Source organism: Oceanobacillus manasiensis, assembly GCF_000724085.1.
GTDB lineage: Bacteria > Bacillota > Bacilli > Bacillales > Amphibacillaceae > Oceanobacillus_B > Oceanobacillus_B manasiensis.
In genome coordinates this window covers 1-113,977 of the sequence record NZ_CCDL010000001.1, presented here as the reverse complement: position 1 = coordinate 113,977, position 113,977 = coordinate 1, and the positions used below count along the sequence as shown (strand labels likewise).

122 protein-coding genes, 12 tRNA genes, 1 rRNA gene, 1 pseudogene and 1 other annotated feature (1 of these 137 cut by a window edge) are annotated in these 113,977 nt (G+C 39.2%); of the genes and pseudogenes, 95 read left to right on the top strand and 41 right to left on the bottom strand.

The window, feature by feature from the left end:
- From abc-f to rsgA, 5 genes are all read left to right on the top strand, one after another.
- Positions 1-1,505 carry the 3' portion of a ribosomal protection-like ABC-F family protein gene (gene abc-f / locus BN985_RS00685; protein ID WP_042220489.1) on the top strand. 133 nt of this gene lie to the left of the window's left edge, so the window shows 1,505 of its 1,638 coding nt (coding positions 134-1,638); its start codon lies beyond the left edge, outside the window; it ends in the stop codon at positions 1,503-1,505.
- 129 nt (positions 1,506-1,634) lie between these two features.
- Complete coding sequence (locus BN985_RS00680; RefSeq protein WP_042220487.1) at positions 1,635-1,829, top strand: helix-turn-helix transcriptional regulator; 195 nt, start codon at positions 1,635-1,637, stop codon at positions 1,827-1,829.
- Between the two features lies 1 nt (position 1,830).
- On the top strand, positions 1,831-2,304 hold the full coding sequence (locus BN985_RS00675; protein WP_042220486.1) for a hypothetical protein: 474 nt from the start codon (positions 1,831-1,833) through the stop codon (positions 2,302-2,304).
- Between the two features lie 85 nt (positions 2,305-2,389).
- Entirely contained in the window at positions 2,390-3,214 is an 825-nt protein-coding gene (locus tag BN985_RS00670) for an aldo/keto reductase (protein ID WP_042220485.1), read from the top strand.
- 292 nt (positions 3,215-3,506) lie between these two features.
- Complete coding sequence (gene rsgA, locus BN985_RS00665; protein ID WP_042222804.1) at positions 3,507-4,544, top strand: ribosome small subunit-dependent GTPase A; 1,038 nt, start codon at positions 3,507-3,509, stop codon at positions 4,542-4,544.
- Positions 4,545-4,590: 46 nt separating this feature from the next.
- Here rsgA and BN985_RS00660 read toward each other — a convergent pair whose 3' ends face one another.
- Positions 4,591-5,139 carry an HD domain-containing protein gene (locus tag BN985_RS00660; protein WP_198029956.1) on the bottom strand — a complete coding sequence of 183 codons (549 nt, stop codon included), beginning with the start codon at positions 5,137-5,139 and terminating at the stop codon, positions 4,591-4,593.
- Between the two features lie 188 nt (positions 5,140-5,327).
- On the opposite strand from BN985_RS00660, the gene fni reads away from it, so the two are divergent.
- From fni to BN985_RS00610, 10 genes are all read left to right on the top strand, one after another.
- Positions 5,328-6,392 (top strand): type 2 isopentenyl-diphosphate Delta-isomerase, encoded by a 1,065-nt coding sequence (gene fni / locus BN985_RS00655; protein ID WP_042220484.1) that lies wholly within the window; start codon positions 5,328-5,330, stop codon positions 6,390-6,392.
- 949 nt (positions 6,393-7,341) lie between these two features.
- Positions 7,342-7,803, top strand: coding sequence for a DUF2188 domain-containing protein (locus BN985_RS00650; protein ID WP_042220483.1), 462 nt, complete (start codon positions 7,342-7,344; stop codon positions 7,801-7,803).
- 117 nt (positions 7,804-7,920) lie between these two features.
- Entirely contained in the window at positions 7,921-8,736 is an 816-nt protein-coding gene (locus tag BN985_RS00645) for an MBL fold metallo-hydrolase (RefSeq protein ID WP_042222800.1), read from the top strand.
- Positions 8,737-8,844: 108 nt separating this feature from the next.
- The gene (locus tag BN985_RS00640) at positions 8,845-9,561 is read left to right on the top strand and encodes a DsbA family oxidoreductase (protein WP_042220481.1); all 717 of its coding nucleotides are present in this window, start codon (positions 8,845-8,847) and stop codon (positions 9,559-9,561) included.
- A 335-nt stretch (positions 9,562-9,896) separates the two neighbouring features.
- Positions 9,897-10,850, top strand: coding sequence for an ABC transporter permease (locus BN985_RS00635; RefSeq protein WP_042220479.1), 954 nt, complete (start codon positions 9,897-9,899; stop codon positions 10,848-10,850).
- The gene (locus BN985_RS00630) at positions 10,840-11,790 is read left to right on the top strand and encodes an iron chelate uptake ABC transporter family permease subunit (protein ID WP_042220478.1); all 951 of its coding nucleotides are present in this window, start codon (positions 10,840-10,842) and stop codon (positions 11,788-11,790) included. Before BN985_RS00635 ends, BN985_RS00630 begins: the two co-directional genes overlap by 11 nt.
- Positions 11,784-12,539: an iron ABC transporter ATP-binding protein gene (locus tag BN985_RS00625; protein ID WP_042220477.1), complete on the top strand. Its 756-nt coding sequence runs from the start codon at positions 11,784-11,786 to the stop codon at positions 12,537-12,539. Before BN985_RS00630 ends, BN985_RS00625 begins: the two co-directional genes overlap by 7 nt.
- A gap of 206 nt (positions 12,540-12,745) precedes the next feature.
- A complete protein-coding gene (locus tag BN985_RS00620; protein WP_042220475.1) occupies positions 12,746-13,690 on the top strand; it encodes a siderophore ABC transporter substrate-binding protein in 945 nt (314 codons plus the stop codon).
- A 200-nt stretch (positions 13,691-13,890) separates the two neighbouring features.
- A complete protein-coding gene (locus tag BN985_RS00615; protein WP_042220473.1) occupies positions 13,891-14,328 on the top strand; it encodes a VOC family protein in 438 nt (145 codons plus the stop codon).
- Between the two features lie 325 nt (positions 14,329-14,653).
- Positions 14,654-15,400: a SurA N-terminal domain-containing protein gene (locus BN985_RS00610; protein ID WP_042220472.1), complete on the top strand. Its 747-nt coding sequence runs from the start codon at positions 14,654-14,656 to the stop codon at positions 15,398-15,400.
- Positions 15,401-15,459: 59 nt separating this feature from the next.
- Here the strand turns inward: BN985_RS00610 and hisC are convergent, their stop codons facing one another.
- Genes hisC through hisZ form a run of 9 tightly spaced genes read right to left on the bottom strand, consistent with a single transcriptional unit; the run spans position 15,460 to position 23,026 of the window.
- Positions 15,460-16,536 (bottom strand): histidinol-phosphate transaminase, encoded by a 1,077-nt coding sequence (gene hisC / locus BN985_RS00605; RefSeq protein WP_042220471.1) that lies wholly within the window; start codon positions 16,534-16,536, stop codon positions 15,460-15,462.
- Positions 16,529-17,170: a bifunctional phosphoribosyl-AMP cyclohydrolase/phosphoribosyl-ATP diphosphatase HisIE gene (gene hisIE, locus BN985_RS00600; protein ID WP_042220470.1), complete on the bottom strand. Its 642-nt coding sequence runs from the start codon at positions 17,168-17,170 to the stop codon at positions 16,529-16,531. Before hisIE ends, hisC begins: the two co-directional genes overlap by 8 nt.
- Positions 17,161-17,934, bottom strand: a complete 774-nt coding sequence (gene hisF, locus BN985_RS00595; RefSeq protein ID WP_042222799.1) for an imidazole glycerol phosphate synthase subunit HisF — start codon at positions 17,932-17,934, stop codon at positions 17,161-17,163. The genes hisIE and hisF overlap by 10 nt, the downstream gene beginning before the upstream one ends.
- Positions 17,924-18,646, bottom strand: coding sequence for a 1-(5-phosphoribosyl)-5-[(5-phosphoribosylamino)methylideneamino]imidazole-4-carboxamide isomerase (hisA, locus tag BN985_RS00590; RefSeq protein ID WP_042220468.1), 723 nt, complete (start codon positions 18,644-18,646; stop codon positions 17,924-17,926). Before hisA ends, hisF begins: the two co-directional genes overlap by 11 nt.
- A complete protein-coding gene (gene hisH, locus BN985_RS00585; RefSeq protein ID WP_042220466.1) occupies positions 18,643-19,248 on the bottom strand; it encodes an imidazole glycerol phosphate synthase subunit HisH in 606 nt (201 codons plus the stop codon). The genes hisA and hisH overlap by 4 nt, the downstream gene beginning before the upstream one ends.
- A gap of 43 nt (positions 19,249-19,291) precedes the next feature.
- Positions 19,292-19,876, bottom strand: a complete 585-nt coding sequence (gene hisB / locus BN985_RS00580) for an imidazoleglycerol-phosphate dehydratase HisB (RefSeq protein WP_042222796.1) — start codon at positions 19,874-19,876, stop codon at positions 19,292-19,294.
- Positions 19,869-21,155, bottom strand: coding sequence for a histidinol dehydrogenase (gene hisD / locus BN985_RS00575; RefSeq protein WP_042220465.1), 1,287 nt, complete (start codon positions 21,153-21,155; stop codon positions 19,869-19,871). Before hisD ends, hisB begins: the two co-directional genes overlap by 8 nt.
- Complete coding sequence (gene hisG, locus BN985_RS00570) at positions 21,136-21,786, bottom strand: ATP phosphoribosyltransferase (RefSeq protein ID WP_042220464.1); 651 nt, start codon at positions 21,784-21,786, stop codon at positions 21,136-21,138. Before hisG ends, hisD begins: the two co-directional genes overlap by 20 nt.
- 1 nt (position 21,787) lies before the next feature.
- Positions 21,788-23,026, bottom strand: coding sequence for an ATP phosphoribosyltransferase regulatory subunit (hisZ, locus tag BN985_RS00565; protein ID WP_042220462.1), 1,239 nt, complete (start codon positions 23,024-23,026; stop codon positions 21,788-21,790).
- A 116-nt stretch (positions 23,027-23,142) separates the two neighbouring features.
- Between hisZ and BN985_RS00560 the strand changes: the two genes are divergently transcribed.
- From BN985_RS00560 to murB, 3 genes are all read left to right on the top strand, one after another.
- Positions 23,143-23,940 carry a histidinol-phosphatase HisJ family protein gene (locus tag BN985_RS00560; RefSeq protein ID WP_042220461.1) on the top strand — a complete coding sequence of 266 codons (798 nt, stop codon included), beginning with the start codon at positions 23,143-23,145 and terminating at the stop codon, positions 23,938-23,940.
- Positions 23,941-24,030: 90 nt separating this feature from the next.
- Complete coding sequence (locus BN985_RS00555) at positions 24,031-24,843, top strand: alpha/beta fold hydrolase (protein ID WP_042220460.1); 813 nt, start codon at positions 24,031-24,033, stop codon at positions 24,841-24,843.
- Between the two features lie 25 nt (positions 24,844-24,868).
- Complete coding sequence (gene murB, locus BN985_RS00550; protein WP_232225510.1) at positions 24,869-25,813, top strand: UDP-N-acetylmuramate dehydrogenase; 945 nt, start codon at positions 24,869-24,871, stop codon at positions 25,811-25,813.
- Positions 25,814-25,889: 76 nt separating this feature from the next.
- Here murB and ehuA read toward each other — a convergent pair whose 3' ends face one another.
- The 4 genes from ehuA to ehuB form a co-directional block, all read right to left on the bottom strand.
- Positions 25,890-26,660: an ectoine/hydroxyectoine ABC transporter ATP-binding protein EhuA gene (gene ehuA / locus BN985_RS00545; protein WP_042220458.1), complete on the bottom strand. Its 771-nt coding sequence runs from the start codon at positions 26,658-26,660 to the stop codon at positions 25,890-25,892.
- Positions 26,660-27,370, bottom strand: a complete 711-nt coding sequence (gene ehuD / locus BN985_RS00540) for an ectoine/hydroxyectoine ABC transporter permease subunit EhuD (protein WP_042220457.1) — start codon at positions 27,368-27,370, stop codon at positions 26,660-26,662. The genes ehuA and ehuD overlap by 1 nt, the downstream gene beginning before the upstream one ends.
- Complete coding sequence (locus BN985_RS00535) at positions 27,370-27,996, bottom strand: amino acid ABC transporter permease (protein WP_042222792.1); 627 nt, start codon at positions 27,994-27,996, stop codon at positions 27,370-27,372. Before BN985_RS00535 ends, ehuD begins: the two co-directional genes overlap by 1 nt.
- Before the next feature lie 192 nt (positions 27,997-28,188).
- Complete coding sequence (ehuB, locus tag BN985_RS00530; protein WP_042220455.1) at positions 28,189-29,091, bottom strand: ectoine/hydroxyectoine ABC transporter substrate-binding protein EhuB; 903 nt, start codon at positions 29,089-29,091, stop codon at positions 28,189-28,191.
- A 429-nt stretch (positions 29,092-29,520) separates the two neighbouring features.
- Between ehuB and BN985_RS00525 the strand changes: the two genes are divergently transcribed.
- Genes BN985_RS00525 through BN985_RS00515 form a run of 3 tightly spaced genes read left to right on the top strand, consistent with a single transcriptional unit; the run spans position 29,521 to position 31,613 of the window.
- The gene (locus BN985_RS00525) at positions 29,521-30,435 is read left to right on the top strand and encodes a ketopantoate reductase family protein (RefSeq protein WP_042220454.1); all 915 of its coding nucleotides are present in this window, start codon (positions 29,521-29,523) and stop codon (positions 30,433-30,435) included.
- 15 nt (positions 30,436-30,450) lie between these two features.
- The gene (gene ytzI, locus BN985_RS00520; RefSeq protein WP_084157422.1) at positions 30,451-30,627 is read left to right on the top strand and encodes a YtzI protein; all 177 of its coding nucleotides are present in this window, start codon (positions 30,451-30,453) and stop codon (positions 30,625-30,627) included.
- Between the two features lie 5 nt (positions 30,628-30,632).
- Complete coding sequence (locus tag BN985_RS00515; RefSeq protein ID WP_042222791.1) at positions 30,633-31,613, top strand: Gfo/Idh/MocA family protein; 981 nt, start codon at positions 30,633-30,635, stop codon at positions 31,611-31,613.
- A 74-nt stretch (positions 31,614-31,687) separates the two neighbouring features.
- Here the strand turns inward: BN985_RS00515 and BN985_RS00510 are convergent, their stop codons facing one another.
- Together BN985_RS00510 and BN985_RS00505 are read right to left on the bottom strand one after the other, a co-directional pair.
- Positions 31,688-32,662 carry a ring-cleaving dioxygenase gene (locus BN985_RS00510; protein WP_042220452.1) on the bottom strand — a complete coding sequence of 325 codons (975 nt, stop codon included), beginning with the start codon at positions 32,660-32,662 and terminating at the stop codon, positions 31,688-31,690.
- Between the two features lie 77 nt (positions 32,663-32,739).
- On the bottom strand, positions 32,740-33,321 hold the full coding sequence (locus BN985_RS00505; protein ID WP_042220451.1) for a M15 family metallopeptidase: 582 nt from the start codon (positions 33,319-33,321) through the stop codon (positions 32,740-32,742).
- Between the two features lie 148 nt (positions 33,322-33,469).
- On the opposite strand from BN985_RS00505, the gene BN985_RS00500 reads away from it, so the two are divergent.
- From BN985_RS00500 to proS, 6 genes are all read left to right on the top strand, one after another.
- On the top strand, positions 33,470-34,087 hold the full coding sequence (locus BN985_RS00500; protein ID WP_042220450.1) for a glycerol-3-phosphate acyltransferase: 618 nt from the start codon (positions 33,470-33,472) through the stop codon (positions 34,085-34,087).
- Between the two features lie 15 nt (positions 34,088-34,102).
- The gene (locus BN985_RS00495) at positions 34,103-34,588 is read left to right on the top strand and encodes a DUF456 domain-containing protein (protein ID WP_042220449.1); all 486 of its coding nucleotides are present in this window, start codon (positions 34,103-34,105) and stop codon (positions 34,586-34,588) included.
- 35 nt (positions 34,589-34,623) lie between these two features.
- Positions 34,624-35,469, top strand: a complete 846-nt coding sequence (gene thiD / locus BN985_RS00490; RefSeq protein WP_042220448.1) for a bifunctional hydroxymethylpyrimidine kinase/phosphomethylpyrimidine kinase — start codon at positions 34,624-34,626, stop codon at positions 35,467-35,469.
- Positions 35,469-36,020, top strand: a complete 552-nt coding sequence (locus BN985_RS00485) for a cysteine hydrolase family protein (RefSeq protein WP_042220447.1) — start codon at positions 35,469-35,471, stop codon at positions 36,018-36,020. The genes thiD and BN985_RS00485 overlap by 1 nt, the downstream gene beginning before the upstream one ends.
- Positions 36,021-36,049: 29 nt before the next feature.
- The gene (locus BN985_RS00480; RefSeq protein WP_042220446.1) at positions 36,050-36,583 is read left to right on the top strand and encodes a GNAT family N-acetyltransferase; all 534 of its coding nucleotides are present in this window, start codon (positions 36,050-36,052) and stop codon (positions 36,581-36,583) included.
- An 80-nt stretch (positions 36,584-36,663) separates the two neighbouring features.
- Positions 36,664-36,883, top strand: a binding site (T-box leader).
- A gap of 248 nt (positions 36,884-37,131) precedes the next feature.
- Positions 37,132-38,571, top strand: coding sequence for a proline--tRNA ligase (gene proS, locus BN985_RS00475; RefSeq protein WP_042220445.1), 1,440 nt, complete (start codon positions 37,132-37,134; stop codon positions 38,569-38,571).
- Positions 38,572-38,650: 79 nt separating this feature from the next.
- Here the strand turns inward: proS and BN985_RS00470 are convergent, their stop codons facing one another.
- Complete coding sequence (locus tag BN985_RS00470; protein ID WP_232225509.1) at positions 38,651-39,097, bottom strand: HIT family protein; 447 nt, start codon at positions 39,095-39,097, stop codon at positions 38,651-38,653.
- 308 nt (positions 39,098-39,405) lie between these two features.
- Between BN985_RS00470 and BN985_RS00465 the strand changes: the two genes are divergently transcribed.
- From BN985_RS00465 to BN985_RS00450, 4 genes are read left to right on the top strand one after another with little or no spacing between them, the layout of a single operon-like run.
- The gene (locus BN985_RS00465; protein ID WP_042220444.1) at positions 39,406-40,563 is read left to right on the top strand and encodes a M20 family metallopeptidase; all 1,158 of its coding nucleotides are present in this window, start codon (positions 39,406-39,408) and stop codon (positions 40,561-40,563) included.
- A 12-nt stretch (positions 40,564-40,575) separates the two neighbouring features.
- Entirely contained in the window at positions 40,576-41,349 is a 774-nt protein-coding gene (locus BN985_RS00460) for an ABC transporter substrate-binding protein (RefSeq protein ID WP_042220442.1), read from the top strand.
- Between the two features lie 31 nt (positions 41,350-41,380).
- The gene (locus BN985_RS00455; protein ID WP_042220441.1) at positions 41,381-42,040 is read left to right on the top strand and encodes an amino acid ABC transporter permease; all 660 of its coding nucleotides are present in this window, start codon (positions 41,381-41,383) and stop codon (positions 42,038-42,040) included.
- On the top strand, positions 42,033-42,755 hold the full coding sequence (locus tag BN985_RS00450; protein WP_042220440.1) for an amino acid ABC transporter ATP-binding protein: 723 nt from the start codon (positions 42,033-42,035) through the stop codon (positions 42,753-42,755). The genes BN985_RS00455 and BN985_RS00450 overlap by 8 nt, the downstream gene beginning before the upstream one ends.
- Before the next feature lie 131 nt (positions 42,756-42,886).
- Here BN985_RS00450 and BN985_RS00445 read toward each other — a convergent pair whose 3' ends face one another.
- Entirely contained in the window at positions 42,887-43,366 is a 480-nt protein-coding gene (locus tag BN985_RS00445; RefSeq protein ID WP_156960049.1) for a glutathione peroxidase, read from the bottom strand.
- Positions 43,367-43,546: 180 nt separating this feature from the next.
- Complete coding sequence (trhO, locus tag BN985_RS00440) at positions 43,547-44,515, bottom strand: oxygen-dependent tRNA uridine(34) hydroxylase TrhO (RefSeq protein WP_042220439.1); 969 nt, start codon at positions 44,513-44,515, stop codon at positions 43,547-43,549.
- A 248-nt stretch (positions 44,516-44,763) separates the two neighbouring features.
- On the opposite strand from trhO, the gene BN985_RS00435 reads away from it, so the two are divergent.
- From BN985_RS00435 to BN985_RS00415, 5 genes are all read left to right on the top strand, one after another.
- A complete protein-coding gene (locus BN985_RS00435) occupies positions 44,764-45,939 on the top strand; it encodes a hypothetical protein (protein WP_042220438.1) in 1,176 nt (391 codons plus the stop codon).
- Positions 45,936-47,054 (top strand): hypothetical protein, encoded by a 1,119-nt coding sequence (locus tag BN985_RS00430; RefSeq protein WP_042220437.1) that lies wholly within the window; start codon positions 45,936-45,938, stop codon positions 47,052-47,054. The genes BN985_RS00435 and BN985_RS00430 overlap by 4 nt, the downstream gene beginning before the upstream one ends.
- 222 nt (positions 47,055-47,276) lie before the next feature.
- Positions 47,277-47,474 carry a cold shock domain-containing protein gene (locus BN985_RS00425; RefSeq protein ID WP_036577114.1) on the top strand — a complete coding sequence of 66 codons (198 nt, stop codon included), beginning with the start codon at positions 47,277-47,279 and terminating at the stop codon, positions 47,472-47,474.
- Positions 47,475-47,600: 126 nt separating this feature from the next.
- On the top strand, positions 47,601-48,281 hold the full coding sequence (locus BN985_RS00420) for a class I SAM-dependent methyltransferase (protein WP_042220436.1): 681 nt from the start codon (positions 47,601-47,603) through the stop codon (positions 48,279-48,281).
- 48 nt (positions 48,282-48,329) lie between these two features.
- Positions 48,330-48,641 (top strand): hypothetical protein, encoded by a 312-nt coding sequence (locus BN985_RS00415; RefSeq protein ID WP_042220435.1) that lies wholly within the window; start codon positions 48,330-48,332, stop codon positions 48,639-48,641.
- A gap of 157 nt (positions 48,642-48,798) precedes the next feature.
- Here the strand turns inward: BN985_RS00415 and BN985_RS00410 are convergent, their stop codons facing one another.
- Together BN985_RS00410 and BN985_RS00405 are read right to left on the bottom strand one after the other, a co-directional pair.
- Entirely contained in the window at positions 48,799-49,719 is a 921-nt protein-coding gene (locus BN985_RS00410; RefSeq protein WP_084157489.1) for an NAD(P)-dependent oxidoreductase, read from the bottom strand.
- A gap of 75 nt (positions 49,720-49,794) precedes the next feature.
- Positions 49,795-50,730, bottom strand: coding sequence for an aldo/keto reductase (locus tag BN985_RS00405; protein ID WP_042220432.1), 936 nt, complete (start codon positions 50,728-50,730; stop codon positions 49,795-49,797).
- A gap of 95 nt (positions 50,731-50,825) precedes the next feature.
- On the opposite strand from BN985_RS00405, the gene BN985_RS00400 reads away from it, so the two are divergent.
- The 3 genes from BN985_RS00400 to BN985_RS00390 all read left to right on the top strand — a co-directional run bounded on the left by BN985_RS00400 (position 50,826) and on the right by BN985_RS00390 (position 52,290).
- Positions 50,826-51,272: a GNAT family N-acetyltransferase gene (locus BN985_RS00400; protein ID WP_042220430.1), complete on the top strand. Its 447-nt coding sequence runs from the start codon at positions 50,826-50,828 to the stop codon at positions 51,270-51,272.
- Between the two features lie 67 nt (positions 51,273-51,339).
- Positions 51,340-52,044, top strand: a complete 705-nt coding sequence (locus BN985_RS00395; protein WP_052360569.1) for a TraR/DksA C4-type zinc finger protein — start codon at positions 51,340-51,342, stop codon at positions 52,042-52,044.
- Positions 52,045-52,083: 39 nt separating this feature from the next.
- Positions 52,084-52,290 carry a zinc ribbon domain-containing protein gene (locus BN985_RS00390; RefSeq protein WP_042220427.1) on the top strand — a complete coding sequence of 69 codons (207 nt, stop codon included), beginning with the start codon at positions 52,084-52,086 and terminating at the stop codon, positions 52,288-52,290.
- A gap of 57 nt (positions 52,291-52,347) precedes the next feature.
- Here BN985_RS00390 and BN985_RS00385 read toward each other — a convergent pair whose 3' ends face one another.
- The gene (locus BN985_RS00385; protein ID WP_042220426.1) at positions 52,348-53,151 is read right to left on the bottom strand and encodes a zinc ribbon domain-containing protein; all 804 of its coding nucleotides are present in this window, start codon (positions 53,149-53,151) and stop codon (positions 52,348-52,350) included.
- A gap of 214 nt (positions 53,152-53,365) precedes the next feature.
- Positions 53,366-54,715, bottom strand: a complete 1,350-nt coding sequence (locus tag BN985_RS00380; protein WP_084157421.1) for a S1C family serine protease — start codon at positions 54,713-54,715, stop codon at positions 53,366-53,368.
- A 168-nt stretch (positions 54,716-54,883) separates the two neighbouring features.
- Between BN985_RS00380 and BN985_RS00375 the strand changes: the two genes are divergently transcribed.
- From BN985_RS00375 to BN985_RS00340, 7 genes and pseudogenes are all read left to right on the top strand, one after another.
- Positions 54,884-55,576, top strand: a complete 693-nt coding sequence (locus tag BN985_RS00375) for a response regulator transcription factor (RefSeq protein ID WP_042220425.1) — start codon at positions 54,884-54,886, stop codon at positions 55,574-55,576.
- Positions 55,573-56,898 carry a sensor histidine kinase gene (locus BN985_RS00370; RefSeq protein WP_042220424.1) on the top strand — a complete coding sequence of 442 codons (1,326 nt, stop codon included), beginning with the start codon at positions 55,573-55,575 and terminating at the stop codon, positions 56,896-56,898. The genes BN985_RS00375 and BN985_RS00370 overlap by 4 nt, the downstream gene beginning before the upstream one ends.
- Before the next feature lie 139 nt (positions 56,899-57,037).
- Entirely contained in the window at positions 57,038-58,867 is a 1,830-nt protein-coding gene (gene typA / locus BN985_RS00365; RefSeq protein WP_042220423.1) for a translational GTPase TypA, read from the top strand.
- A gap of 211 nt (positions 58,868-59,078) precedes the next feature.
- Positions 59,079-60,209, top strand: a complete 1,131-nt coding sequence (locus tag BN985_RS00360) for a PQQ-dependent sugar dehydrogenase (RefSeq protein WP_052360568.1) — start codon at positions 59,079-59,081, stop codon at positions 60,207-60,209.
- 393 nt (positions 60,210-60,602) lie between these two features.
- Positions 60,603-60,823: pseudogene (locus BN985_RS00350) on the top strand (transposase).
- A 358-nt stretch (positions 60,824-61,181) separates the two neighbouring features.
- A complete protein-coding gene (locus tag BN985_RS00345) occupies positions 61,182-62,294 on the top strand; it encodes an RNA-guided endonuclease TnpB family protein (RefSeq protein ID WP_042220421.1) in 1,113 nt (370 codons plus the stop codon).
- Between the two features lie 136 nt (positions 62,295-62,430).
- Positions 62,431-62,652, top strand: coding sequence for a YkvA family protein (locus BN985_RS00340; protein ID WP_084157488.1), 222 nt, complete (start codon positions 62,431-62,433; stop codon positions 62,650-62,652).
- Between the two features lie 57 nt (positions 62,653-62,709).
- On the opposite strand, the gene BN985_RS00335 is transcribed toward BN985_RS00340, so the two are convergent.
- From BN985_RS00335 to BN985_RS00315, 5 genes are all read right to left on the bottom strand, one after another.
- Entirely contained in the window at positions 62,710-63,570 is an 861-nt protein-coding gene (locus BN985_RS00335) for a dimethylarginine dimethylaminohydrolase family protein (RefSeq protein ID WP_042220420.1), read from the bottom strand.
- 135 nt (positions 63,571-63,705) lie between these two features.
- The gene (locus tag BN985_RS00330) at positions 63,706-63,885 is read right to left on the bottom strand and encodes a hypothetical protein (protein WP_042220419.1); all 180 of its coding nucleotides are present in this window, start codon (positions 63,883-63,885) and stop codon (positions 63,706-63,708) included.
- Positions 63,886-63,978: 93 nt separating this feature from the next.
- Complete coding sequence (locus BN985_RS00325; RefSeq protein ID WP_042220418.1) at positions 63,979-64,941, bottom strand: ABC transporter permease; 963 nt, start codon at positions 64,939-64,941, stop codon at positions 63,979-63,981.
- Positions 64,934-65,860 (bottom strand): ABC transporter ATP-binding protein, encoded by a 927-nt coding sequence (locus BN985_RS00320; RefSeq protein WP_042220417.1) that lies wholly within the window; start codon positions 65,858-65,860, stop codon positions 64,934-64,936. The genes BN985_RS00325 and BN985_RS00320 overlap by 8 nt, the downstream gene beginning before the upstream one ends.
- 151 nt (positions 65,861-66,011) lie before the next feature.
- The gene (locus tag BN985_RS00315; protein WP_084157419.1) at positions 66,012-66,170 is read right to left on the bottom strand and encodes a YfhE family protein; all 159 of its coding nucleotides are present in this window, start codon (positions 66,168-66,170) and stop codon (positions 66,012-66,014) included.
- Positions 66,171-66,354: 184 nt separating this feature from the next.
- Between BN985_RS00315 and BN985_RS00310 the strand changes: the two genes are divergently transcribed.
- The 4 genes from BN985_RS00310 (at position 66,355) to BN985_RS00295 (ending at position 69,959) form a co-directional block, all read left to right on the top strand.
- Positions 66,355-66,921: an RNA polymerase sigma factor gene (locus tag BN985_RS00310; RefSeq protein WP_042220416.1), complete on the top strand. Its 567-nt coding sequence runs from the start codon at positions 66,355-66,357 to the stop codon at positions 66,919-66,921.
- On the top strand, positions 66,914-67,702 hold the full coding sequence (locus BN985_RS00305) for an anti-sigma factor (protein ID WP_042220415.1): 789 nt from the start codon (positions 66,914-66,916) through the stop codon (positions 67,700-67,702). The genes BN985_RS00310 and BN985_RS00305 overlap by 8 nt, the downstream gene beginning before the upstream one ends.
- Before the next feature lie 226 nt (positions 67,703-67,928).
- Entirely contained in the window at positions 67,929-69,278 is a 1,350-nt protein-coding gene (locus BN985_RS00300; protein WP_042220414.1) for a hypothetical protein, read from the top strand.
- A gap of 30 nt (positions 69,279-69,308) precedes the next feature.
- Complete coding sequence (locus BN985_RS00295) at positions 69,309-69,959, top strand: class F sortase (protein ID WP_042220413.1); 651 nt, start codon at positions 69,309-69,311, stop codon at positions 69,957-69,959.
- Between the two features lie 139 nt (positions 69,960-70,098).
- Here BN985_RS00295 and BN985_RS00290 read toward each other — a convergent pair whose 3' ends face one another.
- Positions 70,099-70,821 carry a 3-ketoacyl-ACP reductase gene (locus BN985_RS00290; protein WP_042220411.1) on the bottom strand — a complete coding sequence of 241 codons (723 nt, stop codon included), beginning with the start codon at positions 70,819-70,821 and terminating at the stop codon, positions 70,099-70,101.
- 158 nt (positions 70,822-70,979) lie between these two features.
- Between BN985_RS00290 and BN985_RS00285 the strand changes: the two genes are divergently transcribed.
- Together BN985_RS00285 and BN985_RS00280 are read left to right on the top strand one after the other, a co-directional pair.
- Positions 70,980-72,128, top strand: a complete 1,149-nt coding sequence (locus BN985_RS00285) for a thiolase family protein (RefSeq protein WP_042222784.1) — start codon at positions 70,980-70,982, stop codon at positions 72,126-72,128.
- A gap of 120 nt (positions 72,129-72,248) precedes the next feature.
- Positions 72,249-73,415, top strand: a complete 1,167-nt coding sequence (locus tag BN985_RS00280; RefSeq protein WP_042220409.1) for a CapA family protein — start codon at positions 72,249-72,251, stop codon at positions 73,413-73,415.
- A gap of 127 nt (positions 73,416-73,542) precedes the next feature.
- On the opposite strand, the gene BN985_RS00275 is transcribed toward BN985_RS00280, so the two are convergent.
- Both BN985_RS00275 and BN985_RS00270 read right to left on the bottom strand, forming a co-directional pair.
- Positions 73,543-74,229: a DUF1129 family protein gene (locus tag BN985_RS00275; protein ID WP_042220408.1), complete on the bottom strand. Its 687-nt coding sequence runs from the start codon at positions 74,227-74,229 to the stop codon at positions 73,543-73,545.
- Positions 74,216-74,560, bottom strand: coding sequence for a PadR family transcriptional regulator (locus tag BN985_RS00270; protein ID WP_042220407.1), 345 nt, complete (start codon positions 74,558-74,560; stop codon positions 74,216-74,218). The genes BN985_RS00275 and BN985_RS00270 overlap by 14 nt, the downstream gene beginning before the upstream one ends.
- Before the next feature lie 162 nt (positions 74,561-74,722).
- Between BN985_RS00270 and BN985_RS00265 the strand changes: the two genes are divergently transcribed.
- Positions 74,723-75,538, top strand: a complete 816-nt coding sequence (locus tag BN985_RS00265; RefSeq protein WP_042220406.1) for a DUF368 domain-containing protein — start codon at positions 74,723-74,725, stop codon at positions 75,536-75,538.
- Between the two features lie 70 nt (positions 75,539-75,608).
- On the top strand, positions 75,609-75,929 hold the full coding sequence (locus BN985_RS00260; RefSeq protein WP_042220405.1) for a thioredoxin family protein: 321 nt from the start codon (positions 75,609-75,611) through the stop codon (positions 75,927-75,929).
- Positions 75,930-76,018: 89 nt separating this feature from the next.
- Here the strand turns inward: BN985_RS00260 and BN985_RS00255 are convergent, their stop codons facing one another.
- Complete coding sequence (locus BN985_RS00255) at positions 76,019-76,645, bottom strand: VOC family protein (RefSeq protein ID WP_052360567.1); 627 nt, start codon at positions 76,643-76,645, stop codon at positions 76,019-76,021.
- 83 nt (positions 76,646-76,728) lie between these two features.
- On the opposite strand from BN985_RS00255, the gene BN985_RS00250 reads away from it, so the two are divergent.
- The 5 genes from BN985_RS00250 (at position 76,729) to BN985_RS00230 (ending at position 80,818) form a co-directional block, all read left to right on the top strand.
- Entirely contained in the window at positions 76,729-77,295 is a 567-nt protein-coding gene (locus BN985_RS00250; RefSeq protein ID WP_042220403.1) for a GNAT family N-acetyltransferase, read from the top strand.
- 65 nt (positions 77,296-77,360) lie between these two features.
- Complete coding sequence (locus BN985_RS00245; RefSeq protein ID WP_042220402.1) at positions 77,361-78,053, top strand: response regulator transcription factor; 693 nt, start codon at positions 77,361-77,363, stop codon at positions 78,051-78,053.
- Complete coding sequence (locus tag BN985_RS00240; protein WP_042220401.1) at positions 78,050-79,402, top strand: sensor histidine kinase; 1,353 nt, start codon at positions 78,050-78,052, stop codon at positions 79,400-79,402. Before BN985_RS00245 ends, BN985_RS00240 begins: the two co-directional genes overlap by 4 nt.
- Before the next feature lie 70 nt (positions 79,403-79,472).
- Complete coding sequence (locus BN985_RS00235) at positions 79,473-80,105, top strand: PepSY domain-containing protein (RefSeq protein WP_042220400.1); 633 nt, start codon at positions 79,473-79,475, stop codon at positions 80,103-80,105.
- A 161-nt stretch (positions 80,106-80,266) separates the two neighbouring features.
- The gene (locus BN985_RS00230) at positions 80,267-80,818 is read left to right on the top strand and encodes a PepSY domain-containing protein (RefSeq protein ID WP_052360566.1); all 552 of its coding nucleotides are present in this window, start codon (positions 80,267-80,269) and stop codon (positions 80,816-80,818) included.
- A gap of 72 nt (positions 80,819-80,890) precedes the next feature.
- On the opposite strand, the gene BN985_RS00225 is transcribed toward BN985_RS00230, so the two are convergent.
- From BN985_RS00225 to BN985_RS00205, 5 genes are all read right to left on the bottom strand, one after another.
- Positions 80,891-82,468: a bifunctional metallophosphatase/5'-nucleotidase gene (locus BN985_RS00225; RefSeq protein WP_042220399.1), complete on the bottom strand. Its 1,578-nt coding sequence runs from the start codon at positions 82,466-82,468 to the stop codon at positions 80,891-80,893.
- 110 nt (positions 82,469-82,578) lie between these two features.
- On the bottom strand, positions 82,579-83,379 hold the full coding sequence (gene phnE / locus BN985_RS00220) for a phosphonate ABC transporter, permease protein PhnE (RefSeq protein ID WP_042220397.1): 801 nt from the start codon (positions 83,377-83,379) through the stop codon (positions 82,579-82,581).
- Entirely contained in the window at positions 83,379-84,197 is an 819-nt protein-coding gene (gene phnE, locus BN985_RS00215; RefSeq protein ID WP_408634669.1) for a phosphonate ABC transporter, permease protein PhnE, read from the bottom strand. The genes phnE (BN985_RS00220) and phnE (BN985_RS00215) overlap by 1 nt, the downstream gene beginning before the upstream one ends.
- Positions 84,191-84,967, bottom strand: coding sequence for a phosphonate ABC transporter ATP-binding protein (gene phnC, locus BN985_RS00210; RefSeq protein WP_042220395.1), 777 nt, complete (start codon positions 84,965-84,967; stop codon positions 84,191-84,193). Before phnC ends, phnE (BN985_RS00215) begins: the two co-directional genes overlap by 7 nt.
- A gap of 100 nt (positions 84,968-85,067) precedes the next feature.
- Positions 85,068-86,030: a phosphate/phosphite/phosphonate ABC transporter substrate-binding protein gene (locus BN985_RS00205; RefSeq protein WP_042220394.1), complete on the bottom strand. Its 963-nt coding sequence runs from the start codon at positions 86,028-86,030 to the stop codon at positions 85,068-85,070.
- Positions 86,031-86,251: 221 nt separating this feature from the next.
- Here BN985_RS00205 and BN985_RS00200 point away from each other — a divergent pair, with 221 nt between their 5' ends.
- From BN985_RS00200 to BN985_RS00180, 5 genes are all read left to right on the top strand, one after another.
- On the top strand, positions 86,252-87,148 hold the full coding sequence (locus BN985_RS00200) for a YegS/Rv2252/BmrU family lipid kinase (protein ID WP_042220392.1): 897 nt from the start codon (positions 86,252-86,254) through the stop codon (positions 87,146-87,148).
- A gap of 171 nt (positions 87,149-87,319) precedes the next feature.
- Positions 87,320-87,946, top strand: coding sequence for an SDR family oxidoreductase (locus tag BN985_RS00195; RefSeq protein ID WP_042220391.1), 627 nt, complete (start codon positions 87,320-87,322; stop codon positions 87,944-87,946).
- A gap of 276 nt (positions 87,947-88,222) precedes the next feature.
- The gene (locus tag BN985_RS00190; RefSeq protein WP_042220389.1) at positions 88,223-88,510 is read left to right on the top strand and encodes a glutaredoxin family protein; all 288 of its coding nucleotides are present in this window, start codon (positions 88,223-88,225) and stop codon (positions 88,508-88,510) included.
- A gap of 36 nt (positions 88,511-88,546) precedes the next feature.
- Positions 88,547-88,936, top strand: a complete 390-nt coding sequence (locus tag BN985_RS00185) for a YppG family protein (protein WP_042220388.1) — start codon at positions 88,547-88,549, stop codon at positions 88,934-88,936.
- A gap of 151 nt (positions 88,937-89,087) precedes the next feature.
- On the top strand, positions 89,088-89,774 hold the full coding sequence (locus BN985_RS00180; RefSeq protein ID WP_042220387.1) for an alpha/beta hydrolase: 687 nt from the start codon (positions 89,088-89,090) through the stop codon (positions 89,772-89,774).
- Between the two features lie 110 nt (positions 89,775-89,884).
- On the opposite strand, the gene BN985_RS00175 is transcribed toward BN985_RS00180, so the two are convergent.
- Both BN985_RS00175 and BN985_RS00170 read right to left on the bottom strand, forming a co-directional pair.
- Positions 89,885-90,742, bottom strand: coding sequence for a DegV family protein (locus BN985_RS00175; RefSeq protein WP_042220386.1), 858 nt, complete (start codon positions 90,740-90,742; stop codon positions 89,885-89,887).
- A 78-nt stretch (positions 90,743-90,820) separates the two neighbouring features.
- Entirely contained in the window at positions 90,821-91,732 is a 912-nt protein-coding gene (locus BN985_RS00170) for a DMT family transporter (RefSeq protein ID WP_042220384.1), read from the bottom strand.
- 395 nt (positions 91,733-92,127) lie between these two features.
- On the opposite strand from BN985_RS00170, the gene BN985_RS00165 reads away from it, so the two are divergent.
- Complete coding sequence (locus BN985_RS00165; RefSeq protein WP_042220383.1) at positions 92,128-93,591, top strand: DEAD/DEAH box helicase; 1,464 nt, start codon at positions 92,128-92,130, stop codon at positions 93,589-93,591.
- A gap of 435 nt (positions 93,592-94,026) precedes the next feature.
- Here the strand turns inward: BN985_RS00165 and BN985_RS00160 are convergent, their stop codons facing one another.
- Entirely contained in the window at positions 94,027-94,782 is a 756-nt protein-coding gene (locus BN985_RS00160; RefSeq protein WP_042220381.1) for a rhomboid family intramembrane serine protease, read from the bottom strand.
- A 163-nt stretch (positions 94,783-94,945) separates the two neighbouring features.
- On the opposite strand from BN985_RS00160, the gene acpS reads away from it, so the two are divergent.
- The 16 genes from acpS to BN985_RS00080 all read left to right on the top strand — a co-directional run bounded on the left by acpS (position 94,946) and on the right by BN985_RS00080 (position 108,399).
- On the top strand, positions 94,946-95,320 hold the full coding sequence (gene acpS / locus BN985_RS00155) for a holo-ACP synthase (RefSeq protein WP_042220380.1): 375 nt from the start codon (positions 94,946-94,948) through the stop codon (positions 95,318-95,320).
- Positions 95,321-95,364: 44 nt separating this feature from the next.
- A complete protein-coding gene (locus BN985_RS00150; protein ID WP_042220379.1) occupies positions 95,365-96,882 on the top strand; it encodes a bifunctional ADP-dependent NAD(P)H-hydrate dehydratase/NAD(P)H-hydrate epimerase in 1,518 nt (505 codons plus the stop codon).
- A gap of 56 nt (positions 96,883-96,938) precedes the next feature.
- Complete coding sequence (locus tag BN985_RS00145; protein ID WP_042220378.1) at positions 96,939-97,955, top strand: LolA family protein; 1,017 nt, start codon at positions 96,939-96,941, stop codon at positions 97,953-97,955.
- Positions 97,956-98,558: 603 nt separating this feature from the next.
- Positions 98,559-98,750: a hypothetical protein gene (locus BN985_RS00140; RefSeq protein WP_042220377.1), complete on the top strand. Its 192-nt coding sequence runs from the start codon at positions 98,559-98,561 to the stop codon at positions 98,748-98,750.
- A gap of 63 nt (positions 98,751-98,813) precedes the next feature.
- Entirely contained in the window at positions 98,814-99,941 is a 1,128-nt protein-coding gene (alr, locus tag BN985_RS00135; protein ID WP_042220376.1) for an alanine racemase, read from the top strand.
- Positions 99,942-100,107: 166 nt separating this feature from the next.
- Complete coding sequence (locus BN985_RS00130; protein ID WP_081779446.1) at positions 100,108-100,392, top strand: CopG family ribbon-helix-helix protein; 285 nt, start codon at positions 100,108-100,110, stop codon at positions 100,390-100,392.
- A 3-nt stretch (positions 100,393-100,395) separates the two neighbouring features.
- Positions 100,396-100,755: a type II toxin-antitoxin system PemK/MazF family toxin gene (locus BN985_RS00125; RefSeq protein WP_036577165.1), complete on the top strand. Its 360-nt coding sequence runs from the start codon at positions 100,396-100,398 to the stop codon at positions 100,753-100,755.
- A 291-nt stretch (positions 100,756-101,046) separates the two neighbouring features.
- Positions 101,047-101,916 carry an RsbT co-antagonist protein RsbRA gene (locus BN985_RS00120; RefSeq protein WP_042220374.1) on the top strand — a complete coding sequence of 290 codons (870 nt, stop codon included), beginning with the start codon at positions 101,047-101,049 and terminating at the stop codon, positions 101,914-101,916.
- Between the two features lie 4 nt (positions 101,917-101,920).
- Entirely contained in the window at positions 101,921-102,277 is a 357-nt protein-coding gene (locus BN985_RS00115) for an STAS domain-containing protein (RefSeq protein WP_036577167.1), read from the top strand.
- A gap of 3 nt (positions 102,278-102,280) precedes the next feature.
- Complete coding sequence (locus BN985_RS00110; RefSeq protein ID WP_042220372.1) at positions 102,281-102,682, top strand: anti-sigma regulatory factor; 402 nt, start codon at positions 102,281-102,283, stop codon at positions 102,680-102,682.
- 126 nt (positions 102,683-102,808) lie between these two features.
- Positions 102,809-103,822 (top strand): PP2C family protein-serine/threonine phosphatase, encoded by a 1,014-nt coding sequence (locus BN985_RS00105; RefSeq protein ID WP_042220371.1) that lies wholly within the window; start codon positions 102,809-102,811, stop codon positions 103,820-103,822.
- A 111-nt stretch (positions 103,823-103,933) separates the two neighbouring features.
- Positions 103,934-104,266 (top strand): STAS domain-containing protein, encoded by a 333-nt coding sequence (locus tag BN985_RS00100; protein ID WP_042220370.1) that lies wholly within the window; start codon positions 103,934-103,936, stop codon positions 104,264-104,266.
- Complete coding sequence (gene rsbW, locus BN985_RS00095) at positions 104,266-104,742, top strand: anti-sigma B factor RsbW (RefSeq protein WP_042220368.1); 477 nt, start codon at positions 104,266-104,268, stop codon at positions 104,740-104,742. Before BN985_RS00100 ends, rsbW begins: the two co-directional genes overlap by 1 nt.
- Positions 104,714-105,505, top strand: coding sequence for an RNA polymerase sigma factor SigB (gene sigB / locus BN985_RS00090; RefSeq protein ID WP_042220367.1), 792 nt, complete (start codon positions 104,714-104,716; stop codon positions 105,503-105,505). Before rsbW ends, sigB begins: the two co-directional genes overlap by 29 nt.
- A complete protein-coding gene (locus BN985_RS00085; RefSeq protein WP_042220366.1) occupies positions 105,502-106,116 on the top strand; it encodes a protein phosphatase 2C domain-containing protein in 615 nt (204 codons plus the stop codon). The genes sigB and BN985_RS00085 overlap by 4 nt, the downstream gene beginning before the upstream one ends.
- Before the next feature lie 117 nt (positions 106,117-106,233).
- On the top strand, positions 106,234-108,399 hold the full coding sequence (locus BN985_RS00080) for a Tex family protein (protein WP_042220365.1): 2,166 nt from the start codon (positions 106,234-106,236) through the stop codon (positions 108,397-108,399).
- Positions 108,400-108,489: 90 nt separating this feature from the next.
- On the opposite strand, the gene BN985_RS00075 is transcribed toward BN985_RS00080, so the two are convergent.
- Positions 108,490-109,953 carry a catalase gene (locus tag BN985_RS00075; RefSeq protein ID WP_042220364.1) on the bottom strand — a complete coding sequence of 488 codons (1,464 nt, stop codon included), beginning with the start codon at positions 109,951-109,953 and terminating at the stop codon, positions 108,490-108,492.
- Positions 109,954-110,135: 182 nt separating this feature from the next.
- Between BN985_RS00075 and BN985_RS00070 the strand changes: the two genes are divergently transcribed.
- The 14 genes from BN985_RS00070 (at position 110,136) to BN985_RS00005 (ending at position 113,879) form a co-directional block, all read left to right on the top strand.
- Positions 110,136-110,600, top strand: a complete 465-nt coding sequence (locus tag BN985_RS00070) for a SprT family protein (protein ID WP_042220362.1) — start codon at positions 110,136-110,138, stop codon at positions 110,598-110,600.
- Positions 110,601-110,786: 186 nt separating this feature from the next.
- Positions 110,787-110,861: transfer RNA gene (locus tag BN985_RS00065), tRNA-Asn, on the top strand.
- Between the two features lie 3 nt (positions 110,862-110,864).
- A tRNA-Ser gene (locus BN985_RS00060) sits at positions 110,865-110,955 on the top strand.
- Between the two features lie 9 nt (positions 110,956-110,964).
- Positions 110,965-111,036 (top strand) — tRNA-Glu (locus tag BN985_RS00055).
- Positions 111,037-111,068: 32 nt separating this feature from the next.
- Positions 111,069-111,145 (top strand) — tRNA-Asp (locus tag BN985_RS00050).
- Between the two features lie 5 nt (positions 111,146-111,150).
- Positions 111,151-111,225 (top strand) — tRNA-Gln (locus tag BN985_RS00045).
- 173 nt (positions 111,226-111,398) lie between these two features.
- A tRNA-Lys gene (locus BN985_RS00040) sits at positions 111,399-111,474 on the top strand.
- Between the two features lie 15 nt (positions 111,475-111,489).
- Positions 111,490-111,571, top strand: a tRNA-Leu gene (locus tag BN985_RS00035).
- Positions 111,572-111,615: 44 nt separating this feature from the next.
- Positions 111,616-111,699 (top strand) — tRNA-Leu (locus BN985_RS00030).
- Positions 111,700-111,718: 19 nt separating this feature from the next.
- Positions 111,719-111,795 (top strand) — tRNA-Arg (locus BN985_RS00025).
- 5 nt (positions 111,796-111,800) lie between these two features.
- A tRNA-Pro gene (locus BN985_RS00020) sits at positions 111,801-111,877 on the top strand.
- A gap of 52 nt (positions 111,878-111,929) precedes the next feature.
- Positions 111,930-112,003: transfer RNA gene (locus BN985_RS00015), tRNA-Gly, on the top strand.
- 17 nt (positions 112,004-112,020) lie between these two features.
- Positions 112,021-112,094: transfer RNA gene (locus tag BN985_RS00010), tRNA-Ile, on the top strand.
- Positions 112,095-112,315: 221 nt separating this feature from the next.
- A 16S ribosomal RNA gene (locus BN985_RS00005) occupies positions 112,316-113,879 on the top strand.
- Positions 113,880-113,977: the final 98 nt, after the last annotated feature.

Below are 113,977 nucleotides of genomic sequence, written 5' to 3'. Positions count from 1 at the left end.
TCCTAAATCTGATCGCAAAGGAATCAGATCAGGAAAGTGGCATGATTTCTTGGAAGAAGGGTCTTCGAACAGGGCTTTTAAAACAAATTGCCATGCCGGATGATAAAAAGACTGTAAACACGTTAATGTATGAGGTATTTGAAGAGTTAAATAAAATAAAAGATAAAATGACGACCTTAGAGCATCACATGGCAAATGAAAGAGATTCTAATAAGCTTGATCGATATATGGAAAGGTATGGGTCTTTATTAGACCAGTTTCAGCAGGACGGCGGGTACGAAATGGATGCCCAGGTGCATCACGTTTTGAATGGTTTGCAAATGACCGATTTGGAAAATAAAAAATGGCACCAGCTCAGTGGGGGAGAAAAGACGAAAGTAGGTTTGGCACAAATATTGTTGAAAGCGCCTGATCTCCTGTTGCTTGACGAACCTACGAACCATCTAGATTTTTTAGCAATAGAATGGCTCACTACTTTTATTCGACAATACAATGGCACAGTGGTAATTGTCTCCCATGACCGTTATTTTTTAGATGAAACAATATCATCCATTTTGGAAATGGATCAGGGGGAAATTATAAAGTATCACACGAACTATACGGGTTTCGTGAAAGAAAGAGAAACGAGACTTCTAAAAGAGTTTCAGCAATACGAAGACCAGCAGAAAAAAATTCATAAAATGAAGGAAACAATTAAACGTCTTAAAGAGTGGGCTAACCAGGCCAATCCCCCTAATGATGGTCTACACAGACGGGCAAAAAGCATGCAAAAGGCACTTGATCGACTTACTGTATTAAAGAGACCGATTATTGATCAGAAGAAAATTGATCTCGATTTTGAAATGGGTAAACGTAGTGGGAAAGAAGTTTTAAAGCTTGATCATGTTTCAAAGCAGTATGGGAACCAATCTCTGTTTGAGGATTTATCCTTACTAGTCCGTTTCCGGGAACGCATTGCATTAATAGGCGAAAACGGAGCAGGAAAAACAACGTTGCTCCACCTGATGCTCGGGTTAGAGATTCCTGATCAAGGTTGGGTAAAACAAGGGAGTAACCTCTCCATTGGCTACCTTTCCCAGCATATGCTGGAGATGGATGCGAACAGAACCGTCCTAGAGGAGTTTCGGGAGCATGTTGCCGTTACAGAAGGGGAAGCAAGAGGAATCCTGGCAACCTTCCTTTTTTATGGTCCAAGTGTTTTTAAAAAGGTAAAGCAGCTTAGTGGTGGAGAGAGAATGCGGCTACGTTTAGCAGAGCTTGTTTATCAAAAACACAATCTACTATTATTAGATGAGCCGACCAATCATTTAGATATAGAATCAAAAGAGGTGCTGGAAGAAGCACTGGAACAATTTGAGGGAACGATTATAACCGTCTCCCATGACCGCTATTTTCTTGATCGCTTATTTCCTGTTACCTACCTACTTGCAGATCAGAAGCTTACAAGGTTCGAAGGTAATTACACCTTTGCAAGAAAGAAATGGTTGGAGAGGAACGAAGGATAAAGTAAATACGAGGGCTTGTCAGTATCTCGACTGGCAAGCCTTTTTTAGAAAATGAATTGCAATATATATATGTCTAATGTAATATATAAATAACAAATGTAATGTATATATAACAAAGTGGAGGTCTCCATGGTAAATAGAATAAAGTTAGCGAGAATGGAAAAGGGATGGACTCAAGAACAGCTTGCAAGCAGGGTAAAGGCAACGAGGCAGACAATTGGCCTAATAGAAAAAGGTGAATATAATCCAAGTCTTAATCTTTGTATTGCCATTTGTAAAGAACTTGGGAAGACATTGGATGAACTATTTTGGGAGGGATTTTAATATGAAATCATTTTTAAATTATTTACTACCTGATGACGAGTATAAGAGAACTCGTATACTGTATTTTCTCGGAGAGAGTGCAGTGATTTTGGCTCTAGGGGCGTTTATATTTGCAGCGCTAGAAATTTTTTTGTTTGATCTAGGAGAGTTTGATATAGCAATTACACTATTTATCGTTTTTGGTTTTATTGGCACTTATACATACATGCGTTATATCTTCTCGGGTATTGAATTTACAAATGTCTATAATCAGAAACAGTACAAGAAAGAGCGAAAGTTCAGGTTTATTGCTGCAATTTCTTCAGGATTTGTTTTTTTTATAGTTATTTTTCTGTTTAATGGTAAGCCATCTAATACAGAAGATTGGTTTGACATCATTGGACCTTCCGTTTTCTTTATTATTTTCCTATTCTTATTTGATTACATTTCTCTTAAACGTTCTTATCGAAAGAATAAAGAATTAACGGATGATTAGTAGAGGTCTTTCAAGCATAAGAATACATGTTTTCTAAATCAGTGTGATAAAATAAGGACATTTCATATGGAAGGGAAGTTGAACGATGCAGTATGTAACGCTTAATAATGGATTAGAAATGCCACAGTTAGGTTTTGGCGTTTGGCAGGTACCTGATGAGGAAGCAACTCCTGCTGTAGAAAAAGCAATAGAAGTTGGCTATCGTTCTATTGATACCGCAAAAGTTTATGCGAATGAAGAGGGCGTTGGTAAAGCGATTGCTAACAAAAACGTCCCACGTGAAGAGCTGTTTATTACAACAAAGGTTTGGAACAGTGATCAAGGTTATGAAAATACATTAAAAGCGTTTGATGCAAGCTTAGATAGACTTGGATTAGATTATGTGGATCTGTATTTAATTCATTGGCCAACACCAGAATTTGATGACTATGTGGAAACATATAAAGCGCTAGAAAAATTGTACAAGGATGGTCGTGTTAAAGCTATTGGAGTATGTAACTTTAATATCGAACATTTGCAACGTCTATTGGACGAGTGTGAGGTCGTACCTGCTGTTAATCAGGTTGAATGCCATCCATACCTACAACAAGCTGAGTTGAAGGCTTTCTGTGATAAGCACAACATTTACCTGGAAGCTTGGAGCCCATTAATGCAAGGTGGAGAAGTATTAAATAATAGTGTTGTAACAAATATTGCTGATAAATATAGCAAAACACCTGCACAAGTTATTTTACGTTGGCACTTACAGTATAATAACATTGTTATTCCTAAGTCGGTTACACCTTCACGGATTGAAGAAAACTTTGATGTATTCGATTTCGAATTAAGTGAAGAAGATATGAAAGAAATTAAAGGATTGGACCGTAACGAAAGAAAAGGTCCAGAACCAAGTGAAATGAACAAACGTTAATACAGACATTAGAGGAACCAGATGCAGTGCATCTGGTTCTTATTTTTTATAAGCAGGATTTTTTACTGTTAAGTCGAAATAATAACATGTGAGATATTTTTTCACACTAACATTAAAAATCGATAAGATGTAAAGACGCGTTTTATCCATTTTGGAAGGAGTGGTGGTTTATGAGTGTAAATAAAATAAGAGAACAAATCAGAGCCAAAAACTACAAAATGGAGGAACGTTCAAATTAATTAAACGGTTCCTCCTAAAAACTGGAGGAAATGAATTGACCAATTTAGAAAAAATGGGATGGACCCAACCTATAGAAAAAGAAGAACACGACAAACTTGCTAGAGTGCTGACAGTTCAAAAAAACAGCTACCGCCTTTCGGACGGCGATAGGGAATTTTTGGGGCAGGTAAGCGGAAAGTATTTGCATACTGCTAACGGGACACTTGATTTTCCGGCTGTTGGTGACTGGGTTGTGGTAGAGAAGCTATATGATGAAGAAAAGGCAGTGATAAAAGAGCTTCTCCCTAGGACTAGTCAGTTCATTCGGCAAGCAGCTGGTGATCGAACCGAGGCACAAATCGTTGCAGCGAATATAGATACAGTATTTATTGTGAATGCTTTGGACCATGATTTTAATAGTAGGCGGATAGAGCGCTATATTTTATCTACCTATGAAAGTGGAGCTTCCCCTGTTATCGTTCTAACAAAGAAAGATTCATGTACTTTGGAAAGAATAGAAGAGGTTATTTCTGATACAGAAGAAATTGCAATAGGAGTGCCCATTATCTCTGTTAGCGGCCAAACAGGGGAGGGGTTAGATCAATTATTATCTTATCTACCCCCAGGCAAAACGGGGGCTCTGCTAGGTTCGTCAGGAGTAGGGAAGTCGACATTAATAAATACACTGCTTGGAAAAGAAGTCCAAGAAACAAAAGAGATTAGAGAAGATGATAGTAAGGGAAGGCATACGACGACGCACAGGGAGATGTTTCGTTTGCCAAACGGAGCGCTTCTAATTGACACTCCTGGTATGAGAGAGTTGCAATTGTGGGATGGCCAAGAGGCAATAGGTACAACTTTTCAAGACGTGGAAGCATTGGTGGAAGCGTGCCGTTTTACAGATTGCAAACATGACACGGAACCTGGTTGTCGGGTGAAAGAAGCGATAGATAACGGAGAATTATCTACTGATCGATTTCAAAGTTATTTGAAATTGCAACGAGAATTGGCGTATGAAAAAAGAAAGCAGGACCAAAAAGCTTTAATTGAAGAAAAGAATAAATGGAAGCAGGTTAGTAAAGATCAGAAAAAGAAATATCGAGCAAGATAAGGCAACCCCTCTTACAGTTCTTGGGCTGTAAGAGGGGTTGTGAAATTCAAGAAAAATCAAACACACGTTTGATCAAATTTTCATATTCTCTAAAATAGGTTGGAATATCTTTTTCCTCCAACCCAACATACATGGCTTTACAAATGGATTCGTTGTACCATCTTTGTTTATCTACACCTGCGTTGAAGTTTTTCCAAGCTGCTTCTGATCCTAATTGTTTAATATCTTGTTCTTGACCGAGTAAGTTATCTAATTTATCAGCCACAATCAAATATTTTACTTCCTTTGACCCACTTCGGATAGTATCGATAGTATGCTGTTTTCTTTCCTCCCAAGATTTTGACTTATCTTCCGTATGGGCTGCAACAAGTTCGGCTACTTTGCTTCCAAAATGATCCTCCATGTCCTGTATTTCATAGGGTGTATCTTCCACAACATCATGCAAATATGCTGCGCAAATAAGCTCCTCGCTGCATCCTTCTTTCTCTAATCTTCCTGCTACTCTAATCGGGTGTGTTACATATGGTGCATTGGAGTTTTTTCTGGTTTGTCCCTCGTGCGCCATTTCGGCAAATTTTTTTGCTCTTTCCCTCAATATCGTCGCCTCCTTTATATAGAGATTATTATGCCGTCTATTTCGCTTATCGTTATTGTATAGGTTTGTTCCCAAACTGTGCAATAATAAATCAGCGAGTGGGTCTTCTCTTTCATTTCGGAATAGAAACAAGTAAACTGGTGCTATAATAAAATTTGGTTTAGTTCTAGTTGAGGAGGCTATACATAGTGGAAGAAGGTATAAATAGAAGAAAAACAGAACACATCCGCCTTTGTCTTGACGATAATGTGGAGGGTGTAAATAAATCAACAGGGCTAGAAGGGATATCCTTTATACATAACGCTTTACCTGAAATAAACTTTGCAGATATAGACTTGCAGACTTCATTTTTAAACAAAGCGCTAAAGGCGCCATTTTTGGTGAGTTCTATGACTGGTGGTAGTGAGCTGGCTGCAAAAATCAATCAGAATCTTGCTATTGCTGCAGAAGAGAAGGGTTGGGCTGTTGCGTTAGGTTCAACGCGAGCATTGCTTGAAAGTGACGCCCATAAAGAGTCGTTTCTCATTAGGAAACAGGCACCGACTGTACCACTTATAGCAAATTTAGGAGCAGTCCAGTTGAATTATGGATACGGAGCGGACGAGGCACAGCGGATTGTAGAGCTAACAGAATCAGATGCGCTTGTCCTTCATTTGAATAGCTTGCAGGAAGCAGTCCAAGATGGTGGGGATTTAAATTTTGAGAATCTCCTACCTAAGATCGAAGCTGTTTGTAAGCAACTTCAAGTACCTGTTGGAGCCAAGGAAGTCGGCTTTGGCATCGATGGCACAGTAGCAGAAAAACTTTATAATGCAGGAATATCCTTTATTGATGTTGCAGGAGCTGGTGGAACTTCTTGGAGCCAGGTGGAAAAATTGCGATCTCAAGACCCATTAAGGAGAGCAGCTGCTGAGGCATTTAATAATTGGGGGTTACCGACGAAGGACTGTATTGTTTCAGTTAAAAGTAGCAAGGCTGCAGTGCCTGTGGTGGCAAGTGGCGGAATGAAAACAGGAGTCGATGCTGCAAAAGCTATTACACTAGGAGCAGATGTAATCGGCTTTGCCAGACAACTACTACAAGCAGCAACCGAGTCTGCAGAATCTGTTTTAAGAACAATGGATCAAATTGAACTAGAACTGAAAATGACGATGTTTGGAATTGGAACAAAAACCTTAAACGAATTAAAAAATACAAATCGTGTTTCGGTGATGGGAAAATCATTACTAAATAATAAGACAGCTGAGGAATAATCTCAGCTGTCTTTCTCTTTACCAGAATAACTCTCACACGTGCAAAATGGAGATCGAAGAGAGATCTGAGCAGAATGCCCGTCATCGAGGTAATGAAGTGCAAGAGGAAGAAGAAATCCAAGCAAAATGCACGTGATCGAGGTGATGAAGTGCAAAAGGAAGAAGAGATCCGAATAAAATGCCCGTCATTGAGGTAATGAAGTGCAAAAGGAAGAAGAGATCCGAATAAAATGCCCGTCATCGAGGTGATGAAGTGCAAAAGGAAGAAGAGATCCGAATAAAATGCCCGTCATCGAGGTGATGAAGTGCAAAAGGAAGAAGAGATCCGAATAAACTGCCCGTCATCGAGTTTATGAAGTGCAAAAGGAAGAAGAAATCCGAATAAAATGCACGTCATCGAGTTTATGAAGTGCAAAAGGAAGAAGAGATCCGAATAAAATGCCCGTCATCGAGGTGATGAAGTGCAAAATCAAGAAGAGATCCGAATAAAATGCCCGTCATCGAGGTAATGAAGTGCAAAAGCAAGAAGAGATCCGAATAAAATGCCCGTCATCGAGTTTATGAAGTGCAAAAGGAAGAAGAGATCCGAATAAAATGCCCGTCATCGAGTTTATGAAGTGCAAAAGGAAGAAGAGATCCGAATAAAATGTACGTCATTGAGGTAATGAAGTGCAAAAGGAAGAAGAAATCCGAATAAAATGCCCGTCATCGAGTTTATGAAGTGCAAAAGGAAGAAGAGATCCGAATAAAATGCCCGTCATCGAGGTAATGAAGTGCAAAAGGAAGAGACTTATGAAGGCAATAACATTAGAACCTGGCGAAAAAACGGAGGTGGATCAATACTACACTTCAGATGAAACACCATCTAGATTTCAGTACGTGTTTGAATGATGTTTGGAAGGCAATGCGAAAAGGGTATGATACTTAAAAAGTAGCTAGGAGGAAAAATATGCCCTGGACCATGAATGATTACCCGTCTTCAATGAAAAACTTACCGGATATAACAAAAAAGAAAGCAATAGATATTGCCAATTCTATGCTTGATGAAGGATATGAGGAAGGTAGGGCTATTCCGATTGCTATCGATCAAGCCAAGGAGTGGCGAGACAACGCAAGTAAAAAAGAAGTAAGAGAATATGAAGAGGGTGGTAAGCCAACGAAAAGATCTGAAGAGGGTAAGCGATATGATGATAACCCGGAACGTTTAGAAGAGGGTGAACATGTCTTATCCCACGAAGATGGATGGGCAGTTTCATCAAGTAACGCTGAGAAACCAAGCGATGTATTCAATAATAAAGAAGATGCAATCAAGCGTGGTCGCGAAATTGCTAAAAATAAAGGAACATCTTTAACCATTCATAAAGAGAATGGAGACGTCCAAGAAAAACAAAACTATACAGATCAATCGTAATCACTTCCCTTAGGAAGTGATTATTTTTTTCCTCCTTACCAATACTAAGGAAAATGGCGAAGGAGGAATATCGTGGAGAAGAATGAAAGACCAACAGAGCATGATCAATTTATCCCTATGACTTCCATTACAAGTGGTGGAGGAATTCAGGTGAAAGAAGATGTATATTATTATACAGACCAAATAGTGAATATCGGATTTATTGGGCATCCAAATAGTGATACGTGGGTGCTAGTTGATGCTGGCTTACCTAATGCGGCACCGGAAATTAAATCAGTGGTGGTAGACAGGTTTGGACGAAATAGTAAGCCTGCAGCAATTATTCTGACACATGCTCATTTTGATCATGTAGGTGGCTTGTATGATCTTATACAAGAATGGGATGTCCCTGTTTATGCCCATGAGTTAGAGCTACCTTATCTTCAAGGTGAAAAAGATTATCCAAAACCAGATACGAACGTGGAAGGTGGGATGCTCGCAAAAATGTCTTTCCTGTACCCAAACGAGGCAATTGATTTAGGAGCCTCCGTACAGCCTTTACCCACAGATCAGCAGGTGCCTTTTTTAGATGACTGGAAATGGATCCATACTCCAGGACACTCTCCTGGCCATGTATCCTTCTACCGGGAAAGTGATGGGCTACTATTTTCTGGGGATGCTGTGATTACAGTGAGGCAAGATTCTCTTCATAAGGTTCTCCTGCAACAGGCAGAGGTAAATGGTCCACCACGCTATTTCACAACAGATTGGCAAGCTGCATGGGATTCTGTCCGTAAATTGGCAGAACTTAAACCAGAAACCATAATCTCTGGCCACGGTTCTGCCATGAATGGAGAGAAGCTTTCGAAAGGATTAGAAAGGCTTGTAAATGATTTTGAAAAACTAGCCGTTCCAAAACACGGAAAATATGTGAACAAAAATAATTTACACTAAACTACAGATGGATATTATGATACTAAAATCCTTTTTCTATCATAGGCACAATACTTCATATGAAACAAGGAGCTGTGCTACAATGATGACAGAAATGAGGTGGAATAAATGCAAATTGAAATATGGTCAGACTTTGTATGCCCATTTTGTTATATAGGAAAACGCAGATTGGAAAAAGCACTAGAAGCATTTCTTCATAAAGAAGAAGTAAGTGTCATATACAAGAGCTATGAGCTTGATCCCAATGCAGAAGTAAACCCTAATAAAACGATTCATGAGCTACTTGCCGGGAAGTATAAAATGCCGGTAGAAAGAGCGAAACAAATGAATGAGGACATGGGGAAACAGGCAGCGGAATTAGGACTACAATATAACTTTGATGAAATGAAGCATACAAATACGTTTGATGCACATCGTGTTGCTAAATATGCAGCAGAACAAGGCAATGGTAAAGAAATGACTGAACGACTATTATACGCCTATTTCACTGAATCCAAGTTAATTAGCGACCATGCTACATTAGTTAACTTGGCATCAGAAATAGGGCTTAATGAAGATGAGGTAAAGACTTTATTAAAAGTAGATAATTATGCCGATCATGTCCGGGAAGATGAAGAGCAAGCACGTCAAATAGGCGTAGAAGGTGTTCCTTTCTTCGTATTTAATGAGAAGTATGCTGTTTCTGGCGCTCAACCGCCTAAGGTATTCACTGAGGTCTTAGAAACAGTTTGGCAGGAAGAACAAGAAAAGCCAAAACTGACATCTCTAAATCCTAAACAGTCTAAGACAACATACTGTACGGATGAAGGCTGTGAATCGGAGTAACAAGGGTGAAAGTCTGTGGAGGTTCTCCACAGACTTTTTTTACATGTCAAAGATGTATAAAATTTTAGCCAGGAAGCAGTGACGTTGTAGTTAAAATGTTGAAGTACCAATTATAAGATATACACATTCGCTAGTAGACGAGCGAATGGGAGTTTTTTTATTACAAGCAAGAAGGATTAACTAAAAGACTGAAATATTGAAAACCTCACATAATATATTGACGGACTTTTATAATCTGTTATAATTAAAATCGAGCTAATTGATAATGAATATCATTATTGATTTCGATAGGGGAACAAGAAATACTGCTTAAGACATAGAAAGAGAAGGTCATTATGAAAATACGTTATTACATCCTGATCCTTGGTGTGCTCTCCATAACCTCTGTGTTTATCGGAGTATCAGATGTATCACCTTTGGATTTATTTCACTTAACACCAGAGCAGGCTAACATACTATTGATCAGTCGACTACCAAGGTTAATTAGTATTCTCATTGCCGGAATGAGCATGAGTATATGTGGGTTAATCATGCAACAGCTCAGCAGGAATAAATTTGTTTCCCCTACCACAGCGGGTACGTTGGATTCTGCAAGGCTAGGCGTACTTGTGTCGATGATGGTATTTGCTTCAGCAAGCCCATTACAAAAAATGCTAGTATCCTTTGTTTTTGCGCTTTTGGGCACCTTTATATTTATGAAAATATTGGAGAAAATCAAATTTAAGGATACCATTTTCATTCCTTTAGTGGGTCTCATGTTTGGGAATATTATTAGTTCCGCGTCAACGTTTTTCGCTTATCGTCATGATCTTATTCAGAATATGTCCAGTTGGATGCAGGGTGACTTTTCAATGATTATGTCAGGGAATTATGAACTGATGTTTGTAAGTATCCCAATCCTAATTTTGGCTTTCTTATATGCGAATAAGTTTACGATAGCTGGAATGGGTGAAGACTTTTCGCGTAATCTTGGACTAAATTATCGGCAGGTTGTAAATCTCGGCTTAATAATTGTAGCGCTTGTTACAGCATCGGTGGTATTATCGGTCGGACTCATTCCGTTTCTTGGATTGATTGTCCCGAATATTGTTACCATTTATCAAGGTGACCACCTAAAAAAAAGCTTGGTACACACAGCATTGCTTGGGGCGGTATTTGTTCTAATGTGTGATATTATCGGCAGAATCATTATTTATCCATATGAAATTCCAATTAGCCTGACGGTTGGTGTGATTGGCAGTGCGATCTTTATTTACATGCTGCTAAGGAGAAGAAAATATGGGTTATAAGAAGAAAACAATCATACTTGCCGTTATCGCATTAGCTCTTGCCTGTTTGTATATTTTCTACAATCTAACTGGAAATATAGGCTATATTTTACCGAGAAGAATCATTAAAGTAGTTACTATTATTATGACGGGTGGAGCAATTGCATTTGCCACGACCCTATTTATGACAATAACCAATAATCGTATTTTAACTCCAAGTGTTTTGGGGCTTGACTCTCTTTATATGTTAATCCAAACAGTTATAATCTTCGTTCTTGGCTCAAGGTCCCTGGTGATGTTGAATGGTGAAATCAACTATCTCGTTTCAATTGGTATGATGGTTATCTTTTCTCTTATTCTTTATCAATGGTTGTTTAAGAGTGAAGGAAACAATATCTACTTCTTACTCTTGATTGGGATGATTCTCGGTACCTTCTTTGGAAGCCTGACATCCTTTATGCAGGTACTTATTGATCCTAATGAGTTTTCTTTAGTACAGGACAGAATGTTTGCTAGTGTTAATAATGTTAATACAGATCTTGTTTACCTCTCTATTGGAATCTTGGCACTGGTCGCCCTTTACTTTACCAGGTTCTACAAGTATTTGGATGTACTAGCGTTAGGTAAGGAGGATGCTATTAACCTTGGAGTACCATATAACTATGTAGTAAAACGACTGTTAATAATTGTTGCTATATTGATCTCTGTAGCTACAGCGCTTATTGGACCAATTACGTTCCTTGGATTACTTGTAGTTAATGTTGCATATGAATTCTTAAAAACGTATAGACACTTCTATATTATTATCGGATCTATGTTAATCAGTATTATTGCGTTGCTTGGTGGGCAGTTTCTTGTTGAGAAAGTGTTTGTGTTTGAAACTACGATAAGTGTCATCATTAATTTTATTGGTGGAATTTACTTCATCTATCTTTTGTTAAAGGAGAATAAATCATGGTAAATATAAAAAATGTCTTCAAATCATATAACGAGAAAAAAGTAATCGAAGATGTCTCTTTACATATCGAAAAAGGAAAGATTACATCGTTTATCGGTCCTAACGGTGCTGGAAAGAGTACGCTTATTTCCATGATCAGTCGCTTGATTGCACGAGATAATGGGGATATAACCATTGATGGAAAAGACATACTAAAAGTAAAGAACAATGAGCTGGCCAAAAAGATCTCGATTTTAAAACAGTCCAATGGAATTAATTTAAAATTAACAGTGCGAGAACTCGTTTCGTTCGGTCGTTTTCCATATTCACAGGGAAAGCTTTCAAACGAAGATTGGGTAAAGGTAGAAGAAGCGATAGATTACATGGAGTTACGTGATATGCAGCATAAGTTTCTCGATGAACTTAGTGGTGGACAAAGGCAGCGGGCTCACATTGCGATGGTAATTGCCCAGGATACTGATTACATTCTGCTGGATGAACCATTAAATAATCTGGATATGCGACATTCTGTTCAGATAATGAAAACATTGCGACGCCTTGTGGATGAATGGGGTAAAACGATCGTAATTGTAATTCACGATATCAATTTTGCTTCTTGTTATTCTGATAATATTGTAGCGTTAAAGGATGGGAAGATTGCCAAAACTGGCCGCACGTGCGATGTGATTGATGAATGTGTACTGAAAGAAATTTATGATATGGACATCGACATTAAAAATATTGATGACCGTAGAATATGTGTCTATTTTTAGGTGATTACAGCACTGTTTGAAAAAAGATAAAAAAAACCCTTATAAAGGCAAACTGCACTGGAATGCAATGCCAATATAAAGGAATCAACGTTATTTATATTTTATATGAAACAGAAAAAATGGTAAATAAATATGCCTACAAATAGTAGCCGGCAATTTTAAGAATTAGAATTGAATAAAAAACCAAATATTAAGGGGAATTTAATATGAAAAAAATTACGCTTATATTTATAATGGGACTTTTAGCTCTTGTTATGGCAGCATGTGGAGATAATGCTAGTGGAGAAGGAAATAGTGATAAGGAAGCAAGTTCTGAGAAGATAACCATTTCTCACGAGCATGGAGATACGGAAGTAGCCAAGAATCCAGAGAAGGTTGTAGTGTTTGATTATGGAATTCTCGATACACTGGATAAGCTAGACATTGACGTTGCTGGTGTAGCAAAAGGAAGTATACCTTCTTATCTTGAGAAGTATAATAGTGATGAATATGAAAATATTGGGAGCCTAAAAGAGCCTGATTTTGAAAAGATTTCGCAGATTGACCCAGACGTTATTTTAATTTCAGGGCGTCAGGCAGCAGTATATGACCAACTTGAAGAGATTGCTCCAACAATTTACTTAGGTGTAGATACTACTAACTATATGGAATCGTTTAAAGAGAACATGAACAAGGTTGGCGAACTTTTCGATAAGCAAGATGAAATAGAGAAAGAACTTGCAGCTGTTGATGAATCAATTGCAGGGATAAAAGAAAAAGCTACAGCAGCTGAGGAAAAGGCGCTAATTATATTGGCAAATGACGATAAAATCAGTGCATATGGACAAAATTCTCGTTTTGGTATTATTCATGATGTGTTCGGTGTTCCAGCAGTAGATGAAAGCATTGAAGCTTCGACGCATGGACAAAATGTATCTTTTGAGTATGTTGTGGAACAAAACCCGGATCTTTTGTATGTTGTTGACAGGGGAGCAGCGATCGGTGGAGAATCTTCTGCCAAGCAAGTGGTAGAGAATGACTTGGTTAAAGGTACAAAGGTATATGAAAACGATAATATCGTATATTTGGATCCTGATTTTTGGTACCTATCTGGTGGCGGACTCGTATCTGTATCAGAAATGGTGAAACAAATTGAATCAAGCCTAGAATAAACCTTAAATTAAAAGCTTGTAGAGAAACCATGTGTTTTTCTGCAAGCTTTTTTGTATTAAGACTTGTTGATATAACGATTGGTGGGAACTTAGATTCTATAATGGGTTTAATTATAATAAATTTGGTGGGACAGTAAGAACAACTGATATACTTATAAAAATGCTGAATATTTTTAAAATAGAAAGTGGGAGGTATAAGTATGAAAATCAAAAGAATAGACCATGTAGGTGTAATCGTAAATGATCTCTCTGCTGCTAAAGAGTTTTTCCTCGATTTTGGGCTTGAAATGTTAGGGGAAGGAGAAGTAGAAGGTAAGTGGGTAGAACGAATTATAGGGCTTAGTGACGTGAGAGAGACGGTTGTAATGTTAGGGATGCCGGATAGTCAGGCAACGTTGGAACTGGTCAAATTTCATACACCGACAGATGAAAAAGGTATTCAGCAATCTTTTGCAAACACCTTAGGGATCAGGCACATTGCATTTGCTGTTGAAGATATAGAATCCGTAGTAGCCAATTTGCAGAAGAAAGGTACGGAACTTTTCGGTGAGATACAAAACTACGAAAATGCTTATAAGTTATGCTATGTTCGTGGTCCAGAAGGAATTATTTTAGAATTGGCGGAGAAAATCGGGTAAATATTAGGTTTTAAAGGTATGAATCCCCATCGATTCATACCCTCGAACTGTGCATTGGACCAGTAGAAACGTTAAAGCGATTACTCACCGTTTATGGTCTGTTTATGCGCTTTCTAAAGGATCTAGTTGAGTGCATTAAAGAGTTGTATCAAATTGTGGCAGAAAGAAGGGAAAAACAGAAAGTATTGTTACCGAAATGTTACCTTTGGACGTAAAGCCCGTCAACACGGCATTTCATCAGTTATTCGCTTTCCCTAAGACTTGATAAGAGGTGGAAAAGTATGTTTGAATGAAGTAACAATACAATGAAATGAGGGAATTGTTGATGAAGAAGGTTATCTTGTTAGGCTTTGCACTAACTTTAGCTATAATTTTGGCTGCTTGTAATGACGATAATTCTGGAGAAGAAACCGAAGAAAACGCGCAAGAAGAAAATACCCAATCTGAAGAGAATGCTGAAGGGGAAAATGAACAGGCGCAGCAGTCAGCGGAAATTACGGAAGAAGAAAAGGTTGACCCTGACTCAGCGGTCGTTTCTGTTAATGGTACAGAAGTAATGGGAGATAGCTATAACTCAGTATATAGTATGTTAAAGACACAGATGGCTGGAATGGGACAAGATGTTTCTGATACTGAAGTAGTAAAGGAACAGACAGTTAATGTACTAATTGAGCAACAGCTGATCCGCCAAGAAGCTGAAGACATTGGACTAGAAGTGACAGAGGAAGAAGTGCAATCTGAATTTGATACTCTTAAGGATGAGAATGGCGAACAATTAACGACAGTTCTAGAGCAGTTTCAATTGTCTGAAGAGGACTTTAAAAGACAGCTTGCAGATGACCTGATTACCAATAAATATGTGGATTCAGAGTTGGATGTTGAGGTCACAGATGAAGAAGTCGAAGAATATTACAATCAGTTAAAAGAACAAAGTGGTGATCAAGAACTCGGAAAGCTTGAGGATTTAGAGCCAACCATTAAAGATCAAATTAAACAACAAAAAACATCTACTGAACTTCAAAGCAAAGTAGCTGAATTAAAAGAAGATGCTGAAGTAGAAACATTAATCTAAACTACTGCAATTGATTTCCGACATACCCGAAAGCCTTAAATATAAAGAAGCATCGTTTCCTATGAGGTAAACGATGCTTCTTTCGCTATTTGGTCTAGGAGAAGGAAAAGCTGTTCCATCTCTCCATCTGTTCCAATTGTAATTCGCACGTAATTTTCTATACGTGGCTTGTTAAAGTATCGGATTAGGATACCTCGATCCTTAAGCTTTTGGTAAAGCAGTTCTGCAGGCAATGTGGAGTGTGTGGCAAAAATAAAGTTTGTCTGAGATGGGAGTACCGTAAAGCCCCGTTTGTTCATCTCAGCTATAGTCCATTCTCTTGTTGTTATAATTTTTTCCGTTATGTCTGCATAATAATCAATCGCTTGAATCGCTGCTTCTGCTCCAGCAATAGCAAGTCGATCCAGTGTATACGAATTAAAAGAATCCTTTATACGTATTAAACCTGAGATTAAATCGGCATCGCCTAATGCATATCCAACTCGGAGACCCGCAAGCGATTTTGATTTCGACATGGTTTGGATGATCAGGACATTTTCGTAATCTTGGATAAGTGACACAGCAGAGACACTGGCAAAATCGATGTATGCTTCATCAATAATGACAACCTGATCTGGATTTTGCTCTGCAATTTCTTTAATTTCATCTAATCCAAGATAAATACTTGTCGGTGCGTTTGGATTCGGGAAAATGACCCCACCTGATGATTGGAAAAAGGCTTCTTTAGGAATAGTAAAATCTTCTTTTAAGGCTACACTCTCATGCGGAATATTAAATAAACGAGCATAAACGGAATAAAAGCTATAAGAAATATCCGGAAAGCGTATAGGCTTATCTTGGTCAAAGAATGCCATAAAGGAAAAGGCAAGTACTTCATCAGAACCGTTTCCTACGAAAACCTGCTCACTCTTTAAATTATTTAAGTCTGCTATACGCTTTTTTAACTGATCGACTGTTGGTGATGGATACAAATTTAGTTTGTTTGCTGCTTCTTTTTCAATTGCCCTCACTACATTCGGAGAAGGGGGATAGGGATTTTCATTCGTATTAAGTTTTATGATTTCTGGCTGGTTTAACTGTTCACCAGGCACGTATGGCTCACAGCGCTGGGCAGCTTTACTCCAAAACCTACTCATCTTTTTTTCCTGCCTTTTTTATATGACGCTTCATTAGTTCACTTTTAATATCTGATACAGAAACATCAAGTAGCTCCATTAACACTAATGTATGATAGGTTAAATCAGCTATTTCCCAGGTAACCTCCTGTTTATCAGCGTTTTTAGCCCCTATAATGACTTCGCTGGATTCCTCACCAATTTTCTTGAGTATCTTATCCATTCCTTCACGAAACAGATAGGTTGTATACGTGCCCTCCACTGGGTTGTTTCTTCGTTCCTTAATGTTACGGGTCAACATAGGAATAATTTCACTTTCTACCTCTTCATTTTCCTGTAGAGTATTATGGAAACAGGACTCTGATCCGGTATGACAAGCAGGACCCAGGGGATTCACCTGAAGCAACAAGGCATCAGCATCACAGTCAAAGTTTATTTTAACAACCTTTTGCTTGTTCCCAGAAGTTTCGCCTTTGTTCCAAAGAGATTGCCGTTTTCTGCTGTAAAACCATGTTTCGCCAGTTTGGATTGTTTTCATGACAGCCGCTTCATTCATATAGGCTAACGTAAGTACTTTTGCACTTTCAGCATCTTGGACAATGGCTGGGATTAAGCCATTCTCATCAAATGACAGTTTTTCTATCTTTACTTCCATGACTGTTCCCTCCTTACATTGATTGCTTTCTCATCTAAATATTGTTTTAAATCTGGAATGGGAATCTCATTGTAGTGGAACACGGAGGCTGCGAGAGCCGCGTCTGCATATCCTTCCTGTAGAACATCAGCGAAGTGTTCTAATGTTCCAGCACCACCACTCGCGACTATTGGAATATTAACCGCATCTGCAAGCTGTTTAATTAAGTCTAGTCGATAGCCGTTTTTCTCTCCATCCGTATCGATTGCGTTAATGACGATTTCACCAGCACCTAAAGCTTCACCGCGCTTGGCCCATTCGATAGCATCTAACCCTGTATTGTTGCGACCACCTTTGGTGTACACCATCCATTTGTTATCTGATGTCTGCTTTGCATCAATGGATAAGACAATACATTGAGATCCGAACTTCCAGGCAGCTTGTTGGATAAGCTGTGGGTTCACTACAGCTGAACTATTAAGCGAAACCTTATCTGCTCCTGATCGAAGGATTTTGTGAATATCTTCCATTGTTCTTAATCCACCTCCGACAGTAAAAGGGATGGCAATCTCTGCCGCTACTTTTTCAACAATGTCTGCAAGGATATCCCTTTCTTCATTGGAGGCTGTAATATCGTAAAATACGAGTTCATCTGCTCCGGCTTGATTATACCGTTGTGCAAGCTCTACTGGATCTGCTACATCTTGAATGTTTTGAAACTTTTTACCCTTTACTACTCTACCTTTATCTACATCCAAACACGGGACAATACGTTTAGCGAGCATTTGATTCATCCTTTACGACCTCTTCAAAAGACAGTGTGCCGTCATACAAGGCCTTGCCAATGATTGCACCATATAGCTTTAGGCTTCTAAGCTGTTGGATGTCTTCTTTTGTTGTCACACCACCAGATGCAATAACATTTATATTGGTCGCTTCGTTCATGGCTTCAAGCTCTACCAAATTAGGTCCTTGAAGCATTCCATCTTTTAAAATGTCTGTATAAATTATCGTTTGTACACCAAGTTTTTCAAGCTCTTTTACAAGATCAATTGCTCGAGTAGTGCTTGTCTCAGTCCAACCGTCCGTCGCAACGAATCCATTGCGAGCATCAAGTGAAACGGCTATCCGATCCTTATATAGCTTTACAGCTTCCTGGAGGAAAGGAAGGTCTGCGATTGCCGCTGTCCCAATAATTACTCTTTCCACACCTGCGTTTACATACCTTTTTACTGTTTCTAATGAGCGAATCCCGCCTCCAACCTGTATAGGAATCCGGCTAGCATTCGCTATTTCTTCGATAAGTAATTGATTCGACGATATGCCTGATTTGGCTCCATCTAAATCCACGATATGAATAAAGTCGGCACCTTGCTCTTCCCATTGGCGGGCAATATTTATGGGAGATTCACTGTATATTTTTTGTTGGTTATAATCACCTTGAGTAAGGCGCACACATTTTCCATCCTTAATATCTATAGCTGGAAATAAAATCATTTGATCATCTCCCCGAAATTTTTTAATAGCTGTAAACCTACTTCTCCGCTTTTTTCAGGATGAAATTGCATCCCTATTATATTATTTTCCTGCACGACAGCTGGAAGTGCTTCCCCATAAGTTGTGCTTGCTACTAAAGATGCATCCTCATAATCTGTGACAGCATAAGAATGCACAAAATAGACATAAGCTCCATCGTTAATATTTGTCAAAACACTGGGAGACCCATGATGATCTAGTGTGTTCCAACCGATGTGAGGGACCTTTACGTTACCTGCAATTCGAGATACAGCACCTTTAAGCAGGCCAAGCCCCTCCCACCTGCCGTCTTCAAAGCTAGTTTGATAGAATAATTGCATGCCAAGACAAATGCCGAGCAAGGGTTTTCCGTTTGCTGCCTCTTCTTGTAGTACTTCTACCAGTCCCAATCCTCTAATTGCTTCCATCGCATCTTTAAAAGCACCCACACCAGGCAGGATAACCGCCTTACTTTGTTGTACTACAATAGGATCTGTCGTAACGACGGAAGGGAGACCTATTTTATCTAATGCAAATTGCAGACTCTTTATATTGCCTGCACCATAATCAATAATTGCGATCATTCTGTTTCGCTCCTTCTGTACATAACGTTGAGCATGTTATCTATTAAAGGCTTCCTTTGGTTGAGGGAATACCTTTTATCCGGCCATTTTGCTGACTTGCTAAATCTAGGGCACGACCCACACCTTTAAAAATGGATTCAATCATATGGTGGGTGTTTTGACCATATAACAGGTTAATATGAAGGGTCACTTTTGCGTTGCTTGCAAAAGCTTGAAAGAACTCTTCTACCAACTCCGTATCAAAGTTTCCAACCTTATCTTTTAACCCATCTACGTTAAATACAAGATAGGACCTACCGCTTATATCAAGCGATATGGTAGATAATGCTTCATCCATTGGGGTAGTAACAGTAGCATAACGTGTTATTCCTTCTTTGCTTCCTAGTGCTTCACGAAAGGCCTCCCCTAGTGCAATGCCAATATCTTCTACGGTATGGTGTTGATCAACTTCCAAATCACCATGACACGTAATCTCTAAATCAAACAGCCCATGCTTGCTTAGTAGAATAAGCATATGGTCAAAAAAGCCAACCCCAGTTTGGATAGTAGATTTGCCTTCACCGTCAATGGCAAGTTTTAGTGAAATATCTGTTTCGGACGTTTTGCGAGTAACAAGATGATTACGCATTATTTTCATCCCTTCGTAAATAAATTGCATTTGCATGGGCTGTTAACCCTTCTGTTTCTGCTAAGCATATAATCGGATCAGCTGCTTTTAATAACGCTTCTTGTGAATAGTTGATAATACTTGATCTTTTCAGAAAATCATAAACACCTAGCGGAGAGGAAAAGGTTGCTGTTCCACTCGTTGGCAAGGTATGATTCGGTCCGGCGACATAATCACCAAGTGGCTCTGGAGAATAATTCCCTAAGAAAATGGCCCCAGCATTTTTAACAAAAGGCAATTTATCTGTAGCATTCTCTAGCATGAGCTCTAAATGCTCTGGTGCTATATGATTAATAAGCTCGAATGTTTCCTTTTCATCTTTTGTAATAATAGAGTGGCCATAATTCTCTAATGCTGCTTTAATAATATCTTTTCTCTCAAGTCCTTCGACTTGTTTATAAAGCTCTGCTTTTACTTTTTCTGCTAATTCAGTGTCAGTTGTAATTAAGAAGGTGCGAGCACGCTCATCATGCTCTGCCTGTGAAAGTAAGTCCGCAGCAATATATGCTGGTGGCGCCGAAGCGTCTGCTGCTATACAGATTTCGCTTGGTCCTGCGATCATGTCTATAGCTACATCACCGAACACCCACTTTTTGGCCCGCGCGACATAAGCGTTGCCAGGTCCGACGATTTTATCTACTTTATTAATCGTTTCTGTGCCATAAGCTAAGGCAGCTATGGCCTGCGCCCCACCGACTTTATATACTGTATCGACACCCAACATCTTTGCTGCAACGAGTACATGCGGGTTCACTTTCCCATTTTTTTGTGGTGGGGTAACAATCGCTATTTCCTCAACTTGGGCCAATTTCGCTGGTATCACATTCATTAGCACTGAGGATGGATAGGCAGCTTTTCCACCGGGGATATAAATCCCTGCACGTTGCATAGGTGTGACCATCTGACCGAGTGTAATACCCGGCGATTTATTATAGAACCACGACTTTTCTAGCTGCATGTGATGAAACTCCTCGATGTTTCTCTTCGCTTGCTTCAGGGATTGTAAAAATGCCTCATCAACTAGATTTGTTGCCTCTGTAAATTCTCCTTCAGATACGAGTAGCTCTGTTAGCTTTACGCCATCAAAGGTTTTTGTGTAATTGTATAATGCTTGATCTCCTTCTTGTCTTACCTTTTGAATGATCTCTATTACTGTTTCATCAAGACTTTGGTTGTCTGGCTGCTCTTCCATCATGTTCAATTCTTCTTTTAAGTAAGCATCAGCCGTTAGAATTTTCATATTCTGCTTCCAGCCCTTCTTTAAGTCTATTGATGAACCGCTGTATGTCCTTTGATTTGGTTGCAAAGCTTGCTTTGTTTACAATAAGTCGCGTACTTATTTTTTCTACATCTTCAAATATTGCTAAGCCATTTTCCTTTAAGGTATTACCTGTTTCCACGATATCGACGATTACATCAGATAAGCCGATTAGCGGAGCGAGCTCAACGGAACCATTTAGCTTTACTGTCTCGACATCCATCCCTTTTTTTCGAAAATGCTGTTCCGTTATGTTGGGATACTTTGAAGCCACTGTGAGACGTTGCTTGGCAGGGGAGAAATCTCCTTCCTTTCCAGCGACAACAAATTTACATTGGCCAATTTTTAAGTCAAGTAGTTCATAAACGTCCGTCTGTGATTCTAGAATGTTGTCCTTCCCAGCAATCCCGATGTCTGCTGCTCCTTTTTCTACATAGGTTGGTACATCGACTGCCTTAACAAAAATTAACTTAATCGACGCATCTTCACTATAGAATACAAGTTTGCGAGTATCTTCATGAAAGTCTTGAAAGTCTATGCCTACTTTTTTGAGTAAATCTATGGTGCTTTCAGCTGTTCTGCCCTTTGCCAATGCTAAGGTAATGTTTCCCATCTTATTCACCTCCGTTTTGCTTAAGAAAATTGAGAAGTGCTTGGTAACTATGAAATGTTTGGGTATCTTCACCAGTTGTTATGTTAAATACACCATTAGTGAAAGTAATTTTAGTATCAGTAGGATTTATAGAGAACTCCATTGATTCTGGATAAATGCGGACAGGAAATGTCTCTTCACGTAAGAGCTTAGCTATTTGGAATGCTTCTTTTTGCTTGTTTTTCTCGTATGTTATAACGAGTTGTGACATAGGTGATACGCCATTTAACAGGCCTTTTTGCTGAATCGCCTGTTGCAATAAATCCACCTCAAAAGCAAACCCAATAGCAGGAAGATCTACCCCATAATGATCACCAAGTTGATTATAGCGGCCTCCCATTAAAAGGGGGTGCCCGACTTGCTCTACAAATCCTTGGAAAATGACATCCGAGTAATAATTCATATTATTAATTAGGCCTAGATTTAACACGATATGCTCTCCAACCTCGTAATCTTCTAAAATTTCCACGATGGAAGTCAGGTTATTCAGGTTCTTTCGCATGTTTTCATTTAAAAGGGAAGTGGGTATCTGTTGCATAACCTCTCTTGGAGATCCATAGAGCATGGGAATAGCTTGAATGGCATCTCGTAAATCCTCTGATAATGTTAATTCTTTAAGAAAAGGAACCATTTCTACAATGTTTTTAGATTGAATCAAGCTTTGAAGCTGCTCCATTTCCGAATCAGACAATCCTGCAGGTTCTATTATGGATTTAAAAAATCCCGCATGGCCTATCTCTATTTTAAAATTAGCGAATCCTAGTTCCTTTAAGTTATGAATGGCAAGCATGATTACTTCAGCATCTATTTCAGGTCTGTTACTTCCTAAGCATTCAATACCAGCCTGCGTGCGTTCCGTACTTCCGTTACTGGATGTATTATGAAAAACATCCTGAATGTAGAAATAACGAAGCTCCTCTAACATTTCGCTCTCTACAACCATTCTTGTTATAGGGATCGTGACATCAGGACGCATGACGAGAACCTTTCCGGATGAATCGATAACTTTTACCATATCGTCTTTGTTTACGGTACCACTTAGGTTTGTATACAGATCATAGGATTCAAAGGTAGATGTTCTAATTTGTTTGTATCCATACGTAGAAAAGCGTGTTTTTAATTGCGTAATCAAGGACTCTCTACGGTTGAATGCTATTTCGCTAGATTCCTTTTTTGCTGAACCAATTTGGTAGGATGGCATAACAATGCTCCTTTTTAAAATTTTTATCCTTTATCACTTTATTGCTTTATCTAAGTAAAGTTATATAGTATTGTAATTAGTATAGTTTGAAAAGTCAACCAAAAGGAGAAGATTTTATGTTTGATTATCATATGCATAGCAATTTTTCGGCAGATTGCTCTACACCAATGGAGAAGACAATTGAAACAGCGATTGAAAGAGGGCTTACTGAAATTTGTTTTACGGAGCATGTGGACTTTGATTATCCCGACCCTTCGATTTCCTTTGATCTTGATCTTGAGAGGTATGAGAGAAAAATAATGGAAATGAAACAGCAATATGGGGGAGCTATAAGCATTAAGAAAGGTGTAGAGATTGGTGTTGAGCCACATCTCCTTGCCAGGTATAAGAAGCTTATAGACACAAACAGATTTGACTTTATTATTTGTTCTATGCACACATCAGAGCGTAAGGATCTTCACTCAGGTAGTTTTTTTGCAGGAAAAACAGTAGAAGAGGCATACCAAATTTACTATGAAGAATTACTTTATTGTGTAACACATTTTAAAGACTACAATGTGTTAGGACACGTAGACTTAGTTAAGAGATATACTAAGCAAAAGAGCAAACTGGATTTCCATGATCTATTACAACAGATTTTTAAGCAGGTCATTGCTGATGGAAGAGGAATTGAATTGAATACCTCGGGATTTCGCTATGGACTAAATAGTGGTATGCCAAGTACCGATATTTTAAAACTTTATAAAGATTGTGGTGGAGAAATCCTTACACTTGGCTCAGATTCTCATGTGGAGAGAACCGTAGGCTATGGTTTTAAAGAAGCTTTAGAACTACTTCAGTCAATTGGCTTTTCCTATATCACTACATTTTCCGAACGAAAGCCGTCCTTTCATCCAATAACACAGCTAATATAATTAGCAGACAAAAATTTAACCTATTACGGGACAGGAGCAGGGCGAAAGATGTTATACTAAGATCACATCTTTGAAAATGAGGGATCCTTTTTGAACCGAAAAAACATCACAAGATTAACAGTAGGCTTTATAGTCTTGTTGGGAATGATCTCATTAGGTTATCAATCTGAACGAAAGCCTGATATAAGTACGATAAAGCCAACTGTGTTCCTGCATGGCTATAAGGGTACATATCACTCGTTTGGTTTTATGCTGGATCGCTTTGAAAGTAAGTATAATTGGGGAAACAAAGCGTTAATTTACTATGTCTCTTCTAATGGGGAAATTAGTGCGCGCAATTTAAGTAAGGGGCGTTCAGAGCCTCCCCTTGTCCAGGTTATATTTGAAGATAATCGGGCAGGCTTTAATCAAAGTGCAGCCTGGTTTGCTTCTGTTTTAAAGCATATGAAGCAACACTTCTATGTGGATAATGTTAATTTAGTCGGGCATTCCATGGGTGGGATAGTATCACTGGAATTCCTGAAACAATATAATGATAAGGAAATATATCCAAATGTTGATAAATTTATAGCAATCGGTAGTCCGTTTGATGGCATTTACAGTGAGGACTATTTTCAAGTGAATTATGGTGCGGCCGCAACAGATCTAATACCGGGTTCGGCTGCTCTGGAAATGTTGCATAAACGGCCATTTCCTAAAGATACCCGTGTCTTAAGCATTGGTAGTACGGGAGATATGGTGGCGGTTCCGGAAAGTCTTGAATCGTTGCGTCAGATCATACCAAAGGAACAACTTGACGAAATTATGATTGAGGATAAGGATCTTGGGCATAGTGCATTGCATGAAAACCAACAGGTTGATCAACTTATCCATTCTTTTTTATGGAAAGATCGCATTCAATAAATTAAAATGTAATAGGTGCTACGGCATGCGGAATAACTTCAAAGGAATGATACAGATGAATCATCATCCCATATATGAAAAGCTAATAGGAATAACAAGCAAGCAAAATGTAATGGTAGATGAAATGTTAAGTAACCATACGTACACGCGACTCGGTGGAAAAGCAGATATTCTTGTTACACCAGAGACATATGAAGAAGTACAGGCTATCGTAAAGCTGGCTAACAGTGAAAGGGTAGCTTTTACCTTGCTAGGAAATGGCTCCAACCTAATTGTAAAAGATGGCGGGATCCGTGGGATTGTCATGAATTTAAAAAAGCTTTCCACAATCCAAACAAATTCAAATACCATTGTTGCAGGTAGTGGTGCCAGAATTATTGATGTGTCCAGAGAAGCACTGGAGCGTCGGCTTGGTGGTCTAGAATTCGCCTGTGGTATACCAGGGTCTGTTGGCGGAGCATTATTTATGAACGCTGGAGCATACGGCGGAGAAATAAAAGATGTTCTTGTCAGTACAAAGGTAGTAGACCCAGAAGGTAATCTCCTAACACTTTCAGTAGAGGAATTGGATATGGATTACCGTACAAGTAACATCCCAGAAAAAAGATACATTGTTCTAGAAGCAACCTTTGCACTTCAACCTGCTGAGTATGAAAAAATTAAAGAAGTCATGGATGATTTGACATTTAAACGAGAATCCAAGCAACCTTTGGAATATCCTTCTTGTGGAAGTGTGTTCAAACGTCCACCTGGCTATTTTGCAGGAAAGCTGATTCAAGATAGCGAGCTACAAGGAAAACAAATTGGAGGGGCTCAGGTATCCCTTAAACATGCTGGTTTTATTGTAAATAAAGACGGGGCAACTGCAAGTGAATATATCGCCTTAATCCATCATGTGCAGGAAACAGTCGACGAAAAATTTGGCGTGAAGCTAGAACGTGAAGTTAAAATTATTGGGGAAGATGTCTAGTTTACAAGGTAACTAAAATGAAAAAGCTTTGGAACGCCATTTTGGCAGTTTCCAAAGCTTTTATTGTTTTACCTAACTATGCTCTAAAGCGCTTGAGGAAGCTTTGTAGTCGTTCGTTCTTAGAATGCTCAATAACTTCGCTTGCCGTTCCTTGTTCTGCTATAACACCTTCATCTAGGAACAAGACCTTATCCGCAACATCTAGGGCGAAATCCATCTCATGGGTAACGAGAATCATTGCCATTTCTCCTTCTTTTGCAATATCACGGATTACTTCTAGAACTTCTCCGACAAGCTCAGGGTCTAATGCAGAGGTGACTTCATCAAACAACATGACCTTTGGACGCATAACCAAGGCACGTGCCATAGCAACACGCTGTTTTTGACCTCCTGAAAGCTGGCTTGGATAATTATCTAGCTTATCTCCAAGTCCTACCTTTTCAAGCATCTCAATGGAGCGCTGTTTCGCAGTTTTTTTGTCTTCGCTTTTCACATGGATTGGAGCTGTCATACAGTTTTCCAAAATAGTCATATGTGGAAAAAGGTTAAAATGCTGAAAAACCATCCCGATATCCCCGCGAACTTGACGTAAATGCTTTTCATTCGCGTCAACGAGTTTTCCGTTCTTATCCATCTTCCAAAGATTTTTCCCATCAACGATGATATCACCGGAAGTTGGCTTTTCTAAAGTCATTAGCAGTCGGATAATTGTGGTTTTTCCTGAACCACTTGGCCCTATAATCGCCACTTTTTCAGCAGGTTTAATATCCAGGTTAATTCCTTTTAATACTTCTACATCCCCAAAGGATTTATGGATGTTTTGAAATGTTACAATAGGCTCTGTCATTAAGTTGTCGCTCCTTTGCTACTATTTAATGCCTCATTTTTATTAAACCGTCGATTCATTCTTTTCTCCAGCTTACTTATAAGAATAGCAGAAGGATAGCTTAAAACTAAGAATAAAATCGCAACAATTGTTAAAGGCTCCAAATATGCCCAATACTGTGCACCATAACTGTTTGCCATATGCAAGATTCCTACTACACCAATAGTAGAAGCAAGTGGCACCTCTTTAAACATAATAATCAAGTAATTTCCAAGCATTGGAATGGTTGGAGGGATTGCTTGTGGCAGTATAACCTTTAACCACTTTTGGCTGGTAGAGAAATTTAGAGCTCGTGAAGCTTCCCATTGTCCTTTCTCGACTCCTTCAATTCCGGATCGGTATACTTCTCCGATATAGGTGCTGAAGTGAAGTCCAAGGCCGAGTACAGCACTTGCAAATGGCGACAGGGTCATCCCAACGACGGGGACCATAGGCCACGCAAAGTAAATAAAGAATAACTGTACCAATGGAGGGGTAGAACGAATAAATTCCATTACCCATGTCACGATCCAATTCAATGGTTTAAATGGTATCCTTCGCAGAAAGGTCCAGACAAAACCGAATATTAGTGCGAATAAATAGCAAGCGAATGTTAATCCAACTGTAATACCTAAGCCTTCAAGTACAACAGGGAAGGCATCCCAAAATATTTCCCAACTCCAATTATCCATTAGCTAGCCACTCCTTTCTTGGAAATCACTTCTGCTTTGCGCGTTAGCCAGATAATCGGCAGTGCTAGAATAAAGTAGAAGACCAATAGAAGTAAGTACACGGTAGGAGCTTGCGATAGGTCATTACTTCGAAGGATGTTTCCATAGTATAAAATATCATTCATACCTATTAAGTACACCAAGGAAGTTGCTTTTAGCATTTGAATTAAATAATTTCCGAATTCTGGTAGCATCATGCGCACCGCCTGTGGCAAAATAATGAGTCGCATACGCTGAAAGCTTGACATGTTGAGTGCTGTTGCTGCTTCAGTCTGCCCCTTGGCTACAGCAAGAATAGACCCTCTTACAATTTCCGACATATAAGCACCGTAATTCAGGGCAATGGCAATAACCCCGACAAGCCAGTTGCTGCCGAGCTGGATGTCAAAAAGCATGGGGACAGCATAGTAAAGCCAAAATAATTGAACAATTAGAGAGGTGCCACGGAAAACTTCGATATAAAACCCAGTAGCCTTTCGAATAATGATATTAGAAGATAGACGACAAAGCCCAGCGACAAATGCCATCAAATAACCTAAAATGGCTGAGGCGATCAGGACAGAAATAGTTATATTAATTCCCCGCATAAGGTAAGGAAATATTTCTGTAAATACACTAATTGGAATCACTCCTTTTCATAAGATTCAACACAGAAAAACATAGGACCTGCCTCCCTTGGGTGGGAGGAAGACCCTATGGAGTCTCTTCATCTAGAAGATGTTTAAACGCTTTGTGTATTCTTTTTATTGAATCACGCACTTCTTATCGTGTGTTAACATTTAGTAGTTTTCTCCACTGCAAACTGATTCGGTTGTGATTTCTCCTGCTTCAGCCATATTGCTTTCTGGATCGAATCCATTCGCTTCAAGCAACTCGGCTACAGTTCCATCTTCTTTCAATTCTTCTAACTTCTCATTATATGCATCTCTCAAATCCGTATTATCCTTAGAAAATGCAGCAGCACCATAGCTTGGTACTCCTTCGATATCAGGTTGCTCGAAATTATCAACAAACTCAAGGTCATCCCCGGCAGTTTCCACTGCCATGCGAAGGGTCATTTCAGTAGCAGTAGTTACATCTGCTCTATCTGACTGAATGGCCGAGAAGGTTGCTGGGATATCATCGGCAGTTGTGATTTGATCATCGCTAACTCCAACACTATCAAGATAGCCCACTTCTGTTGCACCAGACATTACGGATACCCGGATGTCAGGGTTGTCAGCAATATCCTGGTAGCTTTGGATATTCATAGGATTTCCAGCCTGTACGACAAGGCCTTCACCATACACCATTTCTGGTTCACCAAATGCCGCTTGTTCACAACGTTCCGGTGTAATAGCCATTCCTGCTGTCACAACATCAAATTGATTTGCTTGCAAACCAGGAATGAGTGAACTAAAGTTAGCAAGCTGTGATTCCATGTTATCAATACCTAGCTCAGCAAATACAGCTTCTGCAATATCTACCGCTGCCCCTTTTAGTTCATCATCTTCTTCATAGGCGTATGGTTCTTCATTAGCGAAACCGATTGTAACCGTTCCTGCTTCTTGTAATTCTTCCAGTTTTCCGCCATTACTATCGCTGTCGCCACCATCACTACTTGCGCCTTCATCATCTGAGCCACAGGCAGCCAGAGCGATTAATATTAAACCTAATAAACTAGTAAGTATAATTTTCTTCATATGTTTCTATTGACCTCCTAATTTTTATTTTCCAAACATGCTTTTCTTTCATCAAGCTACATTTACAAGGTAATCATTCAATACATGACTTTGTTCCTAGGAAAAAAATCATCCCTTATATGTAAAAAAAATTACCGAGAATCGGCTAACTTAATGAAAAGCACTTATATAATTATGTTAAAGGTATTACAAAAACGTTTCAAACCCAGTATATTTTGATTATTTATAATTAACTGGCGTAGATTGCGAATAGGTGAGTTAGAGCGTCAGAGATAAAAATATACTTGAGTATTGTTCCATATGCTTTGATTTTCCCAACATTTGGTTGGAAATGAAGGCATTGTTTTAAAATGCTATTATAGACAACACAGATAAGGACAAGGTACGATAGAAAGAGTTGAACAAGAGTTAAACAAAGGGGGCATACGTATGAAAGTTGTGATAGCGGGAGCAGGAGCATTGGGTGGATATTTTGGAGCTCGCTTACATGAAACAGGTGCAGAAGTAACATTTCTGGTACGGGAAAAAAGAGCAGCCCAATTAAAAGAGCAAGGATTGCACATTTCGAGTAAACAAGGTGACTACACTATTAAGCAACCAAATATTACGACAGATGTATCAAGCATTCCTGAGGCAGACCTTGTGTTAGCAGGCGTGAAAGGGTATCACTTAGATGGAATTCTTGATCCGCTAAAAGTTCTTTCAGAAAAAGGGGCTTATGTGCTTCCTGTTTTAAATGGGATAGAACATATCGAACTTCTGCAACAGCATTTAGGCAAGGAAGCTATACTCGGGGGCTTGTCTTTTATTATTGCGACACTCGATAACAAGGGGCATGTCATACATTCAAGTGACTTTCATGACCTCATTTTTGGACCGTTATATCCTGAGCAAAGAGAAGTATGCGAAAAGCTGAAAGCCCTTTTTGACAAAGCGAACTTCCATGCTACACTAACCGAGAATATCCTACAGGAAATGTGGAAAAAATATTCATTTATAAACGCTTTTTCTGGTATTACTACAGCTACGAATCTTGCTATTGGAGAAATAAGAAAGCATCCGGAAACGTTTCAAATTGCTAAAGAATTGTTGAAGGAAATGAAGCAGCTAGCAAATGCGTATGGAGCAGAACTGAAAAATGAGCATATTGAAGGGGCAAAAAAGAAATTACTCACACTAGAGGCTGAGGCGACCTCCTCCATGCACCAAGATAGAAGAAAAGGGCTGCAGCTCGAGTTAGACCATCTACATGGGGGAGCGATCAGGCTGGCTGAAAAGGCAGAAGTAAATCTGCCATATACAAAGACCATCTATGGTATCATAAAGCCAGTTGACAAGACCTAGAATGGGGGAAACAGTTTGTCTACTTATACTATTGTTATTATTGTGATGGTCGTTGTAGTGGCAATTGTGTTGCTTTTATCACTGTTTACCATTTCAAAAGGGTATGCATACAAACATGAAGTTGATCCATTACCTGGTGAGAATAGCACCGAAGATGACAACCAGGAGGAAATTGAAGAAGAGGAGAAATGATAGAAATGAAGTTTTCAACAATAGGTACAAGCTGGATAACAGAAGCATTTATAGCGGCTGCAAAAAAATCAGGGGCGGCTGAGCTGCATGCAGTTTACTCTAGAACAGAAGAGAAGGCTAAAACGTTTGCGGAGAAAAACGGAGCAAAACAATGGTTTTCTAATCTAGAAGCAATGCTTGAGGATAAAGAATCCGAATTTATTTACATCGCTTCACCAAATTTAATGCATTATGAACATATGATCATGTGTATAGAGAATGAAAAACATGTTTTCTGCGAAAAACCAATGGTCTTAAACGAGTCACAGTGGAAACATGTACAAGAAACAGCAAAGAAAAAGGGTGTCTTTGTATTTGAAGGGTTCCGTCATCTTTTTTCACCTAACTATATGAAATTGAAAGATCACCTGCCCCAACTTGGCCAAGTACGCAGTGTGATGCTTCAATATGTACAATATTCTTCCAAATATGATGCTTTTAAAGATGGGAAAGAGCCCAATGTATTTTCCAAGGAGTTTGCTGGGGGCGCATTAATGGATTTGGGAGTCTATCCACTGAGTATGGCGCTAGACTTGTTTGGCGAGCCGGAGGATATTAACTATTCTCCTGTCCTGTTATCGAACGGGGTAGATGGAAGCGGCACCCTTGTACTAACCTATAATGATTTTATTGTAACCATTCTATGTTCAAAAGTAGCGCAAGGGACGATACCATCTGAAATCCATGGGGAAGATGGAGCTTTAAGAATGGACCACGTTGCCCCAATTGAACAGCTATCCTTTTATGATAGAAAAACAAAAGAAACAACAGAATTAGCTGAAAAACAGGAACAATTAGACATGATCTATGAAGCTCAGGCTTTCGTTAAAATGGTGAAAGAACAAAACCATCAAAAATATGAGGCATTTCTAGAACGTAGTAGATGGGTTGCGAAGTGGACGGCAAAAGCAAGGCAGCAACATGATCTTCTATTTCCAGGAGAGTAATAAAATTTGGATTGAAAAAAGTCGAGCGGGATTGCTCGACTTTTTTATGGTTTTACAGGACTAGTATAGTTAGCTTAGCCTCTTTTTGTATGAAGTGGCTTCAATTTAGCTTCAATACGTTCCCGGTCTTGCTCAAAATATGGCGGTAATGCAAGTGACTCACCTAGATGCTCTGGATCTTCATCTGTGGTAAAGCCAGGTCCATCTGTAGCCAATTCAAATAGAATACCATTAGGCTCTCTAAAATAAAGGGATTTAAAATAATATCGCTCCACCAACCCGGAGTTAGGCAGTCTAGCTGCTTGCAGGCGTTTTTTCCACTCCTGTAATTCCAATTCGTCTTCTACACGGAATGCCACATGATGGACACTCCCTCTTCCAGGTCGCTCCCTTGGAAGATCGGTTCGAGTTTCTAAATGTACCTCAGCCCCTGTGCCACCTTCTCCTGTCGAAAAAACCAGTATATCCTCTTGTCCAGAAATAGAGGAAGGATAACGATCGGTTTCCGTAAAGGAAAGCACCTCTGTTAACACCTTAATAGTAGGGCCTGGCTCTTTTACTGTAAGATGACTTGGCCCAAGTCCAATGACAGCATGCTCAACAGGGACTGGACCTTTTTTCCATGGTGTTCCACCTTTTACACCATTGTTTGTTTCATCTGAGACGAGCTTAAGACGCTGTCCTTCTGGATCCCGGAATGATATAATTCTTCGATTATTTACTGTGCTAATTTCATCATGATCTACTTTATACTCTGTAAAACGTTGTTTCCAGTAGTCTAAAGCTTTATCATCTTTAACACGCAGTGAAGTTGCTGAAATGCTGCCAATACCAGGATATGTGGTACCTGCTCGTGGTATTTCAAAAAACGTCAAGTCTGTTCCAGGATTACCCACTTCGTCTGCGTAGAATAGATGATATACGGATGTGTCATCTTGATTTACTGTCTTTTTAACAAGACGCATACCGAGTATTTCTGTATAAAAAGAATAGTTGTCCTTTGCGTTTGCCGTTAAGGCCGAGACGTGATGAATGCCTTTTAGTTCCATAAGCCTTCCTCCTCGTAATTTCATAAGGTATTCTTAAATTAGTTTGAATTCAAACTAATTTTATTATAGTCAACTTATCATTTATTGTCTACTTCCTCGACTTCTAGATCTTCTTTTGGACGTAATCCATTTTGCAGGTCTCTAATTGAAAGCCCGAACGTCATTTGAAGATGGGGATAATCCTTGAAACTTTCCCAGTCACCCCCCCACTCAAACCCTAATTTTTTTGCAATATCTGCTACTTCAAACCAATCGCTTTCACCATTTTCATTGCCATCATAGTTAATATCCCAAACAATGTTCCCGTTCTTATCGGAAAGAGCATAATCTATAGCTAAACCATAGTTGTGATAAGATTCTCCACCCTGTGCATATGTTACGATGTTTCCTTCTGTTGTTCGGCCTTGTTCGTATAAATCGGCCTGTTCATCGAAAGTCCGAACCGTTTCCGTAATAACAATATCTATATCTATTTCTTTAGCTTCCTCAATAAGCTTGTTTTTCTTTTCTTCTACGATAGGATGGAGATCTGTTGGCATTGATGCATCTGTGCCTTTATCTTCATAATTGCTGTTTTGTTGGTTATATAATATAAAAAGCAATACGAGGAACAAAATTATAATGAGCCACGTACTAAGAGTGCTGTAAATATGTCGCATGCTGTTTTTCCCCTTAACTTTTCTATTTCTATTTTTATTTTAACAAATAAAGAGGTCATTATGCTGTTGGAGGGGAGCTTAATTAGGCATTTTCATGTTCTTTCTTTATATTATTTACGTTATAATAAGTCCAACAAGGGGGATTTCTATGTTAACCATTATGGTCAGTATCATCGGTTATATCTTTGGCTGCATCCACGGCTCCCAAGTGGTCAGCAAAATGAAGAAAGTCGATATAAAAAACAGCGGTGTCAAAAATGCTGGTGCTTCTAATACGACGATTTTGCTTGGTTGGAAATACGGTATCCTTGTAGCGTTGATAGATATCTTTAAAGGTACAATTGCAATTTTATTAGCATTATTTGTTTTAACAGAAAACGGAATTAGTGGAGACGCCAAGGCTTTACTCGTTTATATTACGGCGCTTTTTGTTATTCTTGGACATAACTACCCCATTACCATGAAATTCAGTGGAGGTAAAGGCACGGCTAGCCTTGTTGGGATCTTATTGGCGATTGATTGGAAAATTGCATTGATAGGAATTATTATATTACTCTTGTTTACCTTTACGACAGATTATCTTGTAGTAGGTGTAACGTTCATGTATCTGTCCTTTCTAGTGACAACATATATGTTCTTCGGGATGGAACCAACCATGGTCGTCGTGTTGCTATCTTTATTGAGTATCATGAAACATATGGAAAATTATAAACGTATATGGAGAAAAGAAGAGACAAAGCTTTCAAGTATGTTTCGAAAAAAATAATCACTGGAGGAATCTATGCTAGATATAATGATTTGGATCGCTATTAGCGTCTTGTTTATACTAAGTTTTGTTGGCATTATTTTTCCTATTATCCCATCTGTACTTGTTATATGGGGAGGATTTTTGCTTTACCATTTTGTATTAGATAACACGGAGCTTAATGTGGTTTTTTGGGCAGTTATGATAGTCCTAACAGTGGTGCTTATAGCTTCAGACATTATTGCAAATAGTTATTTTGTGAAAAAGTATGGTGGTAGTAAATGGGGCGAGAGAGCTGCAGCAATTGCTGTGATCATCGGTTCTTTTATCATTCCACCGTTTGGCATCATCATTATTCCGTTTATTGCTGTATTTATTATTGAAATGCTACAAAAGAGAACAGCCCAGGAAGCATTGCTCGCCTCAGTAGGTTCGTTAATTGGCTTCCTAGGAGGAGCAGTAGCAAAAGTAGTACTGCAACTCATTATGATTATCTGGTTCTTAATTGTTGTGATATTCTAGAGAAAGAGAAAGAGTATATAGAAAGGGTTTTTCTGATGACACTACCAGCAAGAGTGATGACCATTGCCGGGTCTGCTGCAGGAGGCAGTGCGGGGATCCAGGCAGATTTGAAAACATTTCAGGAATTAGATGTCTACGGAATGAGTGTGCTTACAGCGATTGTTTCCAGGCATCCCAAAACAGATAAAAATGTTCATCTCCAGACAGTAGAGGCCATTGAAGCACAATTTGCTACAGCTATCAAACAGGTAGGTGTAGAAGGAATAAAGATCGGCATGCTCTTTTCCGAAGAGATAATAAAGACGGTGTCGGAATTAGTAGGACAAGCGGATATAAACTACTTAGTTGTTGATCCGGTAATGGTAGGAAAGATGAATTCGAAGCTGCTTGAGGATAAAGCGATTCGTGCACTAAAAGAACGAATGATCCCGATGGCAAGCCTTATTACGCCGAATGTTCCCGAGGCCTCCTTGCTTTTAGATGGCCGAAGTATCAAGTCTGTAGAGGAACTAAAGCAGGCAGCTGTCGACCTTTACGATCTTGGTTGTCAAAATGTACTTGTCAAAGGTGGCAGATTGGAAGGTCCAGCCATTGATGTCCTATACGATGGAAAGGATATGATGTTATTTGAGGTCCCGCGTATTGATACTGTCAATACAAGTGGAGCTGGTTGTAGTTATTCCGCTGCTATAGCAGCATATTTAACAAAAGGTTATTCAGTTTATGAATCCGTAAAAAGAGCAAAAAGCTTTGTTACGACAGCGATTGAACATGGATTTTCCTATACAGATATCGTAGGTCCAACCTATCATGCAGCCGAGAGAAAATATGGAGTAGCCCATGAAGTAAAAATCTATCATATTAAACAGGGGGAAGCCTAATGAGCAAACGTGCTTTAATTAATGTAGATTACACATATGATTTCGTAGCGGAAGATGGTAAGCTAACCTGCGGGAAACCAGGACAAGCTATTGAAAAAGAAATTGTAAGGTTAACGGAGGAGTTTATTACGGCCGGTGATTATGTTGTATTAGCAATTGATGCTCACCAAGAAGGAGATGCATTGCATCCAGAATCTAAGCTTTTTCCGCCACATAATATTATAGGGACGTCCGGCAGGGATCTTTATGGAAGCTTAGCCGAACTTTATGAGCAATATAAAGGTAAAGAAAATGTTTATTATCGCGATAAAACACGATACAGTGCTTTTGCTGGGACTGAGCTAGAATTGAAGTTACGTGAGCGGGGCATTGAGGAAGTCCACCTAGTAGGCGTATGTACAGATATATGTGTGTTACATACAGCAGTGGATGCCTATAATAAAGGATTTAAGATTGTCATTCATAAGAATGCAGTTGCTAGCTTTAATCAAGCGGGCCATGAATGGGCACTTGGCCACTTTGAAAATACACTGGGAGCAAACATTATATAGAAAACTTATGTGAAGGAGGGAGGATACGGATGGAATCATTATTTAGAACAAACCGCTTTGAATCGTTTACTGTAAAGCAAGCAACGGCCTCTGATGCGAAAGCAGTAACAGATTTATTAAAAGGGGTAGCCTCCCGATTGCAAAAGAAAGGGTCAAATCAATGGGAATTCTTGCTTGATGGTGGGGAAGATGCGGAAATTGTTTCTTCCATTAACCGTGGTGTGACTTATATTGTAAAAGATGATGATGATCTCGTTGCTACCTTTAATCTATCAAGTAAGCAAAACGATTGGGATGTGCAACTTTGGGGTCAAAGAAAAGATCAAGCTTATTATATACATCGTCTTGCTGTAGATAACCACTATACTGGTAGAGACATAGGGAGAGACCTTTTGTTTTGGTTGGAGGAAAGCATAGTAGGAGCAGAGGCAACTCTTCGACTCGACTGTATTGCTAATAATTCTGCACTAAACAACTTCTACAGACAAGTAGGTTTCACTTATATAGGAAATGCGCTTGCAGATGGAGACAGCTTTTCCTTATATGAAAAGCACCTCAAATAGTTTGAGAAAACGTTTAGTCAAGGGGGGAGGGTCTTCTCACCTTGACTTTACAAGCATATCCCTTTATATTTAGGGATATATACGAAACGTTGAAGAGGATTAGTATAATTTGTTTGTCTGTACAAGAGAGGGAATGGTGCTGTGAATTCCTACTGACACAAATTAGAACCTGCCTCCTGAGTTCGCCATTGGAAGGTTTAAACCGTAAAATGAGCGCGGGTCGTGCCGTTATACATTTAAGTGTGCGCCACTATAATGGGTGCAAACAAGGGTGGTACCACCATAACCTCGGTCCCTTTTCGGATGGAGGATTTTTTGTTGCTTTGAAAACTATAGAATTTAGATAAGGTTAAGCGTGGAAGAGCCACGTCTAGCTCTAGCACCCAGAAACTAGGCGACTTCACGATTCGCCCTACGATAAGTCGGCATCGGTTCGTAAACTCACCGTGCCTCCTTTATCTCAGTTGATTCGCTCCAGTCGCTACGTTTCTAAACGGGCGCTTTCGCTTTTGTTCTATAAAATATCTTTATATAAAGAGGTGTTAGGCTTGGGTAAAAAGAACAAGCAGTTTGTGGAAAAAATAACAGCAATGGAAGATGATTTTGCGCAATGGTATACAGATGTTGTGAAGCAGGCAGATTTGGTTGATTATGGTCAAGTTCGCGGTACAATGATTATCAAACCATATGGTTACGCCATTTGGGAAAATGTGCGAGATGAGCTGGATAAAAAGTTTAAAGAGACAGGACATTCTAATGTCGCGTTTCCACTATTTATTCCAGAAAGCCTCCTTCAAAAGGAGAAGGACCATGTAGAAGGATTTGCACCGGAAGTTGCATGGGTAACTCATGGTGGCGAGGAAAAACTACAAGAGCGTATCGCTGTCCGCCCAACTTCGGAAGTGCTTTTCTGTGATTATTACTCAAAAAATATTCATTCTTATCGAGACCTGCCAAAGCTTTATAATCAATGGACAAATGTAGTGCGATGGGAAAAAACTACGAGGCCATTTTTGCGCTCGTCTGAATTCCATTGGCAAGAAGGGCATACGGCGCATGCTACAGATGAGGATGCAGCTCAAGAAACAAATCGCATGCTTGAAGTATATGCTGATATGGCAGAAAAATATCTCGCCATTCCTGTACTAAAAGGACGTAAAACCGATAAAGAAAAGTTTGCAGGTGCTAATTACACGCTGACAATTGAAGCGCTGATGCATGATGGAAAAGCCCTGCAATCAGGTACATCACATCATTTCGGTTCTGGATTTGCAGAAGCTTTTGATATTACGTATTTAGATGAAAATGGAGAGAGCCAATTTGTACACCAAACTTCTTGGGGGCTATCCACTAGAATTATGGGAGCTTTGATCATGGTTCATGGTGACAATCGTGGACTAGTTATCCCACCTAGAGTTGCACCAACACAGGCTATGATCGTTCCAATTGCTCAGCATAAAGAAGGCGTATTGGATAAAGCATACGATTTACGTGATCGCTTGAAGGATCTGGTACGTGTTGATATTGATGCTAGTGATAAGATGCCTGGCTGGAAATTTAATGAGTATGAAATGAAGGGGATCCCTGTACGTATTGAAATGGGACCAAAAGATATCGAAAAAGAACAGGTCGTGCTTGCACGCAGAGATACAGGCGAAAAAGAATTTATTCCTCTAAGCGATCTAGAAGACCGCTTGCCTGTATTGTTGGAAGAAATCCAACAAAATCTTTTTGCAAAAGCCCAAACACATCGTGAAGAAAAGACATCGATTGCTAAAACAATGGATGAATTTAAACAAGCTTTAGAAGAGAATCCTGGCTTCATTAAAGCAATGTGGTGTGGGGATGTTGCATGTGAAGAGAAAATCAAAGAAGAAACAACCGCCACTTCCCGCTGTATCCCATTTGAACAAGAAGCTGTAGCAGATACTTGCGTATGCTGCGGCAAAGAAGCGAAGGAAATGGTATATTGGGCAAAGGCTTATTAAACCATTGTAAGTTTTACAACTAGATCTATAGTCGAGCGAATTTGAAGCCTAAGAGTTAAAAGGGCCAAATTCGCTCTTTTTATTTGCTGTAAAAATCCTGTAGTTTAATTTTGGTAAGATGATTAACCATTTTATCTTTAGTAGCTTCTAATATACTTTTATCCTCTATTTGGTATGTTTCCTCTTCCATATAAAAATCTGCAAAGCTCTGCCCTTTATATCTTGGAATCACATGCATATGAAAATGAGTGAGTTCATCAAAGGCACCGCCATTTTGGCAGATGGTAATTCCTTCCGGATGAAACAATTCTTTGATAGTGGAGGATAAAAGTTTTGCAGCTTTTATTAAAGAATTTGCAGTATCTTCATCTAACTCATCAAAGTACTGTATATGGTTCTTAGGTAAGATTAACACATGTCCCTCGTTATAAGGGTTATGGTCTAGGATACAACATACATAATCATCTTCAAGCACAATCATGGCGCTTTCTCTTTTATTAGCTAGTTTACAGCCTAAGCAATACACTTACATCCCTCCAGTTTTTCTACTTTTAATACTCTTATTGTACCAAACTATGATTGAATATTTACTTTAGGGAATAGCTTAAGGCAATATTTAGTAATTGTATTCTGACTGAATGGAATATTCACTATATTTAAATAAGATGATTGACAGTTTTTTTGTTTGGTAAATGGCTTTAATACGCTTTTGTAAAGGTTTACAGAAAAATATTCCTTGAATTTTATTAAAATTCTATTGTGTTTTTATGCATAATTATGTTATAAATATACATACAGATTAATAAATATACATTTATACAGCGGGGGATAAACATGAAGGATGAATTGATAAAAGAACTTGATCATATAAAACAAGATTTAATAAATATGAGCGATCACCTGTATGATAATCCGGAATTGGGTGATCAGGAATATGAATCAATGAAACTACTGACAAATTACCTTGAACAACAGGGATTCCAAGTAGATAAGGGTATCGTTGATAGGCCTACAGCTTTCAAGGCGGAATATAAAGGAGAAAAACCGGGACCTAAAATTGCATATTTAGCAGAGTACGATGCTCTCCCTGGAGTTGGCCATGGCTGTGGACACAACTTAATTGGAACAATGAGTGTAGGGGCTGCAGTAATACTTAGTAAAAAGATCGATCAAATCGGTGGAAGTGTCGTTGTATTAGGCACCCCTGCTGAGGAAACGAATGGTGCAAAGGTACCGATGAGTGATGAAGGAATATTTTCTGACATTGACGCAGCGATGATCGTACACCCAAGTGATCTTTCATACTCGAGTGGTGATTCCTTAGCTATGGACGCCATTCAGTTCGCTTATAAAGGGAAATCATCTCATGCAGCAGCTTCTCCAGAAAAAGGAATAAATGCACTGGATAGTGTCATTCAACTGTTCAACGGAGTGAACGCCATACGAGAGCATGTGACTTCAGATGTAAGGATTCACGGCATTATTTCAGAAGGAGGACAAGCGGCTAACGTCGTACCAGAATATGCTGTCGCTCAATTTTATGTACGAGCGAAGGAGCGAAACAACTTAAACAATGTTGTAGAAAAGGTTCGTAATATCGCCCAAGGAGCTGCTCTTATGACTGGAACAACCTTGGAGATATCGAACTATGAACTGAGCTATGACAATATGATTACAAATAAAGCATTATCCGATGCATTTAATAAGAACTTAGAACAGGTTAGTGGAAAAACAGTACTACCACCTAAACAAAGCTACGGCTCAATTGACATGGGTAATGTCAGTCAAGTGGTACCAGCAATTCACCCATACATTGGGTTTGGCGAGGAAGGATTGATCGCCCATACACAGGAATTTGCAGATAAAACAATAACTGCAGAGGGACATCAAACCTTGGCTAATGGCGCATTATCATTAGCGTTAACAGGATATGACCTTTTAACAGACAAAGCACTTTACCAATCCATTCAACAGGAATTTAATTCAAAATAGGGGGAGAAAAAAATGAAAAAGACTATCGGAATTATTTTATTTATTATGCTAGCTTCAGTGGGGCTTGCTGCTTGTGGAACATCGGATGAAGCTTCGGGGAATTCGGATCAGAAAGATAAGGTATTGAAAATGGCTACATCTGCAGATTTTCCTCCATTTGAGTCACGGGACAAAGAGGGCAACTTTGAAGGGTTTGATATTGACTTAGCAAACCTAGTAGCAGAGGAATTAGGCTATGAACTAAAAATTGAAGATATGAAGTTTGATGGATTAATTGGAGCCTTACAGGCAGACCGAGTAGATATGGTTATGTCAGGTATGAGTTCAACTGATGAACGGAAGGAAAATGTAGATTTCTCTAATCCGTACCATCATTCTGGGGAGATGTTTGTAACACCTTCTGATTCAGCAATAGAGAATCTTGAGGATTTGGAAGGGAAAACCATAGGTGTGCAGCTGGGTACCATTCAAGAGGAAGGTGCAGAAACACTTAGTGAGGAATATGGTTTTGAAGTGAAAAAAGTAGATGATGCAGGTTTAATTATTCAGGAGCTTAACTCTAACCGAATTGATGCTGGATATATGGATAAAACGGTAGCAACTGGTTTTATAAAAGAGCAAGAACTAATAGGTTTTGATGATCCGACAACAAGTTCACCAGGAATGGGAATTGCTTTTCCAAAAGGTAGTGAAATGGTGACAGAAGTGAATGAAGTACTTGAAAAGCTTGAAGAAGAAGGAAAGATCCAGGAGCTAGAAGAAAAATGGCTCTCAGACATGGAATAAAAATACAGACAGAGAATTGAGGTGTTAAGGCATGAATTTGGATTTCAGCCAAATCGTGCCTTATATTCCTTTTATACTAGAGGGAATTGGGGCCACATTAAAATTTGTAAGTATATCAATAGTGATGGGCTTTGTGCTTGGTACATTACTCGCATTATGTAAAATAACGAAATTACCATTTTTAAAAGGTTTTGCTGTATTTTATACATCGATGTTTCGTGGAACGCCGCTTATTTTGCAATTAATGATTATTTATTTTGCTGTTCCACAGCTCACTGGATATGATATAACGGCATTTTTATCAGCAGTGCTTGCATTCGGGCTAAATTCTGCAGCTTATATCTCGGAGATAATACGTGGTGGTATCCAAGCGGTAGACCGGGGCCAGACAGAAGCTGCAGAAGCGTTAGGTGTTCCTTATAAGCCTATGATGTTGAACATTATTCTTCCGCAGGCATTCAAAAATATTTTACCAGCCATGATGAATGAATTTATTACGTTAACAAAAGAATCTGCGCTCGTTTCTACAATCGGATACTTGGATTTAATGCGGAGAGCGCAGGTGGTAGGTTCGGATATTTACCGAAGCTTCGAGCCGTTAATTTTCGTAGCTCTAATTTATTGGGTTATGGTTTATCTCCTAACAGTGGCAGGAAGTTTAGTGGAACGGAGGCTTCGTCAAAGTGATTAAAGCAGATAAGATTACAAAGGTTTTTGGAAAAAATACAGTCCTTGAGGAAATCTCCACTACTGTTCATCAAGGAGAAGTGGTAACTGTCATTGGGCCATCAGGGTCTGGTAAGTCTACTTTCCTTCGTTGTCTAAACCTATTAGAGGTGCCAACTTCAGGTGAGATATTTATGAACAATAATGAGATCACATCTTCAAAAGTAAATAAGCTAGAAATCAGAAAGAATATTGGCATGGTGTTTCAGCACTTCCATCTCTTCCCACACATGACAGTGCTCGAGAACGTGATCTATGCACCGCAAAAAGTAAAGGGCTTAGACAAGTCAACAGCTGTGGAAAGTGCGAAAAAACTTTTGGCAAAGGTTGGGCTGACAGATAAAGAGGATTCCTATCCAAATCATCTTTCAGGTGGGCAAAAGCAAAGAGTTGCCATTGCAAGAGCTCTAGCCATGGAACCAGAAATCATGCTGTTTGATGAACCAACTTCGGCCCTAGACCCAGAAATGGTGAAAGAGGTTTTAGACGTTATTAAAGATTTAGCTAAGACAGGTATTACGATGGTAATCGTGACACATGAAATGAATTTCGCTAAAGAGGTAGCAGACCGTGTGCTATTTCTAGACCAAGGAAAACTAGTAGAGGAAGGAAAACCTACAGACTTTTTCCAAAACCCACAGTCTTCGAGAGCAAAAGATTTTCTGGATAAAGTATTGTAGGAAGTTGTTAGAAAAGAATATATTAAAAGAAAAGAGCCGCATGTGTTGGAAGACGACATTCCAATTTCACGCGGCTTTTTGGATTGATTATATTATCTTACACAGCGATATCTGGAGAACGCCACCCTTAATTATTGCGCCAACGCTTCTTGAATAGCTTTTTCAAGCTCGTCTGGTTTTGTTTGTGGGGCAAATCGGTCTATTACCTGTCCATCCTTGCCAACTAAAAACTTCGTGAAATTCCATTTGATTTGCTTTGTTAGTAACCCTTTTGCTTCTTCTGTTAGGTAGGCGAAAAGAGGATGGGCGTTTTTCCCTTTAACATCAACTTTACTGAACATCGGGAATGTCACACCATAATTTAGCTGACAGAATTCAGCAATCTCCTCATTAGATCCAGGATCCTGACTGTTAAATTGATTGCATGGAAACCCTAGGATTTCAAGCCCTTGTTGATTGTACGTATCGTAAAGCTTTTGCAACCCCTCTAGCTGAGAAGTAAAGCCACACTTGCTTGCTGTGTTAACGATTAAAAGTACTTTTCCTTCATACTCTGATAATGAAATTTCCTTGCCGTTAATTGTTTCAGCTTTGAATTCATATACACTCATAATAAGCAAGCCTCCTTAGTAAAAGAATAGCAATGGTTCTGAGGCCTGTCCAAACAAACGCTTTTTTTATACACGGGTTTCAAAATTCAACTACATGCTTTTACTTCCTAGTTAAAATTCACTATTTTCCTAACGTAAAAATAGACGGCCCACCTAGGCCGTCTATTGTTAATCAATATATTATGCTTCTTGCTTAAGTGTTTCACCGATAGCTGCAAGTCTTTCTTCTACTTGTTGTTCGTTTAATTCATGTTCTTCTACATACAAGTTTCGTGGGCTTACTCGACATTCATGAGTACAGCCACGCATATATTTATGCTCATTTTCTTCAGAGCAGAGTATTTGTTGATTACATTCAGGATTTGCACAGTTTACGTAGCGCTCGCATGGCTGACCATCGAAATAATCAACGCCGACTACAACGTGTTCTTTTCGATTGATTGGTACAGAAATGCGGTTGTCGAATACATAACATTGTCCATCCCATAGTTCACCTTGTACTTCAGGGTCTTTTCCGTAGCTTACAATGCCGCCATGTAACTGGCTTACATCCTCAAAGCCCTCTTCAAGCAACCATCCGGAGAATTTTTCACAACGGATACCGCCTGTACAATAAGTTAGAACTTTCTTTTCTTTAAATTTTTCTTTATTTTCCTTAATCCAATCCGGAAGTTCGCGGAATGTTTCTATATCCGGGCGAATAGCGCCACGAAAATGTCCGAGGTCGTACTCATAGTCATTACGGGCATCAATTACCACAGTGTCCTCTTCTTGCATTGCTTCAAAGAATTCCTTTGGTGAAAGGTAGTTACCCGTCTTTTCCAATGGATTAATGTCATCTTCAAGACGTAGGGAAACTAATTCTTCCCGTGGGCGTACATGCATTTTTTTAAACGCATGCCCCTCGTGCTCGTCAATTTTAAACACCATGTCTGCAAAGCGTGGATCGTTTTGCATTGCTTCCATGTATTTTTTTGTTTGTTCTTTTGTACCAGATACTGTTCCGTTAATTCCTTCTCCTGCTACAAGGATTCTCCCTTTTAGCTCAAGCTCTTTACAGAATTGAAGATGTTCTGCAGCGAAGGATTCAGGATCTTCAATTGGCACATACTGATAATACAATAAAACCTGATAATTAAAATTTTCCATGTTGATTTACCACCTATCATTCATATTTGCAAGATATAAATGTTTGGTAGTCGGTATTCTATTTTATAATCTTGCAAGACATTATTTTATCATGTTTAAATTTCTTTTTCTAGTCCATAAAAATAACTATGTCTGTCATTAGCACCATTGCTGATATATTTTCTTTGTGAAAGTATGTTTTTCATAGTGGAAAAGGGGAAAATAGTTATAGCTTAGAAAGAAAACAAAATGTGGGGAGGTGGGAAAAATTGACGAAAATTCGTGTGGGGTTGGTTTCTGCACCCAATCTACCAGCATATATAGCAGAAGACTTGTGTGAAGAATTGCCAGACTACTTTTCTGAAGAGATTGATAAAGAAACAAGCTGGGAAGTAGAGACAACAGTAGATACACTTGTCGGAGTTGCAGAAGAAACAAAGGAAGTGTTAGATAAAGCCAACAACATAAAAAAAGAACAAAACTGGGAGTATGTAATTTGTCTGACAGATCTACCTATATTTTTCAAGAAAAAGGTAGTGGTGGGAAATGCAAGCCTGGAGCAAAAGATTGGTCAGGTATCAATTCCGGCATTTGGCGTCATGCCAATGCACAAAAGAATTCGTGTGATCATAATTGAATTGATGAAGGAATTGTATTTAAATACCAGTGAACAGACTTCTGCAGAAGAGCACACACTGGAAAATGGTAATGACGCTGCTAAGAATATAGGTAGACAGTTTCTCTTTTCTCGTGTGCGAAGAGACAATGCCTCCCCGAAAAGCCCGTTAGACTTTCGCTATATCGTTCGTTCCAGAGTAATTGGGTATTTGCGTATATTGTTTGGCATGACGTATGCAAACCGACCTTGGCAGGCATTGCTATCGTTTAAAAAAATTGTAATGCTCTCTTTTGCATCGGGAGCTTATGTATCCATTTTTCCAAATCCATGGGTTCTAAGTGTAGCCTACTCTCCACTTAGACTCGGTTTCCTGATGCTGTTATCTATTTTTGGTATGGTCATTTGGATTATCTTTTCCCACAATCTATGGGAAAAGCCATCAGAGCATGGTAAAAAGCGTTGGCGTGATTTATATAACCATACAACATTTCTGACCTTAACAAGCATTGTGGCATTGAATTATTTAGTTCTGTTTACCATGTTTCTAGCTGCTATGTCGCTTCTTGTGCCCCCTGAGTTATTCCAAGTAAGAACACAAGTTGAAGGTTCACCGTCCTTTATTTATTATATAAAGCTGGTCTGGTTAGTCACTTCATTCAGCACGCTTATTGGGGCAATAGGAACAGGGTTAGAGAAAGAAGAAAGGATACGTAATGCCACCTATTCCTTTCGTCAACAACAACGCTATTATGAGATAGGTGACGAAGAAAATGGAGAGGGAAATCAGGATGAGGGAACGAAGCCTGAAAAGAGGTGCAGCGAATGACGAAGAAAATTGTAGTTGGCCTAATTGCTGCTCCCGAGTTACCTGCAGCTATAGGGAGAAAATATATTGAAAAGATTCCTCACCATCTTCAGAATCAAGTCGAAGAAGATGTTTCTTGGGAAATGGAGTTTATTATAGATCCGCTTACTGGAGCAGCAGAGACAGTAGGCGAAATATTAGAGAAAGCTATAGAAATTAAAAAGGAAAAGGGCTGGGATTATGCAGTGTGTTTAACAGACCTTCCTTTATTTCATAACAAAAACATTGTGGGGGCAGATATTAGCCTTCACCATGCTGTGGCACAATTGTCTATCCCTGTATTTGGCTGGTTGCCAACCAAGAAAAGAATTGAGAATGCGATTATTCAAATAATCAGAGAAATTTATTACCATAAAGGTAATTCTGATAAATTAGAAGAACTAGAGAAATCAAATCCCGAATTTTTACTACAGAAGCAATTTCCGGTTAGTCGGGTGAAGCGGCTTAGTGAAAACGATGATCATGTGGGAAAAGAAGCACGCTATATCGTATTTCCCAAGAAATTAGGGAAAATACGTCTGTTAATGGGTATGACACAAGCAAATCGACCATTGAGCATTATGCCTTCGTTTAAAAGAATAATTGCGATAGCTTTTTCTACAGGTATTTTTGGTCTTATTTTTACTACAATTTGGGAATTAAGTTATCTTCTCAGCGTCTATAGGCTATTGGCATTAAATATTGCTGCTATTTGTTTAATGGTATTTTGGATTGTTTCTGCTCATGATCTATGGGAAAGCAAGTCCGTTAGATCAGATTCCAAACTGCGACGCTTGTATAATCAGGCAACTGTCCTCACATTACTAATTTCTGTGTTAAGCTATTATGCTGTTCTATTTTTCTTGTTTCTTGTCACAATATTGATCGTTATACCTCCAGATGTTTATGATTACTCCGTCGATATAGAAGGGGATTTTAGCTTTCTGTATTTCCTGAGACTTGCTTGGGTTGCGACATCTATTTCCACTATTGTGGGTGCAATTGGAGCAAGTTTGGAGAATGATGAATTAGTACGGGATATTACGTATGGTTATCGACAAAAACGACGCTATAGTGAAATAAAATCCAAAGAATAGGGAAACGCTTACGTACGCTTGCCTATGGTAGTAAGCCTTAATAGTTTTTTTGGAAAATAACATCTCTAATTGCTTGCTTTTTAGATGGGAAAAGGTTAAAGTGGTATTAGCAAAAGGAAATTGAAGTTTGAATAATACTTTACGATCTCTTTATCAAAGTGGTGTAAAAGTATTTATGATTCAATTACTTTGCACGATATTTTGTATAAGGAGGTCATTTTAATGACTGGTAAAGTAAAATGGTTTAACGCAGAAAAAGGCTTCGGTTTCATCGAGCGCGAAGACGGAGACGATGTATTCGTACATTTCTCAGCTATCCAATCAGAAGGTTTCAAAACTCTTGAAGAAGGTCAAGATGTTGAATTTGAAATCGTTGAAGGTAACCGCGGACCGCAAGCAGCTAACGTTGTTCGCCTATAATTGTTAATTACAAAAAGGTTTATCTCATCCGTGAGATAAACCTTTTTTTGTATCATAAAGTAAATATTATCGAGTAAGTCAAAATAACGATTTATATAAGGGAAAACTTGTCGAAGGGGGAAGGGCATGAAAGATTTTAACTGGAGAGAAATGGCTGAAGTAGAATGGGATAGCCGAGCTGATTTTTGGCATGAACGAAGTAGAAACATGTGGGAGAAAGGAAGCAGAAGTACTATTATTCCATTTATTCAGCAGCATATAGTGGAAGGGAATATGGTGCTGGATGTTGGCTGTGGTGACGGGTATGGTTCTTATTTGTTAAAAAAGGCGGGTTATAAGGTGACTGGTGTCGACATTTCCAACGAGATGATCAACCACGCTAAAAAAGCCTTACCAGAAGGGGAGATTGTTTTTAAAAAAGCAGATATAAACGAGTTGTCATTTCCAGAAGAGTCATATGATGCATTAATAGCGATTAATGTTTTAGAATGGACAGAGGATCCTTTACATGCTTTAAATGAAATGATTCGGGTGACAAAAGATGGGGGACATTTATGCATTGGTATTTTAGGTCCTACGGCAGGCCCTCGTGCCAATAGCTTTTCCCGTCTATATGGGGAGGATTCTATATGCAATACTATGATGCCTTGGGAGCTAAGAAAGCTGGCAACAGAAATAGGTCTTCAACAAGTGGATGATCTAGGGGTCTATAAAAAAGAAGTCAACCCAACAGATACAGAGCATTTGTCATCTGATTTAAAACAAGCACTTTCCTTTATGTGGGTGTATCTATTTAAGAAAAATTAGTTTTATGGAATTGTGCTGGTTTTCTCGGTGCAAAAAAGGAGGATTGTCATGGATAAAAAGGAAATGGAAGAACAAGTTATAAAAAGCTATCAAAGTGATGAAAAAATGATGATTTTAATTTATGCCCAATGGTGTATTAATAACGATTTAGACCCTGTAGCGTTATATGCAAAAGCTTACCCAAACCAGATACATAACCCATCCTTAGCTGAAGCGATGGAACTTACTGTACCAAAAAAGGAGTCAGAAGAAATTCCTACATCTACCGTATTACAGGTTCTGCAGCTCTTTGGAAATGATGATTTAGCTTTCATTGTTCAAAGTGAGGTAGATAACAAAGGAGCAGAGCCCGGTAAGTAATGTAGCAGCTGGAGCGAATAATTAAAGGAGAAAGCTTCGTTCTTTTTTGCAGTTCATCCCTCTTAGTATGTTGGGTTGAACAGAAACTCTCCGTCTTTCTACTCTCAAAGCAAGATAAAATTAAAAAAGAGAACAGAGATAATCTGTTCTCACTTCATTATTGTTCAAATAGCTTTATAAGTGCTTGTGTACCACTATCATTTTCCCCTTTTTCTGCTAGCTCTTTGTAAAGTTTGAGTGAAAGAGCCAATCCAGGTGTTTCCATGCCAAGCTCTTTGGCTGATTCTAATGCAAGGGTCATATCCTTGATAAAGTGCTTCACGTAAAATCCTGGTGCATCATCGCCAGCAATCATTCTTGGCGCCAACTTGGATAAGGAGAAACTCCCCGCCGCTCCAGTAGTGATGGTATCAAGCACCCTAGACGGATCAAGTCCAGCTTTTTTCGCATAGACAATCGCTTCACATACACCGATCATGTTTGTAGCAATGGCAATCTGATTGCTTAACTTCGTATGCTGACCTGCACCTGCTTCACCCTGCAAAATAATGTTCTCTCCCATTGCCTCCAATACAGGAAGTACTGTAGAAAATGCCTCTTTATCGCCACCAGCCATTATGGCTAGAGTACCGTTTTTAGCACCAATATCCCCACCTGATACAGGGGCATCTAATGCTTGGATACCTTTTTCCTTTGCACGAGCGTAAATTTCTTTAGCTAATGCTGGTTTTGATGTTGTCATGTCTATTAGATAGCTGCCAGGATTAGCATGTGCGAGCAATCCATCTGTCCCGAAGTAAACCTCTTCAACATCCTGAGGATAGCCAACAATAGTGATGATTATGTGGCTGGAGGCAGCAAGATCTTTTACAGAATTCGCCCACTCTGCGCCTTGTTCCAATAACGGAGTTGCTTTTTCTTTTGTCCGGGTATATACCGAAACAGAATACCCATCTAGCATTAGATTCTTAACCATGCTGCTTCCCATAACTCCTGTTCCAATAAATCCAATTCGCTTTTCCTTAATATTCATTATTTCTCGCCTCCTACTTATTTGTCGCACTTCCTTATGTAGCATCTCGTGTTGGTCTTTGAAAAAAGTATAGCATGAAAAAGAGGCATACAAAATGTGTGTATGCCTCTTTAATTCCTGTTAACTTTTGAAAATATTGTCGATCTCATTCATTTCTTCAGTAGTCAATTCCACGCTAAGTGTCTGTAGATTGTTTAATACTTGGTCCGCACGTTTCGCGCCAGGAATAACCACATCAATTGCATCCCTTGTTAAATACCACGCTAGGACTACATGTGCGACTTCTACATTTTTATTGTTAGCTATTTTACGTACCTTTTCCACCTTTTCTAGGTTACGAAGGAATGTTTCACCTTGGAAGTTTGGTGCCTTAGCACGACCGTCGTCAAAGGTAGTGTTCTTATCGTATTTCCCTGCAAGTAAACCAGAAGCGAATGGGAAATAGGGTACAAAGGAAATGTTATTAGCTGTCATATAAGGGAAATACTCCGTTTCTGCAGATCTGTTTAAAAGGTTATATTCACCTTGGAAAACATCCACATACCCGTCTTTGTTAGCCTCTTTTAGTTGATCAAGAGAAAAATTAGATACGCCTATTGCTTTTATTTTTCCCTGATCCTTCAGTTCTTTTAATGCACCAACCGCTTCATCCTTAGGAGTTTCTTCATCAGGGAAGTGGATATAATACAAGTCAATATAATCTGTTTGGAGGCGTTTAAGGCTATCTTCTACCGATTTTTTTAAAAAAGCAGGTGAATTATCAAGCGCGATATCCTTCCCAACAAATTTGTGTGCACCCTTGGTTGCAAGTACTACTTCCTGGCGTTTCCCCGTTTCTTTGATGACTTGTCCAACAAGTTCTTCTGAACGTTCTGGTCCATAAATAAAAGCAGTATCGAGAAAATTCATGCCATTGTTAATAGCTGTTCTTACTAATTCTTTGCCTGCTTCTTCGTCAAGATTCGGATAAATGTTGTGCCCACCAACAGCGTTTGTCCCTAAACCAATTGGATTGACTGTCAGTTCTGTTTGCCCTATTTTCGTCTTGTTTTCCATGGGTATTATTCTCTCTTTTTAAGCGTAGTGAATTATCCTTTACGATAACCCTTGCATATAATAGTATAAGGAAAAAAGTGAAGGAAGGAAAAGAAATGAACTGGCATATCAAATCATTTTCAGAATTAACAAACATAGAGCTGTATAATCTTTTGAAAGCACGAACGGATGTATTTGTCGTAGAGCAAAACTGTGCCTATCCGGAATTAGATAATTATGATCAGGAAAGCATGCACTTGTATGTAGAGGAAGAAGGCGAAATCGCTGCACTAGTACGTATTATTCCTGCAGGTAATAAGTACAAAGAGGCCTCGATTGGGAGAGTAATGGTGGTCAATAAATTCCGTGGCAAAGGTTATGCAAAACAAGTGATGGAAAGAGCATTGCATTTTATCACAGAGGAATGGAAAGAAACCGGAATAAAAATTCAGGCCCAGGAATATTTAAAAGTGTTTTACCAAGGACTTGGGTTTAAACAAATAACAGAGCCTTATTTGGATGATGGAATTTTACATATTGACATGAATTGGGAGCCAAAATAGAGAATCACCTTCGATTGTTTTGCACATAGTATACCTACATAGTTAAAGCAATTAGAGGAGGATCCGTATGATCACCAAAGAGCAACTATTGCAATGTAAAGCAGACTTGGTGCAAAGGCAGAATGAACTGATAAATCATATACAGGATCATTTTGGTACAACGCTTGAATTGGCGAAAGAATCGGTGAGTGAACTATCTAATTATGATAACCATCCGGGTGATATGGGAACAGAGCTTTTTGAAAGAGAAAAGGATATAGCCTTAAACGAGCATGCTGAAACAGAGCTTGACGATATTAATAAGGCTTTGCATGCGATAGAGGAAGGCTCATATGGCATTTGTAGCCAATGTGGGGAAGACATCCCTTTTGAGAGGTTAGCAGCCCTTCCAACTGCGGACCGCTGTGTGGAGCATGCTGGAAATAATACGATTTTTGAAGAGGATCGTACTGTAGAAGAGGAAGTCTTTAGCCCGAATATCAATCCGGACGAAGAAACAGACGAAAACCAGGTTTCCTATGATGCAGAAGACAGTTGGCAGGAAGTTAGCAGATATGGTACTTCCGAAACAGCTTCTGATTTTTATGGAGATCAAGAAAATTATGATGAGATGTATCCGAATAGTGATGAGCTTGTAGGTTCTGCAGAAAATGTAGAAGAGTTTCTCGCCGCAGATATTGATGGAAAGTTTGAAGGGGTTACCTATAACCACAATAGATATGAAAAGAATCTCGATTCAGTGGAAAGTGATAGTGATGATGAAACCGTATAGCTCGTACTTCCGTAATACTTATTAAAGGGAGTGGTTTAGATGAGCGAACAAACTGGATGTATTAAATGTGGGAGTAACGATGCAGATTCCAAGGAAGTTGCCATGACAGGTACTGGCCTATCCAAAATGTTCGATGTGCAGCATAATCAATTTCTTGTTGTGTACTGTAAAAATTGTGGATACTCCGAATTCTATAATAAGAAAAGTTCAACTGGCAGTAATGTCTTTGACTTATTTTTTGGATAGTAAACAAAAAAGCAGACCTTTTTATAAGGTCCGCTTTTTTCATCTTTAATACTAAATTTAGAAAATACTGCTCATCATGCCACCAAGAAAGACATCCACTATATTAGCTAAAAGGTAACCAGAGGCAAGTAAGGTTACAAAGTAAATACCGATTAGCAAGTAAATTCGATCAAATGCCGGAGCTGGCCTTTCAAGTAAGATAAGGGTTGGCACTAATAGAATAGGTCCTATCAAGCCAATTAGAATAATGGTCCCTGAAAGAGGGAGCTCAACTAGGGCTAGCAAAGAGCCTAAGACGGTTAAAACTAAAAATGGCACAGAGTATGCCCCAGTCTTCGCAACAACATCTGTAAAAGATAAGGATTGCCCACCAATTTTTACACCAGCAAATGAAATGGCTGCTATAATACCGAATAAAATTAAAAACTGGATAAGTGGTATAAGAAAGCTATCAACAAAGGATACTTCCATGAAATAAGAGCCAATACTGCTTGTAATTATGTACGTTCCAAGGGAGATTAGCAGGGAAAAAATGACAATAGTTATAATACCTGGAATCAAATGGCTGCTAGCAATATTCTTTCCTTCGCTAGGATTTTTCAAAAGCTTCACAAAGAATGATCCAAACTGCGAACTCTCTCTTTTAACTGTTTCCATAACATCATTCGGTTGACTCTGGTTTTGCTGCTGTCCTGATGACAGAGGCTGGCTCGGCTCCCCTACATTGCTTTCCTGCTCTATGGTAGGATCAGTATTCACAGGTTCCTGAGTAGCTGCATTGTTCTCTACTGGTAATGGCGCACCACAATTTGTACAAAACTTTCCTTCTTCTGTTTGCTGTCCACAATTTGGACAAATCATAAAATCACTCCTTCTTATTATTTTGGATACTTACATTCATTCGACAAAAATAGTGTAAATCCTGTTTTTGTTGGAAATTATTATACATCAATTCGAAGTAAACCGCTCGTAGATTGGTATTAGAAGAAATGTACGTACCCTCTATAAGTATAATGTGAAAAAACGAAAAAAAGAAGGGAGAATAGTCCCCCTTCTTAGGAAATTAGCGTTACGTTTATTGTTCTGTTTCTCCTGCTTGCAAGGTGACCTTAGCAGTTTTTTGTTCTCCGTCACGATAGTACTCTATTTCAACTGTATCCCCAACTGCTGCGTCGGAGTACAGGAATTTTCTAAGCTCTAAAATAGAAGTGATCGCATTTCCATTAATTTGTGTGATGACATCAAATCTTTGTAGACCTGCTGATTCTGCAGAAGATCCAGCTTGTACGTCGGCAATGACCATGCCGCCTTCTACTTTTTCAGGAAGCTCTATCTCGTTCCGGAATTGGGCGGGCACTTGGCTTAAGGAAGCGGTGCTAATACCAATAAGCGGGCGTTCAATTTCGCCGTTCTGTTCTAATTGATCCATAATAGGAAGTGCTGTGTCCATTGGAATTGCAAAACCAATTCCCTCTACCTCTTGGCGGGCAATCTTCATGGAATTAATTCCGATAACTTCACCATTTCCATTAACGAGAGCTCCTCCACTATTACCAGGATTAATAGCGGCATCTGTTTGAATTACTTCTGTTACCCAGTCTGCTTGTTGGTCTCCGTTTGTATCCATGCTCACAGAACGATTGAGTCCACTGACAATTCCTTTGGTAATGGTGTTAGCGAATTCAATTCCCAAAGGGTTTCCGATGGCAACAACCGTTTCACCGACTTTAAGATCCTCAGAACTTCCGATACTTGCCACTGTATCAATTTTTTCTCCATCTACCTCAAGTACAGCTAAATCTGTTAAGGCGTCGGTACCGAGTACGGTAGCATTAATATGTTCTTCGTCATCTAGCACAACTTCAACTTCTTTTGCGCCTTCGACAACATGTTGGTTTGTAACGACATACGCTTTCCCGTTTTCTTTCTTATAAACAATCCCTGATCCAGTTCCGGCTTCTTGGCTATCTGTCCAAACACTCTGTTGCTGCATATTGCTAACCCCTACTACCGCTTTCGATGTTTCTTCAATGCTAGAAGAAAGGGTTGCCTCATCCGATGCTAGTGTTTGCACAATATCTGGAGTGGACGAAGAGCTATTCCCATCCCCTTCCGAAGCCGAAGAAGTCGTGTTTATTGGAATAATATTTGTCATTATAAGGGCAATAATGAGGGCAACAGATACAATCCCTCCTGATATACCACCAAGTATGAAGTGTAGTCCACTTTTGTTTTTAGTCGGTTTCACATTTTCAGACCGCTGTTCCGGTGGTGTAGATTCATGGTGAACTGGATGCTCTGGCTGGGTTAGAGTATCCTCTGTTTCTGCCCCACTGTTTTGTTCCAGTTCCCGTTCAGGTATATTATGGCCATCGTTCCTTTCTGGTGCTCCTTGATGATTCGCATTATATTTGTCTTGGTCCATTGATTATCACCCTTTCGTTGATTTCAATCTTTAAGTTGAGTATACCCACAGGTTTTGGGAAACATTTGGTATAAATGTGGTATAAATGTGTAAAAGAGATAGCTTGTTCAACAATTGGGTCTATGTAAAAATAGAAGTAATGACATTAAATCGAAAAGGTGAGCGCGTATGAACTATCATATAGGGGTTGTGGAAGATGATCCGAATATCCAAAATATTGTTACGGCATACTTGAAAAAAGAGGGCTTTGAAGTTTCGCTGTCAGACTCTGCTGAGAAAGCATGGGAGGTCTGGGAAAACCGTAAGCCAGACATGTGGATATTGGATATTATGCTCCCGGGAATGGATGGGTACGAGTTTTGTAAAAAAATTCGTAATGAAAGTGAAGTACCAATTATTATTATTTCTGCAAAAGATGATGAAATTGACAAAATTCTTGGTCTTGAACTCGGTGGTGACGACTATTTAACAAAACCATTCAGTCCAAGAGAATTGATAGCGCGTATCAAGCGATTGTTTAAGCGCTCTGCGCCTAGGAAAAATATGGAAAATGAAGACAAGGAAATTATTAAAACACTTCATATGGAAATATATAAAAGTGAACGACGAATTTTTTATAAAGGAAATGAGCTTGATGTAACAACGAAGGAATATGATATGCTGGTATTTTTAACAGAAAATGTAAATCGGGCTTTTTCAAGAGAGGACCTGTTGGTGAGGGTATGGGGAGATGATTATTTTGGGAGCGACAGAGCGGTAGATGATCTAATTAAACGAATACGAAAGAAATTACCTAACTTACCGCTAGAGACGGTTTGGGGTTATGGCTACCGATTACGCGATGATGAGGAAACAGAATGAAATTGCAATCACAGCTAAATGCTGCATTTACTGCCTTGTTAATCGTGATATTGGCTGTTACGGGGTATATTATTTATTCCCTTATTCTTGATATGTTGATTGAGGATGAACAGCGTCAGTTGAAGCAAAGTGGTGAAATATTAGCTGAATTAATCAATGAGTATGGCGCCATTAGTGACACACAACTTAGTCAGTTTTTAGAAGACAAAAATCTACAGCTCATTATGTACAATGAACGCAATAATGTTATTCCATTTAGCACTATTCCGGGTGCAGTGGTCAAAGGTTTGTTTGAGAATAATGACTTTTCTGCGCGAGATCAAGAGTTATGGGAGTATAAGAATGCCCGTTATGTAACATCTCGTATTATTATAACCCCAGAAAGAAATGGGGACCAACTCATATTGCTAACGCCATTAGATGACTTACAACAGGTTCAGCAGCAATTTATTTTCCGGTTGCTCATTGTTTTTTTCATAGGGGCAGCAGCTGCTATTCTTCTAAGTTATTTCCTAACTAATAAATTAGTCACACCGCTCTCGCAATTAAAAAGGCAATTAAAGAAGGTAGAAAATAGACAGTTTGATGATATAGAGCGGATTAAAGCAACGGGTGAAATTAAAGAAGTTGAGCAAAGTGTATATGAGATGGCAAGTGAACTAAAGCAATACATTAGGTCACAGCAAACATTTTTTCAGAATGCCAGCCATGAATTGAAAACACCGTTAATGACAATTCAAGGGTACGCAGAAGGTATCAGAGATGGTATTTTTGATAAAAACGAACAAGATAAAGGTCTTGAAGTGATGGTTACAGAAGTAAATAGGCTGAAGAAAATTATTAATGAGATGATCTTGCTTGCAAAGCTGGACAGTGATTCGGAAGTTTACAATAAAGAAAGAGTGTTGGTCGATGATTTGGTTGAGCAGGTTGTTGACCGTACATTACCGATTGTTAATGATAAAAAAATACAGTTAAGACAAGAGATAGAGGCCAATATCGTTCTATATGCAGATGAGGAAAAACTCCTTCGTGCTCTGTTGAACCTCGTGTTTAATGCCATTCGCCATGCTAATTCGACAGTCTCCATTAAAGTACAGAAGCAGGATAACAGCGCCCGTATTCTAATAGAAGATGATGGAGAAGGGGTGGCAGAGGAATTAATGCCACATATTTTTCACCGGTTTGTAAAAGGTAAAACTGGGGAAACTGGATTAGGACTAGCAATTGCCAGAGCGATTATTGAACAATCAAATGGAAAAATAACTGTCCATAAATCGGAACAGGGTGGAGCAAAATTTGAGATTGTTTTTGAAGGGTAGTCAATCCTTTTTTTAACCAGGCGCTCGACGCTTTTGTACATTTATCGTAAAATTTTTTCAAAAAACTTTATTATACCGGTTAATCTATGGTATAATCATATAGTTTGAATCACTCTATTTTAAAGAGGAGCGTACTTTAATGCAATTAAGAGAAGATATTCGTAATATTGCGATCATTGCCCACGTTGACCACGGAAAAACAACACTGGTTGATCAGTTGCTGAAATACTCAGGGACATTCCGGGAAAACGAACAAGTAAATGAACGAGCAATGGACTCAGGAGATATTGAAAGAGAACGTGGAATTACAATTCTAGCGAAAAATACTGCGATTAAATATAAAGATACATCTATCAACATTTTAGATACACCTGGACACGCAGACTTCGGTGGAGAAGTAGAGCGAATTATGAAAATGGTGGATGGTGTGGCACTAGTAGTAGATGCTTATGAAGGAACCATGCCACAAACACGATTCGTGTTAAAAAAAGCACTTGAGCAAAAGCTTACACCGATTGTTGTTTTAAACAAAATCGATCGTCCGAATGCTCGTCCTTCTGAAGTAATTGATGAAGTATTGGATCTTTTCATCGAGCTTGGCGCAGATGATGACCAGCTTGAGTTCCCAGTTGTATATGCTTCTGCATTAAACGGAACATCTGGTTTTGAACCAGAATCTCAAGAAGAAACGATGGATCCTGTATTTACTACTATTTTAGATCATATTCCAGCACCTGTTGATACACAAGAAGAGCCTTTACAGTTCCAAGTTACATTGTTGGATTATAATGACTATGTTGGTCGTATTGGAGTTGGAAGAGTAGTTCGTGGGAAAATCAGCGTTGGTCAACAAGTGGTTATCTTGAAGAAAGATGGCTCACAAAAGTCATTCCGTATTAGTAAGCTTTTTGGCTTTATTGGTCTAAAACGTATTGAAATCCAAGAAGCGATTGCGGGAGACATTGTTGCAATTGCTGGTATGGAAGATATCAATATCGGGGAAACCATTTGTCCACAGGATCATGTTGAAGCCCTACCATGGCTTCGAATTGATGAGCCAACATTGCAGATGACGTTCGTGGTAAACAATAGTCCGTTTGCTGGACGTGAGGGTAAATATATTACGTCACGTAGAATTGAAGAGCGACTATTAAAGCAATTGGAAACGGATGTTAGTTTGCGTGTAGACCCAACAGATTCTCCGGATGCTTGGATCGTTTCGGGTAGAGGAGAACTACACCTATCTATCCTGATCGAGAATATGCGTCGTGAAGGATACGAGCTACAGCTATCTAAACCACAGGTAATCATCAAGGAAATTGACGGTGTACGTTGTGAGCCTGTAGAACGTGTGCAAGTAGACGTGCCAGAAGAATATACAGGCGCAATTATGGAATCACTTGGAGAGCGTAAAGGTGAAATGCTGGATATGGTAAACCAGGGTACTGGGCAGGTCCGCCTTGAGTTTAAGGTGCCTTCTCGTGGATTGATCGGTTACGCTACAGAATTCATGACCCAGACACGTGGTTATGGTATTATCAACCATACGTTTGATACGTACGAGCCTGTTATTAAAGGACAAGTTGGTGGACGTCGTGAAGGTGTACTAGTTGGCCTGGAAAACGGAAAAGCTTCCACTTACGGTATTATGCAACTGGAAGATCGTGGTGTAATTTTCGTTGAACCTGGTACAGAAATATATGCTGGAATGATTGTTGGAGAGCACAACCGTGAAAACGATCTGACAGTTAACATTACGAAAGAAAAGCATTTAACAAACGTACGTTCAGCTACGAAGGACCAAACTTCTACTATAAGAAAGACAAGAAAAATGTCACTTGAGGAAGCAATTGAGTACTTGGCAGATGATGAGTACTGTGAAGTAACACCAGAATCCATTCGTTTAAGGAAAAAAATCCTTAATAAAAACGAACGGGAAAAAGCATCAAAAAAATCAAAATCACTTTAATTTAAGTAGGGAATCCATGTTATGCGTGGGTTCCCTTTTTTGTACAACGTTTATAGTAATGTCCTTAGTGAAGCCGTTATTAGCTACAGCAAAGTTACACACTTAGTTTTCAATAAGCCAATCATTCAACAGTAGCTTTAATACCTATTGGTTTAGGATGAACGAACTAAGGCAATTTTATAAAGGTAGAGTAAAAGGGAGGCGAATGAAGATGCGTTATACAAGAGTTGTAGTGTTTTTGTTGTTCATATTAGTGCTTGCTGCTTGTTCAGGTGAAGAGAAAAGTCCTAGTGAATCCGAGCAACCTGCAGAAGAAACATCAGGCGAGGCTAATGGGAATGAGAATTCTAGTAAGGACATAGAGGAGATAAAACAAGTAGCAACACAACTGGATGCGCCATGGGCAATCGAAATGCATGAGGGAAAGCTCTACGTCAGTGAGCGCCCTGGAGCTATTGTTACCATTACAGACGGTGATCAAGAGCGAAAGCCTGTAGAGCTTGAAGCGAATCTTTCTCAACAAGCAGAAGCAGGATTGCTCGGTATAGCTTTGCCAGATAGTTTTTCGGATAATGGAATAGCTCTTGCCTACTACTCCTATGAAGTTAATGGAACGTACTATCAACGCGTAGTTGAGCTTGAAGAAACAGAAGATTCTTGGCAGGAAGTATCTACTATTCTAGATGAAATTCCAGGAGGTCAAGTACATCAAGGTGGAAGGATAAAAATTGGCCCGGACGAAAAACTTTATGTGACGACAGGGGATGCCTCTGTACCTGAAAATTCTCAAGATCTAGAGAGTTTAGCAGGGAAGATTTTACGGATTAATACCGATGGAACCGTGCCTGAGGATAATCCTTTTGAAGACTCTTATATTTATTCCTATGGACATCGTAATCCGCAGGGGTTGGCGTGGGATGAAAATGATACCCTATATGCTACAGAGCACGGTTCTGATGCTCATGACGAAATAAATTTAATTGAGCCAGGAGAAAATTATGGATGGCCAGTGATCCAAGGGGATGAAACAGAAGAAGACATGGTAACACCTCTTGTTCATTCAGGTGAAGAAACATGGGCGCCATCGGGTATGGCAAATTTGCATGGTAATTTTTTCTTTGCTGCCCTAAGAGGAGAAAGCTTAATGAGATTTAACCCTATGAACAAGACAATCAATACTGTGCTGGAAGATAAAGGAAGAATAAGAGACGTCTACGCTGTTGAAAATGGTCTCTACTTCATTACGAATAATACTGATGGAAGGGGAAATCCTTCGGAAGAAGATGACCAACTAATTTTCCTGCAAATCCCAACTAACCAGCTTCACGATTCAAATGAATAGAAACACGCACTTGTATAGATAAGCCAGTGTTTTTCTTATTAGAAGGCAACATAGCATGCTCTTCCAATATACAGAAATCTGGCATCGAACGAGACGGATTTCAGGTTCGTTGGTGTATATTAACTGTTAAAAGTGGATTGCTAAAAGTATGAAGAGGGAAAGATAGAAATAGAGGTGGTGATGCTATGATTCGTTTTTTTAAACGACTTAAATTTATCTTTCAGTTTAACGTATTTACGAAAGAAGTCTCCCTTCTTCAAACGTGTGAAGGGCATAGCCCAACGGTAAGGGGGAGATGAATTTCGTTTGGGCGATAGCCCAAATGCCTTTTCTTCTAGCTTTTGGCTTAACATGGTATAATCAGTCATATAAAGTATAAGGACTGATATAACAATGAAATTAGACAGCAGTAATCATTCGGTATTCTTGATGTATTACCACCTTGTGTTAGTTGTGAAATATCGAAGTTTATCAATGCCTATAAAAGTGCCAGTTCAAGACTTATCAAGAAGGACTTTCCTCATGTTCGTAAAAAGTTATGGAAAGAAATGTTTTGGTCAAGAAGTTTTTGTTTTAAAGATAAGAAAGTTTTAAAATTGGCGGTATCTTCTTAGACAGCAACAGCCACATCTAGCTCCAGCGCCCAGAGACTAGGCGACTTCACGAAATCGCCCTACGATAAAGAAGACTTGCCGACTGGTGAAATCCAGAGGCCTAGTCGCACTTATACCCTTGCGGTGAAAGTCATCATCGGTTCGGTAAATAGAGGTAGGTCGACTAAAATCGGCCTTGCCGGCCAACGCCGACATACCCCTTTTGCAGGGGCATGATTCCTTTATCTCAGTTGATTCGTTCCACTCGCTACGTCTCTAAACGGGCGCTTACGCTTTTGTTCTTAACGACTGGTGGTTCTCCTATTGAAGTGGTGAAAAAATACATTGAAAATCAAGGGGTAAAGTGAGGTGATTTGATATGGCTAAACAACATAAAGCGTATAAGTTTCGTCTTTATCCAACAAAAGAACAGGAATTCGTTATACGAAAGACCTTTGGTTGTGTTCGCTTTGTTTATAATAAAATGTTAGCAGAACGAAAAGAAACGTATGAAACCTTAAAAGAGAATAAAGAAGAATGGAAAAAAGTAAAACATCCTACTCCTGCTAAATACAAAAAAGAATACGAATGGCTAAAAGAAGTGGATTCTTTAGCGTTGGCAAACGCACAATTAAATTTAGATAAGGCATATAAAGCCTTTTTCAAAGGCAATGCTCGGTTTCCAAGATTCAAAAGTAAACGCCATAAACAAAGCTATACAACGAATGTCGTCAATGGAAATATTCAGTTGTTGGATGGTCATATCAAATTACCTAAATTGAAAAGCATCAAAATGAAACAACATAGAAAGATACCATCAGAATACAAAATAAAATCTTGTACCGTATCTATGACTGCATCAGGAAAATACTATATTTCTATTCTTACAGAATATGAGAAGGAGATAGAAAGCAAAGAAATTGAAAAAGTGGTGGGGTTAGATTTTGCGATGGATGGGTTGTTTGTTGATAGCGAGGGTGAGAAAGCCAATTACCCTAAATTTTATCGACTAATGCTTGAAAAATTAGCAAAAGAACAACGTAAACTCTCCCGTAAAAAGAAAGGCTCTTCAAATTGGAATAAACAGCGTATTCGAGTAGCTAAGATCCAAGAGAAAGTAGCAAATCAACGGAAGAACTTTCTTCACCATAAATCAAAGGCGTTAGTTTCTAAATATGATGCTGTCGTGATGGAAGATTTAGACATGAAAGGAATGGCACAAGCACTTAAATTTGGTAAAAGCGTAGCTGATAATGGATGGGGAATGTTCACTTCTTTCTTACAGTACAAACTCAAAGAACAAGGAAAACAACTTATCAAAATTGACAAATGGTTCCCATCTACCAAAACTTGTTCAAGTTGCGGAAAGACCCAACCAATGCCTTTGGAAGTGAGGATGTACACTTGTTCGTGTGGACTAAATCTCGATAGAGATTATAATGCAGCACGCAATATCAAAAAAGAAGGCATTCGCTTATTAGCAACTACCTAATGAAAATACAAACTCTTGGAACAAGAGGGTTAGCTTGGCACATTTCGTCAGCTATCAAAAGTGGCGATTACCCAAGAAGTCCCCACTTCAAGCAACCCATAAGGGTGGTAAGTGGTGGGAGTAGTTCACGAAGTTCATCCCGTTTCTAAGGGATTTCTTCCTAACCAATCAAGTTGGAAAAGGCAAGAAAATCTTATATGCCGGTATCGCAATCGGTTATTTTCTCTTTCCCTTCGATATTATTCCAGACTTTATACTAGGGGTAGGCTTAATTGATGACGTAACAGTGGCATTAATTATTCTAAACAGAATAGTGAAGGAAGCACCTGTTTCGTTAAGAGAGAAGTATTCCTTATAAAAAAAACGCACCGATTGTTAGATTCGGTGCGTTTTCCTGTTACTTGCGCTTTTGATTTTAACCTCTTATCAATGGCAAGGTACAGCAACGGAAGGAACCCCCAGATTTAATGATCTCGGAGAAGGGAACATCCATTACAGTGAACCCTGCTTCTCGTAATTGCTGGTTGACCTGTTTGTTATCTGGCAGACTGATGACCTGTTTCCCACCTATGGAAAGCACGTTTGGCCCCATATTAAATTGTTCATCATCTGAAACTTCTATTAAATGGTACTTTTTTCTTAATCGCTTTAAGGAAATTGGGTCAATTGCCTTTTTATAGATTAAAGCGGTATCAGAGCTTACAATATTTAAGACACAATCGAGATGAAGAATCTCTTCATTTAAAGTAATTGGACAGATGTTGTAATTTGGTAAATGGTCTTTTAAAGTATGAATAGCCTCATCGGTTGTCCGATTACTTCTACCAACCCAAATATCATTTCCGTCTAATAAGATATCGCCACCTTCGATGGAGTCAGAGAAAATATCTTTATATTCATAATTAAATGCTTCAAGCCAATTTAGTAATGTTTTCTTTTCTGGTTTGCGTACTGCTTCTCCCATATTAGAAACAAATAAAGTTTCCCCGATGGTAAAACCGATATCTCTAGTGAAAACTTGTTCGTTTAAATCTTTGTTAGGATGTAGGCTAATCACTTCAATACCTGCTTCTTTTAACACATTGACAAACTGCTGGTGCTGCCTTAATGCTTTTGACCGATCAATGTTTTCCTTCAGATAATAGCGTTGTGTCTCATTTATTGCTTTTTGAATTTCCATGTATTCTGGGGGTACTACTACTACCTTTTGAAGGTCGGTATATTCATTAGTACATGTAATCATGTTAGTCTGTTCTTTTGCTGGTATACTTGTCATTATGTTTCATCCCCTATTAATAATCCTTTTTATCCTTCTTTTCCCTTCCCTAAATTTTATAAACCAGTCCAGCAAGCCAAAAGTACGAGACCCCTAATAAAAAAGGAGACTGCAACTAGACAGTCTCCTTCCATATCAAGATTTTCTGCTTTTTTTCTCATCAGGAATATACTTAGTAAAATATGTTGCAAACAAGAGGCTTATGAAAGCAAGTCCCCAAGAAGCAATACCACTCCATTGTGCATTAATACGTAACCCTATCACAAGGATGATGGCGCTAATTCCAAGGAAGAAAGCAGTGAGATATCGTTTCATTTATAACACTCCTATTAATTAAGGGAAATTACCAACACACTATTGTTTTTATTTTAATACGTAACCCTCATGAAAGAAAGTACATGTAACTTCTTACTGACCGGCTACATCCCTTATTTTAAAGAATGCCCACGCAACTGCCATGAATAAAACATAATAAACCACTAGTACAGTGATAGAGAAGCCAAGTGTCATGCCTTCGATCATCGGTGAACTCCCAGCTGTATATTGACTCAGGTCTGTGTTAGCAAATAAAATGTACTTCGCCCAATCACGATCAGAGAAAAACAACACAATCTGATTTCCTGCCATCATAAGGAATATGGCGAGCCCGATGGCAAGTGCGCTATTACGGAAAATTGTCGATATTGCAAAAGCGAAAGTAGCCATCATAACTAAATTTACTAGCTTAAATCCATAAGCAGGTATAATTTCACTAATAACAGAGACGTATTGCAGGCCATTTCCATCAGTTACTAGCATATGTGGATTTAAAGATCCAAATCCGAAGAAAATCAACCCGATAATGTAAGAAAATACGAGTACAAACAGTAAAGTAAAGAAAGCAAACAAAATTACTGCAACATATTTTGATAATAATGCTTTGGTTCTCGTTATAGGCCGAATCAGTAAAAGCTTGATTGTTCCCCAGCGAAATTCATTTGCAACAATACCTGCGGCAATAATAATTGTTAACAAACTAACGACAGATAGTAATAGTTGGTTTTCTAATACAAATTGCATTGCGCCATAACCATCTGGCTGAATGTCATTTTCCAAATAGTAATTGTTTTCCTCAACTAACCTCGAATTATAATCATAAAAAACTCCGTCTTCTCCTGCGTTCTCTATTTCCTCCGTTAGTTCCTGGTTCTCCTCTTCTAACGTTTCTCTCCAGTTATCATCACTGTATTGTTTAGAACTTAATTCATCTATGTTACTCAAAAAACCAACGCCGATAATGATTGCGGCAAGGATAATGTACATGGCCCAGGTCGATTTACGTATATATATTTTAGTTATTTCATTATAAACAAGTTTAAAAAAGTTATTCAATCGTATTCTCTCCAATCAAATCAAAGAATTTATCCTCAAGGCTAGATTTCGTTGAATTTACCTGGTATATCGCAACATCTTGCTGAACTAAGCTTCGGACGATGTCAGGTATTTTTTCTTTTTCCGTTTGGAAAATAAGTGCTTCATCTTGTGATTTAGCATCAAGCGTATGATCTGTTTTTAATACCTCGATTGCTCGATCCATTGGTGTTACTTGCATACTTACTTGTGTGATGTTCTTGGTCTCGCTCGTAGTAGAGTCTTGTACAGTTTGGGTCGCAATAAGTTCTCCATTTTTAATAATTCCAATCCTGTCACACATTAACTCGATTTCTGAGAGCAGATGACTCGAAATAATGACGGCAACATTTTCTTCTTCTGCTAAGCGTCTTATGTACTGACGGATTTCCCGAATACCCGCTGGATCCAACCCATTAGTTGGCTCATCTAATATTAAAACGGAAGGTTTGTGAAGTAAGGCTTGAGCGATCCCTAATCGTTGGCGCATCCCAAGAGAGTATTTACCCACTTTTTCCTTAATTGCCTTTTCAAGACCTACTAGTTTAATTACTTCTTGTATACGTTCTTTTGAGATGCCTGGTATCATTCGTGCATAATGCATTAAATTCTGCCAACCTGTCATAAAAGGATACATCTCAGGATTTTCAACAATAGCACCGACTTCACGGATCGCATTCTTAAAATCATGCTTTATACTTTTTCCGCGGATTAAAACATCACCATGGCTTAATTGCATTAAACCAACCATCATCCGGATGGTAGTTGTTTTACCTGCACCATTTGGCCCGATAAAACCAAAAACCTCTCCTTTATATATGGAGAAGGTTAGTCCTTTAATGATTTCTTTCTTTCCAATTGACTTTCTGACATCTTGTAACTCCATTGCTACATTCGACATCAACTATCCCTCCTTCTTGTACTAGGTAGTACGAAATACTACCTTCATAGTTTCATAAATTTTGTAAAGGTTGTATATTGTATTATTTTGATAATACTTGTAGATAGAAAGAACATAAAAAACACCTTGCCTATTGAGCAAGGTGTTACTATTATTGTTTTAACTTAGGGTTTTCTTTTTTAGCTTCTTTCACGCGAGGCTTTCGGTAGCCACCAGCCATATCTGCTTCCTTAAATTCTTTCGCATAACGCACTTCTTGTGCATCGGATAGTTGTTTGTCCTTTGTTGGTTGATACTGTGAATTTCGCATTCTAGCATCCTTTCGTCAGAAGTATTGTTATCAATAAACTCTTCCCCTAATACGTAACATGTAAACATATAATGATCCATTTTGTGACTTATTTCGTTTAATAGTTAGAAGGCTTTATAAATGAGATATTTTGGATTCACTATAGGGTAAGCTATAGATATAACTTACAATGAAGGAGAATAGTATGCGAGAAGAAGATGTGGACCTATTTAATAGGGTACAGGCGCAAGATGAAGCTGCTCTGGAACAACTCTATGATCGTTATGAACGTATTTTATATTCGTTCTCGTTTCGTGTAACAAATAATAAATTTCTTGCTGAAGAAGCAGTCCAGGACGTCTTTACAAAAATTTGGACGAAGCAACGGAATTTTGACGAGAAAAAGGGAAAGTTTTCCTCGTGGTTATTGACCATGGCACGGAATACATGTATCGATTTATTAAGAAAAAGAAAAGAAACACCGTATGAATTTGAGGAAAGAGATTCTATACAATCCAAGGAACCAACACCTGAAGACCAGGTGGAATGGAAAGAGCGTGGCGAGGAAATGCAATCCGCGCTCAAAGAACTGCCGAAGGAACAACAAGAAATTATAGAATTATTTTATTTTAAGGGGATGTCCCAGTCGGCAATTTCCAAAACTTGTGATATACCATTAGGAACGGTCAAAGGAAGGGTCCGGTTATCGTTGAAGCATTTAAAAGGAATACTGACGAAAAAGAGAGAAAGGGGGGTTTATGAGGATGGCTAAGCAATGTGACCGATTAATAGATTATTTTAATAACCAATTAACAGAGAGAGAAAGAGAAGCGTTTGAAATACACCTCGGGGAGTGTGCATCCTGTCAGGAAGAGCTGGCAGAATTAGAAGAACTGACAATGGATCTTCCATTTGGAGTCGATGCAGTCGAGCCTCCTGAGGATATGAAAGACCGTGTGTTATCTAACGTGAAAAACGTAAATCAGGTTAAGGACAATGCTCAGTCATCTGATACAACTACCAAGGTGACGGATATAAAAGATAAGAAAGACATGCCACCATTGAAAAAGAAGAAAAGCTGGTATAAACCGCTTATAGTTGCTACCTTAACTCTCTCCTTGGTGGGTAACGGAGTGGCACTCATCTACCTGAATCAAGAGGAGAAACCGGAAAGTACAGCGCCTTCAGAACCTGAACAAGAGGAAGTCTCCCTTGATACGCTTAGTCAGAAGCATGCATTGCAACCTTCAGAAGGGGTAAGTGCACAGGCTACCGCGCTTATGATAGAGCAAAATAATCATGTGAATCTCGTTGTTCAAGCTGAAGATTTACCACCACTTTCAGGAGAGGAAGCTTATCAGGTTTGGGTATTGGAGGACGGTACACCTTATAGAGCAGGAACATTTATCTCGAGTGAAGATGGCACTGGCGCAGTTTCCTATGTAATGGATTATGATAAAGAATACAACTTTGATACCATTGCTATTACAAAAGAACCGAATGCGAATAGTCAGCAGCCACAAGGGGATATTTTATTAAGCTCACCATTATAAGGGAGCAAAAGATTATCGCTTCGTTTTTTTGGCTTTCGGATCATAGCGTTGAGAAAATTTCCTCACACTTACTTTAATACCAAATTATATATTCTAACCGTTAAGAAAAACCGAAATGCCTTAAGCATTTCGGTTTTTTAAAAAGAAATTTTTAAAAAGAGTGATCCAATTCAACTTTTTGTTCGTTGGCTTAATAGAAAGAAAAAATCATCAAAGGAGTGGTTTCATGAATTGGAAAAAAGCATTAGTAGCTGCACCATTGAGTGCAACGTTGATTTTATCGGCTAACGGAGGGATCGTAAACGCAGAAACAGCAGAAAAACCAACAGTTGATACAGCTGCAGTAGACTTAAGAGCAGATTTAGGCCACTTACTAAGTGAGCATGCATTCCTTGCAATTGAAGCAATGCGGAATGGAGCAGCTGGGTCAGAGGACTTCGCTGCATCAGTAGCTGCACTGTCATCTAACACAGAAGATTTAACAGCTGCCATTACTTCCGTATATGGAGAGGAAGCAGGGAACGCGTTTAATGAAATGTGGAGCAGCCATATCGGTTACTTTGTGGATTACGTGAATGGTACTGCTGAAGAAGATGAAGAGAAGAAGCAAATGTCATTGGATGAATTGTCTCAGTACAAGGAAGATTTTGCTCAATTTCTTGAAGATGCAACAGGGGAACGCCTTGAAGCGGATTCATTGGCAGAAGGATTGCAAATGCATGTAGATCAGCTAATTGGAGCCTTTGATAGTTATGTAGCGGAGGATTATGAAACAGCATATAAACACGAACGTGAAGCAATTGGGCATATGCACATGGTAGCAAAAGGGCTCTCTAATGCGATAGCGGAACAATCTCCTGAGGATTTCAATGATACGAAGGCAGTAACTCCTGCTGGAGACTTACGCGCTGACCTTGGACATCTACTATCTGAACATGCTGGACTAGCAGTGATTGCAATGCAAAATGGAGTAGATGGTGCACCGGATTTTGAAGCAGCAACTGAAGTATTAACAGCAAATACCAGTGATCTAACTGCGGCTATTTCATCCGTATATGGGGAAGAAGCTGGCCAGGCATTTGAAGAAATGTGGTCAGAACACATTGGCTATTTCGTTGACTATGTAAATGCTACAGCAGAAGAAGATGAAGCAGCAAAAGAAGAAGCATTGGACAACCTTGGTATGTACAAGGAAGAGTTTTCTGAGTTTATGGATACAGCGACAGAAGGAAATGTACCAGCTGATGAATTAGCAAGTGGATTACAAATGCATGCAGATCAATTAATTGGTGCATTTGATGCATATGCAGCAGGAAACTATGAAGAGGCATTTAACCAAGCACGTGAAGCATATGGACATATGTATGGCGCTGCAAAATTATTATCTTCAGGTATCGTCATGCAGCACCCTGACGAATTCGCTGCTAATATTCCTTCAGATATGCCGAACACAGGACTGGGGACTCCTGCAGATCATGCAAGTATGACATGGGCTTGGGTTCTAGGATCTATAGGGCTACTATTTGCAGGACTTGTAGCGATTAGAAAAATGAAGCCTGTTCAAAACAATAAATAAAGGAAAAAGGATTATGGAGGAGGAATGAATATGCGAAGACTACTTGTTGTCGCCCTTGCTATTTTGTTGGTTGGATGCAACCAAATGCAATCTGAAGATAGCTCTACCCAGTCGAATTCAGAAAGTACCGACTCAACAGAGTCTTCGCATCGTTCCCTTTCTGTTAATGATTTAGAGGAAGCATCTCCAGCTGAAGCTGAGTCATCTCCGGTTATTCAGGATAAAGAATACCGCTTAAATCCTACATCCATTACGATCGATGCTATAGATGTAGATTCCGAGGTTGAGAGCGTTGGCTTATTGGAAAATGGGGAAATGGAAGTTCCCGAAGACTTTCGCAAAACCGGTTGGTTCGATCTTGGGACGAACCCGGGAGAACGGGGAAGTTCTGTAATAGCTGGTCACGTAGATGATAAAACAGGACCAGGTGTCTTCTTTGATCTGGAAAAATTAAAAAAGGGTGACGAAGTGGAAGTAACTGGTGAAGATGGACAGAAGCTGGTTTTCGAAGTCGTCGATAAAAAGCGATTTCCGAAAGATAATGCGCCTATTGATGATATCTTTGGTTATACTTCGAGAAGAATGTTAAACCTCATTACCTGCATAGGGGAATTTGACTATTCTATTGGGGGAAGGCTGGAACGACTTGTCGTATATACAGAATTAAAATCAGAAGGATAAACCTTCTAACAGAAAAGGTTGACAAGAGATTGGCGAGATCTCTCGGTCAACCTTTTTTTATAAAGTAAGCAGTTATATTTTTTGCGATCATTTCTAGATTCAAACGCTTTAAATAGCGTTACTGTGCTGATTCTAGATTTTAAAAAGGGTTTGTCGCCCATTGCAAAGATTGTTTGATAAATATACGGGGGTGTAGCTTCAACTGGGCTACCATGTATTCCGCTAGATCTTCTGGTTGCATAAATTTTTCTTTATCCTGATCTTCGAGTTCGTCTCCGAAAGCAAGCTCTGTTGCGACTAGACTAGGGTTTAAAGTGAAAACACGAATATTATTTTTACGCACTTCTTGCATTAAAGCTTCTGTCATTCCTTGTATCGCGAACTTTGAAGCACTATAGGAGGTAGAGCCAGCAGTTGCTTTTAAGCCATTGCTAGAGGAAATATTTATTATATCACCTTGGTTTTTTTCGATCATTCCTGGTAAAACAGCTCTTGTGACATAATAGGTACCGAAGACATTTACTTCAAATGTGCGCCTCCACGTTTCTGGGTCCATTTCTAATATGCCCCCATGGGCGCCGATGCCTGCATTGTTAAGGAGAATATCTGCTGTTCCAAGTTCTTTTTCAAGCTTTGAAACGGCTTTGTCCACTTCCTGCTGGCTTGATATATCAGCTACAGCAATGCTTGTTTTCACACCGTGTAGTGAGGCTTTTTCTGCTACTTCCTGAAGCTTACTCTCTGTCCTTGCAATTAACCCAATATGCATACCTTCCTTCGCAAATTCAAGTGCTGTTGCACGTCCAATACCACTTCCAGCTCCAGTAATATATGCTACTTTTCCTTTGATAATCTGTCCCATTTAATCATCCTTTCTTACTTCAGTATATGTTTTAGTGAGGGCAGATTCAAAAAATACCAACTCATTATAACAATTATTTCTGATGGTTGTGAAAATTCCCTTTTCCGGTGTGAGGAGGAAAGTTATAATAGCTTTATAATGGAATGGAGGGTGAAGGGATGAGAGAAGTGGTAATTGTCGCTGGGTGTCGTACCGCTGTTGCAAAAAGAAAAGGGGCACTTGCAGAAGTTCGTGCTGATGATTTGGCAGCAACAGTTTTAGGTGATGTAATCTCTCGAGCTAATATAAGCAAGGAAATGGTTGAGGATATTATATTGGGTTGTGTTACACAGGTGAAAGAGCAAGGAGGGAACATTGCACGAACAGCTTCTCTGTTAGCAGGTTTCCCAGTACATGTTCCAGGTGTAACCATCGACCGACAATGTGGGTCAAGTCAGCAAGCTGTTCATTTTGCAGCACAAGCTATTGCATCAGGGGATATGGATATTATAATTGCTGGCGGAGTGGAGAGTATGACCCGATCCCCAATGTTTTCTAATATTAATGATACAAAGCCAAGTAAAGAACTAATAGATAAATATGAAATAGTGAATCAAGGGATCTCTGCAGAAAAAATTGCAGACCATTGGGAATTCACAAGAGAGCAATTAGATTCCTTTTCTTTGCAAAGTCATGAAAAGGCTTTAAACGCAATAGAACATGGTCATTTCAATAAGGAAATCATGCCAGTTGAAGTTATGAAAAGTGGAGAACGGAACAAGTTTTTAATAGATGAAGGTCCTCGAAAAGCTACAACGCTTGCAGTATTGAAGGGATTGAAGCCAGTTTTCCAAGAAAATGGAAAAATAACTGCTGGAAATGCGAGCCAAATGAGTGATGGTGCAAGTGCCATGTTACTAATGTCTGCTGATAAGGCGGAAGAATTGGGTGTTAAGACCAAAGCTCGGATTGTTGCACGAACAGTAGTTGGGTCCGACCCTACTTTTATGCTGACAGGCCCAATTGCAGCAACAGAAAAGGTGCTGAAACGTGCAGGCCTTACAATCGAGGACATTGATAGATTTGAGGTAAATGAGGCATTTGCACCAGTACCGCTTGCATGGTTGGAAGAAACAGGCGCAGACCCTCAAAAATTAAACGTAAATGGAGGAGCCATAGCGCTTGGGCACCCATTGGGTGCAACTGGGACAAAGCTATTAGTCTCCTTAATGTATGAACTAGAAAGAGTTGGCGGGAGATATGGACTACTAGCTGTTTGTGAGGGCATGGGAATGGCCAATGCGACAATAATTGAGAGGTTGTCTTAAAGGGGTGCGAGCTTTTTTAAAAAGCGTCTTTATGCGGAATGCATTTTTCTATTTTTCCATACAATAGTCCTGAAATAATAGTATAATAGAGGGGTGGTTAATTTTAGTAGGGGTGAATAGATGAAAACTAGATTTATACGTAATCTTTTGATTATGTTTGTACTTTCAATCGTCCTAGCAGGCTGTGCTGCGGGGACTAATATAAAGCTAGGACAGACAGCAGGAGATCATTGGGCAATTAATTCTACAATTATCTTCAAGGAACATAAAAAATGTGAGACAAGTGTGACGGTATCGGCAATTGGAGATATGCTGATTCACGCACCAGTATATGAGGATGCTCGGACGGAGGCTGGTTTTGATTTTACACCGATGCTTCAGGATGTAAAGCAATACCTGAAGGAGTCCACGATTACCATTGCGAATCAGGAAACAATGATAGGCGGCGAGGCACTCGGCCTTTCCAGTTATCCTCAGTTTAACAGCCCTTTTGAAGTTGGAGATGCTTTGAAAGAGGTGGGAGTGGATGTGGTCACCCTTTCCAATAACCATACGTTAGACCGTGGAGAAGAGGCAATTCTGCGGGCAATCGAACATTGGGAAGCAATTGACATGATGTATACCGGCGCCTATAAAGATGAAGTAGATCAGCAGCGCGTTCGCGTGCAGGAAACCGAAGAAGGGATTTCCTTTGCTTATCTTGCTTACACGTATGGGACAAATGGTATCCCTATCCCTACAGGCAAGGATTATCTGGTTAATATGATAGATAGGGAGCAAATAGCGGCTGATATGGCTGAGGCGAAAGACAAGGCAGATGCAATTATTGTGAATTTGCATTTTGGTACTGAAAATGAGCGTATGCCAAACCAAGCACAAAAAGAACTGGCACAATACGTAGCAGACCTGGGTGCTGATGTGATAATAGGTCATCATCCACATGTGTTACAACCGGTAGAATGGCTAACAGGTGAAGATGGAAAGAAAACACTGGTTGCTTATTCACTAGGTAATTTTCTCTCTTCCCAAAAGGAGTATTATCAGCGAATTGGTGGTATGCTCCAATTTACGATAAAAAAAGCAACGAAGGGTGATGACGTTAAGGTGGTCGTTGAAGAACCAGCATTTCTACCAACCTTCGTGAGTTATAACGGTTTTTCGGATTACCGCGTATTACCGATGTTTAGTTTATCTAATGAGGAACTAGCAGGGGCTTCACAGGTTTACCAGGAGATAAAGGACCATCTCTCGCAATGGGTGCCAGAATTAAAGTTTATAGAAAAGTAGAGAAATCAAGACCAATGAGTGTTACAGTACAAAAGATTATGAGCCTCCCTCCGAAGTTTAGACCTAATTTCTAACGTTCGGAGGGAGGCTCATTTTTTAAATGAAGTTTGGCTCTTGCTTTACCGTCTTAGGTAGTTTGGTTTTTCCTCATTAGATAAGATGATAAGTAAAGCAATGCACCTAAAATTGCTAAATAGAACGTAGGAATGCTAACTTCCTTACCAAATGCAGGCATAAATCGCTGAATTAGCATAATAAGGCCAATAAATACAGTGCAGATAATCCAGACTTGGAAGAACTCTACCCATTTCTTTGTTTCTTTCTTGGAAAAAGCCCCCCTTTTAATCCATTTTAGAATGGAAAAAATAAAAACACCAAGGAGTATTAGATCAATAACCAAGATCGCAATTCCAGACCCAATAGAGAAGGTAGTCAGCGAATTTCCAATACCAAAAAAGAAATAGAGGGCTGTTCCTAAAATTCCAGTTACTCCAATAAATATACCAAGGAATTGCAATACGATCATTATGATTAAAGATATTTGGTTCTTTTGTTCCTCTTTAGGAATTTCTTTTATAACCTCTTTACAATAAGCCTTTGGGTCACTTCCAAATACCTCTTCAGCAGTTTTTCCTTCTTGTTGAGCCTGCAATAGATGCTCAAGCATTTCCAATAAAACCTCTTCTGTTTGTTGCTCAGATTTATTGCCATTCAAGCGGATATAGAGAAGCATATCTTCATAATACTTTAAGTTATGCTCCGTCAACCTAGTGCGTTTTTCGTTATTAAGCTCAATAATTTCAGTCGCTTCCATGTGCATTTCCTCCTTGCTCGATAATGTTGTCAACAGGTTCCTTAATTAACTCCCAATGATGGGTAAATAATTGTAACGCTTCATATCCTTTCTCTGTTAGCTTATAGTACTTTCGCTTCGGCCCTGACTCTGATGCCCGCATTTCCCCTTTTATGAGTTCTTCTTTTTGCAGTCGAAGAAGAATAGGATATATGGATCCTTCACTTACATCTGATAGACCAAATTGCTGGAGCTTTACGGATAGCTCATAGCCATAGGCGGGTTGCATATTAATGATGGAAAGAATACAACCTTCCAGAATACCTTTTAATAATTGACTGCGTAATGACAATATACCACCTACCTTGTATAACAATATAGAGGTTGAAATAATAGCTACCTTGTTTAACAAAGTAGCTTACCTACAGTATAAAACTTTTTCTATAAATTGCAAGTCTTATTTGTTATGATAATTTTATGTAGGAAATTGAAACGCAAAAGGGAGACTTAAAAAATGGAGTGGAAAAACATATATCGCGGCATGCTAATGGGAGCAAGTGATGTAATCCCTGGTGTAAGTGGGGGAACAATTGCAGTAGTACTAGGAATTTATGATAGGCTGATTGCTGCGATCAATGGTTTAATGAGTAAAGATTGGAAAAAGCAGCTTGGCTTTTTAATACCACTGGGGATTGGTGTAGTCACAGCAATATTACTATTAAGCAAATTAATAAAGTGGCTATTTGCGCACCATCCAGGGCCAACTCAGTTCTTTTTTCTTGGCTTAATTATTGGGGTCCTCCCCTATTTATTTCATCAAGCAGAGGCGAAGCAGAAGTTTAAGTGGAACCATATTATATTCCTACTATTAGGAACGGTGCTTGTTGGTTCCCTGGCCTTTCTGGATGTGGGGGAAGCTGCAGTTATTACAACAATAACTCCAAAAACGTATGCCTTTTTGTTCTTTTCGGGATTTGTTGCGAGTAGTGCGTTGATTCTCCCCGGGATTAGTGGTTCCTTCATGCTTCTAATACTTGGTGTCTACCAAACTGTTATTGTAGCAGTTAGTGAATTTCAATGGGATATTATTGCAGTAACGGCTTTAGGGATTATCATTGGTCTTCTATTTATGACCAAAATCATTAATTACTTTTTAACCTACTTTCGAACAGGCACCTTTGCAGTCGTTATAGGACTTGTCATAGGGTCGATCTTTGTAGTGTTTCCAGGAATGCCTGCGACAACGCCGCTCCTTTTATTAAGTGTTGTTGCCTTTGCTGCCGGTCTTTTTGCAGCTTATATACTTGGAAGAGTGGAGTACAAGGATTAGAGCACACTATAGGACAAGTGTTTTAAAACACGTTATACTAGTGGTACGTATTTATGAAGGAGTGAAAAAAATGGAGCATCTCGCAACAGAAGAGCAATTTAACGAAGTTATTCAAAGCGAAGAACCAGTCATCGTGAAGTTTTTTGCAGATTGGTGCCCAGATTGCAAACGTATGGACATGTTCATTGGTGATGTGATGGAGGAGTTCAATAATTATAAGTGGTATCAAATAAATAGTGATGAAGTAAAAGGACTTGCCCAGCAATATGAAGTAATGGGGATTCCAAGCCTTTTAATATTCCAAAATGGTGAGAAAAAGGCACATCAACATAGTGCTTATACTAAAACACCAGAATCAGTAACCGAATTTTTGCATCAACAATTAGGTTAAACGTAAAGAGCGGCCCGTTGTATACACTAGCGGGTCGTTTTCTGTTTTTCATGGGGGAGGAGGGCCCTCCCACCAAATGAAATCTCACTTTATTCTAAAAAGAAATCTATTGTTTTCTTGCTAGTAAATTGAATTTTTCCGTTTACGGCTAGGTAAAGATTATTAGAAATAGAAAGATGCAGAACGTTTTCCACGTCGGCTTGATGATGGGCAGGTATTTCTAATAAGGAAAGCTTTTTTTGATTAATTAATTTCGGATCAGCTGGTTTATTTGCACTCGCCCACTCAATTAAAAAGGGGAGTCTTGTAGAAGGCTCAGGAAAGAGCATTTTCCATGAGAGAGTGGTGCCATCAGGTCTACTTCTTCCTGCTGAAACGGGACCATGATATGCAATACGTTCCTGTTTAAATTGTTCTTCAAACTTTGCCATCTCCTCTGTGCGGAGAGCATACTGTATTGGTTTTTCCACGCCATCGCCTAGTGATTTGACCACCTGTTTAATAAGTGGGTTGTTCGATTGGAAGGCGAGCTGCTTATCGAATAAACCGATCCATTCAATATAGCAATTGTTAGTAAAATAAGCGAGATAATTATGGGTCCCCCACTTCTCGTGTTCTCCTCCTTTTACCACGATTACGTCGTATTTTTTTCCAAATTCTTCTGCGGCTTTCTTCGGGTCATGAGCCGTAATGACAATATGGTCGATGGCTAACAATAAATTCCCTCCTTTAAATTGTTTCTAATTTTCATAAATCTAGTATAATAGAAAAAACTTTGTTTGTAAGGGAGAGGGACTTCATGCATAAACATCCATTACTTATTGATTTTCCACAGGAAATAACGACAGAAAGACTACTCATAAGAATACCCCAGCCAGGGGATGGACAGAGCGTATATAACGCAATTCAGGCAAGCAAACCTGAATTAAAAAAATGGCTACCGTTTGCTCAAGGAGAACAAACATTAGAGGAAACAGAAATTAATGTTAGAAAGGCGCATATCAAGTACCTTGAATGTGAGGATATGCGGATGCATATCTTTTTAAAGGAGACAGATACTTTTATAGGGTCAACTGGCCTGCATAAGCCCAATTGGGAGATTCGAAAATTTGAAATAGGGTACTGGCTGGACACAAGATATTGTGGGATTGGCTATATGACTGAAGCGGTGCGCGGTCTCACCGATTTTGCTTTAAATATCCTTGAGGCAAATAGGGTAGAAATTTGCTGCGATGAATTAAATAAAGAGAGTAGGGCCGTCCCAGAAAGGCTTAACTTTAATCTAGAAGGAATATTAAAGAATGAGGATAAAGCTGTAGATGGTGATGAATTAAGGAACACATGTATTTATGCTAAGACAAGTTAGATAAAGATTTTGACTTCTACTTTTGCTAAAATAAAGACAAAACCATCTTGAAGGCTGGTGAGTCAATGACACAAACGAAAATTTTAATTGTTGAAGATGAACAGAAATTAAGTCGAGTACTACAACTAGAACTTGAATATGAAGGCTATGAGACAGGTATTGCTAGAGATGGGAAGGAAGCATTAGAGAAAATAGAGGGTGGAAATTGGGACTTAGTCTTACTTGATATTATGCTGCCACAACTAAGCGGCTTAGAAGTACTAAGGAGAGTAAGAAAATTAGGGGAGTCAATGCCCATCATTTTATTAACCGCAAGGGATGAAGTACATGATAAAGTGAGTGGTTTGGATATTGGTGCAAATGACTATATTACAAAACCTTTCCAAATTGAGGAACTCTTTGCTCGTATCCGTGTCCATTTACGTAGCACCACCAGCCAACTAAATAACGCAGAATTTTTAGAGGTTGGGGAACTGACAGTTAACATTGGTAGCAGGGAAGTGAAACGACAAGAAAAGGATATTGATTTAACACCACGAGAATTTGACCTACTCGTCTGCCTTTTGAAAAATAAAAATATCGTCCTAACTAGGGAACAATTGATTGAGCAAGTATGGGGCTTTGATTACTACGGGGATACAAACGTAGTTGATGTCTATATTCGTTATCTTAGACAAAAGATTGATAAAGGTCATGAGGACGCTTATATCCAGACAATTCGAGGTGTTGGTTATACAATAAAGGACCGGTCAAAATGAAACTTCGAACGAAAATACAATTGTTTTCCAGTATATTTATCCTTCTTCTTCTTTTACTCGTTAACATGGCGATCTATTTTCTTTTCTATAAAATTTCCACAGACAGTCAACTAGAGCAATTAGCTGAACAAACATCGACCATTGTAGAGGCAATAAATAATGACCCAGCCACTGCAACAAATGAATTTATGAAAGCATACTTACCCCAAGACGGAATGATACGAATTGTTGATCAGCAGGGGACAGCTTTTCTTACAGAGCTAAATGAGGATTATTCGTTCCGTGATCCTATTTTTACGGAGACGGAAAGGCAGGAAATTGTATCTAGTGAAGGCGCACCAGATGTAGCTGTGATAGCAAAGCCCATTATTTGGAATAATGGAAGTCATGCAAATGAAGTTGTGACAATTGAAGTTTCTAGTCAGTTAACACCGCTAGAAGAGACAATGCAAACATTGTTTTTTGTTTTAATAGCGGCTTCGATTATCATGCTAATTCCTATTATTATTGCTGGAAATGTACTCAGTAGGTTTTTATTAAAACCAATTAAGGCACTAATTCAAGCGATGCGTGAGAATATGCAACAGACATCATGGAAAAAAATAAATGTGGAGTCACGTTCAAAAGACGAACTTTATGAAATGGAAATGACTTTTAACGAGATGATTGATTTCTTAAAGGAGTCTTATGAAAAACAAGAAATATTTGTCTCGGATGCGTCACATGAATTGAAAACACCAATTTCTATTGTCAAAAGCTATGCCCAGCTATTAAAGCGGAGAGGAACTGTAGACCAAGAACTTGTGGCAGAGTCTCTAGAGGCAATTGATTCCGAAGCTGACCGAATGCAAAAGCTTGTAGAACAAATGCTAGCGTTAGCAAAAAACAAACAGGTAAGAGAGAAGGAAGACGTGAATCTAGCCAAACTTGTGGAACAGACAGTACAAACCTTCCAGAAAGCTTATGACCGAGACATTCAGTATAAAAAGCAGGATGGGGAGCAAGTCGTTCGCGGTTTATCTGCCCCGTTACAGCAGGTGGTATACATTTTAATTGATAATGCATTGAAATACAGTCAGGGAAAGATTGATGTGAAATTATTTGCTAAAGACACGTCAGTTGTCCTCTCGGTACAAGATTACGGAAATGGGATAAGCGAGAAGGATCAAAGTCGAATCTTTGACCGTTTTTATCGTGTAGATAAGGCGAGGAGTAGGGATACAGGTGGAACAGGCTTAGGTCTAGCTATTGCAAAATCCATAACAGAAGCTCATCAGGGTGAGTTAACGGTTAACAGTATAGTGGGAGAAGGAACAACTTTCTTTCTTACCCTGCCACGTTCTCAGTGAATTCTAATCTTACTCACCATTTTTTCAAAGTATGTTCACTTAAACTTTAAAGTAGTTGGGAGGGAATCCAATGAAAAAAAAGACTGTAATGATGACAGGTGGACTTGTTGTATTGCTACTGATAGGATTTGGGATATATCATGCTTTTGCTAGTACTACAAGCCCTGAGTACTCAATAAAGGACATTAGACAGGTTATTAACAAGCAATATCCGGGTGAGGTAAGCGAACCACAACTAAATGAGAAGGAAAGCTTTTATGAATCTGTTGTGGAGAATGAGGGAAATAAATATTCAATAAAGGTCGATGCAAATACAGGTGAAGTATTGGAACTAAAGCTGACAGAACAAAACACAGGGGCTAATGCAGAAGAAGATAGAAATGCAGAATCAAGCAATGGAACTGACAACGACAACACAAACAATCAGGATGGCCAAGAGAAGGTCAGTGAAAAGGACAATGGAAATGAGGATTCTAAAAATACAAAGCAAACCGAAAAGAATGTTACCATTAGTTTGAGTGAAGCAAAAGAGATTGCGTTAGAACGTTTCCCAGGTAATATTGAGGAAGCTGAATTAGATGAAGATGATGGTAGGTACCTCTACGAAATTAACATTGTTAATGGGGATAAAGAAGCAGAAATAGAGATTGATGCTTTTACAGGCGAAATACTTTATCAAAATATTGAAGTTGATGATGATTAATTTTACAAGGGCTGCTGACTTAGCAGCTTTTTTGTTTGGGAATTTCTTTACGTTTCACAAGTTGCCGTTTTGTTCTTTCTCATGAAATTCTAATGTTATCCACACTTTCTTTTCATAAGTGTTGGTTATTATTAGAGTAACAACAAAAAGGAGGAATTAACATGATGAAGAAAAAAGTAGGTTTATTAATTGGGTCAGTTGCTGGTGCTGCAATATTGGGTTTTGGAGTTTATCAATCAAGCGCAGACGCTAAGGATCCTAAATTGAACACAGAAGAAATTCAACAGATGGTGACAGAACAATATTCTGGAACAATCACTGAATTAGAATTAGAAAAAGATGCAACAAGAACCGTATATGAGGTTGAAGTGACGGATACAGAGAACGAAATAGACCTTAAGCTGGATGCAAGTTCAGGCGAAGTGTTAAGTGAAAAGTCGAAAAAGGTAGATCTAGAGGACGATCGTGATGATGTTGAAATCACAACTAAAGATGTTCAAAAAGGAGAGTTTATTACCGTAAAAGAAGCCATTTCCATTTCAAAAGAGCAATTTGATGGAGAAGTGAGAGAAGTAGAGCTTGATGAAGATGATGGCAGGGTAGTGTATGAAATTGAATTAATCAAAGACAGAAAAGAAGCTGACTTTGAAATTGATGCAGTAACAGGCGAAGTCTTAGAGTTGGATATTGACACAGAAGATGATGATGATTAATTAATATTTAATAGAAAGCTAACAGGAACAGGCAAGCCCGAGCTCGCCTGTTCCTATAGTTTGTCCACAGTGTTATTTCACTTTTACTGCAAAATTAGAAGTAATTGTTGCTTGTACGGTTTTATGTCGTTCAAAGTAAGCACGAATAATCTCAACAGCGTCTTTCTGAATTTCTTTTACTACAGGTTTCTCTTTAAACATGTCATAATTTCCGCCCCCTGTAGCCCGATAATTGTTAAGCACAACATGATAGCTCTCATCCTCAGACAAAGGCTTTCCTTGATAGGAAATGTTCCTAATCCGGTTTCCTACAGGTTCGTTCACTACAATAGTGTAGTCGATACCTTCCCACATATCATAATTGTAATGCTGGGGTTTGGGCGTCTCGTAAGCAGGGTTAACTGCTATTTCCCCATAATCATTAATAGTAAAGTATTCTGCGCTTTTTTCTAATGCTAGCTTTATGTCATGCCCTGTAAGCTCAAGCACTACTAAGGTGTTTGGATACATATAATTGGATACAACATCACGCATGGTAACAGAAGAAGCAAATCCTTTGGAGCTATTATTAAGTAAAGAAGTGACAGAGATATCGACACCGCTCTCCTCCATTTGTACCTTTTGTATAAATTCAATAAATGGATGCTTGGCAATTCTTGCTTGAAAAGGATTATGAATGGCCATATCACCTTCTATAAATCCGATAGGTTCATCAAGCCAATTTTGTGTTGAAGCTTCCAAATCCTCTATTGCCTGTAATGCCTCCTGGTCAGCAGGGACCGAATGTAAATCACGAAGTTGAGCCATTTTTTCTGTGATTTCCCATTTCCCAGAGGTGTTGGATAGGGAAATATTAACCTCGCCATATAGTGTTCCATTATTTCCAGGCTGGATCACTAGTACATCGTTTACTTTAGTTGTGAGTTTTCGGTGCTGATGACCTGTTAACAAAATATCAATTCCTTCTATATCACACATACGGTATCCCTGGTTTTCCCCTGTTTGTACTTCTGTTTCTTCACCTGTTTCTAGGTCACGCTCAAAACCTCCATGATATGAGGCGATAAGAACATCCGGATTTTCAGTTTTCCGTATATATGTCGTCCATTCTTTTAATGTTTCATAGGCATCTGCAAAATACAATCCCTCAATATGGTCGGGTGATTCCCAATTTGGAATGTAGTGCGTCGTAACACCTATAACGGCGACTTTTAAGCCATTTGGGAATATCTTAATAAGATATGGTGGGCCATATTTTGGTTCATTTGTAGTAATATCAATTATATTTGCTGAAATCCAGGGGAATTTTGACTGCTTCACAGCATCAGACAATACATTCTTTCCAAAATTGAATTCATGGTTACCAATTACTGCCCCATCAATATCAATTTGGTTCACAAGCGTTATCATGGGATTTCCTTTATGTCTATGTTGTTTCACATAGTGGGTCATAAAAGGAGTGCCCTGTATTAAATCTCCATTATCCAGGACAAGCACGTTTTCCTTTTCATTTCTTATCTTCTTCACTGCAGTAGCATACTTAGCTAATCCACTGTCGGTAGATTCATTGGTGCCATATGAGATTGGCATGGCGTTACCATGGACATCACTAGTATATACAATAGTAAGTAGAGCATTTTCTTTCTTCAAAGCGAAGCATCCTTTCTAAATCAAGCTGAGTTTCTGTTGTGTATTTTGCTAATAATAAGGAACGTCCCACAGGGCATACCTGCGGGACGTGCCGTATGAATCTGCCTGGATTATACGATTTTACGACGTATACGTGCAGATACAAAATCAATTATAGTTACAACAATAATGATAGCTAGAAGAATTAAACCCATTTCGTTCCAGTTACGATTGTTGGCTGCGAAAATAATCATGGTACCAATACCACCCGCGCCAACGATACCGAGAATGGAAGAAGCACGGATGTCTACTTCAAAACGGTAGATCGCATAGGAAAGAAATTCCGGGATTATCTGTGGTATAACGGCGTAGAACAGTATTTGAATCTTATTTGCACCGTTCGCTTCCATTGCTTCCACAACCTTCATATCGATCGATTCAATTACCTCTGAATAAAGCTTTCCAAGCATACCTGTTGAACCTATTGCGATAGCTAAAACCCCTGCAAATGCGTTTGGTCCTACAGCTACTACAAATAGGATGGCAAGAATTATATCTGGAAATGCGCGTACTGCTGACAATATCCACTTTCCTATAGTCGTAAGGATTCTGCTTCCTGTCATATTATGTGCTGCTAAAAAGCCAAGAGGTATAGCAAGAATTGCCGCCATTAAAGAACCGGCAAACGCGATTAAAACAGTTTCCAGTATGCTTAAGGATACTTCGGCTGTTGCGGACCAATCTGGGCGAAATAGATTCGGAATTACTCGGGCAAAGTTATTTGCAATACGGTCAATAGCTCTAGCCCAGTCTATGTCGATACCAAGAAAGGTCCATACATAGATCGCAGCAATTATGACAGTTATAAGGATAGCTTTTATTTTTTTAAACAACGATTTTTCTGGCTTTGGAGGTAGTGTATAAGATTCCATTATATTAATGCCTCCCTTAGCTTGTTGCTGATATATTCAATGACAATAACAACGACAAAAATTAGGATAATAATTGCCATAGCGTTTGGATAGTTATAGAAACCGAGCTGCTGATCTAAGATAAGACCAATCCCCCCCGCTCCTACTAGGCCAAGAACCACAGAGGCACGGATGTTTATTTCAAATACATAAAGTACAAATGACGTAAACTGTGGGAGGACCTGTGGAACTAAACCAAAAAAGATAACTTGAAAGACATTACCGCCAGATGCTCGCATTGCCTCCAATGGATTCATGTCGACAGATTCAATGGTCTCACTGATAAGCTTAGCAAGAATTCCTAGTGAGAAAATGAATAGTGCTAATATGCCGGGCAATATTCCAATTCCAAACAAACCAACAAAAATAACTGCTAAGACAAGATCAGGGATCGTACGTAAAATATTCATTAATGTTCTTGTTGCATAATATAATGGTTTAAACGTTGTAATGTTTTGGGCCGACATGATGGCTAATGGCACGGTGAAAATCGTTGCAAATGTTGTCGCGACAATTGCCATTTGAATCGTTTGTGCCATAGGTCCCCAAACTGCTGGGATTACACTTAAATTTGGTGGAAAAAACTTCCCGATAACGGTAAACATGTTGCTAAGTGAATTACTAAAACCGCCAACCATATCACGTTGGGTCCAAAACATACTGAAAAGATAAAAGCCCAGCACCACAAAGAAAATGAGAGTAACTTGCGCTTTTGTCTTAGCAGGAAACAAGGACGGAGTTTTACTTTTTATTACATCCTTTGATTGGTTGGTCACGATTCATCCGCCCCCCCACGCAAGTCATCCTCACGTATTGAACGGCCATAGATTTCCTCAAAGGTTTTTTCGGTAACTTCAGAAACTGGTCCATCAAATACTACTTCCCCTGCACGCATTCCAATAATGCGATCTGCATATTCCATTGCCATATCAATGAAGTGAAGGTTTACAATAGTTGTGATGTTATCTTCTTTGTTGATCTTTTTTAAGTAAGACATCACCTGGTGTGATGTCGGGGGATCCAAGGAAGCAACAGGCTCGTCTGCTAAAATATAGCCTGGTTTTTGTGTTAATACTCGGGCGATACTAACCCGTTGTTGCTGCCCACCACTTAGTTCATCAGCACGGTTGTATATTTTTTCAGCTATATTAACACGCTGCAAGCTCTCGTATGCAAGCCCAATATCTTCTTTTTTATAAAAGTTTAATATAGAACGTAATGTTCCAGTATGACCAAGACGTCCTGCGAGTACGTTTTTTAATACATTGGTACGTTTTACTAAGTTATAATTCTGAAAAATCATACCAACCTTTGTACGCAATTTGCGCAATTCCCTGCTTCGATAAGATAAAATGTCTTCGTCATCAACAAGAAGGGATCCCTTAGTAGGTGTAACAAGTCGGTTAATACTGCGGATAAACGTTGATTTTCCAGCACCTGATAAGCCAACAATAACGACAAATTCACCATCATTAATTGTAACATTTATATTCTTAAGTCCTTCTGTGCCATTAGGGTAAACAAGACCGACATCTTTAAATTGAATCATAATATGTATTTCCTCCAATATAGCCAGGATTTAACTAAAAACTAGGAAAAAAGGGAGAGATTAAGCTCCCCCTTTTCCGGTTAGGTTATTTTATTAGTTTTTATAGCTCAATATTATCTTTAAATTCCTGGTATGTTTCTTTAACTACTTCATATTCCTCGTCTGAAGCTTCGTCAATGGCATCCCAGTTGTATACATCTTTCATAATTTGAATCATGTCGTCGTCATCGTTAAATGACATGAAAGCATCCTTGATTTCCTGAACGAGTTCACTGTCAAGTTCTTTTGTTACAGAAATGGTGTCATTTGGAATTTCATCTGTATAACCAAGAACTGTTAACTCATCCATCACGTCAGGATATTCTTCTACAAGCTCTGTACGTACATCATCAAACGTTGTTGCTACGTCAGCATCACCATTGTATACTTCAAGTGCCGCGTTATCATGGCCACCTGTCTGTTGCGTGCCAGCAAAGAAATCATTTTCTAATTCAGTTGCGGAATCATAATCGAACTCTTTCATTAGTTGGCTTGCAGGGAATAAATAACCTGAAGTAGAACCTTTGTCACCATATGCCCAGATTTTTCCTTCTAAATCAGCTAGTGACTCGATACCAGAATCAGCTCTTACTAGATATTGTGCTTTGTATGTACCAGAACCATATCTAATGGACTTTAAGATTACTTCAACATCATATTGCTCGTTAGCTAGAACATATCCAAAAGCAGGGATAAAACCTACATGCACTTGGTTTGCACCCATTGCTTCAACTAGTGCGTTGTAATTCGTCATTACTTGACCTTTTACTTCAATACCTAATTCTTCACTTAGACGATCTGCCAGAGGTTCTACAGTGTCAGCGATTGTGTCAGAATCCTGTGATGGAACAAATCCCATAACTATAGTATCTGGAGTTTCTCCACTGCTTTCGTTGCTGTCTTCGCTATTCTCGCTACTGTTATCTCCTTCAGCATTGCTTGAGTCTGAATCGTCAGAGCTACCGCATGCCGCTAAGAATAGTGCAAGTGCCAGCACAAGTACTAGACTATAAAGTTTTTTCATCTTGACCCTCCTGAAAATAATTAATATATCTTACTATTATATTAAATACCAAATAGGTAGAAAATGCTAGACTATTTTTTATATTTTACGTAATTTTTACAATACTAATTTAGGATTTTAATAGATAGTAAGTTATAAGTTCTATGTTACATCAATGTGATGTTTCTTTTATGTGAAAGAAGGAAATAAATACAGTAACGTATAAAGAGGAGTGGATCTTAATGCCCAGGTTTACGAAGGCATTGTTACTATATAACGGAAATGCAGGTAGAGGGGATATAGAGCAGAAGCTAAGCGATGTACTTCCCATACTATCACGTGGAATAAAAGAACTGATTGTTTTACAAACAGCATCTAAAGAGGAGGTTACAGAGGTATGTAAGAAAAATTCTGACCAAGTTGAATTACTAATTATTTTAGGTGGGGATGGTACCTTACATTGCTGCATTAATGCGCTTGCGCCTTTACCTAATCGGCCGATTATTGCTGTATTGCCTGGAGGGACTTCCAATGATTTCAGTAGAATGTTGGAGATTCCACAAAATTTATCAGCTGCTGCTGAGGCTATTATCGAAGGGAAGGTTTTAGATATCGATGTCGCCCAATCTGATGAGAAATACTTCTTAAACTTCTGGGGTATTGGGATGGTTGCAGACACCTCTAAAAACATTGATGATCAGCATAAAAAGTCTTTCGGTGTCCTCAGCTATTTTATGAGTACACTTAAAACAGTAAGTCAATCAGAGCAATTCACCTATAAGATTGAAACAAAAGGAGAAGTTTATGAAGGGGAGGCTGTCGTAATTCTTTTCCTTAATGGTACGTTTATAGGGACACGTCAAATACCGGTTTTAACAATTGACCCTACCGACGGCTATTTAGATGTACTTATAGTGAAGAACTCCAGTATTGCATCCTTTAGAGAGCTACTCTCGATGAGTAATGCCGAAGTTAATAAAGAAGCTTTAGAGCAATTAATTCATTTTCAGGCAGATGAAATCAAGATTAATACAGGCACAGCGAAGGAGATAGATATGGACGGAGAAATTTCTACAGAAACTCCAGCTGACATTCGCATTCTTCCTAAACATATTCAAATGATTCAAGCTCAAAATTAAATTCTAAAAAATACTTTTCAAATTAGATGAAAAAGAGAAAAAGTCGCCAAACATGAAAATAGTTAAGAATTAATTACTGGAAGCAAAAGGTATATTTCTATATATGTTTTGCTTCTTTTTAATTCGGATACATAACATTATAGGATTTTTAAAAATTGAGGAGGCGTTTATGTGCGTGTGTTAGTTATTGGAGCAAATGGCGATGTAGGTAAAAACATCGTAAAAAATATAAAGAATACAGAAGATCACGAACCAGTAGCCATGGTAAGAAAAGAGGAGCAGCTCGGTTACTTTAATGATTTAGGTGTGGAAACGGTTTTGGCCGATCTAGAAGGTGACTTTGAGAAAGCCTTTAATCAAATAGACGCCGTCATTTTTGCTGCTGGATCTGGACCTGACACAGGACCTGATAAGACGATAATCATTGATCAAGAAGGAGCAATTGAGGCTGCAGACCTTGCTGTTAAAAACGGTGTGAAGCATTTCATTCTCTTAAGTTCTATGGGAGCAGATCAGCCTAAGGGAGCTTCTAAAGGTAAACATTATTTATATGCCAAACATCGTGCGGACCTTTATTTAACATCCACTACACTGAATTATACGATTGTGAGACCAGGGGCTTTAACTGATGAGCCTGGAAATGGGAAAGTGAATTTACAAGAGAGTGGTACAGAATTCGGCGAAATCCCAAGAGAGGATGTTGCGTCTGTGCTCGTCCACCTTTTAGCAAAGAAAGAAGCAAAAGGAAAAATATATGAGCTTGTGAGTGGCTCTACGAAAGTAGCCGACATTTTATAATATTTAAATGAAAGGTGGGCCTGCCACTCCTTAAGGGAAGTGGTGGGTTTTTTATTCCACCTTAACTGGGAATAAGACCGCACAAAATCAAGTTTCACATCATTTTTTTAAAACACCCTAGAACCTTTGATTATGTTTTGACCTCTTTCTGTTAGAGGCACAAATAGGGCATAACATTATATGTTCTATGTTTCAATAATGTTACAATGAAGTTTCAATTATAAAAAAAGGGGAACAGGTAAAAAGTAGTACATAATTACTAGCGGAGGTATCATCATGACTAAAGGCAAAATAAGTGTTTATATAAGTGAAAACAACAAAGATTGTGATCTAGTTTTACAACTTTTAGATAAAAAATCTGTCCCTTATGAGGTTAAAAATGTCACGAAGCACCCAGAAAACATGAAAGATTTACAAAGACAAGGCATCTATGGCACACCTGCGACGTTTATTGGGGACGAAAAAAATCCCATTCTTGGATTTCAAGAAGAGAAGATTAACCTTACGCTAGGAGTGTTAGACAAAAATTACCTACTTAACACGAATTCTAGTCACGATGCATAGTATATACCAGTCAACATGAATAGGGGGTATGTACTTATGTATCATCGGCCTTATGATCAATATAATAATCACTTCCATAACAATTACAACATGGGAATAAGCGAATTACAATATCAGCAACCAAATAACATTCCACCAAACAATGCAGCATATCAATCCACTCCATTTCACACACCATATGCATATTTTGCCAAGCCACCGCAGCCTGTAGATTGGCCGAAGTATATGCAGACAAATTCCCCAATTAATGCACAAACCCAATCAGATATAGGTACAGGAAGCAATGCAAACGAATTTCCTCAGAACGGGGGAGGGCAGTTTGACTTAGATAAAGTCTTATCAACAGTAGGTCAAATTGCAAACACTTACCACCAAGTGTCGCCAATTGTAAAACAGTTTGGAAGCGTAATGAAGCTTTTTAGGTAGCCAGCTTAAAACCTTGTCTCCTCTTTATAGATACATTGGAAAATATATGTATCAATGGAATGATAAAAATTCGTTTTATGTAGAAATCGGTAATACTTTGTATTTATTAAGGGTAAAAGAAGGGTAGAAGCGGAAGAAGAGGAGAATCTTTATGATAGGATGTTTAGTAATACACGGGTATACAGGTGGCCCTTATGAAGTAGAACCATTGGTGAATTACTTGCATGAACATACGGATTGGCACATTGAAGTACCTACACTTCCTGGACACGGAAGGCAGCTTGATTTAAAAGGGAAATCCCATAAAAGCTGGATTGGGGAAGCAGAACAAGCACTTAAAGGATTATTAGAAAAGTATGAGACCATCTATCTCATCGGTTTTTCAATGGGTGGTATGATTTCCGCTTACCTTGCTGCAAAGTATAAAGTAGACAAGCTTGTCCTACTAGCTCCTGCAGGTAAGTATCTGTCTTTTAAACAAATTGCCGTAGATGCTGGGGGGTTTGTTTCAGATGGATTAAGAGGGAAACTAGGGAGCAACAATCTTTATAAACATTACCGAAACAAATTAGGACGGGTCCCATTTAAAGCCAACCTGGAGTTTTTAAAATTAGTTAAGTTTACTAGAGGATACTTAAAGAAAGTAGAATCTGAAGTACTTATTGCCCAAGGTCAGATGGATGGTATGGTACCGTATAAAACCGCATACTACCTGGACAAAGAGATCACTTCTGAGCAAAAAGAGGTAGTGTTTTTTGAAAGATCCCGGCATCTTATATGCCTAGGAGACGACAAGGAGACCTTGAACAGTATGGTATTCCAGTTTCTAATAAAATAACAATGCATATTAAAACGAGACAGCATACGTTCAGCTGCCTCGTTTATTAGTATTTAAAACAAAGTGTCATCTATTGCTATAATAGATAACACTTTGTTTTGTTCAACTATTTATTTCTCTTCAAAGAAGGAAATGACGAGTGCTCCTTCGCCACCATACGTAGAAATAAGTGGGCCAGCTTCTGTCAAATAAGCATCTTTAAAAGGATAAGACTTCCGAATATCCCCTAATACACTTTTGGCACGTGTTTCTGCATTGCAATGCGTCATGGAAATAACTTTGTTCTCCACATTTTTTGTATATTCGCCAATCTGCTCAATAAATCGACGAATTGATTTTTTATCACCACGAACTTTTTCTGACACCTCAATGGAGCCTTCTTCACTTGCTTTCATTAATAATTTAATATTAAGTGTTTTAGCGATGGTTCCTTTCACTTTATCCAGACGACCACCCAAGACTAAGTTATCTAATGTCTTTAATATAAACAGGGTTGCAGTCTGTTCAACACGTTCCTCGATATGCTCTACTAACTGTGAAAGACTATAGCCTTCTTGAAGTTTTACTTTGGCTTCATGGAGATGCAAAGCAATGCCGCAAGAGGCTGTTTTTGTATTTATTACCTCTATTTTACGATTTGGTTCTTCTTCAAGCAGCAATTTCTTTCCAGCAACTGCATTCTCGTAAGTACTACTAAGCCCTTTGGAAAGGCTCAGCATTAAGATAGGTCGGTCAGCGTCGACCTTTTTAAAAGCCTCATAAAAATCATGTGGACTAGGTGCAGCGGATCGAGGAAGTTCGTTGTTTTCTTTGATCTTGTTATAAAAGGTTGTAATATCTAGGTCTACCCCGGTTTGATATTGTCCATCGGGAAAGTGTAAATAAAGTGGAACGATGATTAAGTCCAGCTGGTCTTGAAGACGCTTTGGAATATCTGCTCCCCCATCAGTCATTAATTGAATGTTCATAGTATCACCCATTTCCTAAAAAGTAAGGTACAGCAAGTATAGCAGTTGATATACTGCTTTCATATAAACAAAAATAAGTTAATTGCTCTCTTTTTGTGCGATTGTCACAGAAGATTTTCTTGACGTGCTTAATATAAAGAGAAACAAACCAAAAATAACAATAGTTCCTCCCAGAAATTGAGATCCAGTTAGCTTCTCATCTAGAAGTATATAAGCTAAAATAGTGGCGCCAACAGGCTCAAAAACAATACCCATAGATATAGTAGATGTACTTAACCATTTTAATGCCCAATTAAATAAGGTATGACCGAAAAAGGTTGGCACAATTGCCAAGGCAAGAAATAACCCCCAGTGGTTAGCTGGATACCCAAAAAAGGGATTCTGAACAGCGAGGTTGTAAAGCAAGAGTGTAATGGAGCTAACACCGTATACAACAAAAGTATAGGTCATTAAAGAGACATTTCTCCTTACACGTTGGCCAAATAAGAAATATACGGTGACAGTGACAGCGCCAAGTAATGCTAAAATATCACCAAACAGTGCCATGCCACTAATTTGAAAGTCACCCCAGCTTATTATGATGCTTCCTAATAGGGCGATGAACATACTAATTATAGCTCCTGGTGAGAACCGTTCTTTAAAAAATAAATAAGTACCCAAAAAAGCGAATATGGGCTGTAATGTCACGAGCACTACAGAGCTTGCCACAGAAGTATAGTTTAGTGACTCAAACCATAAAATAAAATGAAACGCGAGAAAAACACCTGCCATTATAGAGAAAAGCCAGTCCCGTTTTTCAATAAGTCGAAATTCATCTCGGTACTTCAGTAACACTAATGGACTCATGATTAAAACTGCGAATAACAGGCGGTAGTTCGCAATAATTGCTGCAGGAGCTTGGTCTGCTAATTTAACCAAAACGGCTGAGGTTGAAACAGAAATGACACCGATTACAACGGCGACATATGGGTTAAATGGGGGAAGACGCATCATAACCCTCCCTAACTTATTAAGAATGCTTTTATGACAAGCTTTTCTTTGTGTTCTAATTATTTTACCACGGACCTTGTAAAAAATCACATCTGCAAATTAGTATCATGATAAATAATATGTTATGATAATATTTGCATGAGTTTTCGAGTGAGGCCTCTTACCAGAAATTGGTGATGCCTTTTTTGTACTTTAGGGAAAGTATAAAAATAATGATACTTTTAAATCGAATTTAAAATATAATGTGAGAAATTTCCTTCATATAGCCGTCGCAGTGAGAATGGAACGTTTGCTGTTTTAAACATGCGGGTAGATTATTTTCAAACTAAAGTATAAGAAAAATCCAAGGCCTCTTTGACGAATAAATTTTTACAGAAAAAGGAGTAGAGGAATAGGTGACAACATTTAATGAACTAGGTATTTCCAGTCCCATCATGAAAGCATTAGAAAAAATGGGTTTTGAAGAAGCAACCCCAATACAGGCGGAGACCATTCCACTTGCAATGCAAGGGAACGATGTAATTGGACAAGCTCAAACAGGAACAGGTAAGACAGCGGCGTTTGGTATTCCAATGATCGATAAAATTGATTCCAAACAACGTAAAATTCAAGGGCTAGTTGTAGCACCAACTCGTGAGTTAGCTATCCAGGTAGCAGAGGAACTAAATCGTCTTAGTAAATTTAAAGGAGTACGAGCTTTGGCTATTTATGGCGGTTCGCCTATGGATAGACAGATTCGTGCGCTTAAGGATGGTCCACAGATCGTTGTAGCGACACCGGGTAGATTGCTTGACCATATGAGAAGAAAAACGATCCGTATCAATATGGTACAGACTGCTATATTGGACGAAGCAGATGAAATGCTTAACATGGGATTCATTGATGACATCCGTGATATTTTGAAAGGTATTCCTGAAGAAAGACAAACTTTGCTTTTCTCAGCGACTATGCCTAAAGAAATTCGTGATATTGCTACAAACTTAATGAATGACCCGAAAGAAGTTAAAGTAAAAGCAAAAGAAATGACTGTAGAGAATATTGATCAATTCTTTATCGAAATACCTGAGAAGTTTAAATTCGATACACTGAACAATCATTTAGATATCAATGCACCTGAGTTAGCTATTGTGTTTAGTCGTACGAAGAAGCGTGTAGACGAAATCACAGAAGGATTACAAGCAAGAGGTTATCGTGCTGAGGGAATTCATGGTGATTTGACGCAAGGTAAACGTATGTCCGTATTGAACAAATTCAAAGGTGGACGTGTTGATGTCCTTGTTGCAACTGATGTAGCAGCTCGTGGACTAGATATCTCTGGTGTTACGCATGTATATAACTTTGACATTCCACAGGACCCTGAAAGCTATGTCCACAGAATTGGACGTACAGGGCGTGCAGGTAGAACTGGTGAAGCGATCTCCTTCGTTACACCGAGAGAGATGTCACACCTTCAATTGATTGAAAAAGTTACGAAAAGCAAAATGAAACGTCTGACTCCACCGACAAATCATGATGCTCAAAAAGGTCAACAGCAAGTTACTGTTGAGAACATCCTAAAAACAATTGAAGAAAAAGACTTAAAAACATATCATGAAGCAGCTAATACGCTGTTACAAGAACATGATTCGATTTCTGTTGTTGCTGCTGCACTGAAGCTTATGACGAAGGAAAGACGTGATACACCAGTACGTATTTCATCAGTCGCTCCTATTAGTGTCAAAAAAGCACAGAATTCAAATGACCGTCGTTCGAATAACAAACGTTTCTACGGCAAACGCAACCAAGGTGGCGGTGGCCGCAACCAAGGTGGAAGAAACAACCGTAAAGGGAACTTCCAAAAACGCAGAAACCGCGACTAATTAACAAAAGCGAAAAGCGCACGTTTTTAAGGAAGGCCGACTAAGTTCGACCCGTCCTGGGTCAACGTCGGCATGACCCGGGTCCTCCGGGCCCACGTACGAACTGGACTGAACCGTAGGAGATAAAGGAAACATGCCCCTGCAAAAGGGGTATGTCGGCGTTGGCCGACAAGGCCGTTTTTAGTCGACCTACTATATTCCTGGAAGCCGATGTTGACTTTCACCCTCCGGGTATAAGTGCGACTAAGCCTCTGGTTATTACCAATCGGCAAGTCTTCTTTATTGTACGAAGGTGAGGGAAGTTGCGCTAGTCGCTGTGCGCTTTGAACTAGACGAACAAAAGCGAAAAGCGCACGTTTAGATAAAAGAACTTGAAAAAAGGTTACATCACATTGTTGTGATGTAACCTTTTTTTATAGAGATTTACATTAACTATTATAATATACGACTTAGCAGACCAATGAGAGCTAGTAAACCAATAATAATCCAAATGGCATTCTTTTTTACATTCGAAGGAACTCGCTTCTTCTTCCATCTATTTGGATCAAATTGTACTTCATCATCGTCGCGGTAGCGGCGCTGCCATGGCGAGTATGGACTTGTCTGACGTAGGACAAGTGGTGCGATAACAAACCCACCAATAAACCCGAAAATGTGTGCATAAACATTAATGTTTGGTCGAAGAAATGTCATGATCAATCCGATTACGAGGATAACCGTGATCATTTGGGAACTTTGATAATCGATTAAATGCTTGCGAAAAGCTTTCATGAAAATATAGATTCCAAACAACCCAAAGACCGCCCCTGATGCCCCAACGTGCATATAAAATGCATGTCCTAGAATAAAGCTAGCAATATTGGCAACGACCCCGGCTCCTACATATGCAATGATAAATTTAACTTTGCCAAGCATTTGTTCTAGTGCAGGACCAAAAAGCACGAGGGAAAATGAGTTGAACAACATATGCATTAAGCCAGCATGGAAAAACATTGGCGTGATAAACCTCCAATATTCTCCTTGGGCAATATGGTAGTTACTACCAGCTCCAAGCTGATAAAGAGTATCTCCAATTGGTAGTGAAAGAAAATCGTGAATTAACCATAATATAATATGAATGATGATAATAGTGGAAACAACAGGGTAGAATTTAATAAATTCTGTTATACTTCGTTCATTCCGAATAAACATGACGTCCTCCTCAATTATAATTAAAACGTTAGTTGGTTTTGTAGGTAGGGTATTATTATAGTGTAGTTCATTATAATGAATCATATGACCAATAATAGCGTACTAAAATATAGGATGAATGTGCAACAATAAGGTTTTTACAGAGTGAAAGGACAGGTAGTAGATGATTAAAGGTATTGGAATCGATTTGATAGAACTGGATAGGATTGCGCAAAGCTTGAAAAACAGTGATCGACTTGCTAAAAGAGTACTGACCGAAAATGAGTTGGAAATATTTTATTCCTTTCCACTGGAAACAAGAAAAGTTGAATTCCTAGCAGGTAGATTTGCTGCCAAGGAAGCTTTTGCAAAAGCAGTAGGCTCCGGAATTGGCAAATTAAGTTTTCAAGATATGGAGATACTGCCCCAAGAAGGTAATGCACCTGTCTTTCGTGCTACAGGCTATCAACATAATAGGATATTTATTTCCATTACACATAGTAGGGATTATGCAGCCGCTCAGGTGGTGATTGAAGCAGATAACACCATGCATAATTGATAAGGTTGTCTCATATATTTTAGTGCGGGTAGGAGGGAACAGTTTTGTATATTGTCACCGCAAAAGAAATGTACGATATTGACAAGTATGCGATGAACACGGCAGAAATAAATGGCAGCATGTTAATGGAAAATGCGGGTAGAGAAATGGCCCTAAGAGTAAGTGCCATGCTTGATATTGATCAGACCGTATGGATCTTGGTTGGCTCAGGTAACAATGGCGGCGATGGTTTCGTTATTGCTAGGACCTTATTGAATGCTGGATATAAGGCTACCGTGCTTCAAGTTGTAGAGGACGAGAAGATTACCGGAGATGCGGCTTATCACAAGCATCTTTACTTGCAATGTGATGGTAAGGTCATTCCAACTGCCAGGGTTGAAGAAGTGCTGAAAGGGCTTGATAAAAAAGACGTTGTCGTGGATGCTATGATAGGGATTGGAGTGAAAGGGCCTTTACGAGAGACGCTGAAGGCTGTTGTGAGGCAGATTAACCAAATGGAGAATTTAATTATTTCAGTAGATATTCCAACAGGTTTGCCGGCGGATGAAGGGGAAGCAGATTTTACTGCTGTACAAGCTGACCATACCTATATCTTTGGTGCAATCAAGCAAACGGCGTTTATTCAGCATACTGCTCCGTATTATGGTGCCTGGGAGTGTATCTCCATCGGTTTCCCTAACAAGGCGTTTGACCAGGCAAAGAGGGAGCGTAAAGTGTGGACAGAAACGACATTCCAAAACACTTTTCCTACTCGTAGCAAATACGACCACAAAGGCGATCATGGCAAAGGATTGATTATCGGAGGCTCTTCTAATATGCCAGGTGCATTAGGGCTCACTACACGATCCGCATTGCGTTCGGGTGCAGGCCTTGTAACGGCAGCAACTACAGATACGGTTATTCAGCGGATCGCTTCCTTTTGCCCAGAAGCTACATTTCTTACATTACCGGAAGAAGATGGACATCTTCAGAATGGTCCCGACATTGACTTTGATGCGTATGATGCCGTGGCAATAGGCGTTGGAATGGGGCGCAATGCATCTTCTAGCCCTTTGTTTAGACAAGCAGTTACAGCAAAAATTCCGCTTATCATTGATGGGGATGGACTAGCCCATTTGAAAAATGATATAGAGGTGCTTGATGGGAGAGAAGAGCCGACCATCTTAACACCCCACCCGGGGGAAATGGCAATGCTTGTTGATGTATCTGTAAAGGATATATTGATGCGTCCTTTTCATTTTGCTGAAAAGTTTTCTACTGAACACAACGTATACGTCGTTCTTAAAGGAGCTTTTACAATTATTTCTGCCCCCGATGGAAAGCAGGCAGTGAATATCGCCGGAAACGCTGGACTCGCAAAAGGTGGGAGCGGTGATGTGCTAACAGGAGTGTCGCTTACAATGATCATGCAGGAACAATCCATTTTTGAGGGACTTTGCAATGCCTGTTTTGTTCATGGAAAATCCGCTGATTTATTAGTACAAAAATCGCATTCCCAGCACGACTTGCTTGCTTCCGACGTTGTGGATGGCGTTTCACTTGTTTATCGTACATTTTTATAATATTGCGTGACAATGTTCCCTAATGTTTCTACTGAGACAAGGGAGATATGATGTCAATGAAAAGAATGCTTGGTATTTTTATTGTTATGGCAGGATTTGTATTTTTGCTAGCGGCTTGTGGTGAAAAGACTCAGGAGGATGTACTAGCAGATTTAAAAGATACAATGGACAGTATGGAAGGTTATAAGGCAAAGGCCGAGATGAGCATGAATACAGGGCAGGAAGATCAGAAGTTTGCAATTGATATTTGGCATAAAAAAGAAGACATGTTCAGAGTAGCTTTAACAAATAGTATGGATGAAAAAGGTAGTCAAGTCATTTTGAAAAATGAAGATGGTGTGTTTGTTTTAACGCCAGCTTTGAAGAAAAACTTTAAATTTCAATCAGATTGGCCTGAAAATAGTAGTCAGCCATATTTATATCAGTCCCTAGTGAATGATATTCAAAAAGATAAAGAAGCAGAATTTGAAACAACAGATACACATTATATCTTTAAAACGAAAACAAACTATCAAAGTAATAACAATTTACCTTACCAAGAGATCCACTTTGATAAAAAATCATTAACCCCTGTTGAGGTTAAAGTACTGGATAAAGACAAAAACTCATTAGTGGAAGTTAATTTCTCTAGCTTCGAAAAAGACGCTAGCTTTGCAGAAGATGATTTCAGTATGGAGAAGAATATGGCTACCAGCACAGAAGTGGATGAAGCTGTCTCAGGAAATGTAGAAAACAATGCGTTAACAGTATCTTTGCCGACATTTTTGGCTGGCGCTGAGCTAGAACAGAAAAAAGAGGTAGACTTAGATAATGGAAAACGTGCCATCCTGACCTTCTCTGGAGAAAAGAATTTCACACTTGTACAGGAAAAAAGAGATGTTTTACCTACCATGTCCTCTCCTCAGGAAGTGAAGGGCAACATCATTAATTTAGGTCACACGGTGGCAGGATTGTCGAATAATACACTGGAATGGTCCTATAATGGTGTTGATTATATCCTAGCTAGTGATGAACTGACCAAAGAAGAGCTAATCCAAGTAGCACAATCTGTCCAAGGTCAAGAAGTGAAGTAGAATGAGATACACGGAAGCAGACTCGTCAACAGGAGAGGGGGTCTGCTTTTTTGTTTTGCTTTTTTTGGAGGAACAAATGCCCGGCGACTAATGCAACTCTCTTTTCTTTCTGTAAAAGAGAATTTCATATTTATGAAATCGAGAGGCACAGTCCTATTGATAAACCGAGGCGAAGTTATCGGACAGCATGAACTACACTAGGATGGATTTATGACGTGCAAAAAGGCAGAGGGAAACCTATGGAAATGTACGTCATCCAGGTTATGACGTTCAAAAGGCAGAGGGAATCCTATGGAAATGCACGTCAACCAGGTTATGACGTTCAAAAGGCAGAGGGAATCCTATGGAAATGCACGTCATTAAGGTTATGACGTTCAAAAAGGAGAGGGAACCCTGTGAAAATGCACGTCAACCAGGTTATGACATGCAAAAAGGAGAGGGAGACCTATGAAAATGCACGTCAACCAGGTTATGACATGCAAAAAGGAGAGGGAGACCTATGAAAATGCACGTCAACCAGGTTATGACGTGCAAAAGGGAGAGGGAATCCTATGGAAATGCACGTCAACCAGGTTATGACGTGCAAAAAGCAGGAGGAAACCTATGGAAATGCACGTCAACCAGGTTATGACGTTCAAAAAGGAGAGGGAAAACTATGGAAATGCACGTCACAAGGTTATGACGTTCAAAAGGCAGAGGAAATCCTATGAAAATGCACGGCATCCATTTCTAGTCAATGCTATGCAAAAACGTGTCTTCGTAGTCGGCGTTCCATTAATATCTATTCATCATTGACACGTATGTATGGAAAGGAAATAATAGAAAGAAACATTTATAGAATATAGGGAGGCTTCTCAGTTGAATCGGGCTTTAATCAGACCAACATGGGCAGAAATAGATTTAGAAGCAATTACACATAATATTAAAGCAATGATCCAGAGGCTGCCTGAAAGGACAGAAATAATTGCAGTTGTTAAGGCAAATGGATATGGGCATGGTAGTGTTCAAGTTGCCAAAAGGGCCCTTGAGTCCGGAGCCACATCGCTAGCGGTAGCTTTGCTTGAAGAGGCGTTAGAACTGCGAGAGGCGGGGATTGATGCTCCTATTCTTGTATTGGGGTGGGTTCCGCCAGAAGCGGCAGCCATAGCTTCTAAGCATCATATTAGCCTGACATTCTTTCAAAAGGATTGGCTAGATCAAGTAAGCAGGTTAGATCTTAACGGCGAAACATTACAACTCCACCTAAAGATTGATACTGGGATGGGGAGGATAGGGATACGTACCAATGAAGAATTACGCGAGATATTATATGCATTAAATGACAAACCAAGCATATATTTAACAGGAGTGTACACTCATTTCGCGACGGCTGACGCACAAAATCTTACCTATTTTCATAAACAAAGAGAACGGTTTTCGAAAATGCTGGCTGAGCTGAAAGAACTGTGGTCAGGAGAAGTGGCCATTCATATTGGAAATAGTGCGAGTGCGATTCGTCTTCCAGAGGGCATGTATGATTTTGTGCGCTATGGAATATCTATGTATGGACTATATCCATCCCAGGTGGTGAAGGAAGAGCAGGCAATTAATCTGAAGCAGGCCTTCTCACTCCATAGTAGGCTTGCTCATGTAAAGCAAATTGAGGCTGGGGATGCGGTTAGTTATGGATTGACCTATAGTGCTGAAAAGACGGAATGGATAGGAACAATACCGATTGGGTATGGCGATGGGTGGATACGCAAGTTTCAAGGATTTTCCGTACTTGTAGATGGGAAGAGGCAGCCCATTGTGGGAAGAATTTGTATGGACCAAACGATGATTCGTTTAGATCGTGAATATCCTGTAGGGACTAAAGTTACATTGCTTGGTTCTCAGAATGGTTCATTTATTAGTATGGATGAAGCAGCATCCTATCTAGATACCATTAATTATGAGATACCCTGTTTACTGAATGAAAGAATTCCACGCATTTATAAGGGTAGATAAAAAGGGTCTACCAAAGCTTTATACCACAATTTAATAATATTAAACGACAAAACAAGCGAATTTCATTACTTTTTTTCAAGAACCCTTTGCAAACGCCCAGGTTCAATGATATTATTAAAAAAGAGTTTGATTATGTTCGTTCAACAGTTGGCGGAGGTGCATGGTTTTGTCAGAGAGTTTACAAGAAGTCTTGGTAAAGATACCTAAAAACCTGTTAAATGAGGTGGATGGATTAATGAAACATGAAAACAGTGATTTGAGCGATTTCATCTGTCAGGCAACAAGAAACTTTTTGGAGCATAAGAGAGATGAACACATTCAGCAATTTCATGAAACAATGCAACGAGGCTATGAAGAAATGGGCCGCATTAATCTAACAATTGCTTCGGAAGCTTTTCAAGCTGAAGAGGAGGCTGAAAACACCTTAGAGCGCTCTGTGATCGGGGTGTAAACGTTGATCGTTCAAAGAGGCGAAGTATACTTCGCTGACTTATCCCCTGTAGTTGGATCAGAGCAGGGAGGCGTCCGCCCAGTATTGATCCTACAAAACGATATTGGAAATCGGTTTAGTCCAACTGTAATTGTTGCCGCAATTACAGCACAAATTCAAAAAGCCAAGCTGCCAACACATGTTGAGATTAATGCCAAACGGTACGGATTTGATCGCAATTCCGTAATATTGTTAGAGCAAATACGTACATTGGATAAGCAGCGGCTTACTGATAAAATAACAAAACTTGATAATGAAATGATGAAAAAGATAGACCAGGCACTAGAAATTAGTCTTGGTTTAAAAGATATGTACGGTCAGTAGAGATACCCTTGTTTAATAAGACGAGGGTATTTTTTAATGGGAAAAATAGTGAGAAATTAAGTTGCTTTGGGTTTGGGAATTCACCAACACGCCCACAATCCTCCAAAAACTCTGTGTTTAAAAGTTCCCTGCAATAGGAGAATTAATGGTTTTGGCTTAATAGAATGTAATTGATTGTGTTACAATAATACAGAAAAAGTATTAATGTAAGATATTTTGATAAATCTATACAAAATAAGCATTAATATAATAGGGCAGGTATAAGATAACAGGGAATTTGGGGGGATAAAGATGGATCAAAAATTTAAACAAACAGCAATTGAGAACAGTGATTCAATTGTACAAATGTGGATGGAAGAAATTAATTCAATAAAAGATGGAAACTATACTGCAAGCATATCGGACGAGCTGTTTGAAAGTACAAACAGAGAATTTGTGAATGTTATTTTTACAAGTATTAAAAGCCAAGGCTCAACCAAGGTGGTGGAGGATTTTTCCGAAAAAATTATTAACCTCGGATGGCCGCTTAGTTACATAACGGACGGTTTACAGGTTTTTCGCAGGGTAACAGTTGATTATATCCTCGGTCAGTCGGAAAAAATAGATTCCTCTTATATTTCAGAAGTGATTAAAAGTGTAGATGCATGGGTAGAGCCATTGATTCGTCAACTAGTGAACGAATACTCTGGTAGCTGGGAACATATTGTGTCCCTTCAGCGTGTGGCGTTACAAGAGTTGTCTGCACCACTAATCCCGGTGATGGATCGAATTACGGTGATGCCGTTAATTGGTACAATTGATACCGAACGCGCTAAATTAATTATGGAAAACCTTCTAGAAGGTGTGATCAAGCATAACTCAGAAGTGGTTTTAATTGATATCACGGGTGTGCCGGTTGTCGATACCATGGTTGCGCATCATATCATTCAGGCGGCTGAGGCTGTACGTCTTATCGGGTCAACTTGTATTCTTGTTGGAATTAGACCTGAAATTGCTCAGACTATTGTGAACCTGGGCATTGATTTAGGGAAATTCCCAACAAAGAGCTCGCTCAAAAAAGGTTTTACAAAAGCATTAGAAATCACGGGCAGAGAAGTTGTTGAGCATGAACGAACAGAAGAAAATATAGAAAAGCTCATTAATTCTTTAAAAGGAGAGTGAAATCATGCGTATACCGATTTTGAAATTGCATAATTATCTGCTCATTTCGATTCAAACAGAGATTGATGATAATACGGCAATTCAGTTTCAGGAAGACCTATTAAGCAAAATCCACCAGAGCGGAGCGACGGGCGTTGTGATTGATCTAACGTCTGTAGATATTATAGATTCCTTTATTGCTAAAGTATTAGGGGATGTTGTGACGATGTCAGACCTAATGGGGGCGAAAGTAGTTCTTACAGGAATTCAGCCAGCGGTTGCCATGACGCTAATCGATTTAGGAATTCATTTAAAAAATGTCCCAACAGCACTGGATTTAGAACAAGGTTTAATTAAACTCTACCAGGAACTGGGGGAATAACGAATGAATCCCCAATCTTGTGTGAATATACAAAAAGAGTGGGATATCGTTGGGGCAAGACAACTCGGCAGGGATATAGCCAAAAAAATTGGCTTTGGAACCGTTGACCAGGCAAGAATTGCAACTGCGATATCAGAATTAGCTCGAAACATATACTTATATGCCGAAAACGGGCAGATTTGTTTTGAAGTAATAGACAACATTAATCACAAGGGTATTTCTATGGTTGCCATAGATAATGGGCCGGGGATTACTGATGTCAGCAAAGTAATGGAAGATGGCTATTCCACATCGGGTGGTTTAGGAGCAGGTCTTCCTGGAGTTAAGCGTCTAATGGATGAGTTTGATTTACAATCAGAAGTAGGTAAAGGTACTAGAATTAAAGCTGTAAAATGGGTCAGATAATTATTAATGTAGTAAACTGAATGAAAGAGAAGAATGCTTTTTTCTTTCAAAAAGGGGGTGTGTGCAGCTTTTTGTGGTACACACTTCTTCTCTTTAAACTGCTGTGGTTTTCCGAGGAGGGATAAAATGGACAATATGATAAAGGTAGATGCAGCTACTTACAAGGACTTAATGAAACATTATATTGAGACACAGGATGAACAGTCCCTTTACGGTGTAGAGCAGGTTAGTAAAGCATTTATTAAAAACAATATTTTACCAGAAGAGATTGTTAACCTTCATATTCAGGCATTGGCAGAACTATATCCCGATATGCTTGAGGATTTCCAACATTCAATGGATTTCCTACTAGAAGCCATGATTGCTTATGGTATGGCACATCAAGAATATCAGACATTGCGGGAGAAACAAAATGCGTTAAAATCAGAAATTTCGGTTGCCGCAAGTATGCAGAAAACACTGCTTGGAACGAAAAAACCCACTATTGAAGGACTTGATATTGGTGTGATCAGTGTACCGGCTCATCAAATGAACGGAGACTATCACCATTTTGTTAAAGGTAAAGATGGTTCTCTTGGAATAGCGGTTGCAGATGTAATTGGAAAGGGTATTCCAGCAGCGCTTTGTATGTCGATGATCAAGTATGCCATGGATAGTTATCCAGAGGAATCAATGACACCTAAGGCTATATTAAAAAACCTTAATAGGGTAGTCGAACGAAATGTAGACCCAAGCATGTTTATCACCATGTTTTACGCACAGTATATTCCTGCTAGTAATATTTTGCAGTATTCCTCTGCCGGTCATGAACCTGGTTTCTATTATAATGCTTCTACTGATTCCTTTACCGAGATTGAATCTAAAGGACTTGTTCTCGGTGTATCACCTGCAACGGAATACAATCAATATGAATTAAAAGTAAATCAAGGCGATATGGTCATCCTCTTGACTGATGGAGTTACAGAGTGTCGAGATGGTGAAAGGTTTATTGAGACCGATGAAATTTTAGATGTCATTAAGCTCTATTCACATCTACCTTCACAAGAAATGGTTACACAGGTATATAAACACTTTGAGAAACTTCAAGATTTTGAGCTAAGAGATGATTTTACCTTATTGATTTTGAAACGAGAGGTTTAATTTTCTGGAAAAAGGGTAAACAAAGTGTAATGTAATAAATTTAGGCTGGAGTGATGCCTTCTTAAGGTCAATCATTCATACATAACCAGGCCGAATTTCTAGGAGGAACTTATGAATTTAGTTATCGATGTAGTCGAAGAAAATAATAAGTCAGTAGTAAATCTTTCAGGAGAAATTGATGCTTATACAGCGCCGAATCTAAAAGAGTCACTCCTCCCGTTAACCCAAAAAGAAGGGAACGCAGTAGAGGTGGATCTGGGTAATGTCAATTACATGGATAGTACAGGCCTAGGTGTTTTTATTAGTGCACTAAAATCAACTAAAGAGAATGATAGCAAATTGAAACTTGTTAATATACAGGACCGCGTGTTACGACTGTTCAAGATAACGGGGCTGGATGAAATTATGGACTTAAATTCAACAATTCGGGGTGTGACGGAGTAATGGAAAAATTTGACTTTATTGAGATGAAGGTTCCTGCAAAGCCGGAATACGTAGGTGTAATACGTTTGAGTATCTCTGGTATTGCAAATCGCATGGGTTTTTCCTATGAGGATATTGAGGATCTGAAGGTTGCGATATCCGAAGCAATTACAAATGCAGTTACACACGCCTATCATGAAAATGATGAAGGGGAAGTAACGGTAGGATTTGCAGTGTATGAGAACCGACTTGAGGTAATGGTTGCGGATCACGGAGGAAGCTTTAACTTAAATGAAATAAAAGACGGTATTGGCCCGTACAAAGACACAGAGTCTGTGGAAAACCTACGTGAAGGTGGTTTCGGTCTGTTTCTAATAAATACGTTAATGGACAAAGTTCAAATTAACAATAATTATGGTGTTATCATCCTGATGACAAAGTATCTAAATGAAACAGAGGTGGACTTAGATGACGACCAAATCTCAACCACACAATAGCGGACGAGATGAGGTTTACCAATGGATAGAGTTTCTGCAAAAAGAACCAAAGGATGAAGAGGTTCAGGAAAAGATTGTTTTAACATATACAGACCTTGTGGAGTCTATTGCCAGAAAATATTCTAAAAACAGCACGATTCATGAAGACTTGGTACAAGTAGGTATGATTGGATTATTAGCTGCGGTTAGAAGATACGACCCGACCTTTGGTAAATCATTTGAGTCTTTTGCTATTCCAACAATTATTGGAGAAATAAAACGGTTTATACGCGATAAAACTTGGAGCGTTCATGTACCGCGTAGAATTAAGGAACTTGGGCCAAAGATAAAAAAAGCAATTGATGATTTAACTACAAGTACACAAAAATCCCCTACTGTACGAGAAATTGCAGACTATCTCGAGGTTTCGGAAGAGGACATTCTTGAAACGATGGAGATGGGAAAAAGCTATAAAGCACTCTCTGTTGACCGTAAAATTGAAGCAGATTCAGATGGAAGCACTGTAGCAATTCTTGATTTAGTTGGTAATGAAGAAAATGGTTATAACAACATTGATCAAAAAATGCTACTCGAAAAAATTATGCCGATCCTCTCTGAAAGAGAACAACAAATCTTACAATGTACGTATTTTGACAATATGAGTCAAAAAGAAACTGGCGAACTATTGGGGATTTCTCAAATGCATGTGTCCCGCCTTCAGCGTCGCTCTTTACGTAAGTTAAGAGAAGCAATCCAGGCTGAAAGTACGGAGGTTTTCGATTGAGCGAAAGTATAGTAGATGTTTCCGTCTTCCAAAAAGCTAAAAAAGGGAAATACCACTGTGGGGATAGCTACTTTTATAAGGAAACGGAAAAAGAGTTTGTATGTGCGATAGCCGATGGATTAGGTAGTGGCGAATTTGCTAAGGAATCATCACAAATTGTCATTGATATTATTCAAGAAAATAGCTCCACGAATATCCAGCATTTGATAGAGAAGTGTAATGAGCAGCTTCAAGGAAAACGTGGTGTGGTGCTAGGAGTTTTGAAAATCGATTTTAATTCATCTACGTACTCCTTTTCCTCGATTGGGAATATATGTATTATGACAATAACAGATGATAAAAAAAGAAAACGTAATATTCCAAATGCTGGTTACTTGGCTGGATATCATCGCCCGTTTAAGGTTGAGCAGAATAAGTTAGATGATAAGATGAATTTTGTCATGTTTTCTGATGGGGTTAGTGATAAAGAGCTTTCTAAAAAATATTTAACGAATGAAGATGTTGCTACGATTACGAAGACATTTGAGTATATAAGTGAACCTGACAGAGAAGATGATACAACATTGATTGCAATTAGATATGATGCAGATAAAAGGAAGGCAGGCGAATAAAATAACTGTCTTCCTTTTTTGTATGAAGTAAGGTTAAGACTTGTATTCATCTTAATGTAAGTTATGAAAACCTAACTTAATTTGATACACTATATATGGTGTAAAGGAGGAGTTATATTGACTGAAGCATATAATCAAGACCTTATTCAATGGGTCTCAAAAGAATCAAGCGTAAATACGAATATTGTAAACAAAGTAATTTCGTTATTAGATGAAGGCAATACCGTTCCGTTTATCGCTCGTTATCGAAAAGAAATGACTGGCGGTTTGGATGAGGTACAAATAAAAACGGTTCAAGATAAATGGACGTATGCTGTTAATCTTTCGGATAGAAAAGAAGAAGTACTCCGGATTATTGAAGAACAGGGAAAGCTTACAGAAGAGCTACGTAAAGAGATAACACAAGCAACCCAATTGCAGCGTGTTGAAGATCTTTATAGACCTTATAAGCAAAAAAGAAGAACAAAGGCGACAATCGCAAAAGAAAAAGGGTTGGAGCCACTTGCTCTTACTATTTGGAAGCAAGAAAATATGGAAGCTGTGAAGGAAGCAGACCAATACGTTTCGGAAGAAAATGAAGTACATACAGTAGAGGATGTTCTTGCAGGTGTAAATGACATTTTAGCTGAATGGATTTCGGATGATCCAGAATATCGTGATCATATCCGAGAAGAAACCTTTAAGCGAGGAACAGTACAAGCAAAAGCGAAAAATACAGAACTAGACGAAAAACAGGTCTTTCAAATGTACTATGACTACAGTGAATCTGTCAGATCCATGGTTTCACATCGTATTCTTGCACTGAATCGTGGTGAAAAAGAAGGGGTTTTAAAGGTTGCGATTGAGCCCCCAATTGAAGGGATCACCCGTTATTTGCAAGAGCAGATTATCCGCAGATCTGTCACAGGCGCGGTAAGAGAAATTCTGGAACGTGCAGTAGAAGATAGCTACAAACGACTTATTCAGCCATCTATTGAAAGGGAAATCCGAAACGCTTTATCGGAAAAAGCGGAGGATCAAGCAATTGATGTATTTTCTAAAAACCTGAAAAACCTTCTATTGCAACCTCCTTTAAAAGGAAAAACCATTCTCGGAGTGGATCCAGCTTTTCGGACGGGTTGTAAGCTTGCAATTGTAGATGAGACAGGAAAAGTACATGAGGTTAGTGTCATGTATCCAACTGCCCCTAAGAATGACGTAAAAGGTGCAGAAAGAATTATGCTGTCGTTTATTAAGAAATATCAAATTGAGCTTATTGCAATTGGAAACGGGACAGCATCAAGAGAGACGGAGCAATTTGTAGCAAGTGTGATAACAGATAATCAGCTAGATATCCCGTATATTATTGTAAATGAAGCAGGTGCCAGTGTGTATTCCGCATCTGAACTTGCAAGGGAAGAGTTTCCTGACTTACAAGTAGAAGAGCGAAGTGCTGCTTCAATAGCAAGACGTGTGCAGGATCCATTAGCCGAGCTCGTTAAAATTGATCCAAAATCAATAGGTGTTGGTCAGTATCAGCATGATGTAAGTCAGAAATCCTTGAACGAATCATTATCATTTGTTGTGGAGACTGCAGTAAACCAAGTGGGAGTTAATGTTAATACGGCCTCATCTTCCCTTTTACAATACGTAGCAGGTCTAAGTAAAACCGTAGCTAATAATATTATTAAACAGCGGAACGAGCAAGGGAAGTTCGCAAATCGTAAACAGCTTAAAAAAATTCCACGTCTTGGTGCCAAAACGTATGAGCAAGGGATTGGATTCTTGCGTATTGTTGATGGAGATCATCCATTAGATCGCACGCCAATACACCCGGAAAGTTATCCGCAAGTGCAGGAGCTTTTACAATTAGTAAGTAGCAACATGGATGATATAGGGACAGAAGAGCTACGTTCAAAACTAGCAACGGTAGAAAAATCATCTGTTGCAGATCAATTGGGGATCGGTCAGCCAACATTAATCGATATTATGAATGCATTGAGCAGACCAGAGCGCGACCCGAGAGATGATTTCCCACAACCATTATTGAAAAAGAATGTTCTTTCATTAGAAGACCTGAAGCCAGGAATGGAAATGCAAGGGACGGTTCGCAACGTAGTAGATTTTGGAGTGTTTGTGGATATTGGTGTAAAACAGGATGGCTTGGTCCATATCTCAAAAATGGCAAACAAGTTTGTTAAACATCCAATGGATATTGCATCTGTTGGAGATGTCGTAACTGTCTGGGTTGAACAAGTAGATAGTGATAAAGGACGGATTGCCTTATCCATGATTGAAGCATAATAAAACGCCGGATAACTCTTAAAAGAGCTATCCGGCGTTTTTGTGTAGTATGGTGATGAAAAAAGAGTTTAAAGTACTTTCTTTAGGTAATTAACGTACGCTTTCTGGAACAGCTAGTCCAAGCCCTTGGGCAATTCTTTCGCCCCATTCAGGGTCAGCTTTATAGAAGTGCTCAATTTGACGCAGTTTAATTTCTTCTTTTTCTACAGGCTCCATGTGACCTACAAATGCTTTGATTAGACGATCTTTTTCATCAGCACTCATTAAGCGGTATAGATCGCCTGCCTGAGTGTAATGATCCTCACTATCATAAGGCACACTGTCAGCTTGGCCGTGTACTTCAAATGGAGTAGTTTTAGCTGTAATATCTTCAGCAGGGCCATTTTGGCTGTTTGGTTGGTAGTTAGGTGTGCTACCACCATTACCGTTTACACTCATAAAGCCATCGCGTTGGTAGTTGTTTACTTCATTTTTTGGGCGGTTAATTGGAATTTGGTGATGGTTGCCACCAAGACGGTAACGGTGCGCATCAGAATATCCAAATAAGCGACCTTGAAGCATTTTATCAGGTGAAGCTTCAATTCCTGGTACGAATTGACCTGGAGAGAATGCAGCCTGTTCTACTTCTGCAAAATAGTTTTCAGGATTGCGATTTAACACCATACGGCCAACCTCGATACGTGGGTAATCTTTCTTAGACCAAACCTTTGTAACATCGAATGGATCCCATTTATAATCCTTCGCATCTTCTTCAGGCATAATTTGTACATAAAGCTTCCATGCAGGGAAATCTTCATTTTTAATTGCGTTAAAGAGATCTTCTGTATGGTAATCAGGGTTTTCCCCAGCAAGTTTATCAGCAAGTTCAACATCTAAGCCTTTTACACCTTGTTCACTAATGAAGTGGTATTTTACCCAGAAAACTTCTCCTTGAGCATTTACCCACTTAAATGTATGGCTTCCATAACCATTCATATGACGCAATGTAGCAGGAAGACCTCTATCACCATGAAGGTACGTAATTTGATGTAATGATTCTGGAGATAATGACCAGAAGTCCCACACCATATTTGGATCTTTTAGATGTGTTTGTGGATGACGCTTTTGTGTATGGATAAAGTCAGGAAATTTAATCGCATCGCGAATGAAGAAAATAGGTGTATTGTTACCTACTAAATCATAATTCCCTTCTTCTGTGTAGAATTTAACTGCAAAGCCACGCGGGTCGCGGACAGTATCTGCTGAGCCGAGTTCCCCTGCAACAGTAGAAAAGCGAATAAACATATCTGTGTGTTTTCCTGCTTCACTTAGGAAATCTGCTTTTGTATATTTAGAAATTTCGTCGTTTGTAACTTCAAAGTAGCCATGTGCTCCAGCGCCCTTAGCATGAACAACACGCTCAGGTATACGTTCTCTATTAAAATGTGCAAGTTTCTCAAGTAAATGGAAATCCTGAAGTAAAGTTGGTCCATTATGGCCAGCTGTTACTGAATTCTGGTTGTCGCCAACGGGAGCCCCGGCAGCAGTAGTGATATGGTTATTATTATTACTCAATGTTTATTCCCCTCTCTAAATTTAAATTAGACTTTCTACTTTTTATTATAATATAAACCAAATAAAAATCAATATTTAATTAAAATGATTTTAATTAACAGATAAAAAGTAACAATAATACTTATTTAAGGAATGCTCATATGTTAATATGTATCTATATATTACAAGATTGATATAAAGGAATTGAAATAATGACAGAAAAAGAACTATACACATTAGTAGAAGAATTATCAAAAGTGTATTTTAAACGCTCCTTTATAGATAAGGTGTGTTTTAATAATAGATTAAGAACAACTGGTGGACGCTATATTCCAGCAAAAAGGGTTATTGAGATTAATCCCAAGTATCTTGAGGCAGGAATGGAAGAATTTAAGGGGATTATCAAACATGAACTTTGTCACTACTTTCTTCATATAGATGGGAAGGGGTATAAACATGGGGATAAAGATTTTAAGCAACTGCTAAAAGAAACAGGATCTCCAAGGTTTTGCAATCCTTTGCCCTTCCAAAAAAATGAATACCATTATCAATATGTTTGTAAATCATGTAAGCAGGTATATAAAAGAAGAAGAAGGGTTAATGTAAAGAAATACAGATGCGGGAAATGTAGAGGGGTATTACAATTAATGTCGACAAGTAAGGATTAAAGAAAGAGAAAATGCTAAAAGAAAAAAGTTAACATAAGTTATTGACGAATGATGTCATCCATGGTAAATTAAATAAGCTAATAAATTACATAACAACACATCAAAAAAATGTTTTAAAAAAGTGTTGACAACAAATCGCAGTTGTTGTATGATATTAATCGTTGCGAAAAACGCAATTCACATTATTCCACAGTAGCTCAGTGGTAGAGCTATCGGCTGTTAACCGATCGGTCGTAGGTTCGAATCCTACCTGTGGAGCCATACGGAGAAGTACTCAAGTGGCTGAAGAGGCGCCCCTGCTAAGGGTGTAGGTCGTGTAAGCGGCGCGAGGGTTCAAATCCCTCCTTCTCCGCCATTAATTAATGGCCCGTTGGTCAAGCGGTTAAGACACCGCCCTTTCACGGCGGTAACACGGGTTCGAATCCCGTACGGGTCATCTTAATTAAAATGTAAAAAGAAACAAGGTTGGGTCCGGTAGTTCAGTTGGTTAGAATGCCTGCCTGTCACGCAGGAGGTCGCGGGTTCGAGTCCCGTCCGGACCGCCAGATGTTGGGCCATAGCCAAGCGGTAAGGCATCGGGTTTTGATCCCGTGTACCCCAGGTTCGAATCCTGGTGGCCCAGCCATTTTTTAAGAAAGACCTATAGTAAGTAGTATTGTAAAATGTACTATTTAATAAATAGTATTTTTTTATTCCCCTTTTTACTGAAGGGTTTATAAAAAAAGAGCCAACTTTCAACACGACGAGCACACAAAAATAAAATTTAACTTCCTAATATGGGAGTATTTCATTAAGTAAGAGCCATTAGCTCAGTTGGTAGAGCATCTGACTTTTAATCAGAGGGTCGAAGGTTCGAATCCTTCATGGCTCACCATTTCAAATATATCATGCGGGTGTGGCGGAATTGGCAGACGCGCTAGATTTAGGATCTAGTGTCTTCGGACGTGGGGGTTCAAGTCCCTTCACCCGCATTAAACCATATGGTTTATAGAATAAAGAAGTGTTTAAGATCTATGCGGTCGTGGCGGAATGGCAGACGCGCTAGGTTGAGGGCCTAGTGGGTGAATAACCCGTGGAGGTTCAAGTCCTCTCGGCCGCACTTTTATTGAAAATATCATGCGCCCGTAGCTCAATTGGATAGAGCGTTTGACTACGGATCAAGAGGTTAGGGGTTCGACTCCTCTCGGGCGCGCCATTATACGGGAAGTAGCTCAGCTTGGTAGAGCACATGGTTTGGGACCATGGGGTCGCAGGTTCAAATCCTGTCTTCCCGACCATCGAAGTATTATATAACAATAGATTTGAAAACAAGTTACTTTATATATATTTGCGGGTGTAGTTTAGTGGTAAAACCTCAGCCTTCCAAGCTGATGATGAGGGTTCGATTCCCTTCACCCGCTCCATAATTCATTTACCATATGGGCCTGTAGCTCAGCTGGTTAGAGCGCACGCCTGATAAGCGTGAGGTCGGTGGTTCGAGTCCACTCAGGCCCATTGAATCACATAAAAAAGTGTTGACACACTTTCTTGGCTGTGATATTCTTATTAAGTCGCCTTTTGAAGCGGCGTATTAAATTGCTCTTTGAAAACTGAACAAAACAACTAGTATGTCAAGGGAAAACAGATATTCTGTTTTTCGAAGAAATACAAGCAGAAGCCAGTATTCTGCGAAGGCTAAGACAGATTGTGTTGATTGGTGTCAACATGGTACAAACTTTTTGGAGAGTTTGATCTTGGCTCAGGACGAACGCTGGCGGCGTGCCTAATACATGCAAGTCGAGCGCAGGAAGCAAGCAGATCCCCTTCGGGGGTGACGCTTGTGGAATGAGCGGCGGACGGGTGAGTAACACGTGGGCAACCTGCCTGTAAGACTGGGATAACCCCGGGAAACCGGGGCTAATACCGGATAATACTTTTCTTTGCATAAAGGAAAGTTGAAAGGCGGTTTCGGCTGCCACTTACAGATGGGCCCGCGGCGCATTAGCTAGTTGGTGAGGTAACGGCTCACCAAGGCGACGATGCGTAGCCGACCTGAGAGGGTGATCGGCCACACTGGGACTGAGACACGGCCCAGACTCCTACGGGAGGCAGCAGTAGGGAATCTTCCGCAATGGACGAAAGTCTGACGGAGCAACGCCGCGTGAGTGATGAAGGTTTTCGGATCGTAAAACTCTGTTGTTAGGGAAGAACAAGTCGGGTAGTAACTGACCCGGCCTTGACGGTACCTAACCAGAAAGCCCCGGCTAACTACGTGCCAGCAGCCGCGGTAATACGTAGGGGGCAAGCGTTGTCCGGAATTATTGGGCGTAAAGCGCTCGCAGGCGGTCCTTTAAGTCTGATGTGAAATCTCGCGGCTCAACCGCGAACGGTCATTGGAAACTGGAGGACTTGAGTACAGAAGAGGAGAGTGGAATTCCACGTGTAGCGGTGAAATGCGTAGAGATGTGGAGGAACACCAGTGGCGAAGGCGACTCTCTGGTCTGTAACTGACGCTGAGGAGCGAAAGCGTGGGGAGCGAACAGGATTAGATACCCTGGTAGTCCACGCCGTAAACGATGAGTGCTAGGTGTTAGGGGGTTTCCGCCCCTTAGTGCTGAAGTTAACGCATTAAGCACTCCGCCTGGGGAGTACGGCCGCAAGGCTGAAACTCAAAAGAATTGACGGGGGCCCGCACAAGCGGTGGAGCATGTGGTTTAATTCGAAGCAACGCGAAGAACCTTACCAGGTCTTGACATCCTCTGCTATTCCTAGAGATAGGAAGTTCCCTTCGGGGACAGAGTGACAGGTGGTGCATGGTTGTCGTCAGCTCGTGTCGTGAGATGTTGGGTTAAGTCCCGCAACGAGCGCAACCCTTGATCTTAGTTGCCAGCATTAAGTTGGGCACTCTAAGGTGACTGCCGGTGACAAACCGGAGGAAGGTGGGGATGACGTCAAATCATCATGCCCCTTATGACCTGGGCTACACACGTGCTACAATGGATGGAACAAAGGGAAGCAAAACCGCGAGGTCAAGCAAATCCCATAAAACCATTCTCAGTTCGGATTGCAGGCTGCAACTCGCCTGCATGAAGCCGGAATCGCTAGTAATCGCGGATCAGCATGCCGCGGTGAATACGTTCCCGGGCCTTGTACACACCGCCCGTCACACCACGAGAGTTGGTAACACCCGAAGTCGGTGAGGTAACCTTTTGGAGCCAGCCGCCGAAGGTGGGACCAATGATTGGGGTGAAGTCGTAACAAGGTAGCCGTATCGGAAGGTGCGGCTGGATCACCTCCTTTCTAAGGATAGAAACGGAACGCCGAGGATTCTCTTCGGAGAATCTTCCGGTAAGGATATACTAGTTGTTTGGTTCAGTTTTGAGGGAGCAATTCTCTCA

Excerpts from the sequence above, each read along its gene's own strand:
- BN985_RS00175 (WP_042220386.1), bottom strand. The coding sequence starts at position 90,742 with ATGAACATTCAATTAATGACTGATGGGGGAGCAGATATTCCAAAGCGT.
- BN985_RS00400 (WP_042220430.1), top strand. The coding sequence starts at position 50,826 with ATGAACTGGCATATCAAATCATTTTCAGAATTAACAAACATAGAGCTG.
- BN985_RS00315 (WP_084157419.1), bottom strand. The coding sequence starts at position 66,170 with ATGCGAAATTCACAGTATCAACCAACAAAGGACAAACAACTATCCGAT.
- BN985_RS00260 (WP_042220405.1), top strand. The coding sequence starts at position 75,609 with ATGGAGCATCTCGCAACAGAAGAGCAATTTAACGAAGTTATTCAAAGC.
- BN985_RS00285 (WP_042222784.1), top strand. The coding sequence starts at position 70,980 with ATGAGAGAAGTGGTAATTGTCGCTGGGTGTCGTACCGCTGTTGCAAAA.
- ehuA (WP_042220458.1), bottom strand. The coding sequence starts at position 26,660 with ATGACAGAGCCTATTGTAACATTTCAAAACATCCATAAATCCTTTGGG.
- BN985_RS00330 (WP_042220419.1), bottom strand. The coding sequence starts at position 63,885 with ATGAAACGATATCTCACTGCTTTCTTCCTTGGAATTAGCGCCATCATC.
- BN985_RS00415 (WP_042220435.1), top strand. The coding sequence starts at position 48,330 with ATGGATAAAAAGGAAATGGAAGAACAAGTTATAAAAAGCTATCAAAGT.
- BN985_RS00190 (WP_042220389.1), top strand. The coding sequence starts at position 88,223 with ATGACTAAAGGCAAAATAAGTGTTTATATAAGTGAAAACAACAAAGAT.
- BN985_RS00140 (WP_042220377.1), top strand. The coding sequence starts at position 98,559 with ATGGAAATGCACGTCAACCAGGTTATGACGTTCAAAAAGGAGAGGGAA.
- acpS (WP_042220380.1), top strand. The coding sequence starts at position 94,946 with ATGATTAAAGGTATTGGAATCGATTTGATAGAACTGGATAGGATTGCG.
- BN985_RS00430 (WP_042220437.1), top strand. The coding sequence starts at position 45,936 with ATGACGAAGAAAATTGTAGTTGGCCTAATTGCTGCTCCCGAGTTACCT.
- BN985_RS00265 (WP_042220406.1), top strand. The coding sequence starts at position 74,723 with ATGGAGTGGAAAAACATATATCGCGGCATGCTAATGGGAGCAAGTGAT.
- BN985_RS00160 (WP_042220381.1), bottom strand. The coding sequence starts at position 94,782 with ATGTTTATTCGGAATGAACGAAGTATAACAGAATTTATTAAATTCTAC.
- hisC (WP_042220471.1), bottom strand. The coding sequence starts at position 16,536 with ATGAGTAGGTTTTGGAGTAAAGCTGCCCAGCGCTGTGAGCCATACGTG.
- BN985_RS00535 (WP_042222792.1), bottom strand. The coding sequence starts at position 27,996 with ATGCGGGGAATTAATATAACTATTTCTGTCCTGATCGCCTCAGCCATT.
- typA (WP_042220423.1), top strand. The coding sequence starts at position 57,038 with ATGCAATTAAGAGAAGATATTCGTAATATTGCGATCATTGCCCACGTT.
- BN985_RS00615 (WP_042220473.1), top strand. The coding sequence starts at position 13,891 with ATGAAAATCAAAAGAATAGACCATGTAGGTGTAATCGTAAATGATCTC.
- BN985_RS00495 (WP_042220449.1), top strand. The coding sequence starts at position 34,103 with ATGCTAGATATAATGATTTGGATCGCTATTAGCGTCTTGTTTATACTA.
- BN985_RS00420 (WP_042220436.1), top strand. The coding sequence starts at position 47,601 with ATGAAAGATTTTAACTGGAGAGAAATGGCTGAAGTAGAATGGGATAGC.
- BN985_RS00465 (WP_042220444.1), top strand. The coding sequence starts at position 39,406 with ATGAAGGATGAATTGATAAAAGAACTTGATCATATAAAACAAGATTTA.
- BN985_RS00610 (WP_042220472.1), top strand. The coding sequence starts at position 14,654 with ATGAAGAAGGTTATCTTGTTAGGCTTTGCACTAACTTTAGCTATAATT.
- BN985_RS00410 (WP_084157489.1), bottom strand. The coding sequence starts at position 49,719 with ATGCTACATAAGGAAGTGCGACAAATAAGTAGGAGGCGAGAAATAATG.
- BN985_RS00300 (WP_042220414.1), top strand. The coding sequence starts at position 67,929 with ATGAATTGGAAAAAAGCATTAGTAGCTGCACCATTGAGTGCAACGTTG.
- BN985_RS00250 (WP_042220403.1), top strand. The coding sequence starts at position 76,729 with ATGCATAAACATCCATTACTTATTGATTTTCCACAGGAAATAACGACA.
- BN985_RS00185 (WP_042220388.1), top strand. The coding sequence starts at position 88,547 with ATGTATCATCGGCCTTATGATCAATATAATAATCACTTCCATAACAAT.
- BN985_RS00360 (WP_052360568.1), top strand. The coding sequence starts at position 59,079 with ATGCGTTATACAAGAGTTGTAGTGTTTTTGTTGTTCATATTAGTGCTT.
- BN985_RS00230 (WP_052360566.1), top strand. The coding sequence starts at position 80,267 with ATGATGAAGAAAAAAGTAGGTTTATTAATTGGGTCAGTTGCTGGTGCT.
- BN985_RS00320 (WP_042220417.1), bottom strand. The coding sequence starts at position 65,860 with ATGTCGAATGTAGCAATGGAGTTACAAGATGTCAGAAAGTCAATTGGA.
- BN985_RS00305 (WP_042220415.1), top strand. The coding sequence starts at position 66,914 with ATGGCTAAGCAATGTGACCGATTAATAGATTATTTTAATAACCAATTA.
- hisF (WP_042222799.1), bottom strand. The coding sequence starts at position 17,934 with ATGCTCGCTAAACGTATTGTCCCGTGTTTGGATGTAGATAAAGGTAGA.
- rsbW (WP_042220368.1), top strand. The coding sequence starts at position 104,266 with ATGGAAAAATTTGACTTTATTGAGATGAAGGTTCCTGCAAAGCCGGAA.
- BN985_RS00380 (WP_084157421.1), bottom strand. The coding sequence starts at position 54,715 with ATGGACCAAGACAAATATAATGCGAATCATCAAGGAGCACCAGAAAGG.
- BN985_RS00635 (WP_042220479.1), top strand. The coding sequence starts at position 9,897 with ATGAAAATACGTTATTACATCCTGATCCTTGGTGTGCTCTCCATAACC.
- BN985_RS00640 (WP_042220481.1), top strand. The coding sequence starts at position 8,845 with ATGCAAATTGAAATATGGTCAGACTTTGTATGCCCATTTTGTTATATA.
- BN985_RS00500 (WP_042220450.1), top strand. The coding sequence starts at position 33,470 with ATGTTAACCATTATGGTCAGTATCATCGGTTATATCTTTGGCTGCATC.
- phnE (WP_042220397.1), bottom strand. The coding sequence starts at position 83,379 with ATGGAATCTTATACACTACCTCCAAAGCCAGAAAAATCGTTGTTTAAA.
- BN985_RS00170 (WP_042220384.1), bottom strand. The coding sequence starts at position 91,732 with ATGCGTCTTCCCCCATTTAACCCATATGTCGCCGTTGTAATCGGTGTC.
- BN985_RS00115 (WP_036577167.1), top strand. The coding sequence starts at position 101,921 with ATGCGTATACCGATTTTGAAATTGCATAATTATCTGCTCATTTCGATT.
- hisB (WP_042222796.1), bottom strand. The coding sequence starts at position 19,876 with ATGCGTAATCATCTTGTTACTCGCAAAACGTCCGAAACAGATATTTCA.
- BN985_RS00275 (WP_042220408.1), bottom strand. The coding sequence starts at position 74,229 with ATGGAAGCGACTGAAATTATTGAGCTTAATAACGAAAAACGCACTAGG.
- BN985_RS00505 (WP_042220451.1), bottom strand. The coding sequence starts at position 33,321 with ATGCGACATATTTACAGCACTCTTAGTACGTGGCTCATTATAATTTTG.
- BN985_RS00200 (WP_042220392.1), top strand. The coding sequence starts at position 86,252 with ATGCCCAGGTTTACGAAGGCATTGTTACTATATAACGGAAATGCAGGT.
- thiD (WP_042220448.1), top strand. The coding sequence starts at position 34,624 with ATGACACTACCAGCAAGAGTGATGACCATTGCCGGGTCTGCTGCAGGA.
- BN985_RS00245 (WP_042220402.1), top strand. The coding sequence starts at position 77,361 with ATGACACAAACGAAAATTTTAATTGTTGAAGATGAACAGAAATTAAGT.
- ehuD (WP_042220457.1), bottom strand. The coding sequence starts at position 27,370 with ATGGATAATTGGAGTTGGGAAATATTTTGGGATGCCTTCCCTGTTGTA.
- BN985_RS00110 (WP_042220372.1), top strand. The coding sequence starts at position 102,281 with ATGAATCCCCAATCTTGTGTGAATATACAAAAAGAGTGGGATATCGTT.
- BN985_RS00240 (WP_042220401.1), top strand. The coding sequence starts at position 78,050 with ATGAAACTTCGAACGAAAATACAATTGTTTTCCAGTATATTTATCCTT.
- hisG (WP_042220464.1), bottom strand. The coding sequence starts at position 21,786 with ATGGGAAACATTACCTTAGCATTGGCAAAGGGCAGAACAGCTGAAAGC.
- BN985_RS00525 (WP_042220454.1), top strand. The coding sequence starts at position 29,521 with ATGAAAGTTGTGATAGCGGGAGCAGGAGCATTGGGTGGATATTTTGGA.
- BN985_RS00120 (WP_042220374.1), top strand. The coding sequence starts at position 101,047 with ATGGATCAAAAATTTAAACAAACAGCAATTGAGAACAGTGATTCAATT.
- hisIE (WP_042220470.1), bottom strand. The coding sequence starts at position 17,170 with ATGGAAGTAAAGATAGAAAAACTGTCATTTGATGAGAATGGCTTAATC.
- BN985_RS00425 (WP_036577114.1), top strand. The coding sequence starts at position 47,277 with ATGACTGGTAAAGTAAAATGGTTTAACGCAGAAAAAGGCTTCGGTTTC.
- ehuB (WP_042220455.1), bottom strand. The coding sequence starts at position 29,091 with ATGAAGAAAATTATACTTACTAGTTTATTAGGTTTAATATTAATCGCT.
- BN985_RS00620 (WP_042220475.1), top strand. The coding sequence starts at position 12,746 with ATGAAAAAAATTACGCTTATATTTATAATGGGACTTTTAGCTCTTGTT.
- rsgA (WP_042222804.1), top strand. The coding sequence starts at position 3,507 with ATGGGATGGACCCAACCTATAGAAAAAGAAGAACACGACAAACTTGCT.
- hisA (WP_042220468.1), bottom strand. The coding sequence starts at position 18,646 with ATGATTTTATTTCCAGCTATAGATATTAAGGATGGAAAATGTGTGCGC.
- BN985_RS00670 (WP_042220485.1), top strand. The coding sequence starts at position 2,390 with ATGCAGTATGTAACGCTTAATAATGGATTAGAAATGCCACAGTTAGGT.
- BN985_RS00485 (WP_042220447.1), top strand. The coding sequence starts at position 35,469 with ATGAGCAAACGTGCTTTAATTAATGTAGATTACACATATGATTTCGTA.
- BN985_RS00395 (WP_052360569.1), top strand. The coding sequence starts at position 51,340 with ATGATCACCAAAGAGCAACTATTGCAATGTAAAGCAGACTTGGTGCAA.
- hisD (WP_042220465.1), bottom strand. The coding sequence starts at position 21,155 with ATGAAAATTCTAACGGCTGATGCTTACTTAAAAGAAGAATTGAACATG.
- murB (WP_232225510.1), top strand. The coding sequence starts at position 24,869 with ATGCGGAATAACTTCAAAGGAATGATACAGATGAATCATCATCCCATA.
- phnC (WP_042220395.1), bottom strand. The coding sequence starts at position 84,967 with ATGATTCAATTTAAAGATGTCGGTCTTGTTTACCCTAATGGCACAGAA.
- BN985_RS00100 (WP_042220370.1), top strand. The coding sequence starts at position 103,934 with ATGAATTTAGTTATCGATGTAGTCGAAGAAAATAATAAGTCAGTAGTA.
- BN985_RS00510 (WP_042220452.1), bottom strand. The coding sequence starts at position 32,662 with ATGGAACTAAAAGGCATTCATCACGTCTCGGCCTTAACGGCAAACGCA.
- BN985_RS00280 (WP_042220409.1), top strand. The coding sequence starts at position 72,249 with ATGAAAACTAGATTTATACGTAATCTTTTGATTATGTTTGTACTTTCA.
- BN985_RS00290 (WP_042220411.1), bottom strand. The coding sequence starts at position 70,821 with ATGGGACAGATTATCAAAGGAAAAGTAGCATATATTACTGGAGCTGGA.
- BN985_RS00625 (WP_042220477.1), top strand. The coding sequence starts at position 11,784 with ATGGTAAATATAAAAAATGTCTTCAAATCATATAACGAGAAAAAAGTA.
- BN985_RS00335 (WP_042220420.1), bottom strand. The coding sequence starts at position 63,570 with ATGACAAGTATACCAGCAAAAGAACAGACTAACATGATTACATGTACT.
- sigB (WP_042220367.1), top strand. The coding sequence starts at position 104,714 with ATGACGACCAAATCTCAACCACACAATAGCGGACGAGATGAGGTTTAC.
- BN985_RS00680 (WP_042220487.1), top strand. The coding sequence starts at position 1,635 with ATGGTAAATAGAATAAAGTTAGCGAGAATGGAAAAGGGATGGACTCAA.
- BN985_RS00390 (WP_042220427.1), top strand. The coding sequence starts at position 52,084 with ATGAGCGAACAAACTGGATGTATTAAATGTGGGAGTAACGATGCAGAT.
- BN985_RS00105 (WP_042220371.1), top strand. The coding sequence starts at position 102,809 with ATGGACAATATGATAAAGGTAGATGCAGCTACTTACAAGGACTTAATG.
- BN985_RS00310 (WP_042220416.1), top strand. The coding sequence starts at position 66,355 with ATGCGAGAAGAAGATGTGGACCTATTTAATAGGGTACAGGCGCAAGAT.
- BN985_RS00145 (WP_042220378.1), top strand. The coding sequence starts at position 96,939 with ATGAAAAGAATGCTTGGTATTTTTATTGTTATGGCAGGATTTGTATTT.
- hisZ (WP_042220462.1), bottom strand. The coding sequence starts at position 23,026 with ATGCCATCCTACCAAATTGGTTCAGCAAAAAAGGAATCTAGCGAAATA.
- BN985_RS00560 (WP_042220461.1), top strand. The coding sequence starts at position 23,143 with ATGTTTGATTATCATATGCATAGCAATTTTTCGGCAGATTGCTCTACA.
- BN985_RS00235 (WP_042220400.1), top strand. The coding sequence starts at position 79,473 with ATGAAAAAAAAGACTGTAATGATGACAGGTGGACTTGTTGTATTGCTA.
- BN985_RS00375 (WP_042220425.1), top strand. The coding sequence starts at position 54,884 with ATGAACTATCATATAGGGGTTGTGGAAGATGATCCGAATATCCAAAAT.
- BN985_RS00630 (WP_042220478.1), top strand. The coding sequence starts at position 10,840 with ATGGGTTATAAGAAGAAAACAATCATACTTGCCGTTATCGCATTAGCT.
- hisH (WP_042220466.1), bottom strand. The coding sequence starts at position 19,248 with ATGATCGCAATTATTGATTATGGTGCAGGCAATATAAAGAGTCTGCAA.
- BN985_RS00675 (WP_042220486.1), top strand. The coding sequence starts at position 1,831 with ATGAAATCATTTTTAAATTATTTACTACCTGATGACGAGTATAAGAGA.
- BN985_RS00650 (WP_042220483.1), top strand. The coding sequence starts at position 7,342 with ATGCCCTGGACCATGAATGATTACCCGTCTTCAATGAAAAACTTACCG.
- BN985_RS00480 (WP_042220446.1), top strand. The coding sequence starts at position 36,050 with ATGGAATCATTATTTAGAACAAACCGCTTTGAATCGTTTACTGTAAAG.
- BN985_RS00385 (WP_042220426.1), bottom strand. The coding sequence starts at position 53,151 with ATGATTTGTCCAAATTGTGGACAGCAAACAGAAGAAGGAAAGTTTTGT.
- BN985_RS00460 (WP_042220442.1), top strand. The coding sequence starts at position 40,576 with ATGAAAAAGACTATCGGAATTATTTTATTTATTATGCTAGCTTCAGTG.
- BN985_RS00370 (WP_042220424.1), top strand. The coding sequence starts at position 55,573 with ATGAAATTGCAATCACAGCTAAATGCTGCATTTACTGCCTTGTTAATC.
- trhO (WP_042220439.1), bottom strand. The coding sequence starts at position 44,515 with ATGGAAAATTTTAATTATCAGGTTTTATTGTATTATCAGTATGTGCCA.
- BN985_RS00405 (WP_042220432.1), bottom strand. The coding sequence starts at position 50,730 with ATGGAAAACAAGACGAAAATAGGGCAAACAGAACTGACAGTCAATCCA.
- BN985_RS00445 (WP_156960049.1), bottom strand. The coding sequence starts at position 43,366 with ATGAGTGTATATGAATTCAAAGCTGAAACAATTAACGGCAAGGAAATT.
- BN985_RS00295 (WP_042220413.1), top strand. The coding sequence starts at position 69,309 with ATGCGAAGACTACTTGTTGTCGCCCTTGCTATTTTGTTGGTTGGATGC.
- BN985_RS00345 (WP_042220421.1), top strand. The coding sequence starts at position 61,182 with ATGGCTAAACAACATAAAGCGTATAAGTTTCGTCTTTATCCAACAAAA.
- BN985_RS00515 (WP_042222791.1), top strand. The coding sequence starts at position 30,633 with ATGAAGTTTTCAACAATAGGTACAAGCTGGATAACAGAAGCATTTATA.
- BN985_RS00455 (WP_042220441.1), top strand. The coding sequence starts at position 41,381 with ATGAATTTGGATTTCAGCCAAATCGTGCCTTATATTCCTTTTATACTA.
- BN985_RS00180 (WP_042220387.1), top strand. The coding sequence starts at position 89,088 with ATGATAGGATGTTTAGTAATACACGGGTATACAGGTGGCCCTTATGAA.
- BN985_RS00645 (WP_042222800.1), top strand. The coding sequence starts at position 7,921 with ATGACTTCCATTACAAGTGGTGGAGGAATTCAGGTGAAAGAAGATGTA.
- BN985_RS00205 (WP_042220394.1), bottom strand. The coding sequence starts at position 86,030 with ATGAAAAAACTTTATAGTCTAGTACTTGTGCTGGCACTTGCACTATTC.